At 59.1% G+C, this 115,343-nt stretch carries 73 protein-coding genes, 1 tRNA gene and 12 pseudogenes (1 of these 86 cut by a window edge); 54 read left to right on the forward strand and 32 right to left on the reverse strand.

Annotation, left to right across the window (positions count from 1 at the left end; translation table 11 throughout):
• Nucleotides 1-403: 403 nt before the first annotated feature.
• On the reverse strand, nt 404-1,114 hold the full coding sequence (locus RHM58_RS08930; RefSeq protein ID WP_201255825.1) for a GntR family transcriptional regulator: 711 nt from the start codon (nt 1,112-1,114) through the stop codon (nt 404-406).
• 243 nt (nt 1,115-1,357) lie between these two features.
• Here RHM58_RS08930 and lapG point away from each other — a divergent pair, with 243 nt between their 5' ends.
• The 3 genes from lapG to RHM58_RS08945 all read left to right on the forward strand — a co-directional run bounded on the left by lapG (nt 1,358) and on the right by RHM58_RS08945 (nt 4,774).
• The gene (lapG, locus tag RHM58_RS08935; protein WP_201192596.1) at nt 1,358-2,050 is read left to right on the forward strand and encodes a cysteine protease LapG; all 693 of its coding nucleotides are present in this window, start codon (nt 1,358-1,360) and stop codon (nt 2,048-2,050) included.
• A gap of 14 nt (nt 2,051-2,064) precedes the next feature.
• Nucleotides 2,065-4,011 (forward strand): cyclic di-GMP receptor LapD, encoded by a 1,947-nt coding sequence (gene lapD / locus RHM58_RS08940; protein ID WP_322270115.1) that lies wholly within the window; start codon nt 2,065-2,067, stop codon nt 4,009-4,011.
• Nucleotides 4,012-4,501: 490 nt separating this feature from the next.
• Nucleotides 4,502-4,774 (forward strand): DUF6124 family protein, encoded by a 273-nt coding sequence (locus RHM58_RS08945; protein ID WP_201192591.1) that lies wholly within the window; start codon nt 4,502-4,504, stop codon nt 4,772-4,774.
• Between the two features lie 48 nt (nt 4,775-4,822).
• Here the strand turns inward: RHM58_RS08945 and RHM58_RS08950 are convergent, their stop codons facing one another.
• From RHM58_RS08950 to RHM58_RS08955, 3 genes and pseudogenes are all read right to left on the reverse strand, one after another.
• On the reverse strand, nt 4,823-5,161 hold the full coding sequence (locus RHM58_RS08950; protein ID WP_109627175.1) for a tryptophan synthase subunit beta: 339 nt from the start codon (nt 5,159-5,161) through the stop codon (nt 4,823-4,825).
• Nucleotides 5,162-5,307: 146 nt separating this feature from the next.
• Nucleotides 5,308-6,030 (reverse strand): annotated as a pseudogene (locus RHM58_RS33950) (calcium-binding protein); the annotation flags it as partial.
• Nucleotides 6,031-6,538: 508 nt separating this feature from the next.
• A complete protein-coding gene (locus tag RHM58_RS08955) occupies nt 6,539-25,138 on the reverse strand; it encodes a beta strand repeat-containing protein (RefSeq protein ID WP_416195301.1) in 18,600 nt (6,199 codons plus the stop codon).
• Nucleotides 25,139-25,497: 359 nt separating this feature from the next.
• Between RHM58_RS08955 and RHM58_RS08960 the strand changes: the two genes are divergently transcribed.
• The 12 genes and pseudogenes from RHM58_RS08960 to RHM58_RS09015 all read left to right on the forward strand — a co-directional run bounded on the left by RHM58_RS08960 (nt 25,498) and on the right by RHM58_RS09015 (nt 42,794).
• Nucleotides 25,498-26,850 (forward strand): TolC family outer membrane protein, encoded by a 1,353-nt coding sequence (locus tag RHM58_RS08960; protein ID WP_322270117.1) that lies wholly within the window; start codon nt 25,498-25,500, stop codon nt 26,848-26,850.
• A gap of 42 nt (nt 26,851-26,892) precedes the next feature.
• Entirely contained in the window at nt 26,893-29,049 is a 2,157-nt protein-coding gene (locus RHM58_RS08965; protein WP_201199447.1) for a type I secretion system permease/ATPase, read from the forward strand.
• Nucleotides 29,039-30,407 (forward strand): annotated as a pseudogene (locus RHM58_RS08970) (HlyD family type I secretion periplasmic adaptor subunit). Before RHM58_RS08965 ends, RHM58_RS08970 begins: the two are co-directional and overlap by 11 nt.
• Before the next feature lie 444 nt (nt 30,408-30,851).
• Nucleotides 30,852-33,398: an EAL domain-containing protein gene (locus RHM58_RS08975; RefSeq protein ID WP_322270118.1), complete on the forward strand. Its 2,547-nt coding sequence runs from the start codon at nt 30,852-30,854 to the stop codon at nt 33,396-33,398.
• Between the two features lie 187 nt (nt 33,399-33,585).
• Entirely contained in the window at nt 33,586-34,473 is an 888-nt protein-coding gene (locus tag RHM58_RS08980) for a TauD/TfdA dioxygenase family protein (protein ID WP_201199450.1), read from the forward strand.
• A gap of 17 nt (nt 34,474-34,490) precedes the next feature.
• A complete protein-coding gene (locus tag RHM58_RS08985; protein WP_201199452.1) occupies nt 34,491-35,516 on the forward strand; it encodes an ABC transporter substrate-binding protein in 1,026 nt (341 codons plus the stop codon).
• A 5-nt stretch (nt 35,517-35,521) separates the two neighbouring features.
• Nucleotides 35,522-36,383 (forward strand): annotated as a pseudogene (locus RHM58_RS08990) (ABC transporter ATP-binding protein).
• 20 nt (nt 36,384-36,403) lie between these two features.
• A complete protein-coding gene (locus tag RHM58_RS08995; RefSeq protein WP_322270120.1) occupies nt 36,404-37,270 on the forward strand; it encodes an ABC transporter permease in 867 nt (288 codons plus the stop codon).
• A gap of 207 nt (nt 37,271-37,477) precedes the next feature.
• Entirely contained in the window at nt 37,478-38,398 is a 921-nt protein-coding gene (locus RHM58_RS09000; protein ID WP_201256809.1) for a LysR family transcriptional regulator, read from the forward strand.
• Nucleotides 38,399-38,615: 217 nt separating this feature from the next.
• Nucleotides 38,616-40,151, forward strand: a complete 1,536-nt coding sequence (locus RHM58_RS09005; RefSeq protein WP_322270123.1) for an MFS transporter — start codon at nt 38,616-38,618, stop codon at nt 40,149-40,151.
• 26 nt (nt 40,152-40,177) lie between these two features.
• A complete protein-coding gene (locus tag RHM58_RS09010; RefSeq protein WP_322270125.1) occupies nt 40,178-41,242 on the forward strand; it encodes an HlyD family secretion protein in 1,065 nt (354 codons plus the stop codon).
• Nucleotides 41,239-42,794, forward strand: a pseudogene (locus RHM58_RS09015) (efflux transporter outer membrane subunit). The gene RHM58_RS09010 and the pseudogene RHM58_RS09015 overlap by 4 nt, the downstream one beginning before the upstream one ends.
• On the opposite strand, the gene RHM58_RS09020 reads toward RHM58_RS09015, so the two are convergent.
• Nucleotides 42,775-43,464, reverse strand: coding sequence for an NYN domain-containing protein (locus RHM58_RS09020; protein WP_322270126.1), 690 nt, complete (start codon nt 43,462-43,464; stop codon nt 42,775-42,777). The pseudogene RHM58_RS09015 and the gene RHM58_RS09020 overlap by 20 nt on opposite strands.
• A gap of 500 nt (nt 43,465-43,964) precedes the next feature.
• Here RHM58_RS09020 and RHM58_RS09025 point away from each other — a divergent pair.
• The 4 genes and pseudogenes from RHM58_RS09025 (at nt 43,965) to RHM58_RS09040 (ending at nt 48,669) form a co-directional block, all read left to right on the forward strand.
• Nucleotides 43,965-44,748, forward strand: a pseudogene (locus RHM58_RS09025) (efflux RND transporter periplasmic adaptor subunit).
• A pseudogene (locus RHM58_RS09030) lies at nt 44,745-46,063 on the forward strand (efflux RND transporter periplasmic adaptor subunit). Before RHM58_RS09025 ends, RHM58_RS09030 begins: the two co-directional pseudogenes overlap by 4 nt.
• A complete protein-coding gene (locus RHM58_RS09035) occupies nt 46,064-48,160 on the forward strand; it encodes a biotin/lipoyl-binding protein (RefSeq protein WP_322270127.1) in 2,097 nt (698 codons plus the stop codon).
• 11 nt (nt 48,161-48,171) lie between these two features.
• Complete coding sequence (locus RHM58_RS09040) at nt 48,172-48,669, forward strand: GNAT family N-acetyltransferase (protein WP_322270128.1); 498 nt, start codon at nt 48,172-48,174, stop codon at nt 48,667-48,669.
• Nucleotides 48,670-48,737: 68 nt separating this feature from the next.
• Here the strand turns inward: RHM58_RS09040 and RHM58_RS09045 are convergent, their stop codons facing one another.
• Nucleotides 48,738-49,049, reverse strand: coding sequence for a DUF6916 family protein (locus RHM58_RS09045; protein ID WP_322270129.1), 312 nt, complete (start codon nt 49,047-49,049; stop codon nt 48,738-48,740).
• Between the two features lie 53 nt (nt 49,050-49,102).
• Nucleotides 49,103-49,690 carry a phage tail protein gene (locus RHM58_RS09050; protein ID WP_322270130.1) on the reverse strand — a complete coding sequence of 196 codons (588 nt, stop codon included), beginning with the start codon at nt 49,688-49,690 and terminating at the stop codon, nt 49,103-49,105.
• A 213-nt stretch (nt 49,691-49,903) separates the two neighbouring features.
• Here RHM58_RS09050 and RHM58_RS09055 point away from each other — a divergent pair, with 213 nt between their 5' ends.
• The 6 genes and pseudogenes from RHM58_RS09055 (at nt 49,904) to RHM58_RS09090 (ending at nt 64,338) form a co-directional block, all read left to right on the forward strand.
• The gene (locus RHM58_RS09055) at nt 49,904-51,475 is read left to right on the forward strand and encodes a glycosyltransferase family 39 protein (protein ID WP_322270132.1); all 1,572 of its coding nucleotides are present in this window, start codon (nt 49,904-49,906) and stop codon (nt 51,473-51,475) included.
• A 446-nt stretch (nt 51,476-51,921) separates the two neighbouring features.
• Nucleotides 51,922-52,767, forward strand: coding sequence for a sulfotransferase family protein (locus RHM58_RS09060; RefSeq protein ID WP_201199481.1), 846 nt, complete (start codon nt 51,922-51,924; stop codon nt 52,765-52,767).
• Nucleotides 52,768-52,818: 51 nt separating this feature from the next.
• Nucleotides 52,819-61,048 (forward strand): annotated as a pseudogene (locus tag RHM58_RS33955) (Ig-like domain-containing protein).
• Between the two features lie 40 nt (nt 61,049-61,088).
• On the forward strand, nt 61,089-62,606 hold the full coding sequence (locus tag RHM58_RS09080; protein WP_322270134.1) for a TolC family protein: 1,518 nt from the start codon (nt 61,089-61,091) through the stop codon (nt 62,604-62,606).
• Nucleotides 62,607-62,621: 15 nt separating this feature from the next.
• Nucleotides 62,622-63,407, forward strand: a complete 786-nt coding sequence (locus RHM58_RS09085; protein ID WP_322270135.1) for an aspartyl/asparaginyl beta-hydroxylase domain-containing protein — start codon at nt 62,622-62,624, stop codon at nt 63,405-63,407.
• Nucleotides 63,395-64,338, forward strand: a pseudogene (locus tag RHM58_RS09090) (sulfotransferase family protein). The gene RHM58_RS09085 and the pseudogene RHM58_RS09090 overlap by 13 nt, the downstream one beginning before the upstream one ends.
• Before the next feature lie 57 nt (nt 64,339-64,395).
• Here RHM58_RS09090 and RHM58_RS09095 read toward each other — a convergent pair.
• The 3 genes and pseudogenes from RHM58_RS09095 to RHM58_RS09105 form a co-directional block, all read right to left on the reverse strand.
• Nucleotides 64,396-64,778, reverse strand: a pseudogene (locus tag RHM58_RS09095) (DUF6124 family protein).
• A gap of 442 nt (nt 64,779-65,220) precedes the next feature.
• Nucleotides 65,221-65,979 (reverse strand): slipin family protein, encoded by a 759-nt coding sequence (locus RHM58_RS09100; protein WP_201255472.1) that lies wholly within the window; start codon nt 65,977-65,979, stop codon nt 65,221-65,223.
• A gap of 2 nt (nt 65,980-65,981) precedes the next feature.
• Nucleotides 65,982-66,515: an NfeD family protein gene (locus RHM58_RS09105; protein ID WP_322270136.1), complete on the reverse strand. Its 534-nt coding sequence runs from the start codon at nt 66,513-66,515 to the stop codon at nt 65,982-65,984.
• Nucleotides 66,516-66,713: 198 nt separating this feature from the next.
• Here RHM58_RS09105 and RHM58_RS09110 point away from each other — a divergent pair, with 198 nt between their 5' ends.
• Both RHM58_RS09110 and RHM58_RS09115 read left to right on the forward strand, forming a co-directional pair.
• A complete protein-coding gene (locus RHM58_RS09110; protein ID WP_201255474.1) occupies nt 66,714-67,175 on the forward strand; it encodes an aminoacyl-tRNA deacylase in 462 nt (153 codons plus the stop codon).
• A 117-nt stretch (nt 67,176-67,292) separates the two neighbouring features.
• Entirely contained in the window at nt 67,293-67,583 is a 291-nt protein-coding gene (locus RHM58_RS09115) for a DUF2789 domain-containing protein (RefSeq protein WP_322270137.1), read from the forward strand.
• 107 nt (nt 67,584-67,690) lie between these two features.
• Here the strand turns inward: RHM58_RS09115 and RHM58_RS09120 are convergent, their stop codons facing one another.
• The gene (locus tag RHM58_RS09120; RefSeq protein WP_322270139.1) at nt 67,691-68,050 is read right to left on the reverse strand and encodes a helix-turn-helix domain-containing protein; all 360 of its coding nucleotides are present in this window, start codon (nt 68,048-68,050) and stop codon (nt 67,691-67,693) included.
• The gene (locus tag RHM58_RS09125; RefSeq protein WP_201255475.1) at nt 68,050-68,352 is read right to left on the reverse strand and encodes a type II toxin-antitoxin system HigB family toxin; all 303 of its coding nucleotides are present in this window, start codon (nt 68,350-68,352) and stop codon (nt 68,050-68,052) included. The genes RHM58_RS09120 and RHM58_RS09125 overlap by 1 nt, the downstream gene beginning before the upstream one ends.
• A 239-nt stretch (nt 68,353-68,591) precedes the next feature.
• On the opposite strand from RHM58_RS09125, the gene RHM58_RS09130 reads away from it, so the two are divergent.
• The 11 genes from RHM58_RS09130 to pgaD all read left to right on the forward strand — a co-directional run bounded on the left by RHM58_RS09130 (nt 68,592) and on the right by pgaD (nt 82,783).
• On the forward strand, nt 68,592-69,020 hold the full coding sequence (locus RHM58_RS09130; protein WP_201199494.1) for a MarR family winged helix-turn-helix transcriptional regulator: 429 nt from the start codon (nt 68,592-68,594) through the stop codon (nt 69,018-69,020).
• Entirely contained in the window at nt 69,017-71,089 is a 2,073-nt protein-coding gene (locus tag RHM58_RS09135) for an FUSC family protein (protein ID WP_201199500.1), read from the forward strand. Before RHM58_RS09130 ends, RHM58_RS09135 begins: the two co-directional genes overlap by 4 nt.
• Entirely contained in the window at nt 71,086-71,295 is a 210-nt protein-coding gene (locus RHM58_RS09140; RefSeq protein WP_008059581.1) for a DUF1656 domain-containing protein, read from the forward strand. The genes RHM58_RS09135 and RHM58_RS09140 overlap by 4 nt, the downstream gene beginning before the upstream one ends.
• A gap of 10 nt (nt 71,296-71,305) precedes the next feature.
• Entirely contained in the window at nt 71,306-72,178 is an 873-nt protein-coding gene (locus tag RHM58_RS09145) for an HlyD family secretion protein (protein WP_322270140.1), read from the forward strand.
• Entirely contained in the window at nt 72,175-73,623 is a 1,449-nt protein-coding gene (locus tag RHM58_RS09150; protein WP_322270141.1) for an efflux transporter outer membrane subunit, read from the forward strand. Before RHM58_RS09145 ends, RHM58_RS09150 begins: the two co-directional genes overlap by 4 nt.
• Before the next feature lie 82 nt (nt 73,624-73,705).
• The gene (locus RHM58_RS09155) at nt 73,706-74,341 is read left to right on the forward strand and encodes an NADH:ubiquinone oxidoreductase subunit N (RefSeq protein WP_201199503.1); all 636 of its coding nucleotides are present in this window, start codon (nt 73,706-73,708) and stop codon (nt 74,339-74,341) included.
• A gap of 309 nt (nt 74,342-74,650) precedes the next feature.
• Nucleotides 74,651-76,156 carry a YdgA family protein gene (locus RHM58_RS09160; protein WP_201199505.1) on the forward strand — a complete coding sequence of 502 codons (1,506 nt, stop codon included), beginning with the start codon at nt 74,651-74,653 and terminating at the stop codon, nt 76,154-76,156.
• A gap of 255 nt (nt 76,157-76,411) precedes the next feature.
• Complete coding sequence (gene pgaA / locus RHM58_RS09165; protein ID WP_201199514.1) at nt 76,412-78,892, forward strand: poly-beta-1,6 N-acetyl-D-glucosamine export porin PgaA; 2,481 nt, start codon at nt 76,412-76,414, stop codon at nt 78,890-78,892.
• Between the two features lie 12 nt (nt 78,893-78,904).
• Nucleotides 78,905-80,902, forward strand: a complete 1,998-nt coding sequence (gene pgaB / locus RHM58_RS09170; protein ID WP_201199516.1) for a poly-beta-1,6-N-acetyl-D-glucosamine N-deacetylase PgaB — start codon at nt 78,905-78,907, stop codon at nt 80,900-80,902.
• 1 nt (nt 80,903) lies between these two features.
• Nucleotides 80,904-82,259, forward strand: a complete 1,356-nt coding sequence (pgaC, locus tag RHM58_RS09175; RefSeq protein ID WP_201199518.1) for a poly-beta-1,6-N-acetyl-D-glucosamine synthase — start codon at nt 80,904-80,906, stop codon at nt 82,257-82,259.
• A complete protein-coding gene (gene pgaD, locus RHM58_RS09180; protein WP_201255477.1) occupies nt 82,256-82,783 on the forward strand; it encodes a poly-beta-1,6-N-acetyl-D-glucosamine biosynthesis protein PgaD in 528 nt (175 codons plus the stop codon). The genes pgaC and pgaD overlap by 4 nt, the downstream gene beginning before the upstream one ends.
• 173 nt (nt 82,784-82,956) lie before the next feature.
• Here pgaD and RHM58_RS09185 read toward each other — a convergent pair whose 3' ends face one another.
• Complete coding sequence (locus tag RHM58_RS09185; RefSeq protein ID WP_201255478.1) at nt 82,957-84,486, reverse strand: FAD-dependent oxidoreductase; 1,530 nt, start codon at nt 84,484-84,486, stop codon at nt 82,957-82,959.
• A gap of 141 nt (nt 84,487-84,627) precedes the next feature.
• Between RHM58_RS09185 and RHM58_RS09190 the strand changes: the two genes are divergently transcribed.
• From RHM58_RS09190 to RHM58_RS09210, 5 genes are all read left to right on the forward strand, one after another.
• The gene (locus RHM58_RS09190; RefSeq protein WP_322270142.1) at nt 84,628-85,188 is read left to right on the forward strand and encodes a YbhB/YbcL family Raf kinase inhibitor-like protein; all 561 of its coding nucleotides are present in this window, start codon (nt 84,628-84,630) and stop codon (nt 85,186-85,188) included.
• A gap of 89 nt (nt 85,189-85,277) precedes the next feature.
• Entirely contained in the window at nt 85,278-86,984 is a 1,707-nt protein-coding gene (locus RHM58_RS09195) for a vWA domain-containing protein (protein ID WP_322270143.1), read from the forward strand.
• A gap of 17 nt (nt 86,985-87,001) precedes the next feature.
• Entirely contained in the window at nt 87,002-87,583 is a 582-nt protein-coding gene (locus RHM58_RS09200) for an RNA polymerase sigma factor (protein WP_201255480.1), read from the forward strand.
• On the forward strand, nt 87,580-88,197 hold the full coding sequence (locus RHM58_RS09205; RefSeq protein ID WP_322270144.1) for a hypothetical protein: 618 nt from the start codon (nt 87,580-87,582) through the stop codon (nt 88,195-88,197). Before RHM58_RS09200 ends, RHM58_RS09205 begins: the two co-directional genes overlap by 4 nt.
• A 109-nt stretch (nt 88,198-88,306) precedes the next feature.
• Nucleotides 88,307-88,489: a hypothetical protein gene (locus RHM58_RS09210; RefSeq protein WP_322270145.1), complete on the forward strand. Its 183-nt coding sequence runs from the start codon at nt 88,307-88,309 to the stop codon at nt 88,487-88,489.
• 33 nt (nt 88,490-88,522) lie between these two features.
• Here RHM58_RS09210 and RHM58_RS09215 read toward each other — a convergent pair whose 3' ends face one another.
• A complete protein-coding gene (locus RHM58_RS09215; RefSeq protein WP_322270146.1) occupies nt 88,523-89,374 on the reverse strand; it encodes a hypothetical protein in 852 nt (283 codons plus the stop codon).
• A gap of 70 nt (nt 89,375-89,444) precedes the next feature.
• Here RHM58_RS09215 and RHM58_RS09220 point away from each other — a divergent pair, with 70 nt between their 5' ends.
• Complete coding sequence (locus tag RHM58_RS09220; RefSeq protein WP_322270147.1) at nt 89,445-89,639, forward strand: hypothetical protein; 195 nt, start codon at nt 89,445-89,447, stop codon at nt 89,637-89,639.
• A 292-nt stretch (nt 89,640-89,931) separates the two neighbouring features.
• Here RHM58_RS09220 and RHM58_RS09225 read toward each other — a convergent pair whose 3' ends face one another.
• Both RHM58_RS09225 and RHM58_RS09230 read right to left on the reverse strand, forming a co-directional pair.
• A complete protein-coding gene (locus tag RHM58_RS09225) occupies nt 89,932-90,147 on the reverse strand; it encodes a hypothetical protein (RefSeq protein WP_322270149.1) in 216 nt (71 codons plus the stop codon).
• 75 nt (nt 90,148-90,222) lie between these two features.
• The gene (locus RHM58_RS09230) at nt 90,223-91,197 is read right to left on the reverse strand and encodes a hypothetical protein (protein WP_322270150.1); all 975 of its coding nucleotides are present in this window, start codon (nt 91,195-91,197) and stop codon (nt 90,223-90,225) included.
• Between the two features lie 1,523 nt (nt 91,198-92,720).
• On the opposite strand from RHM58_RS09230, the gene RHM58_RS09235 reads away from it, so the two are divergent.
• The 6 genes from RHM58_RS09235 (at nt 92,721) to RHM58_RS09260 (ending at nt 97,639) form a co-directional block, all read left to right on the forward strand.
• Nucleotides 92,721-92,996 (forward strand): hypothetical protein, encoded by a 276-nt coding sequence (locus tag RHM58_RS09235; RefSeq protein ID WP_322270151.1) that lies wholly within the window; start codon nt 92,721-92,723, stop codon nt 92,994-92,996.
• A gap of 645 nt (nt 92,997-93,641) precedes the next feature.
• The gene (locus RHM58_RS09240; RefSeq protein ID WP_322270152.1) at nt 93,642-95,375 is read left to right on the forward strand and encodes a hypothetical protein; all 1,734 of its coding nucleotides are present in this window, start codon (nt 93,642-93,644) and stop codon (nt 95,373-95,375) included.
• 578 nt (nt 95,376-95,953) lie between these two features.
• The gene (locus RHM58_RS09245; protein ID WP_322270153.1) at nt 95,954-96,358 is read left to right on the forward strand and encodes a response regulator; all 405 of its coding nucleotides are present in this window, start codon (nt 95,954-95,956) and stop codon (nt 96,356-96,358) included.
• 66 nt (nt 96,359-96,424) lie between these two features.
• Nucleotides 96,425-96,655, forward strand: coding sequence for a response regulator (locus RHM58_RS09250; RefSeq protein WP_322270154.1), 231 nt, complete (start codon nt 96,425-96,427; stop codon nt 96,653-96,655).
• Nucleotides 96,655-97,344, forward strand: a complete 690-nt coding sequence (locus RHM58_RS09255; protein ID WP_322270155.1) for a hypothetical protein — start codon at nt 96,655-96,657, stop codon at nt 97,342-97,344. Before RHM58_RS09250 ends, RHM58_RS09255 begins: the two co-directional genes overlap by 1 nt.
• A 49-nt stretch (nt 97,345-97,393) precedes the next feature.
• Nucleotides 97,394-97,639, forward strand: coding sequence for a hypothetical protein (locus RHM58_RS09260; RefSeq protein ID WP_322270157.1), 246 nt, complete (start codon nt 97,394-97,396; stop codon nt 97,637-97,639).
• Between the two features lie 149 nt (nt 97,640-97,788).
• On the opposite strand, the pseudogene RHM58_RS33960 reads toward RHM58_RS09260, so the two are convergent.
• The 14 genes and pseudogenes from RHM58_RS33960 to RHM58_RS09325 form a co-directional block, all read right to left on the reverse strand.
• A pseudogene (locus RHM58_RS33960) lies at nt 97,789-97,880 on the reverse strand (hypothetical protein).
• A 30-nt stretch (nt 97,881-97,910) separates the two neighbouring features.
• Nucleotides 97,911-98,153 (reverse strand): annotated as a pseudogene (locus RHM58_RS09265) (histone-like nucleoid-structuring protein, MvaT/MvaU family); the annotation flags it as partial.
• A 69-nt stretch (nt 98,154-98,222) separates the two neighbouring features.
• Nucleotides 98,223-98,411, reverse strand: coding sequence for a hypothetical protein (locus tag RHM58_RS09270; protein ID WP_322270158.1), 189 nt, complete (start codon nt 98,409-98,411; stop codon nt 98,223-98,225).
• Nucleotides 98,374-99,318: a chromosome segregation protein SMC gene (locus RHM58_RS09275; protein WP_322270159.1), complete on the reverse strand. Its 945-nt coding sequence runs from the start codon at nt 99,316-99,318 to the stop codon at nt 98,374-98,376. The genes RHM58_RS09270 and RHM58_RS09275 overlap by 38 nt, the downstream gene beginning before the upstream one ends.
• Nucleotides 99,319-99,411: 93 nt before the next feature.
• Nucleotides 99,412-102,318, reverse strand: a complete 2,907-nt coding sequence (locus RHM58_RS09280; protein WP_322270161.1) for a DUF927 domain-containing protein — start codon at nt 102,316-102,318, stop codon at nt 99,412-99,414.
• Nucleotides 102,315-102,587 carry a DUF3077 domain-containing protein gene (locus RHM58_RS09285; protein ID WP_064392095.1) on the reverse strand — a complete coding sequence of 91 codons (273 nt, stop codon included), beginning with the start codon at nt 102,585-102,587 and terminating at the stop codon, nt 102,315-102,317. Before RHM58_RS09285 ends, RHM58_RS09280 begins: the two co-directional genes overlap by 4 nt.
• A complete protein-coding gene (locus RHM58_RS09290) occupies nt 102,584-102,868 on the reverse strand; it encodes a hypothetical protein (RefSeq protein ID WP_322270163.1) in 285 nt (94 codons plus the stop codon). Before RHM58_RS09290 ends, RHM58_RS09285 begins: the two co-directional genes overlap by 4 nt.
• Nucleotides 102,865-103,026 (reverse strand): hypothetical protein, encoded by a 162-nt coding sequence (locus tag RHM58_RS09295; RefSeq protein WP_322270164.1) that lies wholly within the window; start codon nt 103,024-103,026, stop codon nt 102,865-102,867. The genes RHM58_RS09290 and RHM58_RS09295 overlap by 4 nt, the downstream gene beginning before the upstream one ends.
• A 375-nt stretch (nt 103,027-103,401) precedes the next feature.
• Entirely contained in the window at nt 103,402-103,707 is a 306-nt protein-coding gene (locus RHM58_RS09300; RefSeq protein WP_322270165.1) for a hypothetical protein, read from the reverse strand.
• A complete protein-coding gene (locus tag RHM58_RS09305) occupies nt 103,704-104,312 on the reverse strand; it encodes a hypothetical protein (protein ID WP_322270166.1) in 609 nt (202 codons plus the stop codon). The genes RHM58_RS09300 and RHM58_RS09305 overlap by 4 nt, the downstream gene beginning before the upstream one ends.
• Entirely contained in the window at nt 104,309-104,629 is a 321-nt protein-coding gene (locus tag RHM58_RS09310; protein ID WP_322270167.1) for a helix-turn-helix transcriptional regulator, read from the reverse strand. The genes RHM58_RS09305 and RHM58_RS09310 overlap by 4 nt, the downstream gene beginning before the upstream one ends.
• A gap of 92 nt (nt 104,630-104,721) precedes the next feature.
• Nucleotides 104,722-105,561, reverse strand: coding sequence for a hypothetical protein (locus tag RHM58_RS09315; protein WP_322270168.1), 840 nt, complete (start codon nt 105,559-105,561; stop codon nt 104,722-104,724).
• A gap of 282 nt (nt 105,562-105,843) precedes the next feature.
• Nucleotides 105,844-107,079 (reverse strand): tyrosine-type recombinase/integrase, encoded by a 1,236-nt coding sequence (locus tag RHM58_RS09320; RefSeq protein ID WP_322270169.1) that lies wholly within the window; start codon nt 107,077-107,079, stop codon nt 105,844-105,846.
• A gap of 167 nt (nt 107,080-107,246) precedes the next feature.
• A tRNA-Arg gene (locus tag RHM58_RS09325) sits at nt 107,247-107,323 on the reverse strand.
• Between the two features lie 349 nt (nt 107,324-107,672).
• Here RHM58_RS09325 and gabD point away from each other — a divergent pair.
• The 3 genes and pseudogenes from gabD to RHM58_RS09340 all read left to right on the forward strand — a co-directional run bounded on the left by gabD (nt 107,673) and on the right by RHM58_RS09340 (nt 111,945).
• Nucleotides 107,673-109,116 (forward strand): annotated as a pseudogene (gene gabD / locus RHM58_RS09330) (NADP-dependent succinate-semialdehyde dehydrogenase).
• A 199-nt stretch (nt 109,117-109,315) separates the two neighbouring features.
• Nucleotides 109,316-110,593, forward strand: coding sequence for a 4-aminobutyrate--2-oxoglutarate transaminase (gene gabT, locus RHM58_RS09335; protein WP_201199559.1), 1,278 nt, complete (start codon nt 109,316-109,318; stop codon nt 110,591-110,593).
• A gap of 137 nt (nt 110,594-110,730) precedes the next feature.
• On the forward strand, nt 110,731-111,945 hold the full coding sequence (locus tag RHM58_RS09340) for a response regulator (RefSeq protein ID WP_201199561.1): 1,215 nt from the start codon (nt 110,731-110,733) through the stop codon (nt 111,943-111,945).
• 188 nt (nt 111,946-112,133) lie between these two features.
• Here RHM58_RS09340 and RHM58_RS09345 read toward each other — a convergent pair whose 3' ends face one another.
• Nucleotides 112,134-113,123 (reverse strand): GGDEF domain-containing protein, encoded by a 990-nt coding sequence (locus RHM58_RS09345; protein WP_201199563.1) that lies wholly within the window; start codon nt 113,121-113,123, stop codon nt 112,134-112,136.
• A gap of 365 nt (nt 113,124-113,488) precedes the next feature.
• Nucleotides 113,489-114,676 carry a delta-9 fatty acid desaturase DesA gene (desA, locus tag RHM58_RS09350; protein ID WP_201199565.1) on the reverse strand — a complete coding sequence of 396 codons (1,188 nt, stop codon included), beginning with the start codon at nt 114,674-114,676 and terminating at the stop codon, nt 113,489-113,491.
• Nucleotides 114,677-114,823: 147 nt separating this feature from the next.
• On the opposite strand from desA, the gene dibA reads away from it, so the two are divergent.
• Nucleotides 114,824-115,343, forward strand: the 5' end (the start) of a protein-coding gene (gene dibA, locus RHM58_RS09355) for a phosphodiesterase DibA (RefSeq protein WP_322270171.1). Its footprint extends 1,400 nt past the window's final position; 520 of the gene's 1,920 nt are visible here — the first part of the coding sequence; the start codon lies at nt 114,824-114,826; the stop codon falls past the right edge of the window.

A 115,343-nucleotide genomic window follows, 5' to 3' on the forward strand; every position in this document is an offset into this window, starting at 1 on the left:
ACTGAGTTCGTTGGTTTGATCTGAGGGGGAAGTTGGCCGGGAATACACCATCTACTTCCTTTCCCGTGGCAAGACTCCTTCCGTAGGTTCTTGGTGCGGCGACTGCCCCGCAGGTGCGGTGCGCCGTCCGTCATTATTGGGTTGGCAGACCCAAGAGTGAGCGTAAACGACGGCCGCCGCTATCGTTGGTGCGTCATTCTTGGGGTGCAATTATCGGGCTCGGGAGGGCATTACACGGCAGGGCCAAGAACGGCAGGAGCGGCATCGCAATACCGGCCCGGGAAGAGCAAAAGGGGATTTGTAAGAAGATTATTCGCCGAGTAGCCCAGGACGGGAGTCAGCCAAATGTTGCAGCTGCGCGGCGAACACATTCAGTGTGCTCGCTCACGTGGGTGGTTGCGGTTTACTTCGAGGTTTTCCTGCTCTGGGCGGCAGTGCTATTGAGGTAGCGCGTGATGACCTCGACGCCTCGGTTGAGGTGATGTTCGAGCAGTTTGACCGAGCGTTCGATGTCCCGCTCTTCGGCGGCTCGCAGCAGCTCCCGGTGATCTTCCTGGGACAATTTGCCCAGGCCCATCGCCTCGAGGTTGAAACGCAGGAAGCGTTCTTCTTCGTTCAACCCGTCTTCGACCAGTCGTAACAGCCGACGATTTGGCGCCTTGCTGTACAGCGCCATGTGGAACAGGCGGTTGAGCCGGCCAATCTCGGTGTAGTTGTGCTCGGTTTCCAGTTCGTCGATGTAGCGGGCTGCCAGTTCGAAATCTGCAGCTTCGAGCAAAGGGATTGAACGACGCAGTGCTTCGGCTTCCAGCAGGATCCGCAATTCATAGGTTTCTGTGGCATCGCCTTGAACCAGCGCTGCGACCACGGCGCCTTTATGAGCGACTACATTGAGCAACGCTTGCGCTTCGAGTTGGCGCAAGGCTTCGCGCACCGGCATGCGGCTGACGCCGAACAAGTCGGCCAAATCTTGCTGACGCAGGGCCGTGCCGCAGGGAATGCGACCGTCGAGGATGGCTGAGCGCAGGGTTTCTTCGATCACCGAGCGTGCCAGGTGAGCGGGAATCGGCCCGTTGACCTTGATGCTGTTCAGAGGATTGGGCTTCTGTGTCACGACAACGCACCCTGATTGACTGAAGTTGGTTTTGGATCCAAATGGACACTAGTGACTGCTGTACAGGTTGTCAAACCGTGTAGAGGATTGTCTCAAGGCTCGGCCTCGTGCGGACGAATTTTTTCATGACGCCCACCATTCAAAGTTTAGCGCGTCGTGAGTGATTGCACCGTGCCATTGTCTTTTGTCGGGCTAACCTTCACCATCAACCGATTCCCTCCTGCCTACCCTGGATGCCTCGCATTGGCGGTACGTTTCGCGATCCCTCGGATGTTGCGCTGGTTGTGCTGCGCGCTGCTGCTGGCCGGCGTCATGCTGGGCGGGTTGCATGCCGATTGGGATTTTTCCCTGATCAGCCGTCGTGCCCAGGCGTTGTATGGGCCTTTGGGCGAGGGGCAGCAACGCATCGATGCCTGGCAGCATTTGTTGGCTACCCAGAAACAGGTCGGCGAGCTGGAACAGCTCAAAGTGGTCAATCTGTTCTTCAACAAGCAAATGCGCTACGAAGAAGACATCGACCTGTGGCATCAGGAAGATTATTGGGCAACCCCCATCGAAGCCTTGTGGAAGGGCGCCGGCGACTGCGAAGACTACGCCATCGCCAAGTACTTCAGCCTGCGCCATCTCGGTGTTTCCAGTGACAAGCTGCGCATCACCTACGTCAAGGCATTGCGCCTGAACCGGGCGCACATGGTGTTGACCTACTATTCGACGCCTGAGGCCATGCCGCTGGTGCTCGACAGTCTGATCAACGAGATCAAGCCGGCCAGCCAGCGAACCGATTTGCTGCCGGTCTACTCTTTCAATGCCGAAGGCTTGTACCTGCCTGGCGCCAAGGGCAACAAGAAAGTCGGTGACACCAAGCGCCTGTCCCGTTGGCAGGATGTGTTGAAGAAAATGCAGGCCGAAGGATTTCCGGTCGAGACGACTAACTAGGAGCACGCGCTTAGATGTCTTTGTTCAAACAGCTGTTGATCGCTATCTGTCTGTTCCTTGTGGTCGCCTTCACCGGCAGCTTCATGGTCAGCCTGGAGAGCTCGCGCACCCAGTACGTCAATCAGTTGCGTTCCCACGCCCAGGACGCGGCCACGGCGCTGGCGCTGTCCCTGACACCGAACATCGACGACCCGGCGATGGTCGAGTTGCTGGTCAGTTCGATCTTCGACAGCGGCTACTACGCGAGCATCCGTGTGGTTGACCTCAAGACTGATAAAACCATCGTCGATCGCAGCGGTATTCCGGCGGTGAACAACGTGCCGGACTGGTTCATCAAATTGATCGGCCTCGAAGCCGCGGGTGGTGATGCGCTGGTCAGCCGTGGCTGGGAGCAGGCGGCGCGAGTCGAGGTGGTCAGCCATCCGATGTTTGCCCTGGCCAAGCTTTGGCAGAGCGCGCTGGGTAGCCTGGGCTGGTTGCTGATCTGTGGCGCGGTGAGTGCGGTGTTGGGTGCGCTGTTGTTGCGCCGGCAATTGAAACCGCTGGACTACATGGTCAAGCAATCCCACGCCATCGCCCGTCGCGAATTCCTCAGCCTGCCGGAGCTGCCGCGCACACCGGAATTGCGCCGGGTGGTGCAAGCGATGAACCAGATGGTCGAGAAGCTCAAGGCGCTGTTCCAGGAACAGGCCGAGCGCAGTGAAAAACTGCGCATCGAGTCCTATCAGGACAACCTCACGGGCCTGGCCAACCGACGCTATTTCGAAATGCAATTGAACGCCCGGGTGAGCAACCCGGAGCAGGCCAGTTCCGGTTATCTGCTGTTGTTGCGGGTCAAGGATCTGGCCGGTTTGAACCAGCGTCTGGGTGGTCAGCGCACCGATGATTTGTTGAAAGCAGTGGGCGAGCAGTTGTCCCGCGAGTGTGCCAAGTACCCGGAAACCCAGAACCTCGTCACCCGGATTCGCGGTGGTGAATTCGCCGTGCTGGCGCCGGGACTGGTGCGTGAAGAAGCGCTGCAACTGGCGCAGAACCTCGACAGCGCATTGGCCAGTTTGCATGCGACCGGTGCGACCGACGTGGCTTCCGTGGCGTCTATCGGGTTGGCGCCATTTGTTCATGGCGACTCGCCGCAAGCGGTGCTCGGGCTGGCGGATCAGGCGCTGGCGCAGGCCGAAGGTCAGGGCGAACAGAGCTGGGCGTGTCTGGATCACAGTGCTTCGGCCAGTGTCGGCGATGACCATCATGCGTGGCACAAACTGCTGGATAGGGCGTTGAATCAGCAGCGGTTTGAGTTGTACTTCCAGCCGGTCGTAGCCAGTCAGGACACCGCGCTGGTGCTGCATTACAAAGTGCTGTCGCGATTGATCGATGATCAGGGCCAGACCATTCCCGCTGGGCGTTTCCTGCCGTGGCTGGAGCGCTTTGGCTGGACGGCACGACTGGATCGGCTGATGTTGGAATTGGTGCTTGGGCAAATGGCCGGGCATGAAGAGTCGCTGGCGCTGAACCTGTCTTCGGCGACGCTGGCGGACCCGCAGGCGCTGAATAAAATTTTTGAAATCCTGCGCCAGCATTCAGATCAGGGTGAGCGGCTGACCCTGGAGATTGGTGAGGAGCAATTGCCGGAGCAAGCGGTGCTGGAACAGTTGACCCGACGCCTGCGCGAGCTTGGGTTCTCCCTGAGCCTGCAGCGCTTTGGTGGACGGTTCAGCATGATCGGTAACCTGGCGCGACTGGGCTTGGCGTATTTGAAGATTGATGGCAGCTACATTCGGGCGATTGATCTGGAAAGTGACAAGCGTTTGTTCATCGAGGCGATTCAGCGAGCAGCGCACAGCATCGATCTGCCGTTGATTGCCGAGCGGGTCGAGACTGAAGGCGAGTTGTCGGTGATTCGCGAGATGGGGTTGTATGGGGTTCAGGGGCAGTTGTTTGGTGAGCCTAAGCCCTGGAAGTAAGGCTTTATAGTTGAGTCGTCAATGAGGCCGTCTTCGCGAGCAAGCCCGCTCCCACATTAGAGCTCAGTCGTTCACACATTATGTGTTCACTGAAGATCAACTGTGGGAGCGGGCTTGCTCGCGAAGGCGTCAGCACAGGCGCCGGAGTATTCGGCTGACGCCACAAGGTCCTAGGAGATTTCCTTCAAGTTGTAGCGGTGTTGGTGAACTTGTTTCGTCCAAAAGCCAAGGCTAGTCTGGCTTTGTCACTGAAAAATCGGTGACACGGACGTGCAAGTCCGGGTAAAAGACGACGCGCAACGCCATGGTTACTTGGCGAGCAAACTGATGCTCGTAGTTTCTGTTATGGCGGCTGTGCGTGGGAGATCTTTCTTTCGGGAACTATCTGCCGGGGTCCGTCTGCCCGGTCTTGCACACTCGCGCACAGCTGCCACCCTATTCGCGTGCAAGCGAACGGTAGTAGCTCCCAATACACAGATGGAGATACAACATGTTCAAGGTAACGCCGAATCCCCCGGAGCCCCGCAAAGGCAAGCTCTTCACCGTCTCCCCCGACGTCGACATTGAAGCCCTGTTGGCCAACGCCTCCGAAGACTCTTTATCCATCAGCGCCATCGCCGCCGACCTCGCAGACGATGTCGATGGCTCACGCCGTTGCGTCGCGTTGGCGCTTAGCCGAATGGCCGATGGGGTTCATTTGTTGGTAGAGCGGGCGCTGGATCACCTTGAATCGCCGCCGATTCAGACTCAGCCCCAGGCTTAGCGCTCACTTAGCATTGTTGGGCTGCGATCTTTTGCTTTTACCGGAGGCTTAGATCAACCCCGTCTCATCATCATCGATCAAATGGCTCAACCCGCCCAGCGCTTCCCGGGCCTGGGTCCGGTCCATCAGTTTGGCTTGTGCGGCGGCCGGCAGGTCGGTGACACGGATCACGCCTTTGCTGGTCAGCACCTGAATCAAGTCGTCGAGTACCCGGATCATTTCCAGGTCGCTCTGCTTAAGCTGTTTGAGGCTGGTTTCCATCACTTCGTTGGCGTACCAGGCCTGAATTTCGTGATGATCAGCCGGCAGTGTTTCCGTGGCCTCGGCGTAGGCCGCGGCTTCCACGCGCACCAATTGACCTTGCGCATCGCGTTGCACGTAAAACATTGAGCATCCCTCAGAAATGGACCGGCGTCATGCTGTCAGCAGCATAGCCAACGCAGGCGAGTATGCGGTGCGGCGACGCAATCGTCACCGGTGAGATGGGCGCAAACGTGACGGCCGCCCCAGAAGGGCGGCCGTTTTACGTTGGATCAGGTGTTGTTGTGGTCGACTTTGATGGTTGGGTCACTGCCGGCAATCAACGAGTGAATGTTGGCGGTGGACCAGTTGTTGCCTTCCAGTTTGATCGTCACGTCCGGGGCCGCCGCCACAGCGTCTGTGGAGTTGAGCTTGCCCGCCGAGCTGACTTGCAGCGACGACACACCATCAACGGTGGTGATCTTCAGGAAGTTGTCGATGGTGCTACCGGTCTCGCCCTGCAGCAAATCACGCAGGTCGATGCGGTCGCCTTCGCCTGCATTGAAGTCCTTGATCACGTCGTTGCCGGTGTCGCCGGCCTTCCAGACGAAGGTGTCGGCACCCGCGCCGCCAATCAGGGTGTCGTTGCCCGGACCGCCGATCAGCGTGTCGTTACCGGTGCCGCCGAGCAGGATGTCATTGCCCTTGCCGCCATCGAGGACGTCGTCGCCACCCTGGCCGAAGAGAATGTCATTGCCTGCGCCGCCGAGCAGCGTGTCGTTGCCGTCATGGGCGCCGGACACGTCGAACGCGGTGTAGTGCTCGGTGATGAACTGGTGCACGTTGCTGGTGGTGACTTTGCTGACGTCCACGCCGGTTTGCTGGGCGACGAACGCCTGCATGGCCTGGTAGCCCTCGCCGGCGATGCCGGTGAAGCTCACCAGGTCGCCGAACAGGATGTCATTGCCGTCACCGCCGCTGACCGTGTCGGAACCTGGCAGCGTCGCTTCGGTGTGACCGATGATCGAGTTGGCCAGGTCTTTCGGGTCGATGTTGGTTTGCGGGTTATTGTCCGAGTCGTATGGTTTCAGGTCGCTGAGGCCCACACCGCTGTTGATGCCGATGGCGTCGACATGCGACAGACCGTTCAGTATCGCGAAGCTGCTGTTGGCGTTGTCGACGGTGGTCTGGCTGGTACTGTTGCCGCTGCCCGCCAGGTTCGACAACTCGTAGGTGCCGTCGCCCTGAGCGTGAACGGTGCCCAGGTTGGAGGTGCTCCAGCCCCATTTCGACGTGTACGTCTGCAACTGCGCCGCACCGTTGCTGCTGATGGTGAAGTAGTGCGTGCTGTCGATGTACGTGCTGAAGGTGTCGCCGGTCTTGTAGTTGCTGGTTTTCACCACATCGTCGAGCTTCACGCTGCCGTACAGCGTCGGGTTGGTCTGCTCGCCGCTCTGGTAGTAGGTCGGCTGGCCGTCAGTGATGAAGTACGTGAGGTTCTTCGCCCCAGTGTTAGCCACGGCATCAGCGCTCTGGAACCAGTTGGCCGTGGTTTTGAACACGTCCTCGTAGTTGGTACCGCCGCCGGACGACATCGAGTCCAGGACTGTCTTGAGGGTAGCCAGCGCATTCGGATCGTTCAGGTTGACCGACACCGACTTGTTGACCTGGGTATCGAAGTCTGCGAGGAAGATGTTCACGGTGCCCGAGTTGCCGCCCATGCTCTGCTTCAGGGTGTTGAACACCGACGTCAGCGAGTCCTTGGCCGCGCTGATCGACGCCGCCCTCATGCTGCCCGACGTCGACCATGAAGGCGATGTTGTAGTTGGTGCCCGGCACCACGGTCAGGCCGCCGATGTCGGCGATCATGATGTCGTTGCCGTCGGTGCCGGTGATGGTGTCACTGGCTGCCGTGGCGGTGATCGCGTTGTACGTCGCCGGGTAAACGGTAACCGGGATCTGCGCCGTGGTGATGGCAGAACCGCCCAGCGCCTCGGTGGAAGTCGAGGTAACGGTCAGGTTGAACTGGCCGTTGAAGTAGGTCGGCGGGGTGACGGTCAGCGTGCCGAGGTTCCAGCCGGTGACGTTGGCTTCGCCGGCGGTCGCAGTGGCGGTGAAGGTGTGACCGGCGCCATCGGTAAGGACCGAGCCTGCCGGGATACCGCTGATTTTCACGCTCAGGCTTTCGGAGCCGTCGGTGTCGGTCAGTGCAGTATTGATCGCGGACAGGTGAACGTTGGTGCCTTCGAAGCCTTCGTTGAGTTTGTAGCCGTCGTAGTAGCCTTCGCCATTGGTGCCGTGCAGGTCGGAAACCGTCACGCCAGCCGCCGCCAGATCCGCCACGCCGGTGTACAGCGGCACGCCGGCACTGCTCAGGTCGATGGCGGTGCCGCCATTGACCGACAGGTTGACGTCATAGCTGCCCGGGCCGTTCTGGTTGTGGTGGTAGATGTCCAGGGTGTAGTAGCCGCTGGTGGTCGGGGTGAACGAGCCGCTCAACTGACCGCCCGCGCCCCACGTGGTGGCCGCGACGTTTTTGCCGCCGACGGTCACCAACAGGCTGTCATCGCCGGTACCGGTGAAGGTGTAGGTTTTGCCGGCTTCGAGGTAGATCAGGCCGAAGGTTTTCGACGCCGTACCGGCGGCCACGCTGCCGTCGGACTGCACGTTAGTGACGTTGCCGATGGTGTTTGGCGTACCGGCGGCATCGATGACCGATTTGAGCGTGGCGGTCGGTGCGCCGCTGCCATCGGTACCGAGGCCCGACAGGCCGGTCCAGACTTCCTTGACCAGTCCGGTGGATTTGACGCTGTTGTCCGCAACGTTCAGGGACGGTGCATCGGCGACCGGGGTGATGTCGATTTTCACCGTGCCGGTGTTGCCCAGCAGTTGGCCGTCAGTTGGCTGGAACTTGATCTGCGCGTAGTCCGCCTGATTGTTGCCCAGGCCAGTGCCACCGTAGCCGTTAGTGCCGGATTCATTGGCATCCGGGGTGAAGCGCAGCTTGCCAGCGTCGATGTCAGCTTTGGTGACGGTCTGGTTGACGGTGACGTCGGTCCAGGTCGAGCCGTTCAGGTACTGCAACTTGCCGTCGCCCGGCAGGCCGGTGATTTTCACACCCAGGCTCGCGGCCGGACTGTCGACATCGCTGACGCCGAAGGTCGACCAGCCGAGGATCAGCGGGGTGTCTTCGGTGCCGGTGACGTTAACCGGTGCAGCCGTTGGCGCGTCGTTCACGGCCACCACGTTGACGGTGGTGGTCGCGACATTCGAGTAATTGCCGCCATCGGTCACGGTCACGGTGATGATCCGTGGCACGGTGCTTGGGTCGTGGCTGCTGTTAGTGAAGCTGATGTTCTTGATCTGCTGCATGTAATCAGCGAGCGTCGCGTTGCCCGACAGGGTCAGCGTGACAGTGCCATTGGTGCTGTTGGCATTGATGGTGATGCCGTTGACGCTGTTGCCCAGGTTCAGCGCATCGCCGTCCTGACGGTTGGTCAGCACGATGGTGGCGCCGGTCAGCATGGTGCTGTCCGGGTCGGTGATTTTCAGGTCGGTGTCGGCAATCGACACACCCTGGCCAGTGGTGCCTTCGGTGAACGTCACCTTGTAATCGGCACCGGTGGCGCCGCTGGAGTTGTTGGCATCGAGGTCGATGACCGGCGGCGCATCGTTGTCGATGATCGTCGTGCTGACGCTGCCGTTGGTGGCGCTGACTGCCAGGCTCTCGAAGTTGCCGCCCGTAGCCGAGTCGATCTTGACCACGAAATTTTCAGTGTTTTCGGTGATCTTGTCGTCAAGGGTCGCCACGTTGAAGGTGGCGGTGCTGGCACCGGCCGGGATTTTCACGGTGTACACGCCGGTGAAGTCTGAACCGTCGGTGGCAGTGCCGCTGTAGACGATTTTCAGCGTCACGTCGGTTTGCGCCGGGTGCGTCAGGTTGACGGTGTAGCTGGCGGTCTGGCCTTCAGTCACCGAGGTGCTGCCGGTGATGCTGACTTCGGTTTTATCGATGGTATCGGTGACGTTGGTCACGGCAGGCGTGTTGCTGGTGGCCAGGTTCTCGAAGTTACCACCGGTGGCATTGGTGATCGAGGTGCTGACCTTGCCGGCGTCGATGTAAACGTCATCGGCCGGAGCCGCGACGGTCACGGTGCCCGTGGTTTTACCGGCATCGATGGTGATCACCGAGCCGTTCGACAAGGTCACGGTTACCGGGGTGCCAGCCGCGTTGGTCAGGGTGGCGGTGTAGGTGATCTGGCCACCTTCAGCGACGGTGTTGGTTGCGGTCAACGACAGGTTGGTGGTGTCGATGGTGTCAGTGACGTTAGTCGAAACCGGGGTTTTGTCGGCGACCAGGTTTTCGTAGTTGCCGCCGCTTACACCAGTAATCGAGTTGGTCAGTGGCGCATGACCGTTGAGCGCGTCGTTCGGTGCAATCGCGGTGACGGTGCCCGTGGTTTTACCGATATCGATGGTGATGTTTTGGCCGTTGGCCAAGGTCACGGTAACCGGGCTGCCAGTCACTGGTTGGCCGACTGTGGCGGTGTAAGTGACGGTGCCACCTTCAGCCGCGGATGGATCAGCCTTCAGGGTGACGGTCGAGGTGTCGATGGTGTCGGTGACGTTGGTCACGGCCGCAGCCGGATTGGTCGCCAGGTTCTCGAAGTTGCCACCGGTTGCTTTGGTGATCGTTGCCTGCACGGTGCCGGCGTCTTTGTACACGTCATCGGCTGGCGCTGGGACGGTCACGGTGCCCGTGGTTTTACCGGCATCGATGGTAATCACCGAGCCGTTCGACAAGGTCACGGTTACCGGGGTGCCAGCCGCATTGGTCAGGGTTGCGGTGTAGGTGATCTGGCCACCTTCAGCGACGGTGTTGGTTGCGGTCAACGACAGGTTGGTGGTGTCGATGGTGTCGGTCACAGTGGTGCTGACCGGGGTTTTGTCGGCCACCAGGTTTTCGTAGTTGCCGCCGCTGACGTTGCTGATCGAGTTGGTCAGTGGCGCATGACCATTGAGGGCGTCGTTCGGTGCAATCGCGGTGACGGTCCCGCTGGTTTTACCGATGTCGATCGTGATGTTTTGACCATTGGCCAAGGTCACGATGACCGCGCTGCCAGTCACAGGCTGGCCAACCGTCGCGGTGTAAGTGACGGTGCCACCTTCAGCTGCGGATGGATCAGCCTTCAGGGTGACGGTTGAGGTGTCGATGGTGTCAGTGACGTTGGTCACGGCCGCAGCCGGATTGGTCGCCAGGTTCTCGAAGTTACCGCCGGTTGCTTTGGTGATCGTTGCCTGCACGGTGCCGGCATCTTTGTACACGTCATCGGCCGGCGCTGGGACGGTCACGGAACCGGTGGTTTTACCGGCATCGATGGTGATCACCGAGCCGTTCGACAAGGTCACGGTTACCGGGGTGCCAGCCGCATTGGTCAGGGTGGCGGTGTAGGTGATCTGGCCACCTTCAGCGACGGTGTTGGTTGCGGTCAACGACAGGTTGGTGGTGTCGATGGTGTCAGTGACGTTAGTCGAAACCGGCGTCTTGTCGGCCACCAGGTTTTCGTAATTGCCGCCGCTCACGTTGGTGATCGAGTTGGTCAGTGGCGCATGACCGTTGAGGGCATCGTTCGGTGCAACAGCGTTAACGGTGCCGCTGGTTTTACCGATGTCGATTGTGATGGTCTGGCCGTTGGCCAAGGTTACGGTGACTGGCGAGCCAGTCACTGGCTGGCCGACGGTGGCGGTGTAAGTGACGGTGCCACCTTCTGCCGCGGATGGATCAGCCTTCAGAGTAACGGTCGAGGTGTCGATGGTGTCGGTGACGTTGGTCACGGCCGCAGCCGGATTGGTCACCAGGTTCTCGAAGTTACCGCCAGCGGCATCTTTGACAGTGACTTCAACTTTGCCGGCGTCTTTATAGACGTCATCGGCCGGCGCTGGGACGGTCACGGAACCGGTGGTTTTACCGGCATCGATGGTGATCACCGAGCCGTTCGACAAGGTCACGGTTACCGGGGTGCCAGCCGCATTGGTCAGGGTGGCGGTGTAGGTGATCTGGCCACCTTCAGCGACGGTGTTGGTTGCGGTCAACGACAGGTTGGTGGTGTCGATGGTGTCGGTCACAGTGGTGCTGACCGGGGTTTTGTCGGCGACCAGATTTTCGTAATTGCCGCCGCTGACGTTGCTGATCGAGTTGGTCAATGGCGCGTGACCGTTGAGCGCGTCGTTCGGTGCAATCGCGGTGACGGTCCCGCTGGTTTTACCGATGTCGATCGTGATGTTTTGACCATTGGCCAAGGTCACGATGACCGCGCTGCCAGTCACAGGCTGGCCAACCGTCGCGGTGTAAGTGACGGTGCCACCTTCAGCTGCGGATGGATCAGCCTTCAGGGTGACGGTTGAGGTGTCGATGGTGTCAGTGACGTTGGTCACGGCCGCAGCCGGATTGGTCGCCAGGTTCTCGAAGTTACCGCCGGTTGCTTTGGTGATCGTTGCCTGGACGGTGCCGGCATCCTTGTACACGTCATCGGCTGGCGCTGGGACGGTCACGGTGCCGGTGGTTTTACCGGCGTCGATGGTGATCACCGAGCCGTTGCTCAGGGTGACGGTTACCGGGGTGCCGGCAGCATTGGTCAGGGTGGCGATGTAGGTGATCTGGCCACCTTCAGCGACGGTGTTGGTTGCGGTCAACGACAGGTTAGTGGTGTCGATGGTGTCGGTCACAGTGGTGCTGACCGGGGTTTTGTCGGCCACCAGGTTTTCGTAGTTGCCGCCGCTGACGTTGCTGATCGAGTTGGTCAGTGGCGCATGACCATTGAGGGCGTCGTTCGGTGCAATCGCGGTGACGGTCCCGCTGGTTTTACCGATGTCGATCGTGATGTTTTGACCATTGGCCAAGGTCACGATGACCGCGCTGCCAGTCACAGGCTGGCCAACCGTCGCGGTGTAAGTGACGGTGCCACCTTCAGCTGCGGATGGATCAGCCTTCAGGGTGACGGTTGAGGTGTCGATGGTGTCAGTGACGTTGGTCACGGCCGCAGCCGGATTGGTCGCCAGGTTCTCGAAGTTACCGCCGGTTGCTTTGGTGATCGTTGCCTGCACGGTGCCGGCATCTTTGTACACGTCATCGGCTGGCGCTGGGACGGTCACGGTGCCGGTGGTTTTACCGGCGTCGATGGTGATCACCGAGCCGTTCGACAAGGTCACGGTTACCGGGGTGCCAGCCGCATTGGTCAGGGTGGCGATGTAGGTGATCTGGCCACCTTCAGCGACGGTGTTGGTTGCGGTCAACGACAGGTTAGTGGTGTCGATGGTGTCGGTCACAGTGGTGCTGACCGGGGTTTTGTCGGCCACCAGGTTTTCGTAGTTGCCGCCGCTGACGTTGCTGATCGAGTTGGTCAGTGGCGCATGACCATTGAGGGCGTCGTTCGGTGCAATCGCGGTGACGGTCCCGCTGGTTTTACCGATGTCGATCGTGATGTTTTGACCATTGGCCAAGGTCACGATGACCGCGCTGCCAGTCACAGGCTGGCCAACCGTCGCGGTGTAAGTGACGGTGCCACCTTCAGCTGCGGATGGATCAGCCTTCAGGGTGACGGTTGAGGTGTCGATGGTGTCAGTGACGTTGGTCACGGCCGCAGCCGGATTGGTCGCCAGGTTCTCGAAGTTACCGCCGGTTGCTTTGGTGATCGTTGCCTGCACGGTGCCGGCATCTTTGTACACGTCATCGGCTGGCGCTGGGACGGTCACGGTGCCGGTGGTTTTACCGGCGTCGATGGTGATCACCGAGCCGTTCGACAAGGTCACGGTTACCGGGGTGCCAGCCGCATTGGTCAGGGTGGCGGTGTAGGTGATCTGGCCACCTTCAGCGACGGTGTTGGTTGCGGTCAACGACAGGTTGGTGGTGTCGATGGTGTCGGTCACAGTGGTGCTGACCGGGGTTTTGTCGGCGACCAGATTTTCGTAATTGCCGCCGCTGACGTTGCTGATCGAGTTGGTCAATGGCGCGTGACCGTTGAGCGCGTCGTTCGGTGCAATCGCGGTGACGGTCCCGCTGGTTTTACCGATGTCGATCGTGATGTTTTGACCATTGGCCAAGGTCACGATGACCGCGCTGCCAGTCACAGGCTGGCCAACCGTCGCGGTGTAAGTGACGGTGCCACCTTCTGCCGCGGATGGATCAGCCTTCAGAGTAACGGTCGAGGTGTCGATGGTGTCGGTGACGTTGGTCACGGCCGCAGCCGGATTGGTCACCAGGTTCTCGAAGTTACCGCCAGCGGCATCTTTGACAGTGACTTCAACTTTGCCGGCGTCTTTATAGACGTCATCGGCCGGCGCTGGGACGGTCACGGAACCGGTGGTTTTACCGGCATCGATGGTGATCACCGAGCCGTTCGACAAGGTCACGGTTACCGGGGTGCCAGCCGCATTGGTCAGGGTGGCGGTGTAGGTGATCTGGCCACCTTCAGCGACGGTGTTGGTTGCGGTCAACGACAGGTTGGTGGTGTCGATGGTGTCGGTCACAGTGGTGCTGACCGGGGTTTTGTCGGCGACCAGATTTTCGTAATTGCCGCCGCTGACGTTGCTGATCGAGTTGGTCAATGGCGCATGACCGTTGAGCGCGTCGTTCGGTGCAATCGCGGTGACGGTGCCAGTGGTTTTGCCGATGTCGATGGTGATGGTCTGGCCGTTGGCCAAGGTCACGATGACCGCGCTGCCAGTCACTGGTTGGCCGACGGTGGCGGTGTAGGTGACGGTGCCACCTTCAGCCGCGGATGGATCAGCCTTCAGGGTGACGGTCGAGGTGTCGATGGTGTCAGTGACGTTGGTCACGGCCGCAGCCGGATTGGTCGCCAGGTTCTCGAAGTTACCGCCGGTTGCTTTGGTGATCGTTGCCTGGACGGTGCCGGCATCTTTGTACACGTCATCGGCTGGCGCTGGGACGGTCACGGTGCCGGTGGTTTTACCGGCGTCGATGGTGATCACCGAGCCGTTGCTCAGGGTGACGGTTACCGGGGTGCCGGCCGCGTTGGTCAGAGTGGCGGTGTAGGTGATCTGACCACCTTCGGCCACCGAGTTGGTTGCGGTCAACGACAGGTTAGTGGTGTCGATGGTGTCGGTCACAGTGGTGCTGACCGGGGTTTTGTCGGCCACCAGGTTTTCGTAGTTGCCGCCGCTGACGTTGCTGATCGAGTTGGTCAATGGCGCGTGACCGTTGAGCGCGTCGTTCGGTGCAATCGCGGTGACGGTCCCGCTGGTTTTGCCGATGTCGATGGTGATGTTTTGGCCGTTGGCCAAGGTCACGATGACCGCGCTGCCAGTCACTGGTTGGCCGACGGTGGCGGTGTAGGTGACGGTGCCACCTTCAGCCGCGGATGGATCAGCCTTCAGGGTGACGGTCGAGGTGTCGATGGTGTCGGTGACGTTGGTCACGGCCGCAGCCGGATTGGTCGCCAGGTTCTCGAAGTTGCCACCGGTTGCTTTGGTGATCGTTGCCTGCACGGTGCCGGCGTCTTTGTACACGTCATCGGCTGGCGCTGGGACGGTCACGGTGCCCGTGGTTTTGCCGGCATCGATGGTGATCACCGAGCCGTTCGACAAGGTCACGGTTACCGGGGTGCCAGCCGCATTGGTCAGGGTGGCGATGTAGGTGATCTGGCCACCTTCAGCGACGGTGTTGGTTGCGGTCAACGACAGGTTAGTGGTGTCGATGGTGTCGGTCACAGTGGTGCTGACCGGGGTTTTGTCGGCCACCAGGTTTTCGTAGTTGCCGCCGCTGACGTTGCTGATCGAGTTGGTCAGTGGCGCATGACCATTGAGGGCGTCGTTCGGTGCAATCGCGGTGACGGTCCCGCTGGTTTTACCGATGTCGATCGTGATGTTTTGACCATTGGCCAAGGTCACGATGACCGCGCTGCCAGTCACAGGCTGGCCAACCGTCGCGGTGTAAGTGACGGTGCCACCTTCAGCTGCGGATGGATCAGCCTTCAGGGTGACGGTTGAGGTGTCGATGGTGTCAGTGACGTTGGTCACGGCCGCAGCCGGATTGGTCGCCAGGTTCTCGAAGTTACCGCCGGTTGCTTTGGTGATCGTTGCCTGCACGGTGCCGGCATCTTTGTACACGTCATCGGCTGGCGCTGGGACGGTCACGGTGCCCGTGGTTTTACCGGCATCGATGGTGATCACCGAGCCGTTCGACAAGGTCACGGTTACCGGGGTGCCAGCCGCATTGGTCAGGGTGGCGGTGTAAATGATCGAACCGCCTTCAGCTACGGTATCAGTCGCGCTCAGGCTGAGGGTTGTGGTGTCTACGGTGTCAGTGACCGTGGTCGAAACCGGTGTCTTGTCAGCGACCAGGTTTTCGTAGTTACCGCCGCTTACACCCGTAATCGAGTTAGTCAACGGCGCATGACCATTCAACGCGTCGTTAGGCGCGATGGCGGTCACGGTGCCGGTGGTTTTGCCGATGTCGATCGTGATGGTCTGGCCGTTGGCCAAGGTCACGATGACCGCGCTGCCAGTCACTGGCTGGCCAACCGTCGCGGTGTAAGTGACGGTGCCACCTTCAGCCGCGGATGGATCAGCCTTCAAGGTAACGGTCGAGGTGTCGATGGTGTCGGTGACGTTGGTCACGGCCGCAGCCGTGCTCGGTACGAGGCTTTCGAAATTGCCGCCGGTCGCGGTGGTAATTGTGGCGCTGACCTTGCCGGCGTCGAGGTAGACGTCGTCTTTTGGTGCATCGACCGTTACGGTTCCCGTGGTTTTACCGGCGTCGATGGTGATCACCGAGCCGTTCGACAAGGTCACGGTTACCGGGGTGCCAGCGGCGTTGGTCAAGGTAGCGGTGTAAACAATCGAACCGCCTTCAGCTACGGTATCAGTCGCGCTCAGGCTCAGCGTGGTGGTATCAACCGTGTCGGTCACAGTGGTGCTGACCGGGGTTTTGTCGGCCACCAGGTTTTCGTAGTTACCGCCGCTAACGTCGGTGATCGAGTTAGTCAGTGGCGCATGACCGTTCAACGCGTCGTTCGGTGCAACGGCTGTGACGGTCCCGCTGGTTTTGCCGATGTCGATGGTGATGTTTTGGCCGTTGGCCAAGGTCACGATGACCGCGCTGCCAGTCACTGGTTGGCCGACGGTGGCGGTGTAAGTGACGGTGCCACCTTCAGCCGCCGATGGATCAGCCTTCAAGGTAACGGTCGAGGTGTCGATGGTGTCAGTGACGTTGGTCACGGCCGCAGCCGGATTGGTCACCAGGTTCTCGAAGTTACCGCCAGCCGCGTCTTTGACAGTGACTTCAACTTTGCCAGCATCTTTGTAAACGTCATCGGCCGGAGCTGCGACGGTGACGGAACCGGTAGTTTTGCCAGCGTCGATGGTGATCACCGAGCCATTGCTCAAGGTGACGGTCACGGGTGTGCCGGCCGCGTTGGACAGGGTGGCGGTGTAGGTGATCTGGCCACCTTCAGCGACCGAGTCTGTCGCGCCAAGGCTCAGCGTGGTGGTATCAACGGTGTCAGTGACCGTAGTCGAAACCGGCGTTTTGTCGGCGACCAGGTTTTCGTAGTTGCCGCCGCTTACACCAGTAATCGAGTTGGTCAGTGGCGCGTGACCGTTGAGCGCGTCGTTCGGTGCAATCGCGGTGACGGTCCCGCTGGTTTTGCCGATGTCGATGGTGATGTTTTGGCCGTTGGCCAAGGTCACGATGACCGCGCTGCCAGTCACTGGTTGGCCGACGGTGGCGGTGTAAGTGACGGTGCCACCTTCAGCTGCGGATGGATCAGCCTTCAGCGTAACGGTCGAGGTGTCGATGGTATCGGTGACGTTGGTCACGGCCGCAGCCGGATTGGTCACCAGGTTCTCAAAGTTACCGCCAGCGGCATCTTTAACGGTGACTTCAACTTTGCCGGCGTCTTTATAAACGTCATCGGCCGGAGCTGCGACGGTCACGGAACCGGTGGTTTTACCGGCGTCGATGGTGATCACCGAGCCGTTGCTCAGCGTGACGGTCACGGGTGTGCCGGCAGCATTGGTCAGCGTCGCGGTGTAAACAATCGAACCGCCTTCAGCTACGGTATCAGTCGCGCTCAGGCTGAGGGTTGTGGTGTCTACGGTGTCAGTGACGTTAGTCGAAACCGGGGTTTTGTCGGCGACCAGGTTTTCGTAGTTGCCGCCGCTTACACCAGTAATCGAGTTGGTCAGTGGCGCATGACCGTTGAGCGCGTCGTTCGGTGCAATCGCGGTGACGGTGCCCGTGGTTTTACCGATATCGATAGTGATGGTCTGGCCGTTGGCCAACGATACGGTGACCGGCGAGCCGGTCACTGGCTGGCCAACCGTCGCGGTGTAAGTGACGGTGCCACCTTCAGCCGCGGATGGATCAGCCTTCAGAGTAACGGTCGAGGTGTCGATGGTATCGGTGACGTTGGTCACGGCCGCAGCTGGATTGGTCACCAGATTCTCAAAGTTGCCGCCAGCGGCATCTTTAACGGTGACTTCAACTTTGCCGGCGTCTTTATAAACGTCATCGGCCGGGGCTGCGACGGTGACGGTGCCCGTGGTTTTGCCCGCATCAATGGTGATAACAGCGCCGTTGCTCAGTGTGACGGTCACGGGTGTGCCGGCAGCGTTGGTCAGAGTGGCGGTGTAAACGATCTGGCCACCTTCAGCGACCGAGTCTGTCGCGCCAAGGCTCAGCGTGGTGGTATCAACCGTGTCGGTTACGGTGGTGCTGACCGGGGTTTTATCGGCCACCAGGTTTTCGTAGTTGCCGCCACTCACACCAGTGATCGAGTTGGTCAGTGGCGCATGACCATTGAGGGCATCGTTCGGCGCAACGGCAGTGACGGTGCCGCTGGTTTTGCCGATGTCGATCGTGATGCTTTGGCCGTTGGCCAAGGTTACGGTGACTGGCGAACCTGTCACAGGCTGGCCAACCGTCGCGGTGTAAGTGACGGTGCCACCTTCAGCCGCCGATGGATCAGCCTTCAAGGTGACGGTCGAGGTGTCGATGGTGTCGGTGACGTTGGTCACGGCCGCAGCCGGATTGGTCACCAGATTCTCAAAGTTACCGCCAGCGGCATCTTTGACAGTGACTTCAACTTTGCCGGCGTCTTTATACACGTCATCGGCCGGGGCTGCGACGGTGACGGTGCCCGTGGTTTTGCCCGCATCAATGGTGATAACAGCGCCGTTGCTCAGTGTGACGGTCACGGGTGTGCCGGCAGCGTTGGTCAGAGTGGCGGTGTAAACGATCTGGCCACCTTCAGCGACCGAGTCTGTCGCGCCAAGGCTCAGCGTGGTGGTATCAACCGTGTCGGTCACGGTGGTGCTGACCGGGGTTTTATCGGCCACCAGGTTTTCGTAGTTGCCGCCACTCACACCAGTGATCGAGTTGGTCAGTGGCGCATGACCATTGAGGGCATCGTTCGGCGCAACGGCAGTGACGGTGCCGCTGGTTTTGCCGATGTCGATGGTGATGGTCTGGCCGTTGGCCAAGGTTACGGTAACCGGGCTGCCAGTCACTGGTTGGCCGACCGTCGCGGTGTAAGTGACAGTGCCACCTTCAGCCGCCGATGGATCAGCCTTCAAGGTAACGGTCGAGGTGTCGATGGTGTCGGTGACGTTGGTCACGGCCGCAGCCGGATTGGTCACCAGGTTCTCAAAGTTACCGCCAGCGGCATCTTTGACAGTGACTTCAACTTTGCCGGCGTCTTTATACACGTCATCGGCCGGGGCTGCGACGGTGACGGTGCCGGTGGTTTTACCCGCATCGATGGTGATCACCGAGCCGTTCGACAAGGTCACGGTTACCGGGGTGCCGGCCGCGTTAGTCAGTGTCGCGGTGTAAACAATCGAACCGCCTTCAGCCACGGTATCAGTCGCGGTCAGGCTGAGGGTCGTGGTGTCTACGGTGTCAGTGACGTTAGTCGAAACCGGGGTTTTGTCGGCCACCAGGTTTTCGTAGTTACCGCCGCTGACGTTGCTGATCGAGTTGGTCAGTGGCGCATGACCGTTGAGCGCGTCGTTTGGCGCGATGGCGGTCACGGTGCCGCTGGTTTTGCCGATGTCGATCGTGATGGTCTGGCCGTTGGCCAAGGTTACGGTGACCGGCGAGCCAGTCACTGGCTGGCCCACAGTCGCGGTGTAAGTGACGGTGCCACCTTCAGCCGCCGATGGATCAGCCTTCAAGGTAACGGTCGAGGTGTCGATGGTGTCGGTGACGTTGGTCACGGCCGCAGCCGGATTGGTCACCAGATTCTCAAAGTTACCGCCAGCGGCATCTTTGACAGTGACTTCAACTTTGCCGGCGTCTTTATACACGTCATCGGCCGGGGCTGCGACGGTGACGGTGCCGGTGGTTTTACCCGCATCGATGGTGATCACCGAGCCGTTCGACAAGGTCACGGTTACCGGGGTGCCAGCGGCATTGGTCAAGGTAGCGGTGTAAACAATCGAACCGCCTTCAGCTACGGTATCAGTCGCGCTCAGGCTGAGGGTCGTGGTGTCTACGGTATCAGTGACGTTAGTCGAAACCGGGGTTTTGTCGGCCACCAGGTTTTCGTAGTTACCGCCGCTAACGTCGGTGATCGAGTTAGTCAGTGGCGCATGACCGTTGAGCGCGTCGTTAGGCGCGATGGCGGTCACGGTGCCGGTGGTTTTGCCGATGTCGATCGTGATGGTCTGGCCGTTGGCCAAGGTTACGGTGACCGGCGAACCTGTCACAGGCTGGCCAACCGTCGCGGTGTAAGTGACGGTGCCACCTTCAGCCGCGGATGGATCAGCCTTCAGCGTAACGGTCGAGGTGTCGATGGTATCGGTGACGTTGGTCACGGCCGCAGCCGGATTGGTCACCAGATTCTCAAAGTTACCGCCAGCGGCATCTTTAACAGTGACTTCAACTTTGCCAGCATCCTTGTAAACGTCATCGGCCGGGGCTGCGACGGTGACGGTTCCCGTGGTTTTGCCCGCATCAATGGTGATAACAGCGCCGTTGCTCAGTGTGACGGTCACGGGTGTGCCGGCAGCGTTGGTCAGAGTGGCGGTGTAAACGATCTGGCCACCTTCAGCGACCGAGTCTGTCGCGCCAAGGCTCAGCGTGGTGGTATCAACCGTGTCGGTCACGGTGGTGCTGACCGGGGTTTTATCGGCCACCAGGTTTTCGTAGTTGCCGCCACTCACACCAGTGATCGAGTTGGTCAGTGGCGCATGACCATTGAGGGCATCGTTCGGCGCAACGGCAGTGACGGTGCCGCTGGTTTTGCCGATGTCGATGGTGATGGTCTGGCCGTTGGCCAAGGTTACGGTAACCGGGCTGCCAGTCACTGGTTGGCCGACCGTCGCGGTGTAAGTGACAGTGCCACCTTCAGCCGCCGATGGATCAGCCTTCAAGGTAACGGTCGAGGTGTCGATGGTGTCAGTGACGTTGGTCACGGCCGCAGCCGGATTGGTCACCAGGTTCTCGAAGTCACCGCCAGCGGCATCTTTGACAGTGACTTCAACTTTGCCGGCGTCTTTATAAACGTCATCGGCCGGGGCTGCGACGGTGACGGTGCCGGTGGTTTTACCGGCGTCGATGGTGATCACCGAGCCGTTCGACAAGGTCACGGTTACCGGGGTGCCAGCGGCGTTGGTCAAGGTAGCGGTGTAAACAATCGAACCGCCTTCAGCTACGGTATCAGTCGCGCTCAGGCTGAGGGTTGTGGTGTCTACGGTGTCAGTGACGTTAGTCGAAACCGGGGTTTTGTCGGCCACCAGGTTTTCGTAGTTACCGCCGCTGACGTTGCTGATCGAGTTGGTCAGTGGCACATGACCGTTCAACGCGTCGTTTGGCGCGATGGCGGTGACGGTGCCGCTGGTTTTGCCGATGTCGATGGTGATGGTCTGGCCGTTGGCCAAGGTTACGGTGACTGGCGAACCTGTCACAGGCTGGCCGACCGACGCGGTGTAAGTGACGGTGCCACCTTCAGCTGCGGATGGATCAGCCTTCAAGGTAACGGTCGAGGTGTCGATGGTATCGGTGACGTTGGTCACGGCCGCAGCCGGATTGGTCACCAGATTTTCAAAGTTACCGCCAGCGGCATCTTTAACAGTGACTTCAACCTTACCAGCGTCTTTATAAACGTCATCGGCCGGGGCTGCGACGGTCACGGTGCCGGTGGTTTTACCCGCATCGATGGTGATCACCGAGCCGTTCGACAAGGTCACGGTTACCGGGGTGCCAGCGGCATTGGTCAAGGTAGCGGTGTAAACAATCGAACCGCCTTCAGCTACGGTATCAGTCGCGCTCAGGCTGAGGGTCGTGGTGTCTACGGTATCAGTGACGTTAGTCGAAACCGGGGTTTTGTCGGCCACCAGGTTTTCGTAGTTACCGCCGCTAACGTCGGTGATCGAGTTAGTCAGTGGCGCATGACCGTTGAGCGCGTCGTTAGGCGCGATGGCGGTCACGGTGCCGGTGGTTTTGCCGATGTCGATCGTGATGGTCTGGCCGTTGGCCAAGGTTACGGTGACCGGCGAGCCAGTCACTGGCTGGCCCACAGTCGCGGTGTAAGTGACGGTGCCACCTTCAGCCGCGGATGGATCAGCCTTCAGGGTGACGGTCGAGGTGTCGATGGTGTCGGTGACGTTGGTCACGGCCGCAGCTGGATTGGTCACCAGATTCTCAAAGTTGCCGCCAGCGGCATCTTTAACGGTGACTTCAACTTTGCCGGCGTCTTTATAAACGTCATCGGCCGGAGCTGCGACGGTGACGGTGCCGGTGGTTTTACCCGCATCGATGGTGATCACCGAGCCGTTCGACAAGGTCACGGTTACCGGGGTGCCAGCGGCATTGGTCAAGGTAGCGGTGTAAACAATCGAACCGCCTTCAGCTACGGTATCAGTCGCGCTCAGGCTGAGGGTTGTGGTGTCTACGGTGTCAGTGACGTTAGTCGAAACCGGGGTTTTGTCGGCCACCAGGTTTTCGTAGTTACCGCCGCTAACGTCGGTGATCGAGTTAGTCAGTGGCGCATGACCATTCAACGCGTCGTTTGGCGCGATGGCGGTCACGGTGCCGCTGGTTTTGCCGATGTCGATCGTGATGGTCTGGCCGTTGGCCAAGGTTACGGTGACCGGCGAGCCAGTCACAGGCTGGCCCACAGTCGCGGTGTAAGTGACGGTGCCACCTTCAGCCGCGGATGGATCAGCCTTCAGCGTAACGGTCGAGGTGTCGATGGTATCAGTGACGTTGGTCACGGCCGCAGCTGGATTGGTCACCAGATTCTCAAAGTTGCCGCCAGCGGCATCTTTAACGGTGACTTCAACTTTGCCGGCGTCTTTATAGACGTCATCGGCCGGAGCTGCGACGGTGACGGTGCCGGTGGTTTTACCCGCATCGATGGTGATCACCGAGCCGTTCGACAAGGTCACGGTTACCGGGGTGCCAGCGGCATTGGTCAGGGTGGCGGTGTAAACAATCGAACCACCTTCAGCCACGGTATCAGTCGCGCTCAGGCTCAGGCCCGTGGTGTCTTTCGAGTCGGTGATGGTAGTCAGCGCCGGCTCGGTGCTCGGGGTCAGTTGCTCGAAATTACCGCCGGCAGTGCCAGTGATCGTAGTGCTGACGGTGCTGCCATTGTTGTAGACGTCGTTCGGCGGGGTATCGACGGTGACGCTGCCGGTGGTTTTGCCCGCTTCGATGGTAATGACCGAGCCATTGCTCAAGGTCACGGTCATCGGCGTGCCGGCCGGGTTGGTCAGGGTTGCGGTGTAAACAATCTGGCCGCCTTCGACAACAGTGCCGGTCGCGGTGAGGCTCAGGCCGGTGTTGTCGATCGAGTCGGTGATGGTCGTCACGGCCGGAGCCGGGTTCGGGGTCAACTGTTCGAAGTTGCCGCCAGTAGTGCCGGTAATCGTGGTGTTGACGGTACTGCCGTTCTGATAGACGTCATTGGCCGGGGTGTCGACGTGCACTGAGCCAGTGGTTTTACCGGCTTCAATAGTGATGGTCGAACCGTTGGACAGCGTGACAGTAACTGGCGTTTGCGCCGCGTTGGTCAAGGTGGCGGTATAGGTGATCTGGCCGCCTTCGGTGACAGTCGAATCCGCTGTCAGCGTAACAGTGGTGGTGTCGATCGAATCCGTGATGGTCGTGACCGCTGGTGCTGGATTCGGTACCAGGTTCTCGAAATTGCCGCCGGTGGTCCCGGTAATTGTGGTGCTGACAGTGCTGCCGTTCTGATAGACGTCATTGGCCGGAGTATCGACGTGCACCGAGCCAGTGGTTTTACCGGCTTCAATGGTGATGGTCGAACCGTTGGACAGCGTCACGGTCACTGGCGTTTGCGCCGCGTTGGTCAAGGTAGCGGTGTAAGTGATCTGGCCGCCCTCGGTGACAGAGCCGCTGGCTGTCAGTGTCAGGCCGGTGTTGTCCACCGAATCAGTGATGGTCGTCACGGCTGGAGCCGGGTTCGGGGTCAGCTGTTCGAAGTTGCCGCCCGTTGCGCCGGTGATTGTGGTGCTAACGGTGCTGCCGTTCTGATAGACATCATTGGCCGGGGTATCGACGTGCACCGAGCCGGTGGTTTTACCGGCTTCAATGGTAATGGTCGAGCCGTTGGACAGGGTCACGGTCACTGGCGTCTGAGCCGGGTTGGTCAGGGTCGCGGTGTAGGTGATCTGGCCGCCTTCGGTAACACTGCCAGTCGCCGTCAGGGTAAGCCCGGTGTTGTCGACAGAGTCGGTAATGGTCGTGACCGCCGGGGCCGGGTTCGGCGCCAGGTTCTCGAAATTGCCGCCCGTAGTGCCGGTGATCGTGGTGCTGACGGTGCTGCCGTTGTTGTAGACGTCATTGGCTGGCGTCGGAACGTTCACAGTGCCAGTGGTTTTGCCGGCGTCGATGGTGATGGTCGAGCCGTTGGACAGCGTCACCGTGACTGGCGTCTGAGCCGGATTGGTCAGGGTCGCGGTGTAAGTGATCTGGCCGCCTTCAGTGACCGTCGAGCCCGCTGTCAGCGTGACGGTAGTGGTGTCGATCGAATCGGTAATGGTTGTGACCGCTGGCGTCGGATTTGGGGCCAGGTTCTCAAAATTGCCGCCTGTTGCGCCGGTGATCGTGGTGCTGACGGTGCTGCCGTTGTTGTAGACGTCATTGGCTGGCGTCGGAACGTTCACAGTGCCAGTGGTTTTGCCGGCGTCGATGGTGATGGTCGAACCGTTGGACAGGGTCACGGTAACCGGGGTCTGAGCCGGATTGGTCAGTGTTGCGGTGTAGGTGATTTGCCCGCCTTCAGTGACGGTGCCGCCCGCCGTCAAGGTGACGGTAGTGGTGTCGATAGTGTCGGTGACCTGAGTCACGGCCGGCACGGTCGGCGGGGTGACGAGGATGCCGGCACCACCGGTGGTGCCAGTGACCGTAACGTTGATCTGAGTCGCGTCGTTATAGACGGTGTCGTGTGGTGCCAGTGTCACGTTGACGGTGCCGGTGGTCTGGCCGGCCTGAATCACGATCACCGAGCCGTTGGACAGGGAGATGGTCAGGTCGCTGGTCGGTGCCTGGGTCAGGGTTGCGGTGTAAACCAGTACGCCGCCGGCTTCGGTGATAGTCGGCGTGGCGCTGAGGCTCAGGGTCGAGGCGTTAACGACGGTGGCGTTGTTGGTGGTCTGGGCACCGACGATGTTTTGTGTGGCCAGCGCGGCAGAGCCGATGCCCGCGGTCGGGAAACCAATGGTCGGGTCTACCCGGCCAGCGGTTGCATCCAATACCACGAAACTGTGACCGCCACCGGCCGCACCACCCGTGCCCGCTGCTGCCGGACCGGCTGCGGCCGCTTCAAATGCAGTCGTCGGGTCGGCGCCGGCAGCGATGGCTTGCTGCAGTTCTTCAACCGATGGCGCGGCTTGTGCAGTGGCTTCTGCCAAGTTGGTGGTGGAGTCCGGATCGGTGCCACTCCACTGAGTGTCGCGGCCCAGGTCCAGGGTGCGGCCATCGGCCAATTCGAGCGTGACGGCGCCAGCGGCACCGGTGTCTACCTGATCGCCGACAAACAGCCGGTCGCCTTCAATGAGTACGCGGCGGACGCCCTCTGGGGACACCGCGAAAACCTGACCAACAATGCTTTTGACGATGGCAACAACACTGCTCATTGAAGACTCTCCGGGTGTCACGTTCAGTTGACTTCCATGGACCTGATGGCGAACTTGCCAAAGCAGTCTGGACGTACTTTTTGAAAATTAACGCACAAGATTGACGCTACGATCCGTCAATAATTTGGCTATATTCTTTCGTTATTAACTTTATGCCAAACTATTGACCTTATGGGTGCCATCCTAAACAATCGCCCCAGTAATGTCACATTGATATTTAACGCGGCGACCTGTCCTACAGCGTGTGATCCAGTTCCTGTTTTGAACTTTCCGACATACGGTCATTCCGGTTGCCATCATCCGACGCAGCGCTACTATTTGCTGTGATTCAAGACAAGAAGTCCTGGGATATTTCCAACATGCGTTCATACCTGTTCAAGGCCTTACCCTTCGCCCTTGCCGCCAGTTTTGCCCAAGCCCAATCCTTGCCGGAAGCCATGCAACAGGCGCTGGATGTCCATCCGGAAATCCAGGCAGCGGTTAACAGTCGATTGGCCGCGGATTATCAGTTAAAGGCTGCAAAAGGTGGATACCTGCCACGGGTCGATCTGCTGGGCGGTTATGGTCGCGAAGGCTCTGACAACGCCACTACCCGTGCCGACACCGGTAGCAGTCGCTGGGAAACCCTGAACCGCGGGGAATCGAGCGTGCGTCTGTCGCAAATGGTTTTTGACGGTTTTGCGACGTCCAGCGAAGTAGGGCGCCAACAAGCCACCGTTAACTCCCGCGCCTATTCGTTGCTGGGAACGTCCGAACGCACCGCGCTGACCGTCGCTCAGGTCTATCTAGACGTACTGACTCGCCGCGAATTCGTGCGCCTGGCCGACGAAAACCTGAAAAGCCACGAACGGATTTTCGACCAGATCAAACTGCGCACCTCCCGCGGAGTGGGCAGCGGCGCTGACCTTGACCAGGCAGAAGCGCGTATGGCCCAGGCCCGCAACAACCTGATCACCGAACAAACGAACCTGGCGGACTCCGAGACCAACTACCTCAGCGCCGTCGGCCAGCTGCCCGATCAACTGGAGCGCCCGGCACCGTTCATGGCGCTGTTGCCAGCCAACCTGAATGAAGCCCGCCAGCAGATGCTGGATAACAGCCCGGTCCTGCGTTCCGCCGAATCCGACATTGCCGCTGCCGAAAAGCAATACGAAACCGCCAAGTCGACGTTCTACCCACGTTTCGATGCTGAGTTGGGCCGTACTGCCGACAACAACCTCGACGGACAGCCCGGTTCCAGCAACGAATGGCAAGCCATGCTGCGCATGCGCTTTAACCTGTACTCCGGCGGCAGCAACAAGGCTGACCTGGAATCCAAGTCCTACCTGTCCAACCAGGCGCTGGATATCCGCAACAACGCCTTGCGCGTGTTGAACGAAGAGTTGGGCCTGGCCTGGAACGCCCTGAACAATGCGAACGCTCAGGTGCCGATCGCCCAGCAATACGTCGATCACAGCACCGCCGTGCGTGTCGCGTACCAGAAGCAATTCAGCCTGGGTCAGCGCACCTTGCTCGACTTGCTCGACAGTGAAAACGAACTGTTCACCGCTTCCCGTCGTTTGGCTGATATCAAAAACATTCAGTTATTTACTCAGTACCGAATCAAGGCGACCATGGGCGAGTTGCTCAAGAGCCAGGGAGTGGTCGCACCGTTGGCATCCGTCGTGCAGAACGACGTGAAGCCAAAGGTCCAACTGCCCGGTATGAATTGAGCAGAACCTTCATTGTTCAATTGTTAGCCAAGAGTGCCGAGCGTGGAATCAGAAGTCAGTCGAGTTCAACTCATTCATGATCCACGCGCGCTGCATGACGATCCGTTACTGGATGGCCTGCTAGCCCTGTGCACGCTGCACCAGAAACCGGCCAGCGCCGCGATGCTGACCACCGGTCTGCCGTTGCCCAAGCAGCGCCTGAGCGTCGAATTGCTGCCCCGCGCAGCCGCTCGCGCCGGTCTGCAAGGCCGGGTGCTGCAACGCAAGCTGGAAGACATTCCGGCGATTGCCATGCCGGCGTTGTTGCTGCTCAAGGACGGTCGCAGTGCCGTGTTGCTTGGCTGGCACGGTGAAGACCAGGCCCGTGTGCTGCTCAGCGAAACCGATGGCGGTGAAAGCGTCGTCAGCCGTGAACTGCTGGCCGACGACTACATCGGCAAAGTCTTCTTCGCTCAACCCCAACACAAATTCGACGTCAACCACGGCACGCTGATCCCCCGTGCGCGTTCGTGGTTTCGCGACACCCTCAAGCGCTCGCGCTGGCTGTACGCCGACGCCATCGCCGCCAGTTTTCTGATCAACATCATCGCCATGGCTGCGCCGCTGTTCGTGATGAACGTCTACGACCGCGTCGTGCCGAACCAGGCCGAATCGACCCTGTGGGTGTTGGCGATCGGCATCACCGGCGCCTACCTGTTCGACCTGATCCTCAAGAGCCTGCGCAGCCTCTGCCTGGACCTGGCCGGCAAGAAAACCGACCTGATCATCTCGGCCACGTTGTTCGAACGCATCGTCGGCATGGCCATGAAGTACCGCCCGGCCCGGGTTGGCAGCTTCGCCCAGAACATCCACGAGTTTCAGAGCCTGCGCGACTTCCTTGCGTCGCTGACGCTGACCAGCCTGATCGACCTGCCGTTTACGCTGTTGATCTTCATGGTCATCGCGATCCTTGGCGGGCACCTGGTGTGGATCCCGGTGCTGGCGTTCCCGATTGCCTTGCTGATCGGTTATGCGCTGCAGAAGCCATTGGTGGCGACCATGGAACGAACCATGGCCCTCGCCGCCGAGCGTCAGTCGAGCCTGATCGAAACCCTCGCCGGCCTCGATGCGGTGAAGGTCAACAACGCTGAAAGCGAGCGTCAGTACCAGTGGGAGCAGACCATCGGCACCCTCAGCCGCCTCGAGCTGCGGGTGAAAATGCTTTCCGGCCTGGCGATGAACATCACCTTGCTGATCCAGCAACTGGCCGGGGTGATCATGATCGTCTTCGGCGTGTACCAGATCATCGACGGCCACCTGAGCATGGGCGGTCTGATTGCCTGCTACATGCTCAGCGGTCGCGCGCTTAGCCCGTTGGCCTCGTTGTCCGGCCTGCTGACCCGTTACCAGCAAGCGAAGGTGACGATGGTTTCGGTAGACCAGATGATGGAATTGCCGCAAGAGCGCAATTTCGACGAGCGCCCACTGAGCCGCAAGGTGCTGCAAGGCGCCATCGAGTGCCGTCAACTGAACTTCACCTACCCGAATCAGCAGAACCCGGCGCTGAAGAACATCAATCTGAGCATCAAGCCCGGCGAGAAAATCGGCATCATCGGTCGCAGCGGCTCGGGCAAAAGCTCCCTGGCCAAACTGCTGGTGGGCCTCTATCAACCGGACGACGGCGCCCTGTTGGTGGATGGTGTTGATATCCGTCAGATCGACGTCAGCGAACTGCGCCACAACATCGGTTATGTGCCCCAGGACATTCAGTTGCTCGCCGGTACGCTGCGCGACAATTTGGTATCGGGTGCGCGCTATGTAGAAGACGAACTGGTGCTGCAAGCCGCCGAACTGGCCGGTGTCCACGAATTCGCCCGTCTGCACCCGCAAGGTTATGAGCTGCAAGTCGGCGAGCGTGGGCAGAACCTGTCCGGCGGCCAACGCCAGAACGTCGCCCTGGCTCGTGCGCTGTTGCTCAACCCGCCGATCCTGCTGCTCGACGAACCGACCAGCGCCATGGATAACACCGGCGAAGAACGTCTCAAACAACGCCTTGCTGCGGTGATTGAAAGCAAAACCGTGGTGCTGGTGACGCACCGTGCGTCGCTGCTGTCGCTGGTGGATCGCCTGTTGGTGATCGACCGTGGGCAGATTCTCGCCGATGGCCCGAAAGCCGTGGTGATGGAAGCGTTGAAAAAGGGGCAGATCAGTGTCGCATAAGCCAGGTTTCAAAGACTCTATCCGCCGTTACTTCAAAGGCTCCGCCTCGCTGCAAGGCCAACCGCTGCCGGAAGTGAACAAAGCGCTGATCGAAGATGCGCCGCGTGTGGTGCGGCTGACCATTTGGGCGATCATTGGCTTCTTCGTGTTCCTGATGCTCTGGGCCAACTTCGCGGTCATCGACGAAGTGACCAAGGGCGACGGCAAGGCGATTCCATCGTCCAAGATCCAGAAAATCCAGAACCTTGAGGGCGGTATCGTCTCCGAGCTGTACGTCAAGGAAGGGCAAATCGTTCGAGGCCGGCGCGCCGCTGATTCGCCTGGACGACACGCGGTTCGCTTCCAATGTCGGCGAAACCGAGGCAGATCGCCTGTCGATGCTGCTGCGGGTTGAGCGCTTGAGCGCCGAAGTGGATGACCGTCCGCTGAATTTTCCAGCCGATGTGCTCAAGGCTGTGCCGAACCAGGCCAAGAGCGAAGAGTCGCTGTACACCAGCCGTCGCCAGCAGTTGCACGACGAGATCGGTGGTTTGCAGGAGCAGTTGATACAGCGTCAGCAAGAGCTGCGTGAGTTCACCTCCAAGCAGGCGCAGTACCGCAGTGGCCTGGCGTTGCAACGCCAGGAAATCAACATGTCCGAACCGTTGGTGGCCCAGGGCGCGGTATCGCCGGTGGAAGTGCTGCGACTCAAACGCGCCGAAGTGGAAACCCGCGGGCAACTCGACGCGACCACCCTGGCCATTCCACGCGCCGAATCGGCGATCAAGGAAGTGCAGCGCAAGATCGATGAGACTCGCGGCAAATTCCGCAGCGAAGCCCTGACTCAGCTCAACGAAGCCCGCACCGACCTGAACAAGGCCCAGGCCACCGGCAAGGCGCTGGAAGACCGGGTCAGCCGGACGCTGGTGACCTCGCCGGTTCGCGGCATCGTCAACAAACTGCTGGTGAACACCATTGGCGGCGTGATCCAGCCGGGCGTCGACCTGGTGGAAATCGTGCCGCTGGACGACACCTTGCTGGTGGAAGCAAAAGTCCGCCCGCAAGACATCGCCTTCCTGCACCCAGGGCAAGAGGCGACGGTGAAATTCACCGCGTACGACTACACCATTTATGGCGGGCTCAAAGCCAAGCTTGAGCAGATCGGCGCCGACACCATCACCGATGAAGACAAGAAAACCACGTACTACATCATCAAACTGCGCACCGATCGCAGTCACCTCGGCACCGATGAGAAGCCGCTGCTGATCATTCCGGGGATGGTCGCTTCGGTGGACATCATCACCGGCAAGAAGACCATTCTCAGCTATCTGCTCAAGCCGATTATTCGGGCGCGGGCTGAGGCGCTGCACGAGCGGTAGATCTGATTGCCTCATCGCGAGCAAGCTCGCTCCCACATTGGTTCTGTGTCGTGCACAAAACCCCTGTGGGAGCGAGCTTGCTCGCGATGGCGGCCTAAAGAGCACCACTCGTCAAAATCCCTATCCGTATTCAACTTTTCCATTGATTTGAATCAAGCAGGCAGCGACGCAGTAGCGGCATATTGATATCGGCGTAAAACCGATATTTCTACTAATAAAGAGACATGCCCGCATGCAGATATTCAAGTTCTCTTCGCAGAGCCCTTCTCTACGCGTCATCCCTCTCACCGCACCGTTGCGATTTCATTCTCCAGCCCGCTATTAATTCTTCATTTCGATTGACTCGACCGCATATGGAAATCGGTTGGGTTTGCCTCGCCGAGTGTCTGATTTTTGGGAAGGACCCCAAGCCTCTTATCCCTTCCCCATTAGTAGATCACCGCCATGTCGAACCATAAGGATCTCTCGCAAGTCTTCATCCAGACCCTGGAGCAGAGCGTTGACAGTGTCGTGGTCATCGACAGTCAAAACCGGATCATTTTGTTTAACGAAGCCTCGGAAAAACTCTGGGGATATGGCAGTGCCGAGGTCTTGGGCCGCAATGTCGAACAACTGGTGCCGAAACTGATTCGCCCCCTGCACGACAGTTACATCGACGCGAACCGCCGTACCGGTATCAATAAAATCGTCGGTACCAGTCGCGATGTATTGATCGAATGCAAGGACGGGACCCGGCGCTGGGGGTCGATGTCCATCTCCAGGATCGACGCTCAAGGGCAGATCCTCTACGCCGCGTTTATCAAAGACATCACCCGGCAACATGAAGAACAGCGCCGGTTGTATCTGTTGTCATTGGTGGTCGATACCACCGAGAACGCGATCGTCATCACTGACGCGTCATGGTCAATTATTTACGTCAACGACGGCTTCACTCAGATGTTCGGTTACAGCGCGCAAGACGTCGTCAACAAGACTCCGATCGAAGTGTTGGCACCGTACTTCAAGCATTCGCGCATCGCCGCGATCCGTCGTCAGCTCGCCAAGAGTGATGCCTATCACGGGCAGGAATTCGGTTATGACCGTGGTGGCCAGCGGGTCTGGTGCAACGTCACCACGTACCCGGTCCACGACGCGCACGGCCATCTGACCAACACCGTGAGTGTGATGATCGATGTGACCCACACGCGCATGCATGAAGTGCTGCGGCACAAGATGCTGGAGGCGATGGTTCGCGAAGAGTCACTGCAAACCTTGATGAACCTGGCATGTGTGGAAGTGCAGCGAATCGCCCCGGAAGTGATTGCGACGGTACTGCGGGTCGACGGCCAAGGGTTGCTGCATACCTTGGCGGCCCCCGGTCTTCCGTCCACTTATTCCCGGGCGTTGGATGGCACGGCAATTGGCCCCGAGTCCGGCTCTTGCGGGGCGGCGGCGTTCAGTGGCGAATCGGTCATGGTCAGCGACATCGCCACTCACCCGTACTGGGACGGTTTCCGAGATCTGGCGCTGCCAATCGGTTTGAAGGCCTGCTGGTCAACGCCGATAAAATCCAGCGACGGACGAGTGTTGGGGACGTTTGCGTTCTATTACCGTGAAGCGCGCGAGCCGAGTCCGCTTCACCATTTGCTGGTCAATGCGTGCATTCATTTGTGCGCTTTGGCGTTGGAGCGTGAGGAGTCTCGCCTGCACATCCGCCAATTGGCGTTCTATGACGACCTGACGGGGCTGGCCAATCGGAATTTGCTGCATGCCCGTGCCGAACAGGCCATCGCCCAAGCCTCTCGTCATCAGTCGAGCCTCGCGGTGGTGTTTATCGATCTGGATCGATTCAAACAGGTCAACGACTCCCTCGGCCATCCCGCCGGGGATGAGTTTTTACGCGTCATTGCCAATCGATTGTCCGAACGTCGGCGGGAAAGCGATATCGTTAGCCGGCTCTCGGGCGACGAATTTGTTCTGGTCCTGCCGCAGTGCTCATTGGCGCATGCCACCGACTTGATCGAACAGTTGAGAGGGCAACTGAGCGCTCCGTGCCAGATCTCGGGTGTAACACTCAAGCCGTCGGTGAGCATCGGCGTCAGCATGTTTCCGGATGACGGTCGTACGATGGAGGTGTTGCTGCATCGTGCCGATATGGCGATGTATCAGGCCAAAACCAGTGGTCGTGGACGTGTCTGTTTCTTCAGTGACGGTCTGGACCAATTGGCGCAAGGGCGTTTGCGCCTGGAAGCGGCATTGCGCGAAGCCATTGATGGTGAAGCCCTGCATCTGGTTTATCAGCCGCAGATCGACCTTTGCGAATCCGCGTTATATGGCATTGAGGCCTTGGCGCGCTGGACTCATCCGCAATTGGGGGACGTCTCGCCCACGTGTTTTATTCCGCTGGCGGAAGAATGCGGCTTGATCGGTGAGTTCGGTTTATGGGCGTTGCGAGAGGCCTGCGGTCAACTGGCGAGTTGGCGGCGGCAAGGGCTGCGGGTTCCGACCGTGTCGGTGAACATGTCGCCGACCAATTTCCATAATCGCAACCTGTCCAACATCATCGCGAGGACCCTTGAACAGCATGGTTTGCAGGCAAAAGACCTGACGCTGGAGATTACCGAAAGTGTTTTGATGGACACCAACCCCGACACCCTGACCACGATTGAAGAGGTGCACGCGCTAGGTGTCAGCCTGGCGATGGATGATTTCGGCACCGGTTATTCCAGCCTGAGCTATTTGCGGCGTATGCCGATTCAGGAGCTCAAGCTTGATCGCAGTTTTGTGCATGACCTGGAGAGCGACACAACCAGTCAGGCATTGAGCGAGGCCGTTATTCGCATCGGCGAAAGCCTGCATTTAAGGGTGGTGGCTGAGGGAATCGAGACAATCGAGCAGCAGCGCATTCTACTCAACCAGGGGTACCGGATTGCGCAGGGATTCCTGATTTCCAGGCCCTTGGCGGCAAAGGATTTGGGGCGTTGGCTGGAAAAGCGCTACGCGTACGGCTGAGTGCATCGAAAGCCATATCGTTATTCACTAACGGTATTTAAATTTCAATTCTTATACCTATAAAGTCACTCCCCTGCGTACCTGCCGACCAATCGGCGCGCCGCACGACACGAACCAACACGGGACCTCCGTGAGTTTCTGATCGACGCGCGCGCCCTTGAGCGTGCCGTGCGTGGGAGTGATTTAAATGTCAGCCGTCTCTGCATCTCAAAGCATCGCGCCGCAAACCTTCGACATCCGCCCGTTCAGCGGCGCCGTCGGTGCCGAAATCATCGGCCTGGACTTGTCCCGCCCGATCAATGACCAGGACTTCGCCCGCATCCACCGCGCGCACCTGGATCATCACGTGGTGGTGTTCCGCGACCAGCGCATTACCCCCGAGCAGCAAATCGCCTTCAGCCGTCGCTTCGGCGTGTTGCAGATTCATGTGCTCAAGCAGTTTCTGCTGACCGGCCACCCGGAAATCCTCATCGTTTCCAACATCATCGAAAACGGCGTGTCCGTCGGCCTCGGTGACGCCGGCAAATTCTGGCACTCCGACCTTTCTTATAAAGAACTGCCAAGCCTGGGCTCGATGCTGCACGCCCAGGAGCTGCCGTCCGAGGGCGGCGACACGCTGTTCGCCGACATGCACAAAGCCTGGGACGGCTTGCCCGACGCGCTGCGCAAAGCGGTTGAAGGTCGTTCGGCCGCGCATTCCTACACGGCGCGCTACAGCGAAACCAAATTCGAAGGCAACTGGCGCCCGACCCTGACCCCGGAGCAACTCGCCCAAGTGGCCGAAGTGGTTCATCCGATCATCCGCACTCACCCGGAAAACGGCCGCAAGGCGTTGTTCGTCAGCGAAGGCTTCACCACCCGAATCGTCGGTTTGCCGGAAGACGAGAGCAAACAACTGCTCGACGAGCTCTACGCCCACAGCGTATTGCCGCAAAACATCTACCGCCATCAGTGGCAGCCCCACGACCTGGTGTTCTGGGACAACCGTTCGCTGATTCACCTTGCCGCCGGCTGCCCAAGCTACCTGCGCCGCAAGCTGTTTCGCACCACCATCCAGGGCGACGCGCCTTTCTGATTTGTCGGAGATTGATCATGTCCAAACGTCTTCCATTTGCGCCGTTGGCGGCTGCCATCGGCCTGGGCTTCAGCCTGATCGCCGGCAGCCTGGTGGCGCCGACCGTGGCCCACGCCGAAGGTGAAATTCGCATCGCCGAGCAGTTCGGCATTGTTTACCTGTTGCTCAACGTAGTACGCGATCAGAACCTGATCGAGAAGTACGGCAAGCAGGAAGGCGTCGATATCAAGGTCGATTGGACGCAGCTCTCGGGCGGCGCGGCGGTCAACGATGCGTTGCTCTCCGGTTCCATCGACATTGCCGGTGCCGGCGTCGGCCCGTTGCTGACCATTTGGGACCGCACCCACGGCAAGCAGAACGTCAAAGCCGTGGCCTCTCTCGGCAACTTCCCGTATTACCTGCTGAGCAACAATCCAAACGTCAAAACCATCGCCGACTTCACCGAAAAGGACCGCATCGCGGTGCCGGCGGTCGGGGTCTCGGTGCAGTCGCGCTTTCTGCAATACGCGGCGGCCAAGCAGTGGGGTGACAAGGAATTCAATCGTCTCGACAAGTACACCGTCGCCGTTCCACACCCAGACGCCACCGCAGCGCTGATTGCCGGCGGCACGGAATTGTCCGGGCACTTCTCTAACCCGCCGTTCCAGGATCAGGCCCTGGAAAACCCGAACGTGCACATCGTGCTCAACTCCTACGACGTGCTTGGTCCAAACTCGCCGACGGTGCTGTTTGCCACCGAGAAATTCCGCGACGAGAACCCGAAAACGTATAAAGCCTTCGTTGAAGCCCTGACCGAAGCCGCCGAGTTTGCCCAGAACGACAAAGGTGCAGCGGCTGACACTTACATCCGCGTGACCAAGGCAAAAATCGACCGCGCCACACTGCTGAAAATCATCGATAACCCGCAGTTCGAATTCAGCGTCACGCCGAAGAACACTTACCCGTTGGCCGAATTCCTCTACCGCGTCGGCGCGATCAAAAACAAACCGGAGTCGTGGAAGGATTACTTCTTCCAGGACGCCAAACCGCTGCAAGGGAGCTGATCAAGATGAACGCCCCCTTGCAAGGCCACACGGCCAGCAACCCGGCCGCAGCAGCCCAAGCGCTGTTGTCGGTCGACCAAGTCAGCCTGGAATACCGCACGCCGCAGCGGGTGGTTCGGGCCACCCATCAGGTCAGTTTTGAAATCGATCCGGCAGACCGTTTTGTGCTGCTCGGCCCATCCGGGTGCGGCAAATCAACGTTACTCAAAGCCGTCGCCGGGTTTATCCAGCCGTGCGAGGGCGAGATTCGTCTTCAGGGCCAAACCGTCCATGCGCCGGGCCCGGACCGGATCGTGGTGTTCCAGGAGTTCGATCAACTGCCGCCGTGGAAAACCGTCAAACAGAACGTGATGTTTCCATTGCTGGCGTCGAAAACCCTGAAGCGAAAAGAAGCCGAAGAACGGGCGCTGCACTATCTGGACAAGGTCGGGCTGGCGGCGTTTGCCGATGCCTACCCGCACACCTTGTCCGGCGGCATGAAGGCGCGGGTGGCGATTGCTTCGGGCGCTGGCCATGCAGCCGAAAATCCTGCTGATGGACGAACCCTTCGCCGCCCTCGATGCGTTGACCCGACGCAAGATGCAGGAAGAATTGCTGCTGCTCTGGGAAGAGGTGCGGTTCACGCTGTTGTTTGTGACGCACTCCATCGAAGAAGCGCTGGTGGTGGGCAATCGGATCCTGCTGTTGTCGCCGCATCCGGGTCGGGTACGGGCGGAAGTCCACAGCCATCAGTACGACTTGCACAGCCTCGGTGGCGTGGCGTTTCAGGAGTCGGCGCGGCGGATTCATCGGTTGTTGTTCGATGAAGGCCAGTCCCCGGAAACCGAGCGTGAGCTGGACTTTTCCGACATACGCATCGCTTATTGAGCCATTGAGAGGATTGCCCGATGAGCCATCTATCGTCCCCGCGTGAAGAATTCGAAACTGATTTGCAGCCGCTGACCAGCGTACCGCTGGAGCGTGAACTGCCGCTTGGCCAACGCCTCTGGCAGCAAGGCTGGCTGCGAAAAAGCCTGATCCTGATATTGCTGGCCGTGCTTTGGGAAGTCGTCGCGCGTATTCAGAACAACGACCTGCTGCTGCCGAGCTTTCTGCAAACCAGCAGCGCCCTGTATGACGGTCTGCTCAGCGGCGAGTTGCTGAGCAAAGTCTGGATCTCGCTGATCGTTTTACTGAAGGGTTACCTGATCGGCATCGTGCTGGCGTTTGCCCTGACCACCCTGGCGGTCTCGACGCAGTTCGGTCGCGACCTGCTGAGCACGCTGACCTCGATGTTCAACCCGTTGCCGGCGATTGCGCTGTTGCCGCTGGCGCTGCTGTGGTTTGGTTTGGGGCAGAACAGCCTGATTTTCGTGTTGGTGCACTCGGTGCTCTGGGCCTTGGCGTTGAACACGTACGCCGGGTTTCTCGGCGTCTCGGAAACCCTGCGTATGGCCGGCCGCAACTATGGCCTCAAGGGCATGCGTTTCGTGTTGTTCATCCTGATTCCGGCGGCGCTGCCGTCGATTCTTGCAGGGCTGAAAATCGGCTGGGCTTTTGCCTGGCGCACGCTGATCGCGGCTGAATTGGTGTTTGGCGCCACCAGCGGCAAGGGTGGTTTGGGTTGGTACATTTTTCAGAATCGCAATGAGCTGTACACCGACAAAGTGTTTGCCGGGTTGGCGGTGGTGATTTTGATTGGGTTGCTGGTGGAGAACCTGGTGTTCGACACGCTGGAGCGGGTAACGGTGAAGCGGTGGGGGATGCAGCGGTAGGTTTCAGTTTCTGCGGCGCCTGGTCTGGCCTCTTCGCGAGCAAGCCCGCTCCCACAGGGTTCGGTGTCGAACAGTAATCCGTGTCCACCGAAAATCTACTGTGGGAGCGGGCTTGCTCGCGAAGGCGCCGGCCCAGCCACCACCCAACCCAAGGATGTTTGCTAGCATTGCGCCTGAATCATTCCTGATCAGCCATGAGTGCTCAACATGCAACTCCCGGACATGAACCTGTTGGTCGCCCTCGATGCCTTGCTCGACGAAGGCAGTGTGGTCGGCGCCGCGCGGCGGATGAACCTCAGCCCGGCGGCCATGAGCCGAACCCTGACCCGAATCCGCGAAGCCATCGGTGACCCGATCCTGGTGCGCGCCGGCCGTGGACTGGTGCCGACCCCCAAGGCACTGGCATTGCGCGAGCAGGTGCGGGACGTGGTGGAGCAAGCGGCGCTGTTGTTCCGCTCGGCCGATGCGGTGGAGCTGGGCACATTACGCCGTCGCTTCAGTATTCGCGCCAATGACTTTTTCGTCGGCGTTTACGGCGGCAAGCTGTTCGACACCATGGAGCGTCAGGCCCCGCACTGCGAGCTGCGTTTCGTCCCGGAAGGCGATGGGGACGATGAGGCGTTGCGTGAAGGGCGGATCGACCTGAGCATCAGCAACAATCGCCCGTCGATGCCGGAAGTGAAGATTCAGAACCTGTTTGCTACTCACTTCGTCGGCCTGGCCAGGGAAGATCATCCGCTGTTTGCCGAAGAAATCACCGCCGAGCGTTACGCCGGGTTCTCCCATATCAGCATGTCCCGTCGCGGCATTGCCCGTGGGCCGATCGACACGGCGCTCAATGCCTTGGGGCTGGAGCGGCGGGTGGCGGTGATTGCGCCGAGTTTCCATGCGGCGATGTTTGCGTTGCCGGATTCCGATCTGTTGCTGCCTGTGCCCAAGGAAGCACTGCTGAGCGTACGGCGTCTGGGCCTGAAACTACGTTCATTCACCCTGCCGATTCCATTGCCGACGCTAATGCTCACTCAAGCCTGGCACCCGCGCTACGACAAAGACCCGGCCCACCGCTGGATGCGCGAAACCCTCAAGGCCTGTTGCGACGAAACCTGGCTGGCCGCGCAACCGATCTGAAGTTGACGCAAATCCCCTGTGGGAGCGGGCTTGCTCGCGAAGAGGCCATTACATTCAACATCAATATTGACTGACCCACCGCTTTCGCGAGCAAGCCCGCTCCCACAGGGGCTTCATTGCTGCGCCTGACGCACTTATAACCTGCCAACAAGTCAATTTTCGTAACGCCCCACGCTCCATAAAATGCTCCGGTATTCCCTTCCGGAGCTTGCACCCCATGACTTCCCTCACGGCCCCGGCCCCTTTCGCCGTGGCCAGCCCCACCGCCGTCACGCCACCGGTCTTCGGTCTGCGGATCATCATCGGTCTGGTGGGCGTGTTGCTGGCGGTGCTGGTGTCCGGCCTGAACGAGATGGTGACCAAAGTCGCGTTGGCCGACATTCGCGGCGCGCTGGCCATCGGTTACGACGAAGGCACCTGGCTGGTCGCCAGTTACACCGCGACCTCGGTGGCGGCGATGGCGTTTGCGCCGTGGTGTTCGGTGACGTTCTCGTTGCGGCGTTTCACTCTCTACGCCATCGGCATCTTCACCTTGCTCGGCGTGCTGTGCCCGTTCGCACCGAATTACGAAAGCCTGTTGCTCATGCGCATCTTGCAAGGCCTGGCCGGCGGGGCATTGCCGCCGATGCTGATGACCGTTGCGCTGCGTTTCCTGCCGGCCAACGTCAAGCTTTACGGCCTGGCCGGTTATGCCCTGACCGCGACATTCGGCCCCGGCCTCGGCACACCATTGGCCGGGTTGTGGACCGAGTACGTCGGCTGGCAATGGACCTTTTGGCAAATCATCGCACCGTGCCTGATCGCCATGGCGGCGGTGGCCTACGGTTTGCCTCAGGACCCACTGCGCCTGGAGCGCTTAAAGCAGTTCAACTGGCGTGGTTTGCTATTGGGCTTTCCGGCGATTTGCATGCTGGTGATCGGCATCTTGCAGGGCAATCGGCTGGACTGGTTCGAATCGAGCCTCATCTGCTTTTTGCTCGGCGGCGGGTTGCTGTTGCTGGTGCTGTTCCTGATCAACGAATGGTCGCAGCCGATTCCGTTTTTCAAGTTGCAGATGCTCGGCATCCGCAACCTGTCGTTTGCTTTGATGACCCTCGCCGGGGTGTTGGTGGTGCTGTTGGCGGTGGTGATCATTCCCTCCAGTTACCTGGCGCAGGTCCAGGGTTATCGGCCGATTCAGACCGCGCCGATCATGCTGCTGGCAGCGCTGCCGCAATTGATCGCGCTGCCGTTGGTGGCGGCGCTGTGCAACCTGCGCTGGGTCGATTGCCGTTGGGTGCTGGGGATTGGCCTGAGCATGCTGGCGTTGTCCTGCCTCGGTGGTTCGCAACTGACCTCGGCGTGGATTCGCGACGATTTCTACCTCCTGCAACTGCTGCAAATCTTCGGTCAGCCCATGGCGGTGTTGCCGCTGCTGATGCTTTCCACCGGCAGCATCACGCCGATGGAAGGGCCGTTCGCCTCGGCCTGGTTCAACACCGTCAAAGGCCTGGCCGCGGTGATCGCCACCGGCGTACTCGATGCGCTGACCACCTCAAGGCAGCATTTCCACTCGACCATGTTGGTCGACAGCCTCGGTAACTCGCCCCTGGCCGACAGCGACAGTGCCGGCCTTGCCCATCGGCTGCATGAGCAGGCCGTGGTGCTGACGTCTTCCGATCTTTATCTGTGCATGGCCGGCGTCGCGGTGGCGCTGATCCTGCTGATTTTCTGGCTGCCGACACGGATCTATCCGCCGCGCGCGCCGACTTGAACGCTTCATTGAAACAGAAGGTTTTTATGACGACTTATCCAAAGCAAAAAGTGGCTGTCGGCGTTGCCGCAGCGATCGCGGTCGGCGTGCTGATTTACCTGGTCGCGCCAGGACTGTTCGGCAAGCGCACGCAACAGAGCACCAACGACGCCTTTGTCTCTGCGGACTTCACCCTGGTGGTGCCGCGGGTCGCCGGGTTTATCAAAGAGGTGTTGGTCGAGGACAACCAGCAGGTCAAGGCGGGGCAGTTACTGGCGTTGATCGATGACCGGGATTTGCGCGCCGCCGCCCAGGCCGCCGACGCCGAAACCCTGGTGGCCAGGGCGCAACTGCAAAACGCTCGGGCGACCCTTGAGCGTCAGGCATCGGTGATCGCTCAGGCTCAGGCGACGGTGGTGTCGGCCAAGGCCGAAATGGCCTTCGCCGAGCATGAACTGAACCGCTACAACCACCTCGCGGGCGTGGGCGCCGGTACGGTGCAGAACGCGCAACAGGCGCGGACCCATATCGATCAGGCCACCGCGCGGCTGGCCAACGCCACGGCGGTGCTGGCGGCAGAACGCAAGCAGGTGGAGATCCTCACCGCCCAGCGTGACGCGGCCGAAGGTGGGCTGAAGCGGTCACAAGCGGCGCTGGAAATGGCCAGCTACGAGCTGTCTTACACCCGCATCGTTGCGCCGCAGGACGGCATGGTCGGTGAGCGTGCGGTGCGGGTCGGCGCGTATGTGACGCCGGGCAGCAAGATTCTGGCGGTGGTGCCGCTGGCTCAGGCTTATGTGGTCGCCAATTTCCAGGAGACTCAACTGACGGATGTGCAGCAGGGGCAGGACGTGCGGATTCGTGTCGACAGCCTCGGTGGCGAAGCGTTGAGCGGTCGTGTCGAAAGTATCGCGCCGGCCACCGGGGTGACGTTTGCTTCGATCAAACCAGATAACGCGACTGGCAACTTCACCAAAGTGGTGCAGCGGATTCCGGTGAAAGTCGTTCTTGAACCGGGCCAGCCGTTGGCTGGGCGGTTGCGGGTGGGGATGTCGGTGGAGGCGCAGATTGATACGGCCAGCGTTGATAAGCATGAGGTCGTTCAACGATGAAAATCTCCGTTGATCATTCTGACGCCTTCGCGGGCAAGCCCGCTCCCACAGGGGAATGCATTTCAAAGTGGGAGCGGGCTTGCTCGCGAAGAGGCCAGTGGCCGCAACTGACTTTCTGCGCCTTGCTCGTCTTGGGGATGTCTGCCTGCACCGTCGGCCCGGACTTCCAAAAACCTGAGCCACAGCAAATCACCGAATGGTCAAAACCAGCAAAGCCCGCCGCCAGCCAAGCTGTCGCCCAAACCATGGACGAACGCTGGTGGGAGATTTTCCACGATCCGAAACTCTCAGCCCTGACCCAGCGGGCCCTGATCGATAACCTCGATCTGAAACTCGCCAGCAGCCGCTTGCAGCAAAGCCGCGCCGCCCGCCAGGTCATCACCGCTGATCGTTACCCTCACACCGCCGCCACCGGCAGTTATGGCCGTGAACGCAACAGCGTTGTGGGCTTGAGCGATCCGTCGGGCAAAAACGGCGACTCGGCGTTCAACCTCTGGGACGCCGGCTTCTCTGCGTCTTGGGAGTTGGACTTCTGGGGCCGCGTGCGCCGCGAAACTGAAGCCGCCGACGCGACCCTTGAAGTCGCCGAAAACGACCGTCGCGGCGTGTTGCTGTCGGTATTGGCCGAAACCGCTCAGGACTACATCCAGTTGCGCGGTGTGCAGAACACCCGAGCCGTCACCGAACAGAATCTCGACGTCGCCCGGCACAGTCTGAGGCTCTCGCAACTGCGCCTGGCCGACGGCGTGGCCACGGACCTGGACGTCGCTGAAGCGGCCGCACAAGTGGCGGCCATCGAGTCTCGCCTGCCGGCGCTGGAGCAGCGTCAGTCTCAACTGATCAACGCCCTGAGCCTGTTGATGGGCGAGCCGCCGCAAGCGTTGCAAGCCGAGTTATCCACAGACGCCCCGGTGCCGCAGACTCCGCGTCAGGTTGCCATCGGCCTGCCGTCGCAACTGGCCGAGCGTCGCCCGGACATCCGTCAGGCCGAAGCCCGGCTGCATGCCGCGACCGCAAGCATCGGCGTGGCCAAGGGCGATTTCTATCCGCGGATCACCCTGTCGGGCAACGTCGGCTCGCAGTCCATGCAACTGAGCGATTTCGGTTCCTGGGGCTCGCGTTCGTTCGGCATCGGCCCGCAATTCAGCCTGCCGCTGTTCGACGGCGGCCGTCTGCGCGGCATGCTCAACCTGCGCGAAGCCCAGCAACAGGAAGCGGCGCTGGCCTACCAGCAAACCGTGCTGCGCGCCTGGCATGAAATCGACGATCAACTGACCGCCTACAACGCCAGCCAACTGCGCCGCGACAGCCTCGCCGAAGCCGTACGCCAGAACCAGATCGCCCTGCGCACCGCGCAACAGCAATACGTGGAAGGCGTGGTGGACTTCGTCAACGTGCTGACGGTGCAAGGCGAATTGTTGGCGACGCAACAGCAATGGGTCGAGAGCTCGACCGGGGTGTCGCTGGCGATGGTGGGGTTGTACAAGGCGTTGGGGGAGGGTGGGAGTCGGTTTATCCGGTGGCGAACGTCGTTACCAATAATCCGGTTTGATGGCGGGTGTTTTACGGGTCGGAACGCGGTCTGGAAATTGGTGTGATTGCAGCTCTTCTGCGCTGATGACTCGTCGCATCCAGTGAGCGTGCTCTTTCAACGAACCGGGCGGAGTTCGTTTGAGCCCCGTCCTGTATGGAAGAACGATGCCTAGGGTTATTTGGGGAAAGTCTTCTCGGATCGCCCTGAGTGCGGGGGCCATATCCGTATCCCCTGATACCAGAACAAGTTGCTGGATGCTTTCCGTCGCCGTGACATTGGCTTGTCTGGCCGCCGTGCGATACATGCTTATCGCGATATGGACGTCCGTTTCCTTTTCTTCGAGTTTCCAGATAGGGATCGTATCTTGACGCGAGGCACGGAGTTTCTTGTTGATGAAGCGTGGTGCGCGTGCAGGTTCGAGTTGGTGGCGACCATAGTGAACGACAACATTGTGAGCCCTCAGGGTACGGACGTAAGTATCTTGAGCTTCCTTGGCCTCGACGCCGCGCGTAGCCAGTTCGGGTTTAACCGACGAGGTGAAGTAGTCGATTGAGGCGACAGAGCTTTGAGGGTTTTCAATGTGAGCGATATGCGCCAACAACTGCGGCAGATTTAGCCATTTATAAGGTGTGTCAGCCAGCAACCCGTAGAACACGTTGTAGCCATCAACAAAGAACGCAGTGCGCACAAATCCAACCCTCAGAAACGAAAAAACCGGCCGAAGCCGGTTTTTTCACCACCTACTGCCAGAGAACTGAATCTCTGCGTACGGGGTTGAGTAGTGCACTGATCCTAAATTGAGTGTGTCACGCACGTCAACCTTCGACTGATCAGGGCACTACTCGACTGGATCTTTTCCAGCACCGGCAATCCAGTTTTGTGGGGGGGCGGGCCGAAGGTCAAGTCGCGAATAGCTTCATCTGTTAATGATTGTTGCGACAGACAAGCAGCGCCGGGGTGTGGGTGTATAGGAGCAAAAAGGTCCATCACCCCTTTCAGGATTGACTGAAGTGGTATTCCCAAATTTGTGTGGGATTTATTACCCAAGCCCAATGAGTGCGAGAACAAGCGAGAACTCTGAAATTTATGTCCTTCTTGAAACAACACATTTCTATCCAATGATGGCTACTCGCTTGACGCCACCCCGCGCTGTCGTAGACTCCGCTCATCCGTCAGGGAGTCACGGTCATGCCGCGTTTTGGAAGTTGGGTTCTAGGATTGACCTTTGTAACGTGCGCAGTACAGGCGCAAACACCCGCGGCAGACGATCCGCTGTTGGAAAACAGTCCGGTCGGGAGCACTTCGCAGGCCAGCAGTGAAGCTCGTGGCGTGCTGCGGGCGCGGGATCAAGCGGTGCTCGCCAGCGAGTTGCCGGGGCGTATTGTCGAGTTGCCGTTCAGTGAGGGCGAGTCGTTCAAGAAGGGCGACACCCTGGCGCGTTTCGATTGCTCGGGCTTTCAGGCCCAGCTCAATGCGGCGCAGGCTGCCACCCGTGGGGCCAGTGAAGAATTGGCTCACAACAAGCAATTGGCAGCGTTGAATTCGGTCGGGCGTTTCGAAGTGGCGCGGGCCGAGGCCAAGGTCAGCGAGACTCAGGCGCAGTCCCAGGTCTATCAAGTGCAGGTCAAACGTTGCAGCGTGATCGCGCCGTTTGATGGCCAGGTTGTCGAGCGCAAGGTCCAGCGTTATGAAAGCGTGGCTGCCGGCGCGCCGTTGCTGGATGTGGTCGACAACCGCACCCTGGAAATCCATTTGCTGATTCCGTCGCGCTGGATGGGCAAGCTCAAGCCCGGCCAAACCTTCAGTTTTGTGCCCGATGAAACCGGTCAGCCGCTGGATCGCGACGGCCAAGCGCCTCGGCGCGCGCATCGATGAAGGCAGCCAGACCTTGCTGTTGGTGGCGACGCTGCCCAACGCCACGGGCCTATTGGCCGGCATGAGCGGAACGGCGCGTTTCGCGGAGCTCAAGTGAACGCCCCGGTAACGGGCGGGGCCGAGCAGGTCTTCGCCCGGTTCCTCGACCTTGAACGTCAGACCCGCGCCGCTCGCAACCCGGCGCAACTGGCTTACAGCCTGGTCAATGACGGCCAGGCCTTGTTTGGTTTTCGCCACGCGGCGTTGTTGATTGCCGGCAAGGTGCAAGCCGTGACCGGCGTAAGCACCGTGGACCCGAACGCGCCATTCGTGGCGTTCGTCGAGCAGGCGGTGGCGCAGTTGTTCAAGCTCGACCTGTTGAAGCAGGCGCGAGCGATTTCCCCACGCTGCTGAGCGAATCGATTCAAGCCGACTGGCAAAGCCTCTCCAGCGCCCAGGTGTTCTGGCTGCCCTTGGTGGATCATCAGGGCGAGGTGTTCGGCGGTTTGTGGCTGGCCCGCGACGTGGCGTGGAACCCGCCTGAGCAAATATTGCTGTCACAACTGGGCGACACTTACAGCCACGCCTGGCTGGCGCTGCAACCGCGCAAACCCTGGCGCCTGCGCTGGACCCGAAAACGTCAGGTCGCATTGGTCGTGGTGTTACTCCTCGGGCTGCTGATCCCGGTGCGCCAATCGGTGCTGGCGCCGGCCGAAGTCGTGCCGCTGGGCGGGCGCGTGGTGGCGGCTCCGCTGGATGGAGTGATCGCCGAGTTCCTGGTCAAACCCAACCAGACGGTAAAAACCGGCGACCTGCTGCTGCGCTTCGAAAGCACCACCCTCAAGGCCCAGGCCGATGTGGCTGATCGTGCGCTGGGTGTGGCTGAAGCCGAGCTCAAGGCCAATTCCCAGCGTTCGTTCGCCGATGCTGAATCCAGTTCGAAAATTGATTTATTGGCCGCGCGGGTCGAGCAGAAACGCGCCGAACGTGATTACGCCCGTGAACTGCTCAAACGCAGTGAAGTCCGTGCCGAACGCAACGGCATCGCGGTGTTTGCCGACGCCGACCGCTGGACCGGAAAACCGGTGCAAACCGGCGAACGCTTGATGGAAATCGCCGACCCGAACCAGGCTGAACTGCGCATCGAGCTGGCGGTGGGCGACGCGATTGCCCTGGAACCGGGGGCGCAGGTCGCGTTGTTTCTCGACAGTGATCCTTTGCAGCGCCATTTGGCCAAGCTGGAACGCTCAGCTTACGAGGCACAGCCCACGGCGGGCGGGCAACTGGCCTATCGGCTGGATGCCAATTTCGAAAATGCCCCGCCGCGTATCGGTTTGCGCGGTACGGCGAAAATTTTCGGCGACCGGGCGCCGCTGGCGTTGTACCTGTTACGCCGGCCACTGGCCGGGTTGCGGCAAAGCGTGGGCCTCTAGATGGTTTTGCCGAGCTTGCGGGCCGACCTGCAATTGTCGACCGCGGCCCCAGCCCTCGACGGCTCGCCGCGCTGGACCCTGGCCGACCCGGTGCGCGGGCGCTATTTCAAACTCGGCGCGACGGCGATGCGCTTGCTACGACATTGGTCCCTTGGCGATCCCGAGCAGGTGCTGCGCGCCGCCAACCGTGAGCCGGGTTTGCCGCTGGACGGCGCCGAGCTTGAGCAGTTGCTGGGTTTTTTGCGCAGTCACGACTTGATCTCCGCACTCGATCCGCAACAACGCGCCAGCTACAGCCTGAAGGCCGCCGCTCAGCGTCGCAGCCTGTGGCAAATCCTGCTGCATCAATACCTGTTTTTCCGTATTCCACTATGGCGCCCCGACGCGTTTCTCAATCGCGCCTGGCCTTGGCTGGAGCGTTTTGGGCCGCGGGCGTTGCGCTATGGATTACCGGCCACCTTGGGGCTGGGGGTGTTTCTGGTGTCGAGGGACTGGCAGCGCTTTGTGGCGACGTTCCCGCATTTGTTCAGCCTCGGTGGTGCCTTGTCCTTCGGCGTGGCGCTGTTCTTCGCCAAGCTGTGTCACGAGTTCGGCCACGCGTTCATGGCCAAGCGCGCCGGTTGCCGGGTGCAGAGCATGGGCGTGGCGTTCATGGTGATGCTGCCGATGTTTTATACCGACGTCAGCGACGCCTGGCGGGTCAACGATCGGCGCGCGCGGCTGCTGATTGGTGCTGGCGGTGTTATGGCGGAACTGTTGCTGGCCTGCATCGCGTTGCTGGCCTGGTCGCTGCTGCCCGACGGCCCCGCTCGTACGGCGGCGTTCATGCTTGCCAGTGCCACGTGGATCACTACGCTGGTGATCAACCTCAACCCGTTCATGCGCTTCGATGGTTACTTTTTGCTCAGCGATTTTCTTGAAGTGGACAACCTCCAGGGCCGGGCCTTTGCCCTGTGTCGCTGGCGTCTGCGTGAGTTTCTGTTCGGCTATGGCGAAGCGGCGCCGGAGCCGTGGTCGCCGAAGATGCAGCGGCGTTTGTTGATGTGGGGGTATGGCTCATGGTTGTGGCGTGCAGTGTTGTTTTTCGGGATCGCGTTGGCGGTCTACCACCTGTTCTTCAAGGTATTGGGGATTTTCCTGATGCTGGTGGAGTTGGTGTGGTTCATTTTTCTGCCGATCATGAGTGAGTGGCGCCAGTGGTGGACCCGCCGGGAACAGGCCCACGGACCGCGGGTGTTGCTCAGTGGCCTGGCGTTGCTCGGCGTGCTGTTGGTGCTGGTGTTGCCCTGGCGCAGCGCGGTGGAGTTGCCGACGATGCTCGAGGCCGGACGCGCCAGTGCCTTGCATGCGCCGGTGGCGTCGCGGGTCAAACGCGTGAATGTGCATGACGGTCAGGTAGTCGCCGAGGGTGATGTGCTGGTCGAGCTGGAATCGCCGGATCTAGACTCGCGCCAGGCTATTGTCCGTCAGGAAATTCAGATCCAGCAGTTGCAGATGCGCCGTCAGGCCGGTCGCAGCGAAACGGCAGCGGATGCCAATATCGTCGAACAGCGCCTGGCCGAAGCGGTGGCCGAATACCGTGGGCTGGCCGCTCAGCGCGAGCGCCTGTTGCTGCGTGCACCCCACGCCGGCACGGTGCGCGATTTACTGCCGCAGCTGGTGCCCGGTCGTTGGCTGGCCACCAAAGACCCATTGGCGCGGGTGGTCGAAGACGGCGCGCGGTTGCGCGGTTATCTGGCCGAGGCGGACCTCTGGCGTGTGACGCCGGGGGCGCACGGGCGCTTTATCGCCGACGACCCGATGCACCCGGCGGTCGCCGTGCAACTGACGGACATCGACGCCAATGGCGTCTCTTATGTTGATCAGGAAGCACTGACGTCCGACCATCACGGGCCGATTGCCGTACGCCGTGATCAGTCGCAACGGGCTGAGCCGGTGCAAGCGCAATACGGCGCGCGGCTTAGCCTGCTCGACAACGCGCCGACGCCGATACAACCCTTGCGCGGAATCGTGGTGTTGCAGGGCAGCGGTGAGTCGTTACTGGGAACGGCCTGGCGGCGCATGGCGGCGCTGGGTGTGAGGGAAAGTGGTTTCTAAGGGAGAGCAGCATGGCGAACAACGGTGCAGTGGCGGCGGACGGTTTGGTGGTGCGGCCTTCGCGGGCCAGTGACGGGCCCTTTCTGCAAAGTCTGTATCAGGCGGCCAGGCCCGATCTGCAATGGATCGACGGCGAGCCCGAACGGGTGGAAGCGTTGGTAGCGCAGCAGTTTCGGGTGCAGGAGCAAGGGATCGAGGCTGAATATCCCAACGCGATGCATTACGTGGTGGAAAAACTCGACACACCCATCGGCGCGCTGACCACGGATTTCGGCCCCAATGAAATTCGTGTGTTGTACCTGGCGTTCATTCCTCAAGCTCGCGGCCAGGGGTATGGCCGCACGGTGCTGCAAGGGGTGCAAAAAGCCGCACAGCAAATCCGCTGCCCGGTGGCGACGGTGGTCTGGGCGAGCAACCCCCATGCGCGTCGGCATTACCTGGCGCTGGGGTTTGCGGTCGAGGAGTGCAATCCGGCGGCGGAGCGGTTGGTGTGGTATCCGCAGGGTTAGAGCCCGCAACAACGCCACAAAACCTGTGGGAGCGAGCTTGCTCCCACAGTGGTTATGTAGGCGCCTGTTCAATTAAACGCAATATAGAAATACCCCACCGCCGGATCCCGCCCCATCGCCGGTACGCGGGATACAAAAATATCCTGCACCGCGCCCAGCCCGGGCAGTTCCAGCGCACATAGCCCGTCCACAAACTCCGTAGGTTCGAGGCTGTTGAACCCGACACCAAACGGCACGCGTTCGCTGTTGGGCAACTGTGAGCGGGGTTTTTGCTCAAGGCTGTCGATATGGATCGGCAGTTCACTGCCATCGGGCAAACGCAAAGTGGTGGTCTGGCCCAGCAGCGTTTGGAAGTGTTGGTCTTGAACCTGTTCCAGCATGGTGTCACTCCAGCAAGGTGAGTGGCCGGGGAGATGAATCCCCCGGCGGTGTTTCAGTTGCGGGAAGGGAACGAGCCTTGCAGCGCGATGCTGAAGTTCAGCACCAGAAACGGGTTCATGCTGTCCATCGGCAGGCCGGTGCCGGTGGGCGAAACGGAGCCGGAAACCGTGGTGGCCGCGCCTTTGAGCGCAACAGGCGAGGCACCCTGGGCATCGGAGTAGATGGTCGCCAGACCTGGCCCGCCACCCGAGGCGCCGAGGTAGGCATTGGTCGCGGTGGGAACGCTCGCCGGGTTGCTCGCCGGGTTGGCCAGTTGCAGAGTGGTGGTCGCCGTGATCCCTGTCAGGGTGTGGGTGTGGTTGGGCAGGTTGTTGAGGGTGGCGGTGATGCTCTCTGTGCCTGAGTTTTCACCCATGACGCGCGTGGTCAGACCCGGGCCGGTGCCCTGGCAGATCGGCAGGCGACTTTGCAGGTTGGGCAGCCCGAACGTCTGGCTGCCGTTACCGCCATACACGGTCCCCAGTAGCGCATACAAGGCTTGATACTGCTGGATGTTCATGATCTGACCGTTACACAAGGCCCAACCGTTGGGCGCATAGTTAAAGCCAAACGTCATGACGGTACCCATAAATACGTCCATATATCCTCATCCTTCAGGTAAGTGGTCTGGCGGGCCCCGCGTCTATGCGTGGCCAGGTCACGCCAAGCCAGAGCGTAGACCCGGATCGGCGGCGCTGCCGGATGTCGTAATGAACAAAGCCAGCATCGACGGCTACCCTGTGGCTGGCCTAAAGTGACGGCATGTTTCAGGGGCCACACCGTCGTGGTTTTTCCGGCACCGCAAGAGGAAGTAATGGAGGCGCGTAGAGAAACGCCGGTTGGCGACACGCAAGATCCCCACGCAGCGCCAGGCGCCTGGATGGGCGCGCAACGATGGGTTCGTTGGGCCAGAGAATATTGGTTGCTGCCGATCATGGTATTGGCGGCGCTGGTGCGTTTCTACGACCTGACGGCCGCCGCGATCTGGGGAGACGAAGGCTCCAGCCTGTTGCTGAGCCAGCACTCGTTGAGCGAAATCTGGGCGCATGCCGCCCACGATGTACACCCACCGCTGTACTTCATGCTGCTGCATGGCTGGATCGACTGGTTTGGCGACGGTATTTTTTCGATCCGCGCCCTGAGTGCATTGCCGGGGATCATCACGGTCGGCCTGGGCGTGTGGCTGGTGGATCTGCTCGCCACCCGGCGCGCCGCGTTGCTGGCCGGGATCCTGCTGGCGCTGTTGCCCACCGCGGTGCGTTACAGCCAGGAAGTGCGCATGTACTCCTGGCTCGGCCTTTTACTGATAGGCGCCACGATTGCGCTGGTGTACTGGGTCCGGCAACCCCGGCGTAATGGCTATCTCGTGGTGTACGCGCTGCTGATGGCGGCGGCGTTCTATACCCACTATTTCACTGCACTGTGCGTGATCAGTCACTGGTTGTGGCTGGCCGTGGTGCGGGTGCAGCCCGGTTATCGCCTGCGGCATATCCAGCGTCCGGCCTGGTGGCTGGCGAACCTGGGGATTGTGTTGCTGTACTTGCCTTGGGTGCCCAACCTGATCGATCTGATTCAGCACATGGATGCGCTCAAGGCCAATGGCGATGTCGGCTGGGAAGATCCGGTCACGTTGAGTTCGTTACCGTCGATGATCTGGTCGCTGCTGACCCAGGACGACGGCGGAACGTTGCCGCGCTGGCTGTTCATCACATTGCCGGTGGCGTTGCTGGCGATAATCGGCGTGGCGCTGGCGCGGGATCGCAGCGTATTTCGCGGCAGTATCCTGCTGGCGCTTTTCGGCGCGCTGCCGATCCTGCTGGTGTTCGCGGTGTCGTTCATCTCGCCGGTGTTCATTGAACGTTATTTGACCGCCTACGCACTGGGCTTGCCGATGCTGGTGGCACTGGCGGTTGATCGTCTGTACGCACGGTTTCGAGTGCTGGCGCTGGCCATTCTGGTGCTGTTCATCGGGGTTGAACTGGTGGGGGTTAAGAACAACGCCACGGCCATTCCCGGCGAACAGTTCAGCGTCATGGTCGACTACGTCAATCAGCATTTCGTCCCCGGTGACCAAATTGTCACTGGCGACATGCTCTGGTATCTCGTTTACGTCTACTACAACCGCACCGACGCCAAGCCGTTGCTGTACACGCCGCCCCAGGCCGATGGATCATCGAGCCGGCCAAATACCTATGGCTTCGGTACGTTGATGACCAGTGACGTCTATGTCGACAGTCTGGGTGATTTGCTTAAAAGCGGTGGGCGCGTCTGGCTGATCGGCTTGGCGCAGATGCCGGACGAGTTCCCCGCATTGCCCGCCGGCTGGCAAAACCTGGGCGAGAAGCGTGTGGGAGATGTCCGGGCGAGGTTGTTTGTGCGGCCGTGAGGGCATCGTCAGGCCGACAATTGGCAGCTCAGGCCTGTCGGTCTGTGCTCACTACGCAATTCTCGGAATTTGCCTACAAGTTTGGCGGACGCCAACTGATACTGCGAATCGAGCCAGCATTGAGCAATTGCACCGAGCTGTCGCCGCGCTGGCGGACGATATGGACCGGCAGCCACAGAACATGCTCCGTGCATCTGTGGTGCGATTTTGTATCGGTGCCGCACTGGCACTGACATTCATCGTGGTCAGCATCTGGGTAATGCGCCTGCTCTAACTCCCAGACCGGCTAGCCGCCCTTGATCACTGCGCTTAAACGATTCACCCGAAGAGCAGTGATATTCACTACTCTTTTTCATCGATTCAGCTCCAATTTGATATCAAAAGCCCACTAGTGGAAACCCCATCCATAGACTACGCTTTGTCCTACAAATGGACTTACGACTACGGTGAAGGGATTGCAGCAGTTCCACTTTATCTCCGGCTTGCCGCGTTCAGGCTCCACCCTGCTTTCTGCGATTCTTTTGCAGAATCCGCGTTTTCACGCCGGTATGACCAGCCCGGTCGGTTCTCTCTTCAGCAGCGTCCTTGATCAATGCAGCGCCGGCAGCGAGTTTGGTGCGGTGATCGATACCGGCCTGCGTCGCCGTCTGCTTCGCGGATTGTTCGACTCTTTCTACGCCGACAAGGCCGACAAACCAGTGGTGTTCGACACCAATCGGTTGTGGAGCTCGCGGCTGCCGGCCATCAACGACCTGTTTCCCAAAGCCAAGGTGATTGCCTGTGTGCGCAATGTCGCCTGGGTGATGGACAGTCTCGAACGCCTCTACCGCGCCAATCCTTATGAAAACACCAAGCTGTTTGTCGACGCGGCTGAGCGCAACACCGTTTATAGCCGTTGCGAAACCCTCGCTCAGCGCAATCGCCTGGTGGGTTTTGCCTGGGCGGCGCTCAAGGAAGCGTATTACGGCGAACAGGCCGAGTCGTTGTTGATCGTCGATTACGACCTGCTGACCCAGGCCCCGGAGCGGGTGCTGCGGCTGGTTTACGACTTCATCGAAGAGCCGTGGTTCGAGCACGATTTCAACAACCTGGCATATGACGCGCCGGAATTCGATCAAGGCCTTGGGATCGCGGGCCTGCACAAGGTCAAACCCAAGGTTGAACTGCAAACCAGGCGCACCATTCTGCCGCCGGACTTGTTCAAGCAATACGCGGAGTTGTCCTTTTGGCTCGATGGTTCAGCCAGCGCCGCCAATGTCATTCGTATGAAAGCCGACGCCGCGATCAGTTAATCGCGGCGTTCTCATTGATGCCTCAAGAAAGTTCGAGTTCGGGTGAGCAGCATGTGGTTGAGCAAAGGCAAGTCGCGGATTACCGAAGGCGCAAGGGCACTGGCCGCGCCCATGATCATGTCCCTGGAGCCGCGCATGCTGTTCGACGGCGCGGTGGCGGCCACGGTGGCCGATGCCGCCCAGCCTGAAAGCCATCCGACTGCCGATGCCGCCAAGGCACCGAACGCCGATCACCCGGTGGCCAGCAAGGACACTCACGGTCAGGCCGATGCAACGCCAGCCGCCGCGACACCGGTCGCGGTACCTGGGCAGAGCGTGGTGTTCGTCGATTCGCGGGTCAAAGACGCAGACAGCCTGCTCAAAGGTGTCGCGCCCGGCACCCAAGTGGTGCAACTCGATGGCAGCAAGGACGGCTTGCAGCAAATCGCCGACTACCTCGGTAGCCACCAGGGTGTCAGCACGGTGGAAATCATTGCCCACGGCAACGCCGGGGATCTGTGGCTGGGCAGCACCTATCTGTCCGCCGATAACGTCGGCGCGCGCAGCGCGGTGCTGGGGCAAATCGGCAAGGACATGAACGTCGGCGGCGACATCCTGATCTACGCCTGCTACACCGCCGAGGGTGATCGCGGCGTGAGTTTTGTCGACTCGATTGCCAACATGACCGGCCGCGATGTCGCCGCGTCCAGCAACCGCACCGGTGTGGGCGGCGACTGGAACCTGGAAATCGCGACCGGCACCATCGACAGCGTCAACGTGCTCTCGGCTCAATCCATGAGTGCGTACCAATGGGGCCTGGCCACCTGGACCGCAACCAACAACCTCGACAGCGGCACCAACTCCCTGCGCGCCGAACTGGCCTTGGCGCAGAACGGCGACATCGTGACGTTCAGTGGCAGCATGATCGTTAACCTGAACACCGAATTGCTGGTCAACAAGAACATCACCATCGACGGTGATTTGAACAACGATGGCGTGGCCGACGTGACCCTGAGCGGTCAATACAAGACCCGCGTCATTGAAGTCGCGTCCGGCAGCACGGTACTGCTCGACGGCTTGACCATCACCAAAGGCCTGGCCGCCGGCAATGGCGCTAATAGTGGTTTCACCGCCAGTGATGCCTTGGGCGGCGGGATTTTGAATGCCGGTAACCTGACCCTGAAAAACGTCACAGTGAGCGCCAACGCGGCGTCCGGCGGCGGCGGCGGGGTGCGCGTGACGCCGATTTATGGCGGCGGCAGCGGTGGCGGCGGCGGCGGGGTTGGCGGCTCGGGCGGCGGTGCCGGCGGCAACACCACGGCGCAGGGCCGGCCAACGTATTTCGGGACCGCAGGTGGTTCCGGCGTGGGCGGCATCGGCGGCAGTTATGACTCGATCCATCTCGGCGGCCGTGGCGGTGCCCTCAACGGTACCGGCGGTGCCGGCGGTACTTCCGGCACGTCGGGCTACAGCGTTGGCGGCCATGGTGGTTCGGCCACCAACGGCACCATTACGGTCGGCGGCGGCGGTGGCGGCTCCGGTTGGGACAAGGTCGGCGGTATCGGCGGCTCGGCAGCGGGCGGCGTCTATAACTCTGGCACCTTGACCGTGATCGGCACCTCGCACATCACTGGCAACATCGCGGCCGGTGGCGGCGGCGGTGGTGGCGGCGGGCTGGCGGGTGATGGCGGCAGCGCTGATCCCGGTGGCGCCGCAGGCCAGGGCATCGGCGGGATCTGGAACAAAGGCACGCTGATCATGACGGCGGCCAACTTCGCAGCCCTGAGCGGCAACGTCGGTGGCAGCGGCTCCGGCGGAGGTGCGTCGGGGGGCGGCGCCAGCGGCAGCAGCCCGACAGCGGCGACCAACCTGCGCAACGACGGCACCCTCGTCAACAATTACATCGAGCCGCCCACCGCGACCATCGTAGTGGCCGCACCGACGTTAAGCATCGGCGCAACTTCGCTGGTGACCATCACCTTCAGCACTGCCGTGACCGGTTTCACCAACGCCGACCTGACCATTCCCAACGGCACCCTGAGCGCGGTGAGCAGCGGCGATGGCGGCGTGACCTGGACCGCGACCTTCACGCCGAACGCGTCGATCACGGACACCACCAACGTCATCACCCTGGACAACACCGGGGTGCAAAGCGTCACCGGCAGTGTCGTGGGCGTCGGCACCAGCGATTCCAACAATTACATTGTCGACACCGTGCGGCCCACCGCGACCATCGTGGTCGCTGACAATTCGCTGATCGTTGGCGAAACCTCGTTGGTGACCATCACCTTCAGCGAAGCGGTCACCGGGTTCACCAATGCCGACCTGACCATTGCCAACGGCACGTTGGGCGCGGTGAGCAGCGGTGACGGCGGCATCACCTGGACGGCCACCTTCACGCCAACCGCCAGCATCACCGACACCACTAACGTCATCACCCTGGACAACACCGGGGTCAGCGACACGGCAGGCAACGCCGGTGCTGGCACCACCACCTCGAACAACTACGCAATCGACACCGTCCGGCCGAGCGCGACTATCGTGGTCGCCGACACGGCACTGGCCATCGGTGAAACCTCGCTGGTGACCATCACCTTCAGCGAAGCAGTGACCGGTTTCAGCACCGCCGACCTGACTGTGGCCAACGGCAGCATCAGCGGACTGAGCACCAGCGACGGCGGTATCACCTGGACCGGCACGCTGACGCCGACCAACTCGATTACCGACACCACCAACGTCGTGACCCTGGATAACACCGGGGTCAGCGATCTGTCGGGCAACGCCGGCACGGGTACCACCAACTCCAACAACTACGGGGTCGATACCGCCCGGCCAACGGCAAGCATCGTGGTCGCCAACACCAGCCTGTCCATCGGCCAGACGTCGCTGGTGACCATCACCTTCAGTGAGGCGGTCAGCGGTTTCACCAACGCGGATTTGACCATCGCCAACGGCACGTTGGGCGCGGTGAGCAGCGGCGACGGCGGCATCACCTGGACGGCCACCTTCACGCCAACCGCCAGCATCACTGACGCGACCAACCTGATCACCCTGGATAACACCGGCGTCGCCGATCTGTCGGGCAACGCCGGCTCGGGCTCCACCAACTCCAACAATTACGCGATCGATACCGTTCGACCAACGGCGACCGTCGTGGTCGCGAATACGGCCCTGGCCATCGGCCAGACGTCGCTGGTGACTATCACCTTCTCTGAGGCGGTCACCGGTTTCACCAATGCCGACCTGACCATCGCCAACGGCTCGTTGAGTGCCGTCAGCAGCAGCGACGGCGGCGTCACCTGGACGGCGACGTTTTCGCCGTCCGCCAGCATTACTGATGCGACCAACCTGATCACCCTGGACAACACCGGGGTCACCGACACGGCGGGCAACGCCGGCACAGGCGCCACCAATTCAAACAACTACACGATCGACACCCAGCGCCCGACCGCGACCATTGTGCTCGCCGACAGCAACCTGAGTGCCGGTGAAACCTCGCTGGTGACCATCACCTTCAGTGAGGCGGTCAGCGGTTTTACCAACGCCGACCTGACCATCGCCAACGGTACGTTGAGCTCGGTTAGCAGCAGCGATGGCGGCGTCACCTGGACCGCGCGTTCACGCCGACAGCGAGCGTCAACGATGCGACCAACGTCATCACCCTGGCCAATACCGGCGTGGCTGATCTGGCGGGCAATGCCGGCAGCGGCACCACCAACTCTGGCAACTACATCGTCGACACCGTGCGTCCGAGCGCAACCATCGTTGTGGCCGACAACGCACTGAATATCGGTGAAACGTCGCTGGTGACCATCACCTTCGGCCAGGCCGTGACCGGTTTTACCAACGCTGACCTGACCGTCGCCAACGGCACGCTCACGGCGGTGAGCAGCAGCGACGGCGGCATTACCTGGACGGCGACGTTCACACCGACCGCCAGCATTACCGACGCGACCAACCTGATCACCCTGGACAATACCGGCGTACAGGCAGTTTCTTCCGGCAACGTCGGCACGGGCACCAGCAATTCGAACAACTACGCCATCGACACCGTGCGGCCGACGGTCAGCATCGTGGTGGCGGACAATGCGCTGAAAATCGGCGACACCTCCCTGGTCACGATCACCTTCAGTGAAGCAGTTACGGGGTTCACCAACGCCGACCTGACCATCGCCAACGGCACGTTGACGGCGGTGAGCAGCAGCGACGGTGGCGTCACCTGGACGGCGACCTTCACGCCAAGCGCCAGTACCAATGACGCAACCAACCTGATCACCCTCGACAACACAGGGGTCAGCGACCTGGCGGGCAACAGCGGTAGCGGCAGCACCGATTCCAACAACTTTGTCATCGATACGGTTCGGCCTACCGCGACCATCGTCCTGGCAGACCCGATCCTGAGCGCTGGCGAAACCTCGCTGGTGACCATTACCTTCAGCGAGGCGGTGACCGGTTTCACCAACGCCGACCTGACCATCGCCAACGGCACGTTGAGTGCGGTGAGCAGCAGCGACGGCGGCATCACCTGGACCGGGACGTTCACCCCAACCGTTGGCGTGCATGACGTGACCAACGTCATCACCCTGGCCAACGCTGGCGTGGCCGACCTTGCTGGCAACGCGGGCAGTGGCACCACCAACTCGGCCAATTACACGATCGACACCGTGCTGCCGACGGCCACTATTGTGGTGGCCGATAACGCGCTGAACATCGGCGAAACTTCGCTGGTGACCATTACTTTTTCCGAGGCGGTGACCGGTTTCAGCAACGCCGACCTGACGATTGCCAACGGTACGCTCACGGCGGTAACCAGCAGCGACGGCGGGATCACCTGGACGGCGACATTCACCCCGACCAACGCCATTACCGACGCGACCAACCTGATCACCCTGGACAACAGCGGCGTGCAAAACGCTTCGGGCAACGCCGGCACTGGCACCACCGATTCGAACAACTTTGCCATCGACACCCAGCGTCCTACCGCATCCATCGTGGTCGCCAATGCGGCGCTGGGCTTGGGTCAGACCAGCCTGGTGACCATCACCTTCAGCGAAGCGGTCAGCGGTTTCACCAACGCCGACCTGCTGATCGATAACGCGACCCTGAGTAACGTCAGCAGCAGCGACGGTGGCATTACCTGGACCGCGACATTGACGCCATTGGCCGGCATTACCGACACCAGCAACATCGTTCGGCTGGACAACACCGGCGTACAGGATCTGGCCGGCAACGCTGGCGCGGGCACCACTGATTCCAACAACTACGCGATCGACAGCCAGCGTCCGACGGCTACCATCGTGGTCGCCGACAGCACGCTCAGCGCGGGTGAAACCTCGCTGGTGACCATCACCTTCAGTGAGGCGGTCAGCGGTTTCGACAACAGCGATTTGAGTGTCCCCAACGGCACGTTAAGTGCGGTGAGCAGCAGCGACGGTGGCATCACCTGGACCGCGACCTTCACCCCGACCGTCGGCGTCAAGGACACCACCAACCTGATCAGCCTGAACAACAGCGGGGTCGCCGACCTCGCCGGCAACGCGGGCACCGGCGTCACCAACTCGGCCAACTTCACCATCGATACCGTGCTGCCAACGGCTACGATTGTGGTGGCCGACACTGCACTGAATATCGGCGAAACGTCCCTGGTGACCGTTACCTTCTCTGAAGCGGTGACCGGTTTCACTAACGCCGACCTGACCATTGCCAACGGCACATTGAGCGCCGTCACCAGCAGCGACGGCGGCATAACCTGGACGGCGACGTTCACCCCGAACAACGCCATCACCGACACCAGCAACCTGATCACTCTGGATAACAGCGGCGTACAAAACGCTTCGGGCAACGCCGGCGCAGGCACCACTGATTCGAACAACTACGCCATCGACACCCAGCGTCCTACCGCGTCCATCGTGGTCGCCAATGCGGTACTGGGCTTGGGTCAGACCAGCCTGGTGACCATCACCTTCAGCGAAGCGGTCAGCGGTTTCACCAACGCCGACCTGCTGATCGATAACGCGACCCTGAGTAACGTCAGCAGCAGCGACGGTGGCATTACCTGGACCGCGACATTGACGCCATTGGCCGGCATTACCGACACCAGCAACATCGTTCGGCTGGACAACACCGGCGTTCAGGACCTGGCCGGCAACGCTGGCGCAGGCACCACTGATTCCAACAATTACGCCATCGACAGCCAGCGTCCGACCGCGACCATCGTGTTGAGCGATACCACCCTGAAGCCGGGCGAAACCTCGTTGGTGACCATCACTTTCAGCGAGGCCGTCAGCGGTTTCGACAACAGCGATCTGAGTGTCCCCAACGGCACGTTAAGTGCGGTGAGCAGCAGCGACGGCGGCATCACCTGGACCGCGACTTTCACCCCGACCGTGGGCGTGACCGATGCGACTAACCTCATCACGCTGAACAACACGGGTGTCACCGACCTTGCCGGCAATGCCGGTGCGGGCACCACCGACTCCGCCAACTATGTGGTCGAGACCCAAATCCCGACCTCGACCATCGTGATCACCGACACCGCCCTCAAGGCCGGCGAAACGTCAGGGGTGACCATCACTTTCAGCGAAGCGGTAAGCGGCTTCACCAACGCCGACCTGACCGTGGCCAATGGCACCTTGAGTAATGTGTCGTCGAGTGACGGCGGAATTACCTGGACGGCGACCTTTACGCCAACCGTCAACGTGACGGACACCACCAACCTGATCAGCCTCGACAACAGCGGCGTGACCAACGCCTCGGGCAACAGCGGCGTGGGCGTGACCGACTCCAACAACTACGCCATCGACACCGCGCGGCCGACCTCGACCATTGTCGTGGCGGATTCTCGCCTGGGTATCGGTGCAACCACCACGGTCACCATCACCTTCACTGAAGCGGTTTCGGGTTTCGACCTGTCGGACCTCAGCGTCGCTAACGGCAACCTGTCCAACCTGCTCAGCAGTGACGGCGGCAAAACCTGGACCGCCACGCTGACCCCGACGGCCAACATCAACGACACCACTAACCTGATCCTGCTCGACAACAGCAACGTGACGGACGCTGCGGGCAATGCTGGCGCTGGGATCGCGATCTCTAACAACTACGCGCTCGATGCCACCCGGCCGACGGCGACAATTGTGGTCGCCAACCCGAACCTGGGCATCGGCCAGACCACGCTGGTGACGTTCACCTTCAGCGAGGCGGTGAACAATTTCGACCTGTCGGACCTCAGCGTGACCAACGGCGAGCTGACCAACCTGGCCAGCGGCGACGGTGGCAAGACCTGGACCGCCACCTTCACACCGACGGCGAACATCACCGACCCGAGCAATTTCATTGCGCTGGACACCAGCAACGTCGCCGACCTGTCCGGCAATACCGGCACCGGCGTGGCAGTGTCCAACAACTACGTGATCGACGGCGAGCGGCCGACCGCCACGGTGGTGGTGGCTAACCCGAACCTGGGCGTTGGCCAGACTTCGCTGGTGACATTTGCCTTCAATGAAGTGGTGAGGGTTTCGACCTCTCCGACATCAATGTGGCCAACGGCACCTTGTCCAATCTGGCGAGCAACGACGGCGGTAAAACCTGGACCGCGACGCTGACGCCGACCAGCAACCTAAGCAATGGCAGCAACGCGATCAGCTTGAACATGGCGGGCGTCAGTGACGGTTCGGGCAACGCCGGCAGCGGTACCAGCCAGTCGAACAACTTTGCAATCAACACCGTACCGGTCGTCGTTCCACCGACATCCATCGTTGTCGACGTACCGGCCGATCCGCAGTTCCGCGTCACTGAACCGGTCACAGTGTCCGATCAACCGAACCTGCCGCTGCAACCGATCATTTTCGCTGCACCTACAGGTGACCTTGGCTCGCCACTGACCTTTGCCCCGTTGTTCGAAGACCGGATCATCGGCAACGGCATCCGGCCACTGGGCGAAATTTTCATGAGTCGTGGGGCGCTGGCGCCAAGCTACATCGCGCAGGTGTTTAGCAGCAGCGACAGTGGTGGCGATGGTTCGGGGCACGGTTTCCTTGGTTTTGGCGGCGGCGATGGCGGGGTGTTCAGCACCAGTACGTTGTCGAGTCTGTTCAATCAGGACACCAGTACCGAGCGCGATTCGCTGAATAGCTTCGGCAATCATTCGATCCGCGGCGGGGATGTTTCCCAAGGGCTGCGCGGCGTGTTTGGCGCGCCGAGTCTGGCCCAGCAACTGCTACAGCTCAAAGACACTGAACAACGTCAGGTCGACAGCCTGGCGGCGGCATTCAAACAGGTCGGCATCAGCGAAATGCAGGCCTGAAAAAATTTAATTCTGTGTGGCACCCAGGGGCAAACCAAGGATGAAAAGAAGTCATAAGTTGTTCGGCGCCAGCCTGCTGGCGCTGGCGATCAGCGGATGTGCAGTCAAGAGTGAACCGATTGAACGCAGCGTCAGTGAGCAACGCGCCAAAAGCGATTTGCAGAGCATGTACTCAGGTCAGGAACCCCTCAGTGGTCCGCTGACCCTGCACCAAGCCATGGCCCGCGCGGTGAAATACAACCTCGAAGGCCGACTCAAGATCATGGAAGAGGCGCTGGCCAAGCGCCAACTCGACCTTGCCAGTTTCGACATGTTGCCGCGCATGGCACTGGACGCGGGCTACGCCGGGCGTAACAACGTCAGTGCCTCCAGCAGCCAGAGCGTGCGCACCGGCACCCAATCCCTGGAACCGTCGACCTCCCAGGACCGCGACCGTAAAGTCGCCGACCTGACCATGGTCTGGAACGTTCTCGACTTCGGCGTCAGTTACATCAGCGCCAAGCAACAGGGCGACCAGCGACTGATCGTTCAGGAACGTCGGCGCAAGGTGATCAACACCATCGTCCAGGACGTGCGATCGGCCTATTGGCGAGCGGTAGCTGCTGAACGTCTGCTCACGCAGATCGACAGCCTGATGGCACGGGTCGACACGGCGCGCACCAACAGCCAGAGCATGAGCGAGCAACGCATTGGCGATCCGGTGCAAGCGTTGAGTTATCAGCGCTCGCTGATCGAGGCAACCCGTCAGTTGCAAGAGCAGCGCCGGGCACTGTCCCTGGCCAAAACCGAACTGGCGACCCTGATCAACCTGCCGATGGGCACCGATCTGAAATTGGCGACCCCGGATGATTACTCGATTCCGCAGTTGAAGGTCGGCATGGCCAGCCTTGAACATGAAGCCCTGGCCACCCGTCCGGAACTGCGCGAGCAGGATTACCAGACGCGCATCAGCACCGCAGAAACCCGTAAAGCCATGCTGCGGCTGTTGCCGGGGCTGGAGTTTTCGGCGGGCGGGCATTACGACAGCAACTCGTTTTTGGTCAACGACAAGTGGGCCGACTACGGGGTGAAGCTGACCTGGAACCTGTTCAACGTGATTTCCGCACCGGCGGCGATCGATGTGGCCAAGGCTGGCGAAGAAGTGGCCAAGGCTCGTCGTCAGGCGATGTCGATTGCCGTGCTGGCCCAGCTCTACGTGGCCAACGCGAACTACCAGGAAGCAATGCATCAGTTCCAGACCAACCAGGAACTGTCGAGCATCGATGGGCAGATTCTGCAGCAGTTGCGTAACCGTCATCAGGCCGCAGGCATCGGTGAGCTAGACCTGATCCAGGGTGAACTGAACACCTTGCAGGCGGATCTGCGTCGGGACCTGTCCTACGCCGATCTGCGTAACGCTTACGGGCAAATCTTCGCCAGCGCCGGCCTCGATCCGATGCCGGATGAAGTGCAATCCACCCAGGTCCAGTCCATCGCCACCGCGTTGGCCAATCGCGAAGCCGCGTGGGCGTCGGGCGACATTGCGGTGCCAGTGCCACCTCATGCTCCGGCTCAGTAACCTGCTGCCAAAGCGATGAGCCGAGCGGCGTTCTCTCGCCTGCCAGTGACGGTGGATTTACCGTTGCTGCTGCAGGCGTTGGCGGCGATTGGCGAAGACGAGTGGCACGGTCATTTCAATAGCGCCTACTACACCGGCGACTGGAGCGGCGTGGCGCTGATTTCGGCGGCGGATGCGTTGACTGAGCTCTCGCCGGGGCTCGGTGAGCCGCAGTTGCGTGCGCCCTGGCTGCGAGATCTCCATTGGCAGCAAGGGTTGCGGGATCTGCCGCTGGAAATCGTCTCGGCGCGCCTGCTGCGGCTCGGTCCGGGCGGGCAGATTCATGAGCATCGCGACTATGACCTCGGCGAGCCGAACGCCGATCTGCGGTTGCACATCCCTCTGCTCAGCCCGCCTCGCGTGGATTTTTTGCTCGACGGTCAGCGCATGTCGATGACCGCCGGGGAATGCTGGTTTCTTGATTTGTCGCGGCCCCATCGCGTGGACAATCGCGATTGTTGCACGCGGATTCATCTGGTGCTCGATTGCCGGCCCGACGCTTGGTTGGAGCAGGCGATTGCCGACGGTGTTTCGACCACGCCGCTGCCTGGCGTTGGTGATATTTCGCTGGTGCAGTTTCAGCGTTTAGTGGCCAGCGATTCGCAGCTCGCGAAAACGTTGCAGGGTTTGCCGGACGCTGAAATTTTTATCACCCGAACCTTGGAACTGGCGGCCGAGCGAGGCCTAGTGTTCTCGCGCGAAGAACTGCGTGCGGCGATGCGTAATGGTCGTCGCCAATGGAATGAACAATGGAACGCCTGAACCTGGAAGGCTGGTTGCCGATTCGGGTCTGGCAACAGGTCGGTGAGTGGCAGGTTGATTGGTGCTGGTTTGGCGACTCACCGCTGCATCAGCCGTTTTTTCGCGATGCTGTGGACGATGCCCTGCGCCTGCCGTTCAACCAGGCGTTTCGCCGACAAACGCCGTTGGCTACGCTTGGCGACTGGCAGGTGAGCCGTCCCGGTTTGGCGCCGAATGCGTTTATCTTTCACGCTTCGCGCTGCGGCTCGACCCTGATCAGCCAGATGCTTGCCCGACTCGACAACCACATCGTCATCAGCGAACCGCCGCCGCTGGACGCCCTGCTGCGCAGCAGTTTGCCGGCAGCCGAGCGGCGTGCCGGCATCGAAGGGTTGTTATCTGCATACGGCCAGCGTCGGCGCGGTGTGGAGCAACGAATGGTGATCAAACTCGATGCCTGGAACATCGCTGAATTACCACTGTTACGCGAGTGCTTTCCCGACACGCCTTGGTTATTTGTGTACCGCGACCCGTTGGAAATTGCTGTTTCACATCTGCGCCGCGCGGGCATGCACATGGTGCCGGGGATGATCGGGTTGAGTGGGTTGGATGATGAATTGCCAGTCGAAAGCCGTGAGGATTACATCGCCCGAAGGGTCGGGCGGTTGCTGGCATTGGGGTTGGCGCGATGCCGGGAGTTTGGTGGAGTGGCGGTGAATTACAGCGAATTGCCGGGCGCAATGGCCGGGAGGTTGGCCGGGTTTTTGGGTTGGATGATGTGCAGCGAAAGCAGGTGTTTGCGGCGGTGGGACAGCATGCCAAGCAATCGTCCGAAGTGTTTGTCGGGGACAGTGATGACAAGCGCCGTGAAGCCTCGGCGCTGTTGCGCGAGCGGGTTGAGTGTTGGGCGCGAGAACCCTATGAGACATTGGAAAATGATCGGCGGGTCTGACGCCATCGCGAGCAAGCTCGCGATGGCGGTGGTCAATTCAGCACAAATCTACCTGGGCTAAACCTTGGCCTGAGCCTGCATCAGTTTCAACGCCTCCCAATCATCCAGTGCTCGCTCGACCAGCAATTGCACGCCGTCGGCCATGCGGCTGAGTGCCAGGGCGACTGAGCGGCGCGTTCCGTCTACATCGTCGGCCAGGTCGGCGGCGATGGCGCTGATGGACAGCAGGTCTTCGGAGGCGTTGGCGAGCACGGCTTCGGTGTCGATGTCGGCGGACACGTTGAAGAGTCTGCCTTTGCGGGATTTGACGGGTTTTTCGTGGGGCGGGGGAAGTAATGAGCGAAGGCGCGGTCGGCGGCTTCTTTCATTTTTCTTGCGTCGAGCGCTTCGGGGGAATCGGTTCCAGAGTTTTCTGGAGGATTCGGCGTAACTTTGTGCATATAAAAAATCCTAAACAGTAAGTGGGAGCCGTCACCGTTCGCTTGCACGCGAATGGGGTGGCGGCCGAGCGCAGGTGTGCAAGACCGGGACTGTTTAGGACACCCAGCAGATCCGAGGATCTCCTGCGCGCAGCCGCCATAAAGCAGTGAGCCTGAATGCCCATTGAGAGATATGGCAATTGCGACCTAAACAGTTTCGTCGGACTTGCACGTCCGTGTCACCGATTATTCAGTGACAAACCCAGACTAGACCTGCGCTTGGGCCGGAACACGTTCACCAAAGCCGCTACAACTTGAAGGAAATCTCCGACGAGATTGCCGGACGTGGGCGTCTGTAGGAAAGATCAAAAGATCGCAGCCTTCGGCAGCTCCTACGGGACGTGGGTTACCGCCGTTTCCGGTTGAAACACCGTCTGTAGGAGCTGCCGAAGGCTGCGATCTTTTAAGATTTCGAAGACAAATCCGCCATCCCCTTCAACAACTCAATCGGCAATGGAAAAACAATCGTCGAACTCTTGTCCCCGGCAATCGAACTCAAGGTCTGCATGTACCGCAACTGCATCGCCCCCGGCTGCCGCCCCAGCATTTCCGCGGCTTGCATGAGTTTTTCCGAGGCCTGCAATTCGCCTTCGGCGTGAATCACCTTGGCCCGCCGTTCCCGCTCGGCCTCGGCCTGCTTGGCGATGGCGCGCACCATCGACTCGTTCAGGTCCACGTGCTTGATTTCGACGTTGGCCACCTTGATGCCCCAGTTGTCGGTCTGGGCATCGAGCACTTGCTGGATATCGACATTCAGCCGCTCCCGTTCGGCCAGCAGCTCATCGAGTTCATGTTTACCGAGCACCGCCCGCAACGTGGTCTGGGCGAGTTGGCTGGTGGCCATGAGGAAGTCTTCGACCTGGATGATCGCTTTTTGCGGGTCGAGCACGCGGAAGTACAACACGGCGTTGACCTTCACCGAGACGTTGTCGCGGGTGATCACGTCTTGGGGCGGCACATCGAGGACGATGGTCCGCAGGTCGACGCGGACCATTTGCTGGACCACCGGAATCAGCAGAATCAGGCCGGGGCCCTTGACCTGCCAGAAGCGTCCGAGCTGGAACACCACGCCGCGCTCGTATTCGCGCAGGATGCGGAAGGTCGACCCCGCCAGTGCAATCACCAACAGCAGCAGCGCGGCAAAACCGACTTGCAGGCCCATGACTATTCTCCAACCGGCGCCGCGTCAGCCGCGGCCACTTGTAGCAGTAATCCTTTGCGCGCCACGACGCGGACATGCTGGCCCGGTTGCAGCGGTGTGGCGCTGAGTACCTGCCAGCGTTCCCCTTGCAACTGCACCCAGCCGCTGTAGGCGTTTGTCCCTTGCAAACCGGTGACCGGCGTCACGCTGCCCAATAAACCGGCATCGCCACTGACGAGGCGGCGCGGGCGGGTTTTAAGGGCGCGGATCAGCAGGGCGATCAACAGCAGGGCACTGACCAGACCGAGGCCGATCATCAACGGCACCGGAACGCTGGCATTGGTCAGAATCACCGCGCCAATCACGAACATCACCAGACCGCCCAGACCAACCACGCCGTAATTGGGCAAGGTCGCCTCGGCCACCAGAAACGCGATGCCGAACACGATCAGCCACAGGCCAAGCGGATCGGGAATGAACAGGACAACGCCATCCGCCGCGAACGCCGAACCGCTCAAGGCCAACAGCAACGCAATTGCACAACAACGAGTGTTCACTTGACCCTCCGGGAGAGTCACGGGGTTCTTTGTATACAGTCTAGTTGAGCCTGGGGTCGTCTGAATTTTGATCCGCGGTGCGTGGTTTCCGGCGGGCAGATTTCCCACCGATTTGCGCCAGCCGACCTAGACTTCCAATGGAAGAAAACGGGTTTAATCATCGTCCGTTTGTCGTTGCAGCGGACACTGAGGTGCATCATGCGTATGGCAAGAACGGTGCAGAGCAGCCTGGAAAAGGCCCACTGCGAATTCGACATCGTCACCCACCCGCACTCGGCCAGCAGCCTTGAAACGGCGCGGGTCTCGGGCATTCCTGCCGAACGGGTGGCCAAATCGGTGATCCTCGACGACCACCATGGTCACTACCTGATGGCGGTACTGCCCGCCAGCCGCCACCTGGACCTGAGCAAAGTGCGCGGCAGCGGCGAATGGCAAATCACCCGGGAAAGCACCCTGGCGCACCTGTTCAACGACTGCGAACGCGGCGCGGTGCCGGCGTTGGGTGAGTCTTATGGGCTGGACATGGTCATCGACCCGTTGCTGACCCGGCAGAAAGACATCTACCTGGAGGCCGGCAACCACCACAACCTGGTGCACATGAGCATGCCCGAGTTTTTGAAAATGGTGCCGCATGCGGAGGTTTGCGAGTTGAGTCATTAGGTTTACGGTGTCAGTGACGCCGTCTTCGCGGGCAAGCCTCGCTCCTACAATGGACCGCAGATCCCTGTATGAGCGAGGCTTGCCCGCGAACAATTTTCAGCCACCCAGGAGCCCAACATGGAATCCCCAACCCACAGCCTGCCGTCCCTGTTCAAACAACTCGGCCTGGACAACGACCCGGTCAGCATCGACCAATTCATTGCCACTCACTCCCCGCTCAAGCCGGAATTGCATTTGGCGGACGCGTTTTTCTGGAGCGAGAGCCAAGCGGCGTTTTTGCGCGATGAGATTCTGGATGACGCGGATTGGGCGGAGGTGGTGGATCAGTTGGATGTGTTGTTGAGGAAGGGGCGGGGGTGTAAAAATCTTTGTAAAACGACGGTAATGTGCAAAAAACTTACAAAGTGATGAAGAAATCTGATTAGAAAACCACTCACGTGCTGTTTTCAGAGCTTTATACGCGCTGTTCCTCGCCTCTGCCCTCCTTTGTTTGAAGGAGGGTGATCCGGCCAATTTCAAACCACCTCGGCAAACAGGCACTCATAAGGAATGCGCAATCCATCGTGTAGGCGCTTGATCATTTTCAGGCTCAACGGACGCTTGCCATTCAGTACTTCTGACACGCGACCGCTGGGGCCGATGAAGGCTTCAAGGTCCCGGGCAGTCAGACCTTGCTGGTCCATGCGAAATTTGATCGCCTCGATAGGGTCGGAAGCCGGAATCGCAAAATGCTCGTCTTCATATTTTTCTACCAGCAAGGCCAGTATTTCGAGTTCGTCACCCTCAGGCGAGTCCAAAGCCGCTCCCCACAGCTGCTCAATACGCAAAAGCGCATGGGTGAGGTCCTCGTCTGTTCGGATAGGTTTGATGTCCATTACACAGTCTCCGCATTGATCTGATCGTATTGAGCATGCGTGCCGACGAAGCGCACAAAACCCAATTGCCGTTCGTAGTCAATTGCCAGGATCACTCGATACTTGTTGCCGGCAATATTGAATACCACACGCCCACCTTTTAAAACGCTGGCAGTCCTTAGCTCGGCTTTTACTTCCTGGGGAGTGCGATATGACGACTTCTCCATGTGTCGATACCACTCTGAGAGAGGCGTTACGGCGTCGGCGTATGCCGGGCTACTTTCCCAGAAAATCCTCAAAGTCCCTTTGGCAATTATTCGCACGAATCGAAATTCTCCCGTTTTGGGAGATTCTAGGTGTGAGACTCATGATGTGCAACCAATCCGTTGTGCCAAACCGGTATGAAGACATTTCTGAATGTGGCCCATCGGAAGGTAGCTACTCTGTCGTTGATCCAATTTGTTTCAAAACTTGACCAGCTTTCCCCTCGAATGCGATATTGATAGTTAGCAAACTAACAGTGTGTCATTCCCCCGTGCCAAAAAACCTCGACGCTCTCCAGATGAACATCAGCAGTGCCATGGTGGTGGCCGCCAGGCATTGGCGGAAGATCTGCCAGACCACGCTGGTCAATTATGGAATCTCCGAAGCCTGCGCCGTCCCGTTGTTGATGATCGGGCGTTTGGGGGAGGGTGTGCGGCAGGTGACGGTGGCGCAGGCGGCGGGGATGGAGAGCCCGTCCCTGGTGCGGTTGCTCGATCAGTTGTGCAATTCCGGTTACGTACGCCGCACCGAAGACGCCTATGACCGCCGCGCCAAATGCCTGAGCCTGACCGACACTGGTCGTGAGCTGGTGCAAGCCGTCGAAGTCGAACTCGTGCGTTTGCGCCACGAAGTGCTCGAAGGCATCGACCAGAGCGATCTTGAAGCGGCGCTGCGTGTGCTCAGAGCGTTTGAAGCGGCCAATCATCCGTCGGTGATCCAGCCTTGAACGGTTTTTGGACAGGCGTTCCCCCTGCGCGGGATTGGTTCTACGGCGTGCGTACGTTCGCCGCGTCAATGACCGCGTTGTACATCGCCATGCTTATGCAGATGCCGCGTCCGTATTGGGCGATGGCCACGGTTTACATCGTTTCCAGCCCGTTTGTCGGCCCGACCAGTTCCAAGGCGCTTTACCGCGCGGTCGGCACGTTTATGGGCGCCGCGGCGGCGGTGTTTTTCGTCCCGATGTTTGTCCAGAGCCCCTATGTGCTGGTGGTAATCATCGCGCTGTGGACCGGGACGTTGCTGTTCTTGTCCTTGCACCTGCGTACCGCCAACAGCTACGCCTTGATGCTCGCCGGTTACACGTTGCCGCTGATTGCCCTGCCGGTGTTGGATAACCCGCTGGCGGTGTGGGACATCGCCGAGGCGCGGACCGAAGAAATCTTCCTCGGCATCGCCGTGGCAGCAGTGGTCGGCGCCATGTTCTGGCCTCGGCGGTTGGCGCCGGTGTTCAACGATTCGGTGAATAAATGGTTCGCCGACGCCTCGACTTACAGCCTGCGCTTCCTCACTCGCGACGTGAAACCGGAAGAAGTCAGCACCCTGCGCGCGGCCATGGTGGCGACCTTCAACAGCCTGGAGCTGATGATCGGCCAGTTGCCCCACGAGGGCTCGCGGCCGCAAACGGTGCGCAATACTAAGGAACTGCGCGGGCGGATGATCCACTTGCTGCCGGTGATCGATGCCCTCGATGACGCGCTCTATGCGCTTGAGCGCCGCACCCCGGAGCTGGTGGATAAGTTCGCGCCGCTACTGGCCGCGACCACCGAATGGCTCAATCACAAAGACGCCGACCTCGACCGCTGGCAAGCGCTGAAAGAGCAGCTCGAAGCCCTGCAACCGAGTGCCGAGGCGCTGGATGATCGCAAACAATTGCTGTTCTCCAACGCTTTGTATCGCCTCGGCGAGTGGATCGATTTGTGGCAAGACTGCCGCAGCTTGCAATACGCCATCCAGTGCGAAAGCCAGGACAGTTGGCGCGCGGTGTATCGGCATTGGCGGCTCGGTCGCCTGACGCCGTTCCTTGACCGTGGGCTGATGCTCTATTCGGCGATGTCCACGGTCAGCGCGATCATTGTTGCGTCGGTGCTGTGGATTCTGCTCGGCTGGACCGACGGCGGCAGCGCTGTGATTCTGGCGGCGGTGGCGTGCAGCTTTTTCGCCTCGATGGACGATCCGGCACCGCAGATCTACCGGTTCTTTTTCTGGACGGCGATGTCGGTGTTGTTCGCCAGCCTGTATCTGTTTCTGGTGCTGCCGAACCTGCATGACTTCCCGATGCTGGTGCTGGCGTTTGCCGTGCCGTTCATTTGCATCGGCACACTCACGGTCAAGCCGCAGTTTTACCTGGGCATGCTGCTGACGCTGGTTAACACCTCGTCCTTCATCAGCATCCAGGGCGCCTACGACGCGGATTTCCTCAGCTTCGCCAACTCCAACCTGGCGGGGCCGATCGGGCTGTTGTTTGCCTTCGTCTGGACCCTGATTGCCCGGCCGTTCGGCGCAGAACTGGCGGCCAAACGCCTGACTCGTTTTAGCTGGCGCGACATTGTCAGCCTGACCGAACCGGCCAACCTGGCCGAACACCGCAAGCTCGGTGTGCAAATGCTCGACCGGTTGATGCAGCACTTGCCGCGCCTGGGTTTGACCGGTCAAGACACCGGCGTCGCCCTGCGGGAAGTACGCGTTGCCCTGAACCTGCTCGACCTGCTCGCGTATACGCCGCGAGTGCAAGGTGTCCCGCAAGTGCTGCTGCAACAGGTGGTGGCCGAAGTCGGTGAGTACTTCAAGGCCTGCCTCAAGGCGGGCGAACGTTTGCCGGCGCCGAGCCCCTTGTTGATGACCCTCGACCGTACTCGTCGGGCCCTGAACACCGAGTGCGATGACGAGGCCCGTCTACATTTGCTGCACGCCTTGAGCGGTCTGCGTCTGGCGTTGTTGCCCGGCGTTGAATTCGTCGGCACCGGCGAACTCGAAGAACCGCTTCCCCATGGCATCGATGGAGCGCCTTTATGATCGGTGATCTGGATATCAGCGGGGTGTTCCTGCCCACGCTGCTGGTGCTGATGGGCATTACGTATGTGTTGTACCTGTTGGTGCACGGGGTGCTGACGCGCCTGCACTTTTACCGTCTGGTCTGGCACCGGGCATTGTTCAACGTGGCTCTCTACGCTTTGCTCCTCGGCGCCGTGGACTCACTCAGTCGATACCTGATGACATGAAAAAACCTTTTTGACCATTGGTCGCGTGCTGCTGACCTTGCTGATCGTGACCTTCGCTGTCGTCGTCGTCTGGCGCATGGTGATGTATTACATGTATGCGCCCTGGACCCGGGACGGGCACATCCGTGCCGACATCGTGCAGATCGCCCCGGACGTCTCCGGGCTGATCCAGCAAGTGGAGGTGCGCGACAACCAGTTGGTGCAACGCGGCCAAGTGCTGTTCAGCATCGACCAGGACCGTTTCAAATTGGCCCTGCGCCAAGCGAAAGCGGCAGTGGCCGATCGTGAAGAAACCCTGGCCCAGGCTCAGCGCGAGGCCAAGCGTAACCGTGGCCTCGGCAATCTGGTGCCGGGCGAGCAGCTTGAGGAAAGCCTGTCGAAAGTCGCCCGTGCGCAATCGGCCTTGTCCGAAGCGTTGGTGACGGTGGACAGCGCCCAACTCAACCTCGATCGCTCGGTGATCCGCAGCCCGGTGGACGGCTACATCAACGACCGTGCGCCGCGTGCCCAGGAATTCGTTACGGCTGGGCGGCCGGTTTTGTCGGTGGTGGATAGCAATTCTTTCCACATCGACGGCTATTTCGAAGAAACCAAACTGGACGGCATTCACATCGGCCAAGGCGTTGATATCCGAGTGATCGGCGACCGTGCTCGTTTGCGCGGGCATGTGGAAAGCATCGTCGCCGGCATCGAGGACCGCGACCGCAGCAGCGGCAGCAACCTGTTGCCGAACGTCAACCCGGCGTTCAGTTGGGTGCGGCTGGCCCAACGGATTCCGGTGCGAATCGCCTTCGACGACGTGCCAGCGGATTTCCGCATGATTGCCGGGCGCACCGCGACGGTATCGATCATCGACGACAAAACCGAGGAGCCGGCGAAATGAGCAAAGCCTCGGCTTTGGCGGTGGCCGGGTTAGGCCTGTTGCTGTCGGCGTGTCAGGTGGTCGGGCCGGATTATCACTTGCCGGGCGAAGCTGCCGTTCACCGTGACGACTTTCAGGGCAATCTGGCGGCGAGCGACAAAGATGTCGTCTCGGCGCCGGTGCCCAGCGATTGGTGGCGCCTGTATCAGGACCCGCGTCTCGACCAGTTAGTGCAGCAGGCCATGGCCTCCAACACTGATTTGCGCGTGGCGGCGGCGAACCTGTCCAAGGCGCGGGCTCAGGTCGACGAAGCCCAGGCGGCGGGCGGCTGGAGCGGCGGCTTGAAGATGGGCGCCCAGCGTTTGCAGGAGTCTGGCGAAGCGTTCCTGTTGCCAGAAAAAGTGCCTGTGGCCAATGTCGGCGACATCGGCATCACCACCTCTTATCAATTCGACCTGTTTGGCACGTTGCAGCGCGGCATCGAAGCGGCCAAGGCCAATGCCGATGCGACCCAAGCGGCAAGCGACACGGCGCGCATTACCCTGGTGGCCGACGTGGTTCGGGCCTACACCCAAGTCTGCGCGGCCAACGAAGAACGGGAAATTGCCCAGCATTCCCTCGACCTGCAGGGCCAGAGCACCACGCTGACCCAGCGCTTGCGCGATGCCGGGCGCGGCGATGAAACCCAGGTCACCCGTTCGCAAACCCAGTTCAAATCCTTGCGCGCCGACATGCCGCGTTATGAAGCGGCGCGTCAGGCCGGGTTGTTCCGTTTGTCGATGCTGCTGGCCAAACCGGTGGATCAACTGCCCGCCGGCACCGGCAGTTGCGCCGAGTTGCCGAAGATTGCGCAATTGTTGCCGGTGGGTGACGGCGCCACGCTGCTTAAACGCCGCCCTGATGTGCGTCAGGCCGAGCGCCGACTGGCCGCCGCGACCGCCGGTATCGGCATCGCCACCGGCGAGTTGTACCCGGACATCAGCATCGGCGCGAGCATCGGCACCGTTGGCACCCTGGAACACCTCGGCCAACCGCAGACCAATCGCTGGGGCTTTGGCCCGTTGCTGAGCTGGACCGTACCGTCCAACGGCTCCCGGGCACGCATCCGCGAAGCCGAAGCCTCGACCCAAGGCGCGTTGGCGCACTTCGACGGCGTGGTGCTTAACGCGATCCGCGAGACTCAAACCGGCCTGGCCCAGTACTCCGCGCTGCTGCAACGCCGGGATGCCTTGGCCGACGCCGAGCAATCGGCAAAACTGGCGGCGGACCAGACCCACCGCTTCTTCACGGCCGGCCGCGCGTCGTTCCTGGCGGACCTGCAAGCCACCCGCACTTACACCGATGTCACGGCGCAACTGGCGTCGGCCAACACTCAAGTCGCGATGAGCCAGATCGATTTGTTCCTGGCGCTCGGCGGCGGTTGGGAAAGCGGACGAACGCAAGCGTCACAGCCCGGCAAACCCTGAGGCCGTTGCTATGCTTTGATTTGACGGGGTCGCGCAGCGAACTCGTCAATCAAGGCTCGCGTTGGTCATGGGGACTCTAATAATGAAAAACCCTTATGCTCCCGGCTTCTGGTGCGCTATTGCAGCATTGGTTTTGCTGTCGGCCACCTATTTCTACGGCATCATGCTCGCCCACCAGATCGACAAGGCCTTGGTGTTCCTCGACAGCGCGTCGGCGCTGATCGCGGTGATGTCCATCGTGGTGGTGGCCTGGGCGTCGGTCCAGGGCACGCGCATCAAGCGAAGACACCTCGAACAAGGCAAGACCCTGGTGCTGATCTGGGACACCAAAGTCGCGCTGCGTCGGGTCGAAACGGTGTTTGACCGTTATTTCTGGGGCAGCTACTGGCAACCGGGGCGCACGTTCCAGGAAGTCATGGGCGAACTCACCGGTACACCGCTGGAAAAAAGCCTCGAAGCCTTGAAAACCCAATGCCTGGCCCTCGACAAGCAAGTCACCGAGGAAGGCTGGCACTGGCTCAACAACGCCCGCGAACTCTCCGACGTCGCCAACGCCATGGCCCGTGAGCGCTATCAACTGGACTTCTGCGACCCGCGCGCGGAAGTGACAGGCGGGGCGGTGATCAATCGGGATTTTGAAGTGCTGGTCTATACGTGGACGGCGCGGCTAAAAAGCTTTGATCATCAGCTGGATGAGATTGAAGTGCAGTATTCCTGATCTGTGTTGGAAGGGCTGACGCTATCGCGAGCAAGCTCGCTCCCACAGTTGTTCTCTGGTGTTCATAAAATCTGTGTTCACCACCGAACCATTGTGGGAGCGAGCTTGCTCGCGATGGCGATCCTACGGCCGCTGAAACTCTCGACCCATACGAATGGTCCATAGACACTCTTTCACCTTTAATCATTAAGCCCTCCCGCCCCGCAAATGCTAATCTCCATCGCACTTTTGCGCAGTCGTGACCGCAACCCGTCATGGGTTCAGGGAAGACGACCACACTTTCAACAACGGACATTGATCGGGTAATTCATGAATAAATCAGCAGGCGTGCTTCTTGGAATTGTCGTTGCCATCGGTGCAATCAGCGCCGGCGGTGCCTGGTACACCGGCACTAAACTGGAAGGCGTGCTGAACGCCTCCGTCGTTGACGCCAACAAAGAACTGCAAACTGCGCTGGTGGGTTCCAACGGCACGGCGTCCCTGGAACTGGTGTCCGTGGAACGTGGTGTTTTCAGCAGCACTGCTCATTACCGCCTCAAGGGCGAAGGCGATATGTTCGGTGGCGCACCGGTCGAATTGCTCTTCGTCGATCATGTAGAGCACGGCCCGCTGCCGTTCTCGCGTCTGGCTTCGTTGAAGTGGTTGCCGGTCATGGCCACCAATCACTTTGAGCTGGAAAAAACCCCGCTCACGGAAAAATGGTTTGCCGCCGCCAACGGCCTGTCGCCGGTCAAAGGCGTGGTTAACATTGGTTATGACAACTCCACCAACGGCACTTTCGAACTGCTGCCGCTGGAAACGGCTCTGGATGACAAGTCCAGCCTGAAGTTTTCTGGGCTGAACATGGACATCGCCGCCAGCGCCCAGGCGCAGAAAGTGAAAGCCAGCGGTTACATGGACAGCCTGAAACTGACCACCGTGTCTGAAGATCAGGCGCCGGTGACCGTCGAGCTGAACGGCCTGACCCTGGCCAGCAACCTGGTCAAAAGCACCTACGGCTACTACACCGGGGATAACACCGTCGAGTTGACCAGCAGCAAGACCACCTTCGGCGCCAAGCAGTTGATCGTCGGCGTCAACAAATTCGAGATGAAGAACCAGACTGAAGAGTCGGGCACCAGCGCTTCCGGGCGTGCCGATTACAAAGTCGGCGAGCTGACATTTAACGGCAAAACCGTCGGTTCGGCACAAATGGCCATGAGCCTGAAGAACCTCGACATCCCGTCGACGCTGTCGTTGATGCAGATTTACCAGACCAAGCTGCAACCGTACGAGCAGGCCGCCGCCGCCGCGACTGCCGCCGGTGAACCCGCGCCAGAGCTGAACCTGACCCCGGCCGAAGAAGCGCAGGTCAAGTCCGGCCTGGAAAAACTGTTGGCCGCCGGCCCGCAATTCGCGCTGGAGAACCTGTCGTTCAACACTGCCAACGGTGAAAGCCGCGCCAACCTGGTGCTCGACCTGACCAAACCGGCGTCCATGGACCTGCCGCCGGATCAATTGGTCCGTCAGTTGATCGCCCTGTTGGACATCAACCTGCAAGTGTCCAAGCCAATGCTCGTTGACCTGCTCAGCCTGCAAGCACAAGCGGATGGCCAGACTGACGCCAAGGTCATCGTCGACCAGGCAACGGCGACCAGCGACATGTTCGCCAGCATGGCGATCGGCACACAGTTGGCCAAACTGGACGGCACCAATGTCGTCTCCAAACTGCATTACGCCAACAATCAGGTGGAGTTCAACGGCCAGAAAATGACCGTCGAAGAATTTGTCGGCTTCGTGATGGGCAAACTCGGTGGTGCTGGCGTCGTTCAGTAACCTTCGCGCGACACACTGACGCCCGGCCTCTGCGCAAGCAGACGCCGGGCGTTTTGCTGTCTGGCGTTTGAGAATTGCCGGGGCGTGAAGCAGGGAATGTAACGAATCTGAATAAATATTGTGTTCTGAATAATGGTCTACGCTTGCGTGCAAGACTGCCTAGATAAAGCTTGGCCGGGTTATCCATCCGGCTTTCCGTTACGAATGGGCAAGGAGGGCATAGCAGCCCGGCTGGCCATGTAAGGATGCTGACGAATGCTGTGTTTTTCTCGTCCCGTTGTTCCTCGTAGGTTTAGCCCGTTGCTGCGCATTGCACTCTGCAGCCAGCTGCTCTGGCCCGTGCTGGCGTTTGCCGACACGCCCTACGACCAGATGGTCCGTGATGCCCGTGCGGGTAACTACACGCCTGCGCTGACCGTACTGCGTCAGGTACCTGTGAGCCAGGCCACCAACGGCCAGGTCAGCGATCATTTGCAGATCGCCGGCTGGGCTGGCCTCGACGCCGAAGTGGTGCAGGTCTATGAGACCCAGGGGCGCAATCGGGCACTGCCGGTTCAGGCGTTGATCGCCACCGCCCGCGCCTATCGCAACCTCAAGCGCTGGGATTCGGCGACCGAGGTCTATAACAAGGCCCTCGCGCTGGAGCCGCAGAACCCGGACTTGCAACTCGGTCTGGCCATGACCCAGGCGGACGCCGGCAAACCTGACGAAGCCGTGACCCGCACCAAAGCGCTGGTGGCCGCCAAACCGGACGACCCTTCCCGTCGTCTGGCGCTGGCCTATGCCTTGACCCGCGCCGGTGCCACCTACGACGCCCTGTTTGAATACGACCAAGCCTTCATTCGGGCCGGGAGCAAGCCTGACGTTGCCCGTGAATACGTCTTTGCCCTGCAACGTGCGCGCCTGCCTGAGCCGGCCCTGCGCCTGGCCCGCCAACGGCCGGGGCTGATCGATCCGGTGCAACTGCGGGTCATCGAAGGTGATTTGGCCGCCGAACAGGTACGCATGGCTGAGTTCGCCACCCGCAGCGAGAAAGAACGCTTCGTCATTGCCGACCGTGCGCTGAGCGGTTACGACCAGTTGTTGACCACTTGGACCCCGGATCCGAAGGCTCACGATGACGTGATCCGCTGGCGCATTGATCGCATGGGCGCGCTAAAGGCTCGTGCGCGCACTGCTGAAGTCATCACCGAATATCAGAAACTGCTCGGCGAAGGCGTGAAAATTCCTACCTACGCCATGCGTTGGGTGGCGGGTGCTTATCTGGATCGACGCGAGCCCGAGATCGCTACCGACCTGTATCGCCAAGTGCTGGCGGCGCCTGATGCCGACCCTGCCGATCGTGTCGAAGACACCACGGCGCTGTATTACGCGTTGCTTGAAAGCGACCATGCGGAAGAAGCGCGCACCGTGGCGGAGAATCTGGCCAAGTCCCAGAACCCGCGTGTCGAACTCAAGGGGCTGCCTTTCGGCAACCCGAATGACTCATGGATGGACGCCCAGCAACTCGCCGCCCAGGCCGGCACGTATGGCTCTGATCTGCCGTCCGGTGAGCAGCGTTTACAGACTTTGGTGGATCAGGCGCCGGGCAACGTTGGCTTGCGCCTGGCCCAGGCTGACTTGTACCTCGCTCGAGCCTGGCCGCGCCGCGCGGAAAGCCAGCTCAAGGAAACCGAGAGCATGGTCCCGCGGGACATCGGGCTGGAAGTTGCTCAGGCCCACACCGCCATGGACTTGCAGGAATGGCGGCAGATGGATGCGCTGACCGACGATGTGGTCGCGCGTTTCCCAGACAACCGTCAGGTGCAGCGTCTGGATCGTCAGCGCGACGTGCACGACATGGCCGAGCTGCGGGTGCAAACCTACGGCGGCAAGAGTTACGGTGGTGGCAGCAACGGGGCCGGTGCGGTGGCCGGCAGCAAGGATTTCGGCATCGAAACCGTGCTCTACAGCCCGCCCATCGATGAAGACTGGCGCGTATTTGCCGGTGTCGGCTACGCCACGGGAGATTTCCAGGAAGGCACCGGTCGTGATCGCACGCAACGGCTTGGTGTCGAGCGCCGCACCCGCGACATGACCCTGGAGGCGGAGGTTTCCAATCACGACTTCGGTTATGGCGACAAGCAAGGCGCGCGCCTGTCGATTGCCCGCGACATTGACGATCACTGGCAATACGGCGGCAGCCTCGCCTACCTCTCGGCCGATACCCCGCTGCGAGCGTTGAACAGCGATGTGACGTCCAATGGCGGCAGCGGTTTCATCCGCTGGCGCGCCAATGAAAGCCGCGAATGGAAACTGGCGGTCAGCCCCTCGCATTTCAGCGACGGCAACAACCGCGTCGAGGCCTTGCTGACCGGGCGCGAGGGCGTCTATACCGCGCCGAAGGTGCAAGTTGACCTCGGCCTGGAAGTCGGCACCAGCCACAACTCCATGTCCGAGGACGTACCGTACTTCAACCCCAAATCCGATTTCAGTGTCCTGCCGACGGTGAACGTCAATCACGTTCTGTATCACCGCTACGAAACCTCCTGGAGCCAACAGTTCCAGGCCGGTGCGGGCACCTACAGCCAGCGCGATTACGGCACCGGGGGTGTCGGCCTGCTGGGCTATGGCCAGCGCTACAGCTGGAACGATGTATTCGAGGTGGGCGGCTTGTTGACGGTGATCAACCGGCCTTATGACGGCGATCGCGAAACCGATCTGCGTCTGCTCGTCGACCTCACTTACCGCTTCTAGAAGAGTTTGAAGATGCCTTTTATCTCGCGTTTCATCCTTCTGCTGGGAGTGCTGCTGGTCAGCGCCTGCGCCCAGCAAGCTCCGGCGTTCGCGCCGCCGTCCGAGCGTCCTGTTGCCGCCAACGAAACACCGTGGCCGAAAAACCATGTGCTGGGGATTGCCTACCACGACATTGAAGACCGCGACCCCGATCAAGCGGTGGTGGCCGTGCGTACCGAACGCATGATTGAACAACTGGCGTGGCTGCGGGAGAACGACTACAAACCGGTCACCATCGATCAGATCCTGGCGGCCCACAAGGGCGGTCCGGAGTTGCCGGCCAAGGCGATTCTGCTGAGCTTCGACGACGGCTATGCGAGCTTCTACACCCGCGTGCTGCCGGTGCTGCGTGCCTATAACTGGCATGCGTTGCTGGCCCCGGTCGGCGTATGGATCGATACACCGGCGAACCAGCAGGTGGATTTCGCCGGGCAAATGCGTCCGCGTTCGGACTTCCTGACTTGGGAGCAGGTGCGGGAAATCTCCAAGTCCGGGCTGGTGGAAATCGCCGCCCATACCGACGCCAGCCACAAGGGCATCCTCGCCAACCCTCAGGGCAACCTGCAACCCGCGGCAGCGACCCGGCGTTATGACGCCACCACCGGCCGCTACGAGACGGAAGAAGCCTTCCAGGCGCGCATGCGCACCGACGTCGTGACCATCTCGGAGAAAATCCGCAAGGCCGTCGGTTACAAGCCGCGAGTCTGGGTCTGGCCTTACGGCACGGCGGACGGCAGCACGTTGCAAATTATCAATGACCAGGGCTATCAAATGGCCCTGACCCTGGACGACGGCCTCGATGCCCTCGACGACCTGATGAGCAGCCCGCGCTTCCTGGTGGCTTCCGATCCGGACGGCGAGCACTTCGCCAACAGCATCGTCGCGGTGCAAGCCGATGCACCGATGCGCGTGGTGCATGTGGACCTGGATAACGTCTACGACCCGGACCCGGCCCAGCAGGAAATCAACCTCGGCAAACTGATCCAGCGCATGGCCGACATGGGCGCCAATACGGTGTTCCTGCAAGCTTTCGCCGATCCGCAAGGCGACGGCCTGGTGCACTCGCTGTACTTCCCTAACCGCCATCTGCCGGTGCGCGCCGATATTTTTGATCGCGTGGCCTGGCAGTTGCGCACCCGGGCCCACGTCAAAGTCTTCGCCTGGATGCCGGTGCTCAGTTATGCCCTGGATTCGAACCTGCCGCGCGTGACGCGCTGGGACCCGAAAACCGGCACCACCTCGGTCGACCCGGACCAGTACAAACGCCTGTCGCCCTTCGACCCGAACGTGCGGCGCATCATTGGTGAAATCTACGAAGACGTCGCTCGCCTGACCTCGGTCGACGGCATCCTCTACCACGACGATGCGGTGCTCTCGGACTTCGAAGACGCCGGCCCCGAAGCGCTCAAGGTGTATGCCGCCAACGGCCTGCCGGGCTCGATTGCCGCGTTGCGGGACGATCCAGCGGCGCTGCAACGCTGGACGCGGTTCAAGAGCCGCTACCTGATCGACTTCACCAAAGAACTCACCGCCAAGGTTCGCGCCATTCGCGGCCCGCAGGTACTGACCGCGCGTAATATCTTTGCCGAGCCGATGCTCAATCCCCAGAGCGAAGCCTGGTTCGCGCAGAACCTCGACGACTTCCTCGGCACCTACGACTGGACGGCGCCGATGGCGATGCCACTCATGGAAAAACAAAGCCTGGCGCAATCCGGGCCATGGCTCGAAGCGTTGGTAGCCACGGTCAAGTCTCGCCCCGGCGCGCTGCAGCGCACGGTGTTCGAATTGCAGGCCAAGGACTGGACGAAGAAAACCGATTCCGACATCGATGGCGCGCAGCTGAGCGACTGGATGGGCCGCCTCAAGCGGCAGGGCGCCACCAGCTTCGGCTACTACCCGGATAACTTCCTCGAGAACCAGCCGGACGTGAAAACCGTGCGACCTGCGCTCTCCAACAAGTGGAATCCATAACATGCTGGATAGAATGCTGGCCCTGCTGGTTCTGGCGATCGTCCTCGGGATACCCCTTGGGCTGATCTTCCTGCTCACCGGGCAATTCCTGATGGACTTCGTGTTCTTCTATCCACTGTTCATGTCCGGCTTGTGGATCGCCGGCGGCCTGTATTTCTGGCTGCACTGGGAGCGGCACTGGCCGTGGAAGGACGACACCTTGCCGCCACCGCTGGCCGGTGAGCCGATGATTTCGATCCTGATCCCTTGCTACAACGAAGGTGAAAACGCCGCCGACACCATCCACGCGGCGCTGGCCCAGCATTATCCGAATATCGAAGTGATCGCGATCAACGACGGCTCCAAGGACAACACCGCCGCCGTACTCGACGCACTGGCCGCGCAAGACCCACGATTGCGGGTGCTGCACCTGGCGGAAAACCAGGGCAAAGCCGTGGCCCTGCGCATGGGTGCCATCGCCGCACGCAGTGAGTATCTGGTGTGCATCGATGGTGACGCGCTGCTGGCGCCGAATACCGCAGCCTACCTGGTGGCGCCGATGCTCGATAACGCGCGCCTCGGCGCGGTGACCGGCAACCCGCGAATCCGCACTCGTTCGACGCTGGTTGGTCGGGTTCAGGTCGGTGAGTTCTCGTCGATCATTGGCTTGATCAAGCGCACACAGCGGGTCTTCGGACGGATCTTTACTGTCTCCGGGGTGATCGTCGCCTTCCGTCGCACAGCCCTGAACCGGGTCGGCTACTGGAGCCCGGACATGATCACCGAAGACATCGACATCAGCTGGAAACTGCAACTGGACCACTGGAGCATCTTCTACGAGCCCCGTGCCCTGTGCTGGATCCTCATGCCGGAAACCCTCAACGGCCTGTGGAAGCAGCGTTTGCGCTGGGCCCAGGGCGGCGCCGAAGTGTTGTTCAAAAACATTCGTGGCATCTGGCAGTACCGCCATCGTTACCTGTGGCCGCTGCTGTTCGAATATTGCCTGTCCACCGGTTGGGCGTTCACCTTCCTGCTGTCGGTGATCTTCTGGGCAATGGGCAAATTTGTCGAAATGCCCGATCCCATCGCTGTGCATCACTTATTACCGCCGGCCTTTACCGGGTTGCTGCTGGCGCTGGTCTGCCTGTTGCAGTTCGCGATCAGCATTCTGATTGACCGGCGCTACGAGAAGGGCCTTTGGAAAACCATGTTCTGGGTCGTCTGGTATCCATTGGTGTTCTGGCTCATCAGCTTGCTCACCACCCTGGTCAGCTTTCCAAAAGTGCTGTTCGGCCAACATCAGAAACGCGCGCGTTGGGTCAGTCCGGACCGGGGCATCAAACCGCTGAATGACGATGAGGAAGAGGTCATCAAATGAAAATCATCAGAACCCGGCAGCGTCCTTTTCTGATCGTGATCGACGCCTTTTTCACGATACTGGCCTGGATCGGTCTGCTGTATTTGGTGGTACGCGGTCTCTGGCCGCTGATCGACACGCATGACGGCCCGCGCATCGATGCGTCATTTTTCGACGCCCTCGGTACGCTGCAAATCTACTTGTGGGTGGCGTTGTTCAACGCAGTGGTCCTGATTTCCTGGGCGCGTTATCAGCACCGCAAAAGCAAAAGCTTCGCCCAGCGTCGGCTGCCGGCACCGGTTGTGGACGATCACGGCTTGAGCAAAAGCTTCAAGTTGACCGGTGATCGTCTGGAAAAACTGCGCACCCCGGGCTCGATGACCATTCACAACAATCAGGATGGCGACGTCAGCCATGTGATCAGCCACTACGTTCCGATTAATCCGGCGCGGCAACCGCCGCCGCTGGCGCCGCTGGAGCATCCGCTGGTGATTCGTTTGCCGGCTGAGGATGACGACAATCGAGAGCCGCTTAGTCGTCACTAAACCTGCGCGCATCATTTTGACCTGCACTCAACTGTGGCGAGGGAGCTTGCTCCCGCTGGAGGCCGAAGTACTCCCGATTCTGGCAGTCGTCGCGGTCGCCAATTTTGCGTCTGCTTCGCAGACGAGCGGGAGCAAGCTCCTCGCCACAGAAGAGTGGGTGAGGAAAGTAGCGGTCAGCTCACATCCCGGACCAACCGCCACGCCTCGTCCACTGCCAGCGGCTGCTTCATCCGCTCGGCCAGCATCGCCATCGCCCGTTCTTCATCGCAAGCCACCGCCGCTACCAGCACTCCATGTTTGGCGAACAGCCCGATAAAGGGCGGATGGTACGGATCGCCCTTGAACTCGACCTCATCCCAACTATCAGCATGCCCAAGGTAGTCGTAGTTTTTGCCGAAGTGCCAGGTCCAGAAAAACGGCACATCGAGATAGTGCTCATCGCCGCCCAACATGTTTGCAGCAGCGATCCGCGCCTGTTGCTGCGCCAGGCGCCAATGCTCGATCCGCTGAGGCTGGCCGTTGAGCGCAAAGGTCGCGATATCGCCGACGGCCCACAGCCCATCGGTCACGCGCATACCGCCGTCGACTTTCAGCGATTGGTCTTTTTCCTTCGGCAGATCGGCAAACACCGCAGTGGCCGGGGTGACGCCTATCCCGACCAACACCAGATCCGCCGGTAAACGTTGGCCATTGTCGAGCAGCACCGCTTCGACCTTGTCGGTGCCCTCGATGGACGCGACTTCACCGTCGGTGTGAAAGACCACGCCGTGGGCAACGTGTCGCGCCCGGATCGCTTTGCCGACGGTTTCGCCGAACTGGGCGGCGAAGGGCACGGCGTGGCGCGCCAGCACGGTCACGTCCAAGCCGAATGCGCGCAGGGACGAAGCCGACTCCAGGGCAATAAAACTGTCACCGATGATCACCGCCCGCTGACCGGGTTTGGCTGCGTCGAGAATCTGCAGCGCCTGATCTTTCGAGCGCAGTACAAAGACTTGCGGCAGATCTGCACCGGGAAGCTCCAAAGGCTTGGGTATGCCGCCGGTGGCGAGCAATGCGGCGTCAAAGCTCAGGGCTTGGCCATCGGCCAGGCGCAGGGTTTTGTTTGGCGCATCCAGGCTCGCCACTTCGCCCCGGATTCGTTCTATGCGTTGTTCGCGATAAAAGTCATCGTCGCGCAGGGGCGGGATTTCTTCAGGCGGCATCTCCCCGGCGATCACGAATTTGCTCAACACGGTGCGGTCGTAGCCGGCATCGGCCTCCCGATCAATCAGCAGCACCCGCCCTCCAAAACCTTTTTCGCGCAATGCCGCAGCCGCCGCTGTACCTGCGGCCCCGGCACCGACGATCACAAAGGTTCGCTCATCATCCGCCGGCGGGGTGTGTGCGTCTGAGAATGGCTGATCATCGACCCAGACCTCATCTTCACGCACTTCAAGTGGGTAGCGCTTGAGGCTGTCCAGGGCCGGCGGCTCACACAGCGCGCCATCCTCGATCCGAAAGGCTGCCTTGTGCCAGGGACAGATCAGCCGACCGTGGCACAGCGCCCCGTCGGCCAGCGGCGCCCCGGCGTGGGGGCATTCGCCCTGGAAGGCGCGCAATTGATTACCGACTCGCAGCAGAAGAATTTTGGTGTCCTTGATCCGGACTTCAAGCCCCCGGTTTTCTGGCACATCGACGAAACGGGCAACGCGGTGCAGTGCCATGAGCGCTCTCCAGGCAGGTGTTTCTCTATTGAGTTTGGCCCTTATCCCGAGGTTCAGCCCAATTGCCACTGCCAACGGGCGAACGGTACGGCTATAGTCTGCCAGCCGACGACGGCCTAACCCGCACAAGGTGCTCTGGTAATGACCCGATTGACCTCTCTGAACCCTTGGCTGGCGGCCGTTGCAGTCGCCCTTTGCGTGCAACTGCCCGTGCAGGCCCAGGAACGTTTCACCCTCAACATCCCAGGCGTCACCGACGATCGACTGTTCACCTCGGCCGCTGCCAGCGACGCGTCTGGTTGTGGCGGTCACAACCAGTCCCCGGCCCTGAACTGGAACGCCGGCCCGGCAGGCACCCTCAGCTACGCCATCGTCATGCATGATCCTGATGGCCAGAAAGGCCAGGGCGTCGATCACTGGGTGCATTACGGCATCAAGCCGACCACCCACCAGATTCCGGCCGGTATCGGCACAAAGTCCACTTTTGAGGGCGTCGGCGGCACCAACACCAAAGGCGTCACGACCTATGTCGGCCCTTGCCCGCCGACCGGCGACAGCGCGCACCACTACGTCATCCAGATCTACGCACTGGACCTGGCGCCGGACGCCTTGCCTGCCGGCCTGACCCGCGTGCAATTGCTGGAAAAGATCAAAGATCACGTGCTGAAAAACAGCAGCGTGGTGCGGCGTTATCACCGCTGAAGATTTTTTCACAGCGGTTTAACCCGAACCTGGCGGGCTGTCCGTCTCAGAGGATGAATGGATCAATTTCCTCCTGAGGTCAGCCCCCCATGTCCCTCCCTCTGCACTTCCTCCGCCCGGCCGCCCATGGTTTCGCCATTGGGTTACTGCTGGCTGTTGCCGGTTGCGGCGTTTCTTCCAAGCCTGATTCGGCTGCAGTCGTGGCGCCACCGGCCCAAGGTGAGCTGAAAACTGACGCATTGGTGCCGCGTGAGGCGGTCATGGCGGATACCTCGATGGCCAAGCGCAGTGCGCGTCCGGCCATATCGGCGATGTATGCGCCGATGCCCGAGTCTCCTGCGCCGGGTTATCGGGATGAGCAGCGCGAGCAATATCAGGTGCTGGCGGACAATCCGATCCACAGCGTGGCCGAAGCACCGGTTTCGACTTTCAGCGCCGACGTCGATACCGGCGCCTACGCCAACGTCCGGCGCTTGCTGAACCAGGGGCGTTTGCCGCCCGAAGGCGCCGTGCGGCTGGAGGAAATGGTCAATTACTTCCCCTACGATTACGCCTTGCCCACCGATGGCTCGCCATTTGGCGTGACCACCGAACTGACGCCGTCACCGTGGAACCCGCATACCCGCTTGCTGCGCATCGGCATCAAGGCTTCCGACCGTGCGGTAGCCGAACTGGCCCCGGCGAACCTGGTGTTTCTGGTGGACGTGTCCGGCTCGATGGACCGCCGTGAGGGTTTACCGCTGGTCAAAAGCACCCTGAAATTGCTGGTCGATCAACTGCGCGAACAGGATCGGGTTTCGTTGGTGGTCTATGCCGGCGAAACACGTGTGGTGCTGGAGCCTACGTCCGGACGGGAAAAAGCGAAAATTCGTACAGCCATCGACCAATTAACTGCGGGTGGCTCAACCGCTGGAGCGTCGGGCATCGAGCTCGCCTATCAAATGGCGCAACAGGCCTTCATCCCCAAAGGCATCAACCGCATCCTGCTGGCCACCGACGGTGACTTCAACGTCGGCGTCAGCGACTTCGACAGCCTCAAGCAAATGGCTGTGGATAAACGCAAGACGGGCGTTTCCCTGACCACCCTGGGTTTTGGTGTGGATAACTACAATGAACACCTGATGGAACAACTGGCCGACGCTGGCGACGGCAACTACGCCTACATCGACAATCTGCGTGAAGCGCGCAAAGTGTTGGTGGATCAACTCGGCTCGACCCTCGACGTGGTGGCGAAGAACGTGAAGCTGCAAGTGGAGTTCAACCCGGCGCAGGTCAGCGAATATCGGCTGCTGGGGTATGAAAATCGCGCGTTGAACCGTGAAGATTTCAATAACGACAAGGTCGATGCCGGCGAAATAGGGGCAGGGCATACAGTGACGGCGTTGTACGAAATTGTGCCGAAGGGCGAGAAGGGTTGGCTGGAACCGCTGCGCTATGGCGATGCTGCGTCAGGCGTTTCCGGGAAGTCTGGGGAAATGGCGATGCTGCGTGTGCGATATCAACTGCCTGAAGGTGGGAACAGCCGCTTGATCGAGCATCCTATTGTTAATAGCGCGGCGCCAGCCAGTGAAGACCTGCGATTTGCGGCGGCCGTCGCTGCGTTTTCTCAGCAACTGAAGGACGGACGCTACACCGGCGATTTCAGCCTGAAAGACACCGCAGCCCTGGCCCGAGGTGCTCGGGGCGATGACCGCTTTGGTCTGCGCGCGGAATTCGTGCAACTGGTCGAGTTGGCGCAGAGCCTGCGCACTTCCTCGGCATCGAATCAGATGTCCAATGCCAACCGGATCGAGTGAAAGGGATCATCGCTGATATGACTGCTCCTGAAATGAGCACCGATGCCAGCAGCGACGAATCGCTGCTGGCGCGCTATCGCTCGGGCGACGGGCCGGCGTTCGAGATCTTGTACGCCCGCCATCGCCAGGGACTTTATCGATTCCTCCTCGGCCTCAGCGGCAAAGCCGAACTCGCCGAAGAGGTCTACCAGGACACCTGGCTGAGCCTGATCCGCAGCACCAGTCAGCCACAAGGCCGGGCGAATTTTCGTACCTGGCTTTACCAGATTGCCCGCAACCGACTGATCGACCACTGGCGCAAACATGGCATCCACAACCCTTTGCACGACAGCTACGACGAACAGGCCCACGCCGTGATCGACAACGCCGCCGACCCCGAGCAACTGCTGAGCCTGAGCCGCGACACCCAGCGCCTCGAAACCGCCCTGCAAACCTTGCCCGCCGACCAGCGCGAAGTCTTCCTCTTGCGCGCCCACGGCGAACTCGACCTGCCACAAATCGCCAGCCTCACCGAAACACCGCTGGAAACCGTCAAAAGCCGCTTACGCTACGCCCAGCAAAAACTGCGTCGGCTGCTGGCCGAGGAGGTACTGACATGACTGACGCCCGCAAAACTTCCGACGAACAAGCGATCGAGCATTTTCGCGAGCACGGCGGCGATGGCCCACCGGCGCATCTGGATGCTTTTATTTTGGCTGCTGCTCACCGGGAAGTGCCTGCGCGTAAACCGAGCCTTTGGCAGCGTTGGGTTCAGGCATGCCAGAAACCTCGCTGGCAAGTCGCATTCGCCAGCCTTGTTGGCGTAGCGCTGATGTTGGCGTTGGTGCAGCGAACGCCTGAGCAAGTGCCGCAGTTCGACTCCGCCCCGGCGCCCAAAGCCTCGTCCTTTGCGGCGAAGAAAGAAGCCGCACCGGTTGCCCGCGCTCTCGCTGTACCGTCCGGCGCGATGTCCGCGCCTGTGCCTGCTGCTCCAATGGCGGATTTTGCCGCGCCTGCTCAAAGTGAATCGATCAACGCCGAAATGGCTGATGAAGCAAAAGTCAGCAAGCGAGCGGCTGCTCCGGTGAAATCCCTGGATGATCAATTGCACGAAGTGATTCGCCTGCAAAACACCGGTCAAACCCAGGCCGCTGATGAACTGTTGAAGACATTGCACAAACGCTTCCCTGACGAAAACCTCACGGCCCTACTCAAGGACTTGAAGAAAAACTGACCGGCAGACCCTCCGCCCATTTGGCATCAGCCCCCGAAAGCGCGCACTATCGGGGCATAGCCGATGCGTTGGAGGAAGCCGTGGCGAAAAAATCGATCGCATCGCCCAAATGTTCAACTGCCCTGTGAAGGGCGAAGAGCTGAGGCGGGGAATTATTGAGAGTCGTAAGGAGTTTCTGCTGAATAAGCAGGAAGACGCCGTTCCTGAGGAAGACATCGTTGATGATGAGGTGTTGGAGGAGCGGGACGAGGACGATGATGAGTACGACGAGTTTGATTGGACGACTGAATGACAAAAAACCGCTTCGGCGGTTTTTTCTTTTTCATCAGCACGACTTACTTTGATAGCTCCCTACGACATTGGCTATGTTCACATGAAGAGCGACACACTCAATCACACAATCGAAACCGATCTCCATGCGCAAGTAATATCCCACCTTGAGTCGTGTCAGCACGCCTCTTAATTGACCAGCAAACTGGCTGCCGCGGAATTCTAATTCGCTGATGCCCGAGACCGAGGCATCGAGCTCGCAATAGGTGAACGCAGTGCTGGGAGGCCAATGCGATGGTCGAAAAATCAGATGGTTTATTGGTCCTTCGATGCTTAACGTAAAACCATCTTTGTGAAAAACAGGACCTGGTGTTTTTAGATCGCTTGGAGTGACAGCGAGGTTGAAAACGCTTTTCCACTCTTGGGAGTTGCCTACGCTGAACAACCAATCGCATGTTCCAAGATCTCGTTCAGGTATTTCTCTGCAACTCTGCAGGCTAGGCAGCTTCGAGCGCAGTAGATCTTCATGCCAGACCTCTTCGGCAGTGTCTCTGATGGCTTGGAAAAAACCTCGAGGATCAGTGATTTCTGGCCAGTCACTTGGCCAAGACCAGTAGTCGTGAAAATCATCTTCATCATCTTCCCAGACAGAAGCAAAGTCGAAATCCGGAGCGCCTAAGGTTTGCTCAAGCAAGTCAAATTCTGCGCTACGGTGATGGAAGGTTTCTCTAGGGAGTAAACGCAGGCAGTACCGTCGAATCAGAAGGTCACGATCCACTGGATCGTTAGGATCGTACTTATTAAGCTCTTCACCCAGTGTTTCCTCTCTGTCATACACACCGAAGCTGCCGACCCAATACGAAAGCTTTGGTAAATGAGGTTGATTGAGGTATGGGTCAAGCAACATGGAAGACCTCCTGTCCAAAAATAAGGCACGCGTATGAAAACCCTAATGGTCGTATTACGGAAGAATAGAGATGTATCGGAATTTGTTTAACTCCGCCTCCAAGCAGGCTGAATCGAAGCATCTTGAATTTTTGAAGGCTGCCGAAATTCGTAATGCGATAGCTGCCAGTAGAAATGATCCGCGCCCGCTTATTGATGCGGACACAGTTTTTGCGGAGTTGGATGCGATTATTGATGATGTGGCTAAGAGGACTTGTCGTCGATGAAGCGGTGGGCATTCGCCACGATGCTGCGCAGAGCTTTCCAGTACCCACAAAAAAGCCCCAGTCCCTGCGGACTGAGGCTTTCTCGTTTCTTCTATATGGTGCCCAGGCGTCGTTTGAACTGGAGGCTGTGATGCCCGATTTATAAGGGGGCGGCTGGTAGTGTTTTGGTTAGGCATACACATAGGCATACACGGAGACGTTTACTAGCGAGTCCGACGCTGCCCCGCTGGAGCCTTTCTCAAAGGGTAGGTGAGGTTCGCATCCGGATACGCAACGGTCGCGATGAATGGAGTCATTCCCTTCCTTCAGCCTTTAGGGATATCAGCGCTAGATTGATGAAGCCCGCGTTCTGGTCCAGGGTTTCTAACGCTCCCCTAACGTTGTTGGCTATATCTGTTGAGCCTCTTTGTTCCACCCAGACGGCGAGCTCCTCCACCGCCGCGCCTAAGGCCAGCTGGTTTTCGTTGATTCGGGTGAGCAATGATACGAGCAGCGAAACATCTTCCATGAGCGTTCTCCAAGGCCGGGGGAGGCAGGGGATACACGATGCCAAATGCACCACAACGGTTGTTAAGCCTAAATACTAAGTCCAATGCTGGAAAGAAACGGATTCCGGGTGAAAGAACTCAAACTGCTTCGTTTTTCCATCACCTTCATATTGGGATGTGAGTTGTCCGAACGCTGGTGTTGATGAGATGGACCAGCCGTGCCGGATAGAGCCGTATAGCGAAGAATCCAGCAGGCGCAAGGATGTTTCTGACGCTTTCAGTTCTATAGCGGCTTTCGAGAAAGGATGCGCTTCTCCAAAATCGTAAATTGGTAAACGAGCTGCGGCTACGATTGCTTTCGCGAATTGCTCAGAGGTAACTCTTACGGGACCTTCACGCTGCACGCCTACTGATCGCAAGAAAATCGCCAGATCCCGTGAGACAAGCAGAAGAAACAACACAATCTCCCAAGCCAGGCTCGTTAGGGAGAATAGTTTTTTTGCTTTGTGAAAAGTCGAGCTGGGACCGATGACGCCGCTGGCGACACCTTCAATGAAATACCCATGCAATGCCCCTACATGCCCCTCGTCCTTAAATTCAATCGTGGCTATACGAATCCGTGATTGCTGATGCTTGATAGCGTTAGCTGCTGAGGCCACGAAGTGTTTGTGTTGCTTCACTGCCTTCTCAAGTGCCCTATATGCCTGATCCTTGTCACGAACGCTGGTGTGCTTGAAAAATCCAGTGCAGATCGACTTCACATCATCAACATGCTCTGCCGCCGCATAAAGCGAAAGCTCGATGTAATCGATGATTTCTAGCAGCACTTCACGGGTATCGCCTTGAGGATCCACAGTGTCCGGTGCGTTGAAATACGTCTCGACCCTCCGGCACAGACGAATCAATTTGTCAGTTACTCGAGAAATCGAAACGTTGTAAATCCCCAGGGGGAGCCGTAACCCGAGCTGCTCGTGAAAGCACCCTTCATCCGACATTGCGGTGAGGATTGGGTGAGCCTCCAGAGCTGAAATGCCACTGGTGATATCAACGGGAAATCGAGGCTTAGTCAAAATAAGTCATCCCTATGAAGCAACAAGGTGAGTGTGAGGAGGAGACGCTATGTCACACACGTCAATTCATGTTGCATGGCCGTGCTGTCTAAAGCGGTGCGGGGACCCTGGAGCCTTTCACCATGTACGGGGTCGGAAACCCGCGAGATCTTGGTAGCGACAGTTTCATCAGCTTACTGAAATTTCAACGTTGAAATTGAAAGGATATTGAAGAGAAAAGGGCATCGTTACCCCAACGGTAAAGGTGGGCTAGAGTGTTGTTGATAGCGAACGGTTGAGCCCCTTCAACCTTGGGGACGGTGTCAACCACGTCAACCTGTCAACCAACGTAGAAAATCCAGCCGTTAACACGATTCGGCGGGTTCTTTGCCCAATGTCATTCAGAAATGCTCAGGGTCCCCGGCGACCTTCCAACATCTTGTGCAATTGCACTGGTGAACTGTGCGTTCACCCGGTTCACCTGTTCACTAAGCTGGGCACCTGTCCGCTAACAAAGTCCGGCGGGTTTCCTACCCCGTGTGTCTCTCTGTGCCCCAGGGGCCCCCGGCTTCTGCTGAAGTCTCCTCGCTGATGGAACTCATCCTTATGGGGAGCGGGGCAGATACCTAACAAATGTCGTGTAACTCGTGTTACGGGTGTAACGAAAAGATATAAGCTACTGTATTTAAAGGATAAATTGTTCGTTACACAAGCTGAATGAATCGCAGGTGCGCAGTGTAACAATGAAGATCGGTGTAACGCTTTTAGTCGATTGGTGGGGCGAAAAGCTCAGCGTTTAAGGGCCGCTGCCGGCCAAAGAAGGGCGCTCGTCAAAGTCTGCTATCTGCATGTCGCGGACGAACCTTGCTTGTGACTGAGCCCGCAAAATATGCTCGTTTCACCATGGCACCCTTTTATACCGACGTCCGATGTTCCGTTAACATCAAGGTTCCACGCCTGATGATATGCTTTGAGGAATGGCTCGCCCTTTGCCTTCAGGAACAAGAATGACCGCTATCTAACCAGATAGAGACTCACTCCATGAGCCAAGCCGCATTGCATTCGGTTACCGTGGTAAATTCCAAGCAGCTAATGTTTATTGCACCCATCACTGGCCATCAGCCAAGGTGTGACGTCATGCTCCTACGTACTGGCGAATCACAGAGCTCTACTCACTTAGGCCGCAGATGTGTTGTACTCAACCAGCACGATGATCCCAAGAGTTGTATTCGATTACTATGAATATCTCCGAATAAAAATTATTGCCGGATATTATCTATGCCAAGGAAGATTCCGAAGTGGCAACAAAATAGGTCCGTTTCAAATCAACATACTATGAAGGCGAAAGTCGCTAGTCAGAAGCGTCTTGGCGTGAACTCAGAGCAGATCACTCGGTTGAAGAGAGGACGCGATCTGATGAATTTTTTGATTTGCTTTCTGGGTTGAATATTAGCCAGGAGCAAGTGGTCCAGATACAAGGTCAGCCTTTTCCCTCAACCCTTAAGGAGGTTTTTTCGACGCCTCTATCATCTGGTGGGGGGGTCTTGGCAAATGAGATTATATGGGCAGTAACTACGCTTTTATTGAACGGAAAACGGATTAAGAATTTTGTTCGACTGAAAGAGCTGTTTGAACTCGCAATACTTTCTAATGATAAAGTAAACGCAACAAGTATATTGTCCGAAATTAACGATGACTTCGGATGGTCAGTGTGGTATATGCAAAATATGCTCGCCAATGCACAGTATCAGGATGGCGTAGAAGAAAAAGGCGGCTGGCAGCCGTTTATGATGAAGAAATATATGAGAACGTGCTCTTAAGCACCCTATTGCGCTTCATGGAAAAGAGAATTGAGGGGACGGCAGTACCTGGTTATTTGCAAGGAGAGTTGGCCAGTATCTATGAGGGTGTCGCCTATCGCTATTTTAAAGCTAAACTTTTGACTTGGATTCAGATATAGATATATTGGCTCTGACACTGTCTATAGATTCTTACTTTGGCGCCATCGATCATTATGAAAGTTTAATATCTACGTTGCAGACGATGGCTGTAAGCGAAGAGCTTACAGCTACGTTGGCACCTATCCTATCGAAACCGATTCAACGTTTATTTCGATCTACCTCAGATCGAAGGCTAGTCCCGATTTTGATTTCATTTGGTATTACAGATACCTATATATACGCGGATGTACCAAGTAAGTCTGCTTTTATAGAGGCCTATTCGGAGGGTAAATACGAGGATGCTTTGAAGTTGGCTGATGCGCACTTGTCTATGCATGCCGATGATATGGGTGCATTGGTAATGCGAGTGCGTGCGGAGCTTAAGTTAAATGGTGATCTAGAGAAGCATGATGGTGTTTTAGGCGAGATAGTGCAGCATTTGCGAAACATAATATCGCTCACTGCCGATACTTATTCTTCCGCGCTTTCTCTGTATACGTTGCACGATCGATTCTATGGCCACTCTTGGACAACGTTTTTGCGGGGGTGGTTAATTTAGAGCTTGCTAGTGATAAGTTTGATTATCCATCACTCGCTTTGAGAAGGCTTATCGTTTTAGAGCCCAGACCAACACCTTTTACGGCGCTGCTTCAACCCTCGAGTGATAAAGAGCATCACTTGATTAAATATTTTGTAAAAAGAGGTATGTTCCCTAGTACTATTGATGTATTCCACCTTGCAACTTACGGTGTCGCCGCTAACCCTTCAATTATAAGTGAGGAGCGTAGACGTCGATACGTGGGTAGCTATGCGCTCGCTGGGGGGATTACGATACGGCAATTGAAAACTTCGAATGGCTTGGTAGCTAACTCGAATGGGGCTGACTCCCTGCGTGCTTCAGCTGCTGCGGCTATTTCTTATTCACGAAATGGGCAGTTCTCAAAGTCGGTCGAACTACTCGTTACAGGATATCTAAAGTGGCCGCATGCGCCTACAGCAACTTCCCTGTATGAAATCGTTTCCAGGCTAGATCTTCCAGAAAACTGGCCTGAATCTATATGTCTGCCACTCGCATTTGAGCTGTACACTTCATTTGTTTCAAATGATCGGATGACACATTTAAGGTATGCGTTTGAACGATTCCAAACTGAGTTTAATATATCGGCGCCTTCTGAACTTAAAGATCGCGTTTCTGAGTTCGGACTGAGTAAGGTTGTTTTCTATCTAGATAGCGTATGGCGGCCTGAAGTCATGCGGCAGACGGTTCTTTATGAAGGAACTAGAGAGATTGAAGAGGAGAGGATTAAGGTATGCCAAGTTCTGGCGGATATCGACAGTGTAAATTCATTGAGGTATCTGGCAGAAATTCGCGAACGTGTTAAAACTTTAGAAATAGCGAAAGCAACAAATCTGGTTGAGCAAAGTAAGGTTTACGTTGATATCGCTGCTATTAAGAAGGCTCTTAGAAGTAAGCTAGGTGACGCTTATGCAAGATATAAGTCCGCCGCACCTAGTATGGGAGCGCCTGGTAACCCGCTTATGGATGTTATTTCCGACGTTCTTTCATTGTCGGGAAGTGACATGTCCATAACTCAAATAATGTCAACAATGCATCTTGTTAGTACGAAGGCGCCGAGTGAGCTTGACTTACAGTTTGCCGCAATGTTTGCCGAGGTCACGAACGAATTCCTTCGTGGGGATCATGGTTTGAATGCATACCTTAGCACTCGGGTAAGACATGGGAAGCTTAGCAACGCATTACGTAAGCCGGCAGCGGATGAGTACTTAGTAACCGAGCGCAAAGAAGGATCTTCCTCGTATGTTCCAAACTATCATTGGGCGCAAACACTGAATGGGCTCGATCAGGAAGAAAATAATGAACTTTCAGTGATATTGGAAAATTTTGCGATCACTCTTGATTCAATTATCTCATATGTGAAAGATAGTCTTATTCAAGTAAAAGTTACTCATGAACTGATAACCAAGGACAGTAACCGCTTAGCGTTGTTTTCTTATCAAACAACGAATTTGGAGCGCATGTATATGCAGACCAATGACGCTAAGGTGAAAAGTCTCGACGAGTTTATTGATTTGTGTGTGCAAACGTTGTGGGATAAAACCGATGCTAATCTAGTTCATGTGCAGCAAGTGCTACGGACTGATATTCGTCAGAAGTTAATGACGGCTTTTGATGAGTTGCAGCGATCGCTGAGTACGTTGAGCTTTTCCGATCGCTTGGGGAAGTTTATAATCATTTAAATCGCGCTCGTACTAGTACTCAGACACAGTTGCATAATGTAACTTCATGGTTCAAGCGCAGTGAGGTATATGATCGCCAAGATTACGCTATAGAGTTTCCTGTCCTTATTGCTACCAATATGATACGTAATTCCATTTCAGGCGCAGGAGATTGGGAGGGCGTAAAGCTCAATATCTCTGAGGTGCAGGGGACAATGCCGGGGCGAAGCTTAGACGCCATGGTGGATATGTTTTGTGATTCTCTTCGAGAATGCCATAGGGCACTCGGGTGAAAGCTTGCTAAATCTCAAGGTAGTTGCTGATCTTGAGTTCATTGATGGATTGTTTCAAAGCGACTCTTCGCAATTCAGTCTTTTCCAAGACGTTTGATGAGCGTGATGAGGGTAGACTGCAACGTATTAGAACAGAATTGACCAAGGATGATACTCGAAATAATGCCCAGAAAGAGGGTAGGAGCGGGTTTCACAAGCTATGGGCTATAATTAAGGCACCTCAATATTTGGAGCCTTCTTTAGAATTTGGGTTCACAGATTCCGGAACTTTTGAAGTTATCGTTAGCTTTAAGACCGAGGTTGGTAATGATGAAAATGCTTATAATTGAAGATGATGAGGATAAGCTGAAAATTCTTGAGGAGTTTATAACGACTGAGTTTTCTGGCTACTCGATCGAAACAGCGAAGTCATATAACAGCGGCTTGAGGGCTGTGATTAAAGGCAATAAGATATATGATTTTATTCTGCTCGATATGAGCATGCCTAATTACGATGTCAGCCCCAGCGAACCAGGTGGTGGTAACCCTGAAAGCTTTGCTGGTAGCGAGCTTCTTGCCCAAATGAAATTGCGAGGAATTCAAACTCCTACTATCGTTGTAACTATGTTTGATGCCTTTGGTGATAACTCATCAAAAAGTTTCTTTAGATCAGTTGGTCGAAAAACTTGCATTTCAGTTTCAGCCGACGTTCCGTGGCTCCGTGTACTATAATCCAGCGGAAGACGGCTGGCGGTCCTCACTTAAAACTCTTATTCGTAATATTAGGGCTGACCTTTAATGATTAAAATCCTTATTATTGATGATGAATATACGAAAATTTCAGCCATTTCTGAAGTTGCGATGGCTTTTGATGACTCTGTTATAATTGAGCATGCTAGCACCTCCAACGAGGCCCGTCGTAAACTCCAGGCAGCAGAGTATGATCTTTTAATCATTGATCTGAATCTGCCTGCGGCGCTAGGCTCTTCGCCAACGCGCAATGGGGGACTAGATTTTTTGATATCCTAATGCTTGATAAGGCGATACTGCTCCCAGATGTTATATTTTTGTCAGGCCTTGAAGATAACGTAAAAGAGGCCGAGGAAGCAGTGAATGACCGCGGTGCAATTTTCTGCTCTTATAGCGAAGGTACTTCGGGCGCTTGGAAAAAAATACTTTTGGGGAAAATAAAATACGCCTTTCAGCGGAGAGTAAGGCTAAGTGCGGCCTCTCCACGTTTTGATGTTGTTATTCTGACCGCCTTGGGGGAACCAGAGCTAAGTGCCGTATTGAAACTACCGTATGCTTGGAAAGCCTTGCGATTTGGAGATGATCCGACAGGCTACCATGTCGGTGAGATACCGAGAGAGCACGGGCATCTTAGTGTCGTGGCAGCGTCCTCTCGGCGCAAAGGTATGCCATCTTCGGCGGCATTAGCGTCCAAAATGGTGGCTAAATTCCGTCCGAAATTTGTCGTTATGCTGGGTATATGCGCAGGGGTTAAAAATAAGACTAATTACGGCGACGTAATAGTTGCGGATCCGTCTTGGGACTGGGGGAGTGGAAAGCACGCAGAAATGGCTGATGGAACCAGAGTGTTTATGGCTGCTCCGTACCCGCATCCACTGGATACTCATATATCGCAGCTTGCTATGGAGTTAGCGAGCGATGAAAAGACCGCTCGAGAGATACAATATGGATGGGGGAGACGTACCTGAGGGGAAATTGACTATCAGGGTAGGGCCAATGGCTTCTGGAGCTGCTGTATTGGCTACTAGCGATGCAATGCAACCAATAACGGCTCAAAATAGAGAAGTTCTTGGAGTTGAGATGGAAGCGTACGCAGTTATGGCCTCTGCTGACTTTGCTTGTAAGCCATCACCGATCCCCATCGCTATTAAGTCAGTTTGTGATTACGCAGACGCCGAGAAGAATGATATGTGGCAATCCTACGCCGCATATACCAGCGCAGCATTCTTCAATCGGCTATTTACTGACGAACATTTAATTTAAAGTGTCTGTTATTAATAATCAGAATAGTCATTTTGAATTTTCACTTAATATGACTAATCGCCGATATCATGCGTTTTTATAGCGAATTACTGAGTCGAGCGTAATCACCAAAAAGGGCCCATCCGGGCCCTTTTTCAGATGAAGCTATCTTACTTTTTCAACCATCCCTCGACGACGTCGGCGCCGTGCTTTTCCTTCCACTCTTTCAAAGCTTTGTGATTCCCCCCTTGGTTTCGATCACCTCACCAGTATTCGGATTTTTGTAGGTTTTGAGTGCGCGTGGTTTGCGGGTGCTGGCGGGTGAAGCCGCAGATTTGCGAGGGGCCGTGGAGTGCGGATCCAGCAGATTGATGATGTGCTTGAGGCTGAAACCATAGTGATCGAGCAGCTTGCGCAGCTTCGTTTCGAATTCGATTTCTTTCTTCAGTCCATCATCACCTTTCAGTGCTTCCAGTGCCTGGAGTTGTTCGGCGAGATGTTTTTCCAGTTGGCGGAATTCTGCGAGTTTGGACATTGTGTTTCCTTTGCTCAGTGTGGTCGTGCGTGGTTATTAAGATAGATTATGCTGGTTACAAGTTCAGCACTATTTTCGGCGATTCAGTTGGCTATCAATGAGCACCATTTCCGCTTTAATCGCGTTGATGGTCAGTGTTTGCATTTGACTGGTTTTTCCCGCACCCGCGCTTATGATTTTCAGCAGGTCGTTCAGATAAGCCTTCCGAATTTTGAGCGTGTCAGACCAGCTCGTGCTGTTCTGTAGTCGCTTGTTCATTGCGTTCGTCCTCGCGTTGTTCCAGTTCGCTCATTTGTTCAGGCTGTTGCGGTATCGGCAGCTCGTTGAGCTGGAGTAGGTCCCGCGCGGTGTATTGGCGCGAGCGGTCGGAAAGTTCATGCCACGTCCAATTCCCGAAGTTTTCGCCTTCCTCTGGAACGGCCAGCTTCATCAGTCCCACCTGATCAAGCCCCAGCAGCCTGTAATTTGCCCACAGCTTTCCACCCACCTCGAATAACGCTTTTGCTGCCTCGTTCCATTGCTCCTCCAGTACCGTTTGCGAGAGCCAGAGGGCGGTGCGTTCTATCCCCTTATGCTTTTCCTGTGCTTCGGCGATGTATTTATCTACGGTGGCCAGCTCCTGCTCCAGAGCGGCCATGATTAGAGTCTGCCGACGATTATGCTCGGCGGCTGCTGCTAGATTCTTCGCGGCCTTTTGGGCATCGGCGTTGGCGGTCTTCTCGCCTTCGGTATCGCCCCACGCGACCGCCTGCGCATACGCAGTGGCAGCTTCCGTTTCGGCCTGGCGAGCGCTGGCCATGTCCTGTACTGCCTGTTGTTGGATCTGTTCCAGGCGGGTGCTGAGGCTTTGGCGCTTTTCGTTTAACTCCTGCTCATCGGCAGTCCAGTTATCCATCGCCTCGATGTAACCCGCCATCAGGGAATCGCAATTGGCGAGGTTCTCACGGCGACTGATCTTCCGATCCAGAAGGTCGGCATTGTTGTTGCGCGAATCGAAATTCCTTTTCAGCTCGTTGTACTTGTCCCGCAGTTCGCGTTTCCGATCCGGCTCGATGGGGTCTTCACTTTCCAGCACGGCCTCAAGGGGCAGCAGTTCGGCGTGCAGTCGCTCTGCCTCGTTCAGCAGTTGGTCCCGGCGGTCTTTCAGGTCTTGAATCTCATTCATCTGTTTAGTCTCTGTTCAATTCGATTGTGGGTTGGTTGAGTGGCTGGCGAGGCCGGGAATAAGCCGGCGCTACCTCAATCAGCGGAGATGCCCTCAGGCAGCCCGAGCCTCGCTCTCATCCATTCCCGGAATCGTCTTCACGATGTAGCAGCGTTGCTGACCGAGGCCGGGCAGCCGGACCAGGCTCGACGCCTTGCCGTCGCTGCTCGGTTCCAATACACCGCGCTGCAGCAGCTCCTTGTTCACGGCGTTGATGTTCATGCCCCGGAAGATCTCCGAGCGCCATGCCTCGGGCAGCACGTAATAGGTGTTGGTGGTGTGCAGCGCATCACCCAGGCCGTGCTCAAGCGTCTTGCGAAAGCCAAGGCGGTCGATGGTGCGCGGGCCGTGTTCGTCGATCTTTGCCGCCGCCGATTCCCAGCGGGTGAAGCGGCTTTCGCCGAAGCGCTCGATGACCTGGCGCAGGCGCGCCAAGATCGCATCACCTTCGAAGTTCCCGGCGCCACCGCGCTCGTTCATCCAAGCGTTGAGGCACACGCGAGCGGCGGTGGTTGCAGTTCCATCAGGCCAGCCAGTAATCCCCATCGCGGTGGCCAGCTCACCTGCTGCGGCGGCGAGGCCGAAACGAGCAGCTGCACGGTGCGCTTGTCCGCTGGCGGAGGCCGGTAGCGATTGGGCGATAAACCCTTCCAGCGTGCGGCGTAGGATGGCGGACCAACCGTGACGTTTGCCCGGCTCGCACAGAGCTGTGAGGAACGCAGTGAGTGGAGTGCCGTAATACTTCGCTACCCGTGCTTTCAGCGCGTCAGCCAGAGCCGCCGCATCCTCGAAGCCGTTGAGCGCGTCGAACATGCCGAGGCCTTTGCTTGCATCAGCCGGGACCGCGAGCATGCGCACCTCCATGCCCGCTTTCAGCTCCTTGTTGGCCTCGGCCATGTGCTGGGCCAGCGTCTTCTCTCCGGTGGAGAGAAACAGCAAGCGCCACTCCTGCACCTGTCGGCCTGCTTGACCACGGTCATTGGCGCGTGCCTTGCCGGTGCCGTTTCCGAGCATGTACACCGTCTCGCCAATGATGCGTGGGTCGCACATGCCGATTTCATCCAGCACCAGAAGGCCGTCGGAATGCGCGGCGGCGATGGATTCGAGCGCGTTGTCGGTGGAGCGCCACGAACGCACCAGACGCGGCCCGCCGTAGATCGAGGCAGCCACTTGCAGGTGCGTGGTCTTGCCGCCTGAGCTGTCGCCGTACAAGTGGAAACCACCCGACTCATGGCCGAGCATGTGCAGCAGCGGGCCAGCAAAAGCCACTCCGACGACGAACGCCAAGCGATGGTTACCGATGCACAGTGCGCCAATCTGCTCTTGCCACTGCTCAAGCGTGCCTCCTTCGCTGATCGGCGGAAGCTGTGAGCCGGCCTCGTAGAAGTGCAGGTGTTCGCTGTGCGCGCCGACCTGTTGCTCGGGCAGCAGAAAGGCGCTGTCGTGCCAACCCAAGCGGGTGACCAGTCGTGCCCTTTGCGCGCTGTCGAAGCCGCCGAGGTAACTTTGCAGGTCGTTACGTGCATTGCGTCCGGAGCGACTACCGGCGAGACGCAGACCCATATCCACCAACGGGCCAAGCACGTCTTTGCCGAAGTCGCCGGTCATGGTGCGCGCCGGGATATTCCAGCGCTTCTTGGCGCCGTCGGGATCGTCGAACTCGACGAGTAGGCCCCAGTTCTGGCCTTTGTCGTCGCGGGTACGGGCGAGGATTTCCAGAGGCGAACACACCGGGCGCGCTTCGCCGTCTTCGCCGGAATAAAACACACCTTCGGACGTGAGGCGAAAGCCACCGGGCATCAGGTCATTCTTAGGTTTCGCCGGTCGCTTGGCCGGTGCTTTTGTTTTAGGTTCCGGCTTGGTCTGGGCCTGCTCAGGCTCTGGCTTTTCGACAACCACACCAAACAGTTCACCGCTGCTTTCCAGCTCAGCGAAATGGGCAGTTGTCCAGCCCTTGGCGAGTGCATCAGCGGCATCGTCGCCGTCGTCCCATTGACCACCTTTGGCGAAGGCGGCGCGTTCATTCTTCAGCGTGGGCTTGCGTTTGAACACGTCCAACGCGATGACTCGAACCGAGGCGGCGCCGATCTCACGCAGCTTGTCGGCGACGGTTTCCATGCAGGCTTTACCGCTGACATCGTTGTCCGGCCACAACAGCACGTTTCGACCCTTGAGCGGCGTCAGGTCGGCCTTGTGCCAGGAGTTGGAACCGTTCGGCCAGCAGGTGGCCACGTAGCCCGTCAGTAATTCAGCGGCGGCGTCGGCGGCTTTCTCGCCTTCGCACAGGGCAACCGGCGCATCTGCGCGTTGGGCCAGTTCATCAAGGTGCAGCAGTGGACGCGGATCCGGCAGCCCCTGCCAACGCCATTGCGTGGTCTGGCCATCGGCGCGCTGGCACCACGTCAGTGGCGCAAAGACCTTCTTCGGCTTGCCGTCTTCATCGGGACCGAGGTCGAAGCGGTAGAGCGCCATGAGTGGCCGGCCCTGTGCATCACGATAGATCCACACCTTGGACGGCGCGCCGTGTTGCCGGTGCTTGGCCGGGCACTTGTTAATGGCCTCGGCCGGGATCGGCTGAATGGCACTCCACTCAGGTGCTTTTGTCTTGGCGGGCGCTGGCTTCGCCTGTGCGGCGCCGGGCGAAACGTTGAGCAGATCTGCCAGTTTTTTACAGGCCTCGACGTCGGTGCCGCCGTCCAGATAACGCACCAGATCGATCAGGTCGCCGCCCTTGTCGCCAGTGGCAAAGTCGGACCAGGTGCCCTTGCTCAGACTGATCTTGAGCGAACCGGCGCGTTTATCGCTGCGGGTCGGATTGGGGGCGGTGTATTCCTTGCCGCCGTCCACGCGCTTGCCGTTGGGCAGCCAGTGCGTCAGGACACGATTAATGTCTTTCAGTGCAGCGGCTTTCACGTCGGCGAAGCTGGGACGTTTCGCGGAGTTGCTTTGGCGTTGGCTCATGCGTCAGCCCTCGGCAAAAACAGCGCGTCGTTGATGTCGTCGATCAGGGCTTTGGCCATCTCGCCCAGGTACAGAGCGGGCCAACTGAAACGCTCGCCGCTGTCGCTCATGGCGGCGTCGAAGTTGAGCTGGTTGGCGTGATGCTGCAGCAGGGAAACCATCTCCAGTGCGTCTTCGACCGGTACCCCGGCATTGACCCGGAACAATTTCAAGTCGGTGGCATTCACGCGTGTAAATGTGGCGTGACCCAGCGTGGTGGAAGTGGTCATCGCGCACCGCCTTTCTGCGCCGCAGGGATCGAGGTGGTGTCACCGTGCAAGGCGAGGGTCTTGATCAGACCGAGCGTGCCGCGTACGTCCCAAAGGACGGCTGCGATCACATGATTGGCGAGACGTGAGGATTCGTTTTCGAAGTGATCTTCGAGCAGCGTCAGCACCGAATCGGCGCGATCAATGGCGCAGGTGATGGCGTCGATGGGCACGCCGGCTTCTACGGTTGGATTAACGCACAGCAAATCTTCGGGGAGTGAAAAGCTCAGGGCGTTGTTCATTGGGCACCGCCTGCGGTTTCGAGCGCACGAGCTTTGGCCATGTGGTCGTTGTAGCGGGAGAGGCGTGTAGCGAGGCTGGAATTGGCGTGTAAAGCGGCGAGAGCCATTGCACGATGGGCAGCGGCGCGAATTTTGAACGGATTGAGGGCGTGTTGCATTTGTGAAGGCTCCTTGTACTGAGGAACCGCCACCGTCTGCCGCCAAGCAGATTAGGGTGACGGATTGCGTAGGATTGGCGGACCGGCGTACAAGGAGACCGGCGCACCCGAGGGTGCTCCTACGCAACCCGCCATAACACGGGAATGCGGGCACAAAAAAGCGCCTGCAATCGTAATGGGGGCGCTGTTGCGCCTTGTACTGTTTGGACCGCCAAGCCCAATCGCTGAATTTGCAGCGACGGCCAGAGAGTAACGCCCGTTTTTTGAAAGTGCAACTGCGTTGATGACTTGCGGAATTTTCAGGTGCGGCATAAATTGTTCGTGCATGTAGATTTACCTCAACGCCTCCGGATCGCTCCCGGAGGCGTTTTCGTTTCAGACATGGGCTTCCCAGCGCAGGGACAGGAGGGGCAGGAAGCCACCGTCGAGCATGGATCGTGCGTCTTCGTAGGCTTGAGTTTGCTGGCCTTCATCGACGATCACGGTTCCGGTCTTTTCGCAGTGGAGGGAGAGGGCGCACCAGGTGCCGTCGGCCCAGCTGAGTACGCTAACGACACGGCCCTGTTTGTCCTGCTGGCTGCGGTAGCTCTCAAGGCGCTGCATGAGGCGGGGCGAAAAGCCAATTCGGCGCAGAATTGAAAACGGGTGCATCAGAGCGTTGTCGGCGATCTTTCGGCTCATGCTGCCTCCTGTGCAAATGCAAGCAGCGGCGGCGGTGTTTCGCCTTTGAGCCAAGCCAGAATCTTGCTGTCCTCGGCGCAGCGGCGGCGGTGTTCGACAACCAGCAAATCACGGCTCTGTGCGAGGCATTCATTCACATACTCGGTCAGATCCGAGGTCAGGCGCATGCTCTTGTGAAGGCGCTCGGTGGCGGTTTTCTCCAGCGCGAGCTCCTCATCCGTGATGCGTTGCCAGACCGCCGGATCGTTCGCATACCCGGCCGATTGATCTACCAGCCAGTAGGTGACCCAGTCGGTCATACCTCGCGTTTTCAGCGAGGCGAGGCGGCTTTCGCTCATGGCGAAATAGCCAGTGCCGTGGACGCACGAAAACTCTCTGCGCAACGCGTTTTTGCGGATCAGTTCGGGCAGTTCCCAAGGATTGGCTTTCAGTGGGAGAACGAGGCCGTCAGGGCTGAAAAAGAACGCTTCCTGCTCTTCACCGTTCCAGCTCACGCCCGCGATGGTGCGATGACGCCAGTTGATTGCTCCGGCTTGGTAAAGGCGGAATCCGATGCTGTAGGAGTCGAGTAACGGCCCCTTGAAAGGGCAGTAATTGCGCTTCATGCGGCCACCTGGTCGCGGGCTTCAATACGACTTTTGACCCAGCTCTGCACTTCAGAAAAAACCCAGGCAACCGGTGCACCACGTGCGTTGCTGTTGCTCAGTTTGACGGGCAACGGGAAACCACTTTCAGGGCACTGCATCAGTTTGTAGATCGTCGAGCGCTTAAGTCCCGTAGCGATCTCAAGACGCGGCATTCTGATGAGGGTGGTGGCGGGGTCAAATGGAGTGGCTAAGTCAGGTACGGCGGAAGTGGAGTCGAAGGGGCTGGCAAGACTTGAGAAGGTTGGAGCGGGCAGGTGGGCGAAGTTCTTGGTCATTGGCATTGCTCTCGATTGGTTTGGACTGACGAGAGCAATGGTCTAGAGATTGAGCGGCGGTGAGCAGTTAACTTCCAATTGAAATTTCAGGTTTACACCACGAAGTTGCGTTTGAGAATCGCCTCTACGCTTTTACGCGTCAGCGCCTTTTCGGTTTCGAGGGCGACCCACTCGGGGCGCTGTTTGGGAGGTTTAGCGACCTCACGTTTCAGCCAAGCGTGCACCGCCGTTTTGACATTTCGTTCCGACATGCCTTTTGCCAAATAGTGCTCCCCTTGCTTAACGATTGCGGCGTCTCGGGCACTGGTGTCCTTGCTACGCTCCATCGCACTGATGATGCCGCCTTTGCTGCGGATGGCGCGCCTGATCGCCAGATCAGCGACGGGCGTCAGTTCATCATCAATTAAGCAGGGTAGGGCGGTGATCGGCTCCAAATGAAAGACATACTCATCGAGTGCCTGGGTACGCTCATCCGTATTGACCTGCGACTCCACGAATTGGCAGTAAAGTTCCCATGGCCAATCGGTCGAAGGCACCGCGATATGCAACCAGACTGCTTTATCGGCGGCGTGCATCCAGTCGTTAAGAACTCCCAATGCTTTGACTGCGCAGGCCATGATGTAGGCAGCATGCGCCTCGCGATCCGAAGCCGAGTTGCAGTTGCTGTACTGACGAACCCAATGCGCGAGGCGCGCTCTGTGGTCGGTGGACGCATACTGGTAAATGGTCTCCTCATGCACGGTGGTCTTGATGCACATGCTGCTGAGGTCGCTATTTATGCCGCCATTCTGGATGCGCAGACAACACTGATCGATCAAGTAACACACGTCAGTGAGCTGTTCACGGCAGAGCTCGTAGAGCGGTTGAGCGGAGAGATACGCGATCAAGCCAGACGTCAGCGCCGTACGGGAAGCGATTTGGTGGTCAGTCATCGCTAAGTATCTCTAGCATCGTGTAATGCTCGATCCCACGCCCTATGTTTTGCAGGCGTAACCAGCGAGAGTCGCGCTTTAGTCGCGAGCGCCGAACGTCGGCCTGCAGCAAGTGAGGGCTTGTTCTGGCGTTACACAGTAAGTCGGCGTTACACGGAAAATGTTGGATGTCGCAAGAACGTGTTACAGGAAAAAAAGCCAACGAATTCAGTCGGTTGGAAAGTTGTGTTACACGAGTAACACGCGTTACACCGCTTTTGGAGGAGGGATGGATAAGAACTCTCATATCACCTTTCCAAATTGACCTTGCACCACGTTGCCAGTGGCTAGTTCATCGAGGTGATCTGCATACCATTGCATCATGACTTTGCGCTGAGGCAGGTACACCGCTTTGTTATACACCCCAGCAATTCCCTCTTTTACATGAGAAAGCTGGGCCTCAATGTGGTTCTCGTCAAAGCCCTGTTCATTAAGGATCGTGCTCGCGATATGGCGGAAGCCATGGCCTGTTTGCCGGCCCGCGTATCCCAGTCTGCGCAGCGCCATCAGAAAGACGGTATTGCTACGGGGGATGGTTCGGTCTTTTCTGCCAGGGAAGAGAAGGGGGTATGCCCCTGTTAGCGTGCGCAGCTCCGTTATCGCTTCAATGGCCTGGCGAGATAGAGGCACTACATGCTCGCGCCGACGCTTCATTCGCTCGGCTGGAATCGTCCATAGCTTTTTGTTGAGGTCGATCTCTGACCAGCGTGCTTCTCGAATCTCACTCGGGCGTGCCGCTAATAAGGCCAGCAACTGAAGACCTAGACGGACGTCCTTCGCGTGAGGGTAAGAGTTGATGGCGCGAAGTAATGCAGGCAACTCTTCTATTGATACGTGTGCATAATTTTCAGCACTGCGCGTCTGTAGAAATTTATTGAGGCCTTCAAGGGGGTTGTGGATCGCTCGACCTGTCACGCGTGCCAAGTCATAGATCTCTTTGCAGAAAGCCCGAACTCTGCCCATTTGCTCAATGATCCCTTTCTGCTCCATGCCGCGCAGAAACTCCATCCATTCAAGGGGCAGTATTTCTGTGTAGATGCGTTTGCCGAAAACGGGGAATACGTGAAGCTCCAGGGCTCCAAGGACTCGACGGGACGTGCCGGCTTCCCAGCTTGAGCGCCTAGCCTCAAACCATTCGCGGCCTAATGCTTCGAAAGTGTTGTTGGCAGCCACTCGGTCAGCAATCTTACGAGCCTGCTTACTGACTAAAGGATTTTTACCAGTCGATGCGTCATCCCGCAGTTGCGCCGCCTTCTGCCTGGCTAGCGAACCACTGATTTCGGGGTAACCGCCTAGGCCCAGCCAGGACCATTTCCCATCTGGTTTTTTGTAGCGCAACTCCCACGACTTCTGCCCATTTGCCTTCACCCGAAAATACAAGCCGTTGCCGTCTTGCTCCCGGTACGTCGTATTCTCCGGCTCCAATCCTGCGAGAGTAGTGTCGGCCAGTGGGCGGCGTTTGATTTCAGTACGCTTCACTGCGTGTATGCCTCCAGTTCAATGAATCTCAAAGCATACACGTGGGCATACACGGCGTGAAGTTATAGGGGTAGACAGGGATGGATAGCCAGAAACAAGAAAGCCCGCACAGGGCGGGCTTCTTGGGGTGTTTCGTAGACTGTCTGAGACAGGTCTAGACTGCTATATGGTGCACCAGGCGGGATTCGAACCCACGACCACTGCCTTCGGAGGGCAGTACTCTATCCAGCTGAGCTACTGGTGCAAGCGGGCGCCATGATACTCATATGCGTTGCGGGCGTCCATGCTGCTGAATAGCCTGTGTTTTTCTATCCTGTAACACCCGTTTGCTACGTTGATCAGAAAAAATAGGCAAATGCGCCGTTTTCGTTCTTTTTTTCGAACGCCCTATTGTCCTTTTCCGGCATTGATCCTAGGATTCGTTCGAGATTTCAAACGCTCTTGTCTGGGTGCTGAACCGCACGAGTTTTAATCAGTGCGCTATTTATGTGCTTCAGCCCGGTGAATGATTTCCCTGACGGCAGCCTTTGAGGCGCCTTTCTACAATCATAATTCGCTCCGCGCTGGTCGCGGTGCTGTTAAGGAAAGCCGACATGCAGCTTAAAGACACCCAGTTGTTCCGCCAGCAAGCCTTTATCGATGGCGCTTGGGTCGATGCGGACAACGGTCAGACGATCAAGGTCAATAACCCGGCAACAGGCGAAATTCTGGGCACCGTGCCGAAGATGGGCGCTGCCGAAACCCGCCGTGCGATCGAAGCCGCTGACAAAGCGCTGCCGGCCTGGCGTGCACTGACCGCCAAGGACCGTGCGAACAAGCTGCGTCGCTGGTTCGAACTGATCATCGAGAACCAGGACGACCTGGCTCGCCTGATGACCCTCGAGCAAGGCAAGCCATTGGCCGAAGCCAAGGGCGAAATTGTTTACGCCGCTTCCTTTATCGAGTGGTTCGCCGAAGAAGCCAAGCGCATCTACGGTGACGTGATTCCGGGTCACCAGCCAGACAAGCGCTTGATCGTGATCAAGCAGCCAATCGGCGTGACCGCTGCAATCACCCCGTGGAACTTCCCGGCTCGCGATGATCACCCGTAAAGCCGGCCCGGCCCTGGCCGCCGGTTGCACCATGGTGCTCAAGCCTGCTTCGCAAACTCCGTTCTCCGCATTCGCACTGGCTGAGCTGGCTCAGCGTGCCGGTATTCCGGCCGGTGTGTTCAGCGTTGTTTCCGGCAGTGCCGGTGACATCGGCAGCGAGCTGACCAGCAACCCGATCGTGCGCAAATTGTCCTTCACTGGCTCGACCGAAATCGGTCGTCAGTTGATGGCGGAATGCGCCAAGGACATCAAGAAAGTCTCCCTGGAATTGGGCGGCAACGCGCCGTTCATCGTGTTTGACGACGCGGACCTGGATAAGGCCGTCGAAGGCGCGATCATTTCCAAGTACCGCAACAACGGCCAGACCTGCGTCTGCGCCAACCGTCTGTACATTCAGGATTCGGTCTACGACGCGTTCGCCGAGAAGCTGAAAGTGGCTGTGGCCAAACTCAAGATCGGCAACGGTCTGGAAGAAGGCACCACCACTGGCCCGCTGATCGACGAAAAAGCCGTGGCCAAGGTTCAAGAACACATTGCTGACGCGATCAGCAAAGGCGCAACCGTTCTGGCCGGTGGCAAGGTCATGGAAGGCAACTTCTTCGAACCGACCATTCTGGTCAACGTGCCGAAGAACGCTGCCGTGGCCAAGGAAGAAACCTTCGGCCCATTGGCGCCGCTGTTCCGCTTCAAGGACGAAGCCGAAGTGATCGCGATGTCCAACGACACCGAGTTCGGTCTGGCCTCGTACTTCTATGCCCGTGACCTGGGCCGTGTGTTCCGTGTGGCTGAAGCCCTGGAATACGGCATGGTCGGCGTCAACACCGGGTTGATCTCCAACGAAGTCGCGCCGTTCGGCGGCATCAAGGCGTCGGGCCTGGGCCGTGAAGGCTCCAAGTACGGCATCGAAGATTACCTGGAAATCAAATACCTCTGCCTGGGCATCTAAGCTCTTAATAGATAAGCGCCGGCAAGGCATTGCTTCAAGCGGAAAGGGCACGAGAGCGCTGTCCCTTTCTGCGCTTCAAATGGAATTTTCTCTGTGGCCGGGAAAGCTGTGGCAGTCGATCATCGCATGCTGCCGTAGTTGCCTCCCCGCCGCATTTTCCTTGAACCACGCCGCCCGATGAGCGGTGAATGAGGACTTTATGAGCAAGACAAACGCATCCCTGATGAAACGCCGCGAAGCCGCTGTACCACGCGGTGTTGGCCAGATTCACCCGATCTTCGCCGAATCCGCGAAGAACGCCACCGTGACCGACGTTGAAGGTCGCGAGTTCATCGACTTCGCCGGCGGTATCGCCGTGCTGAACACCGGTCACCTGCACCCGAAAATCATCGCCGCCGTGACCGCGCAGCTGAACAAGCTTACTCACACCTGCTTCCAGGTGCTGGCTTACGAGCCGTACGTAGAACTGTGCGAAAAAATCAACGCCAAGGTGCCAGGTGATTTCGCCAAGAAAACCCTGCTGGTGACCACCGGTTCCGAAGCTGTAGAGAACGCCGTGAAAATCGCCCGTGCCGCCACTGGCCGTGCTGGCGTGATCGCGTTCACCGGCGCTTACCACGGCCGTACCATGATGACCCTGGGTCTGACCGGTAAAGTCGTGCCTTACTCGGCCGGCATGGGCCTGATGCCAGGCGGCATCTTCCGCGCGCTGTACCCGAATGAACTGCACGGTGTGAGCGTCGACGATTCGATCGCCAGCATCGAACGCATCTTCAAGAACGACGCCGAGCCGCGTGACATCGCTGCCATCATCATCGAGCCGGTTCAGGGCGAAGGCGGTTTCTACGTCGCGCCTAAAGCGTTCATGAAGCGTCTGCGTGAATTGTGCGACCAGCACGGCATTCTGTTGATCGCTGACGAAGTGCAAACCGGCGCTGGCCGTACCGGCACTTTCTTCGCCATGGAACAGATGGGCGTATCCGCCGACCTGACCACCTTCGCCAAATCCATCGCTGGCGGCTTCCCGTTGGCCGGTGTGTGCGGCAAGGCTGAATACATGGACGCCATTGCTCCAGGCGGCCTGGGCGGCACCTACGCGGGTAGCCCGATCGCTTGCGCCGCGGCCCTGGCCGTGATGGAAGTGTTCGAAGAAGAACACCTGCTGGATCGCTGCAAAGCGGTTGGCGAGCGTCTGGTGACTGGCCTCAAAGCCATCCAGGCCAAGTACCCGGTGATCGGCGAAGTCCGTGCCCTGGGCGCGATGATCGCGGTTGAGCTGTTTGTCGACGGCGACAGCCACAAGCCGAACGCGCCTGCAGTGGCAGCGGTTGTGGCCAAGGCGCGCGACAAGGGCCTGATCCTGCTGTCCTGCGGCACCTACGGCAACGTTCTGCGCGTCCTGGTACCGCTGACTTCGCCGGACGAGCAACTGGACAAAGGCCTGGCGATCATCGAAGAGTGTTTCTCTGAGCTCTGATCGCCAAGTGTGACCTGATCGACAAAAAACCCGCTTCGGCGGGTTTTTTTATGGTCTTGAAACACATCAAGGATAAATGCGTTGTATCGAATGGCCAGCATTGACTAAGGTTCATGCATTGCCGTTGGAGTGTGCGAATGACCGCTGTGGTTTTACCCGCTGTACCGCGTGTGCTGATTGCCGAGGCCGACCCCTGGTCCCGCGACCTGCTCAAGCAGGTGTTGTTGAATGTGCGTTGCGACGCACGGCTGGATCTGTGTGCCGACGGCCAGCAGGCGATGGAACTGCTGGCGACCGTGCCTTACGATCTGGTGATCGTCGACTGGGAATTGCCCGGTATCGATGGCTTGAACGTCTTGCGTAGCGTGCGTCAGCGCAAACGTAATCCGCCGTTGCCGTTCATTCTGATGAGCAACCGCAACGACAGTGCCAGTGTGCGTGAAGCCTTGCCTTTGGCGCCCACCGCGTATCTGACCAAACCCCTGGATATGGAAAACCTGACTCACCGTTTGCAGGAACTGCTACTGAACGCTGGGGAAGAAGTGTCCTGCGAGGCACCCACGCTGGCGCCGGGCATGACCTTGTCGGTGTACCTGGAGCGTCGGCGTGAGCAGACGGACGGCGCGCCGTTGATGACCGATGTGCAACTGGCGGTTAAACGCAGCCTTAACCCCAATGGTCTCGATCTGACGCTGCTGGAAGCTGAGGTCCGCAATGATCCGCAAATCACTGCGGTGCTGATCGCCGCCGCCAACAGTGCGGCCCAGCATCATGGCGCCGCGGTGCAAACCTTGTCCCAGGCGCTGCTTCGCTTGGGCACCGCGCAAAGCATGAACCTGATTCTGGGCCTGGCCCTCAAGCGCTGTGCGCGGCTCAGTGATCCGCAGTTGGCGGACTATGCCGAACGTTATTGGGATTTGTCGCTGCGTACGGCCGAATATGGCCGGACCCTGGCGCGTTTGCTGGACCTGGACCAGGAGCGCTGCTATTGCGCGGGGATGCTGCATCGCCTCGGCGATCTGGCGTTGCTGCGTTGTTTGCAGGAATGGAAGCAGGCCGGTGGCGAGCTGGATGAATGGGAAGAGGTCGGTGAGGCGCTGGCCGCGTTCGGCGCGGGCTACGGTTCGGCGCTGCGCACGCGCTGGCGTCTGCCGCTGGAACTGCGGGAACTGATTGCGGCGGTCTACCAGCTCGGTGGCGGGGTTTATTCGCGCGAAGCACTGGTGATGAACATGGCCGCGCAACTGGCGCGCCTGACCGAACACGAGGGCATTGAGGAACTGTCGAAGAGCCGGACGGCGCGGTTGCTCAAGATCGGATTGCCAGAGCTGATGCGACTACGCAAAAAGTAGCCATCACACAAACCCTGTGGGAGCGAGCCCTGTGGCGAGGGGGCTTGCCCCCGTTGGGCTGCGAAGCGGCCCTGAGTCCTGCAACCGGAATCTGTCAGGTGAACCGTGCTCTCTGGTTTTGCGATTGCTGCGCAACCGAACGGGGGCAAGTCCCCTCGCCACAGGAGTTCAGTTGCGCCGGAAAGTCGTTAGGCGGAGATAATCCGGTTCTTGCCCTGGCGCTTGGCTTCATACATCGCCGCATCCGCGCGAGCGAACAGGCTATCGAGGCTTTCGTCGTCGCTGGTGAGGCGGGTCAGGCCCTGGCTGACGGTGATGCCGAAGGTCTGCTCATCATGGCTGAAGCTCAATCGCTGAATCTCTCGCTGCAGGCGCTCGGCCACTTGCATGGCCATGTCCGGCGCACAACCCGGGAATATCGCCGCGAACTCTTCGCCGCCGATTCGCCCGAACAGATCACCCCGGCGTAATGTCGCGCGACCGCTCTCGGCGATACGTTGCAGCACAGTGTCGCCCGCCGGGTGGCCGTAGGTGTCGTTGACCTTCTTGAAGTCATCAATGTCCAGCAGCAGGAAGGCCAGCGGCGCACCTTGCAGCCGTGCCTGTTCGAACTCGCGATGGGCGCACTCGAAGAAGTGTCGGCGATTGCTGCTTTGGGTCAACACGTCGGTGGTCGCCAAGCGTTGAAGCTCGGCTTCCATTTGCTTCTTTTCGGTGATGTCCTCGGCAATACCGACGATGATCACCGGTTGCCCCGGGTCGGCCTGACGGTTGATGAAGCACTTGTCGCTGAGCCAGCGCACCTGACCGTCGGCCGCGATGATGCGGTACTCGCGGTCTTCGACGGCACCTTTGACCAGCACTTCGGCCAGGCTGCGCTCGGCGTAGTCCAGGTCGTCGGGGTAAATGCTGTCGCGCCACTGGTTGTAATCGGCCAGCAACAGGCCGGCGGAACGGCCGAAAATCCGTTCATAGGCGGGGCTGACGTACAGCACCTGACGGGTTTCCCAATTGAATGCCCAAAGCACCGCGTTGACGCTGACCAGCAAGGAGCTGAACAGTTGTTCGCGTTCGCTAAGGCGCGCGACTTCACCTTGGGCATGCATCAGTGCCATCAGGGTTTGCGCTGCCTCGGGCCACTGCGGATGGGATGAGTCTTGTAGGTTTTTAGTGACCATCGGCATAAATCTCAAAGGGCGTGCGCCGCTCGGAGGTTCGAAAGCGGCCACAACGTGGGCCTTTTATCGATTATTTCTTGTGCCACAGCAGGCGCATCACGCTTGGTGTGGGAAAGAATTGATAACAGGTCCCGGCCCGCCTGGATGGCGAAGTGTCTTTGAGATAGGGGATTTGGAGCTTAGTTCCCGCCTTGGGTGGCGAGGGAGCTTGCTCCCGCCGGGCGGTAATGGCGACGCGTTTGTTCAGTTGAAACGCGTCGTCTGGGTTTGCGTCTGCTGCGCAGCCGAACGGGGCGGTGTGGCGTTCCGACAAGCTCCCTCGCCACAGGCAAGCCTCGGTTCAGAGGCTTGCCTGTGGCTACAGGTCAGACAGGCGCTGCAGGGCGCAGGGAGTAGGTTTTCAGCTGGTCGGCGAAGTCGCGCAGGGATTGAATCCCGCTGGCTTCGGCTTCGTGTACCCAATCCTTGATAGCGGCAAGCATATCGTGACCATTTGAGCTGGTCTTGACCCAGATCTGCTGCAAGGCCAGGCGTTTCTCGTAAATTACCTTCAGCGCCTGGCTGTGCTCGAGCATGTTCTGGATGCGGATATGGTGCTTGTCATCCAGCAGGCTGGTTTCCCGCGAGAGCAAACGCTTGGCCCGGTGGAACTGGTGACGGACCGAGTGATCGACCTTTTCCAGCTCCTGCTTGACCAGCGGCGCGATAACCAACTTGCGGTACTGCGCCATGATCTGGAAGCGGTTGTTGAGAATGGCCATGGCGGTGTCCATGTCCAGATTGCCCTTGCCTTCAACCCGGTGGGCGATCGGCGCAACGCGCTGGACCTTGGCCAGACGGAAGAAACTGAAGACCTGGATCCAGGCCCAACCGAGGTCGAATTCCCACTTCTTCACCGACAATTTTGCCGAGTTAGGGTAGGTGTGATGGTTGTTATGCAGTTCTTCGCCGCCGATCAGGATGCCCCAAGGCACCAGATTGGTTGCCGCATCGCGGCATTCGAAGTTGCGGTAGCCGATGGCATGGCCCAGGCCATTGACCACGCCGGCGGCCCAGACCGGGATCCACATCATCTGGATGGCCCAGATGGTGATGCCGATGGTGCCGAACAGCAGCAGGTCGATGACGCCCATGATCGCGACGCCCAACAACGGGTAACGGCTGTAGAGGTTGCGTTCGATCCAGTCTTCGGGGCAGTTCTTGCCGTAGATGCGCAGGGTTTCCGGGTTTTCCGCTTCTTCGCGGTACAACTCGGCGCCCTTGCGCAACACGGTGGAAAGCCCCTTGATGACCGGGCTGTGCGGGTCATCGACGGTTTCGCATTTGGCGTGATGCTTGCGGTGGATGGCGGTCCACTCGCGGGTGTTCTGCGCCGTGGTCAGCCACAGCCAGAAGCGGAAGAAATGTTTCAGGCCGGCATTGAGCTCCAGGGAGCGATGGGCTGAATAGCGATGCAGATAGACCGTGACACCAACAATGGTCACATGGGTCATCAGCAGGGTGACTGCCACCAGTGACCAGGGCGACAAGCCGAGAAAACCTTCGTACCACATAGGCTATAGGGCCCTCGATAAATAAAAAAACAGCCGTTGCATTATCACTAAGCCCACAGATAAAACCAGTCGCCCTTTCAGATAAGAGTGGCCGGATGTTTCTTTAACCTATAATTCCAACCCGTTTGTAGGGACATGGATGGCCGAATGACTGCAACATATCGCGATGCCTTGCGTGCAGCGCTGCTTTATCTGGTGATTTCAGTAGTCTGGCTCCAGTTCAGTGGTTATTTATTGAACAGTTTCTTCGATAGCTCCACCGAGCTGTTGCGATGGCAACTGATCAACGGTTATGCCTGGGTGCTGCTCAGCGCCGGATTAATCTTTCTCGCCCGGGCCAAACTGTTCCGCTGCCTGGGGATCGGCGCCAAATTACGCGAGCGCAATGAAGACCGGGAACGTCTGCGCCAAGCAGCAGCCGTGTTCGATTGCACCCGCGAAGGGGTGTTGGTGACCGACCGCAACGGGCTGATCGTGCATGTGAACCGCGCGTTCATGGAGATCACCGGTTATCTGCGTGAGGAGGTCATGGGCCAACGGCCGAGTCTGTTCAAGTCCGGTCGCCACCCGCCGGCCTTCTATCAGGCGATGTTCGCCATGCTCGGTAGCAGCGGCGAATGGAGCGGGGAGATCTGGAATCGGCGCAAGAGCGGCGAAATCTACCCGC

This window comes from Pseudomonas sp. 10S4 (genome assembly GCF_034344865.1).
Lineage (GTDB): Bacteria > Pseudomonadota > Gammaproteobacteria > Pseudomonadales > Pseudomonadaceae > Aquipseudomonas.

Bases quoted from the DNA above. Each gene is read 5' to 3' on its own strand.
- RHM58_RS09115 (WP_322270137.1), top strand. From the start codon at position 67,293: ATGGAATCCCCAACCCACAGCCTGCCGTCCCTGTTCAAACAACTCGGC.
- RHM58_RS09245 (WP_322270153.1), top strand. From the start codon at position 95,954: ATGATGAAAATGCTTATAATTGAAGATGATGAGGATAAGCTGAAAATT.
- RHM58_RS09130 (WP_201199494.1), top strand. From the start codon at position 68,592: ATGAACATCAGCAGTGCCATGGTGGTGGCCGCCAGGCATTGGCGGAAG.
- RHM58_RS09190 (WP_322270142.1), top strand. From the start codon at position 84,628: ATGACCCGATTGACCTCTCTGAACCCTTGGCTGGCGGCCGTTGCAGTC.
- RHM58_RS09010 (WP_322270125.1), top strand. From the start codon at position 40,178: ATGACGACTTATCCAAAGCAAAAAGTGGCTGTCGGCGTTGCCGCAGCG.
- RHM58_RS09315 (WP_322270168.1), bottom strand. From the start codon at position 105,561: ATGACTGACCACCAAATCGCTTCCCGTACGGCGCTGACGTCTGGCTTG.
- RHM58_RS08975 (WP_322270118.1), top strand. From the start codon at position 30,852: ATGTCGAACCATAAGGATCTCTCGCAAGTCTTCATCCAGACCCTGGAG.
- RHM58_RS09110 (WP_201255474.1), top strand. From the start codon at position 66,714: ATGCGTATGGCAAGAACGGTGCAGAGCAGCCTGGAAAAGGCCCACTGC.
- RHM58_RS08960 (WP_322270117.1), top strand. From the start codon at position 25,498: ATGCGTTCATACCTGTTCAAGGCCTTACCCTTCGCCCTTGCCGCCAGT.
- RHM58_RS09285 (WP_064392095.1), bottom strand. From the start codon at position 102,587: ATGACCACTTCCACCACGCTGGGTCACGCCACATTTACACGCGTGAAT.
- RHM58_RS09300 (WP_322270165.1), bottom strand. From the start codon at position 103,707: ATGAGCCGAAAGATCGCCGACAACGCTCTGATGCACCCGTTTTCAATT.
- RHM58_RS09150 (WP_322270141.1), top strand. From the start codon at position 72,175: ATGAGCAAAGCCTCGGCTTTGGCGGTGGCCGGGTTAGGCCTGTTGCTG.
- RHM58_RS09250 (WP_322270154.1), top strand. From the start codon at position 96,425: ATGATTAAAATCCTTATTATTGATGATGAATATACGAAAATTTCAGCC.
- RHM58_RS09050 (WP_322270130.1), bottom strand. From the start codon at position 49,690: ATGGACGTATTTATGGGTACCGTCATGACGTTTGGCTTTAACTATGCG.
- lapD (WP_322270115.1), top strand. From the start codon at position 2,065: ATGTCTTTGTTCAAACAGCTGTTGATCGCTATCTGTCTGTTCCTTGTG.
- RHM58_RS09045 (WP_322270129.1), bottom strand. From the start codon at position 49,049: ATGCTGGAACAGGTTCAAGACCAACACTTCCAAACGCTGCTGGGCCAG.
- RHM58_RS08985 (WP_201199452.1), top strand. From the start codon at position 34,491: ATGTCCAAACGTCTTCCATTTGCGCCGTTGGCGGCTGCCATCGGCCTG.
- RHM58_RS09185 (WP_201255478.1), bottom strand. From the start codon at position 84,486: ATGGCACTGCACCGCGTTGCCCGTTTCGTCGATGTGCCAGAAAACCGG.
- RHM58_RS09310 (WP_322270167.1), bottom strand. From the start codon at position 104,629: ATGACCAAGAACTTCGCCCACCTGCCCGCTCCAACCTTCTCAAGTCTT.
- RHM58_RS09155 (WP_201199503.1), top strand. From the start codon at position 73,706: ATGAAAAACCCTTATGCTCCCGGCTTCTGGTGCGCTATTGCAGCATTG.
- RHM58_RS09000 (WP_201256809.1), top strand. From the start codon at position 37,478: ATGCAACTCCCGGACATGAACCTGTTGGTCGCCCTCGATGCCTTGCTC.
- RHM58_RS09340 (WP_201199561.1), top strand. From the start codon at position 110,731: ATGACCGCTGTGGTTTTACCCGCTGTACCGCGTGTGCTGATTGCCGAG.
- RHM58_RS08950 (WP_109627175.1), bottom strand. From the start codon at position 5,161: ATGTTTTACGTGCAACGCGATGCGCAAGGTCAATTGGTGCGCGTGGAA.
- RHM58_RS08995 (WP_322270120.1), top strand. From the start codon at position 36,404: ATGAGCCATCTATCGTCCCCGCGTGAAGAATTCGAAACTGATTTGCAG.
- RHM58_RS09200 (WP_201255480.1), top strand. From the start codon at position 87,002: ATGACTGCTCCTGAAATGAGCACCGATGCCAGCAGCGACGAATCGCTG.
- RHM58_RS08945 (WP_201192591.1), top strand. From the start codon at position 4,502: ATGTTCAAGGTAACGCCGAATCCCCCGGAGCCCCGCAAAGGCAAGCTC.
- RHM58_RS09080 (WP_322270134.1), top strand. From the start codon at position 61,089: ATGAAAAGAAGTCATAAGTTGTTCGGCGCCAGCCTGCTGGCGCTGGCG.
- pgaC (WP_201199518.1), top strand. From the start codon at position 80,904: ATGCTGGATAGAATGCTGGCCCTGCTGGTTCTGGCGATCGTCCTCGGG.
- RHM58_RS09195 (WP_322270143.1), top strand. From the start codon at position 85,278: ATGTCCCTCCCTCTGCACTTCCTCCGCCCGGCCGCCCATGGTTTCGCC.
- RHM58_RS09275 (WP_322270159.1), bottom strand. From the start codon at position 99,318: ATGAATGAGATTCAAGACCTGAAAGACCGCCGGGACCAACTGCTGAAC.
- RHM58_RS09280 (WP_322270161.1), bottom strand. From the start codon at position 102,318: ATGAGCCAACGCCAAAGCAACTCCGCGAAACGTCCCAGCTTCGCCGAC.
- gabT (WP_201199559.1), top strand. From the start codon at position 109,316: ATGAGCAAGACAAACGCATCCCTGATGAAACGCCGCGAAGCCGCTGTA.
- RHM58_RS09220 (WP_322270147.1), top strand. From the start codon at position 89,445: ATGTATCGGAATTTGTTTAACTCCGCCTCCAAGCAGGCTGAATCGAAG.
- RHM58_RS09040 (WP_322270128.1), top strand. From the start codon at position 48,172: ATGGCGAACAACGGTGCAGTGGCGGCGGACGGTTTGGTGGTGCGGCCT.
- RHM58_RS09255 (WP_322270155.1), top strand. From the start codon at position 96,655: ATGCTTGATAAGGCGATACTGCTCCCAGATGTTATATTTTTGTCAGGC.
- RHM58_RS08980 (WP_201199450.1), top strand. From the start codon at position 33,586: ATGTCAGCCGTCTCTGCATCTCAAAGCATCGCGCCGCAAACCTTCGAC.
- RHM58_RS09005 (WP_322270123.1), top strand. From the start codon at position 38,616: ATGACTTCCCTCACGGCCCCGGCCCCTTTCGCCGTGGCCAGCCCCACC.
- RHM58_RS09160 (WP_201199505.1), top strand. From the start codon at position 74,651: ATGAATAAATCAGCAGGCGTGCTTCTTGGAATTGTCGTTGCCATCGGT.
- RHM58_RS09345 (WP_201199563.1), bottom strand. From the start codon at position 113,123: ATGGTCACTAAAAACCTACAAGACTCATCCCATCCGCAGTGGCCCGAG.
- pgaB (WP_201199516.1), top strand. From the start codon at position 78,905: ATGCCTTTTATCTCGCGTTTCATCCTTCTGCTGGGAGTGCTGCTGGTC.
- RHM58_RS09290 (WP_322270163.1), bottom strand. From the start codon at position 102,868: ATGAACAACGCCCTGAGCTTTTCACTCCCCGAAGATTTGCTGTGCGTT.
- RHM58_RS09085 (WP_322270135.1), top strand. From the start codon at position 62,622: ATGAGCCGAGCGGCGTTCTCTCGCCTGCCAGTGACGGTGGATTTACCG.
- RHM58_RS08955 (WP_416195301.1), bottom strand. From the start codon at position 25,138: ATGAGCAGTGTTGTTGCCATCGTCAAAAGCATTGTTGGTCAGGTTTTC.
- RHM58_RS09295 (WP_322270164.1), bottom strand. From the start codon at position 103,026: ATGCAACACGCCCTCAATCCGTTCAAAATTCGCGCCGCTGCCCATCGT.
- pgaA (WP_201199514.1), top strand. From the start codon at position 76,412: ATGCTGTGTTTTTCTCGTCCCGTTGTTCCTCGTAGGTTTAGCCCGTTG.
- RHM58_RS09225 (WP_322270149.1), bottom strand. From the start codon at position 90,147: ATGGAAGATGTTTCGCTGCTCGTATCATTGCTCACCCGAATCAACGAA.
- desA (WP_201199565.1), bottom strand. From the start codon at position 114,676: ATGTGGTACGAAGGTTTTCTCGGCTTGTCGCCCTGGTCACTGGTGGCA.
- RHM58_RS09210 (WP_322270145.1), top strand. From the start codon at position 88,307: ATGTTCAACTGCCCTGTGAAGGGCGAAGAGCTGAGGCGGGGAATTATT.
- RHM58_RS09205 (WP_322270144.1), top strand. From the start codon at position 87,580: ATGACTGACGCCCGCAAAACTTCCGACGAACAAGCGATCGAGCATTTT.
- RHM58_RS09120 (WP_322270139.1), bottom strand. From the start codon at position 68,050: ATGGACATCAAACCTATCCGAACAGACGAGGACCTCACCCATGCGCTT.
- RHM58_RS09305 (WP_322270166.1), bottom strand. From the start codon at position 104,312: ATGAAGCGCAATTACTGCCCTTTCAAGGGGCCGTTACTCGACTCCTAC.
- RHM58_RS09055 (WP_322270132.1), top strand. From the start codon at position 49,904: ATGGAGGCGCGTAGAGAAACGCCGGTTGGCGACACGCAAGATCCCCAC.
- pgaD (WP_201255477.1), top strand. From the start codon at position 82,256: ATGAAAATCATCAGAACCCGGCAGCGTCCTTTTCTGATCGTGATCGAC.
- RHM58_RS09140 (WP_008059581.1), top strand. From the start codon at position 71,086: ATGATCGGTGATCTGGATATCAGCGGGGTGTTCCTGCCCACGCTGCTG.
- RHM58_RS09270 (WP_322270158.1), bottom strand. From the start codon at position 98,411: ATGAACAAGCGACTACAGAACAGCACGAGCTGGTCTGACACGCTCAAA.
- RHM58_RS09215 (WP_322270146.1), bottom strand. From the start codon at position 89,374: ATGTTGCTTGACCCATACCTCAATCAACCTCATTTACCAAAGCTTTCG.
- RHM58_RS09100 (WP_201255472.1), bottom strand. From the start codon at position 65,979: ATGGGCCTGCAAGTCGGTTTTGCCGCGCTGCTGCTGTTGGTGATTGCA.
- RHM58_RS09035 (WP_322270127.1), top strand. From the start codon at position 46,064: ATGGTTTTGCCGAGCTTGCGGGCCGACCTGCAATTGTCGACCGCGGCC.